This is a genomic window from Zoogloea sp. JDB1 (assembly GCF_056724025.1).
The window spans coordinates 5,522,914-5,637,483 of record NZ_CM161496.1; the positions used below are offsets into that span (position 1 = coordinate 5,522,914).

The window sequence follows — 114,570 nt, forward strand, 5'->3', positions numbered from 1 at the left end:
TCTCCTCAGGATCTCGCTCCCACATTACTAGATCCCCCATTAGCATTCTTCCTAGCTCAAATTCGGCGCTCGGGTATCCTTGCTTCGCAGCAGCGCTCATCAGGCTGAAAGCCCGAATCTGACTGCCATTCCAGAATATGAGTCTATTAGCTAGGCGAAACTGTGCATCGGGATTCCCCGCCGCGACTTCTCGCTCCAGGGCGTTGCTCTCCTCGGGAGTAAGTGCTCGTGGCAAAGCCACGATCGGTTCTCCCGCCGGTACCTGTGCATGGCGTCGCATGTAGTAAATGGTCGCCACCAGCGAGGTGACAACAATAACCGCAATGCTCAACGCTCTGATTCCTCTTATCAACCTGCCTCCTGCACTGCTATTTCAAGGATAACTCTCGATATACGAGATCGAGAAATCCACACCAAGGCAAGATGCTCAATACAAAGAATGCGCAACCCGAACCCATTCCTATTCAGGATGTCCATTATCTTCCATAAAGCCCCACGGAATCTCACGTTTGAAGATAGCGATCGACTCCTCTACGACCGCCAACGGAACATCTGCCTTATATAAGGTGACCACCCTGGACTTCTTTGTGTCGTCACGAAATATTTCGACGAGGAGTTCGCCTTCGTAATAAATCTCGACGCCGATACCATCTCGACCACAGCTTACGTCGCTGGCTACCACTACCTTGATATTCTTGAACAGTTCGTTCATAGGGCATTCTCATTAAGAAAAACAATGTTTGAGGTAGCCAGCCTTGCGCGTTTTTTTGCGAAGGTCCGGTGATCCGAGAGATTCAGCGTTATTGGCCCTCCGACAGTTGTCGAAGCTCTGCACGAAGAGCAGCCGCGCTACCGATATTTTCAAGTCCATAGGCGGCAAATGCCATTGAATCGACGAGACGCCCTTCTTTCCTGCAAAGACGTGCGAAGGTAAGAGCCATATGGACCTTCGTAGAACCGAAGCCCTTGAAGTCGAAGGAACCAGCAATGAACTCAGCAGGCGTAACAGTGATGAAGGGCGACGATGGGCCAGACATACCGGCAAAGAGCGCACGGCCAACCTCTTCATACACCAAGGTCGCGGCTTTCATGGCGGAAGCCATACTTTCTTCTGTTCGCTCGTACCTCCACCACTGATCTCTTCCTGTCTCGGAGAGCCGGCGACGAAACTCACAAAGCTCCTGAGTGATCTTTTTAGGATCAGGAGCTTTGCCTAGAAAATCAGGAACTACCAACGGATGCACCGCGAGGTTAATTGCAAAAGAACCGCCTTCCCGCGCACCTTGAACATTGACAATCTGAATCCAATTTCCACGAACAAGACGAAATGTCAAGCCAGAGCCCGAGAATCCGTCTCCACGCAAGACTGGTGCGAGAGTCTGTCGTACCGCAGATTCGATGCGAAGCTGAGGCGATTTGCTCATGACTCCGAACGTAGAAATAATCCACGTGACATTACTCCATCGCACAGCCTAGCTATTGTCATTTTCATAACCCGCTTGAAGAGGACCGTAACGAAAAGCAAGGCCTGCACTTTCGAGGAAAGCCGTCACTTGTGCGAGAAAAGCCTCGGCTTCAGCGGTAGGTCTGTATTTCAGTACCAGATCAATGGCGACGGCACGACCCAACGAAGGCGGGTACGCCGTATGAATTTCACCGCTTTCGACAAACGCCAGATAGGAGTTCAGCTTTTCTTGTAGCTTCATCAAGTGCTCGCCGCCCCACTCCAAATGATCGGAAATTGTGAGATGGACACAGCCAGTCCCAGTATCGGTTCCAATGACATCAACTACTTTGGCTTGCTCAACCGTCATGGCGAAATGCTAATGTTTGAGCTCACTGGTGGCCCAAGACCGTCCGATGGAACAAATAGTTAAGCCTCATGAAATGCGCACTCTGCGATTTGCTGCGCGCGCGAAACCGAAATTCCATTGACTTGATCGATCACCAATGGATCGTCCGCAGGGTCACCTCGATGAAGCATCACCTTCGGACGCTGGCCGCCAAGTTGTACAACCACATCGGCTGCACGTGGACCATCGTATGGATAAGCCGGAATAGAGTTGCAAACCCAGCCAAAGAACCCGTCACCCTCGATGGGCGAATCATAGGTTTCGACGTATCGAGCAAAGCTCTTCTCACTCAGAGAAACCCAGACTCCCCACAGGAACGGTTCTTCGACACCATGAATCGGGACTTCCAAAATGGCACGAATGAAATAGTCTGTTCCCTCTTCATGCGTGATGGTGCAAAAGTCGCTACTAATTTTTCCAATGGTCGCGCGCTGCTCGTCGGACAAGCAAGCGTAGTGGTCGGGCATTCGATATCCAATGCTTGGGGATCCTTCATGGATCTCACCGCAGCATGTACATTTGAAGGCAAAAATAGCGGCCATGGTAGCTGATGAAGCTTAACTTTGTTTTAGAGAGACAGCTTTTCTGCATAACTTCGAAAGGCTGCATGATTATGGGTTTTCGAAGAGTTGGAGCTGGAGACCATTAGCTCAAACCGAAACGTAGTCCTCCGGGCCTGACAGCCTAAATCATCCCTCCATCGCCCCCGCCTCACTATGCACTACGTCACTTGCATATCCAATAAACAATCGAGAAGACCCAGCAATTCGCTGGGCCTGTTCTTATTCACTGAGCACTACGCGACAGCGCCTCCTCACGCAGCGCTGGCGCCAGCACAAATCACGGCATGCAGCACGAACACGCCCCTGGCATTCCCAGCGACAACCAGTCCCGTCTATCAGTTCTCCTGCAACGTGGACACTCTGGCCCTCACCGATCAGCTCACTGCCCGCCAGGCACAACCACACGCCCTGCTCGCCACGCCCTACGGCAACGCCCGTGACACTTTCCGACGCATGAACGCCGACCAGCAGGAACACATCCAGGCGGGCCTTATGAGCAACACCCCATTCCCCCGTACCGCCCTGGCGACTATCTTGCGTCGTATCTGGACTGCGCCTCTCTGACCTGCTCCCAATTTGTCTTTGCCCAATCCACCAATCCTTGCGTGGGGAGCAGCAGGCTCCGTCCCAGATCCGCCAGCTCGTATTCAACGCGGGGCGGCACTTCGGGAAAGACCTCCCGGACAACCATGCCGTCGCGCTCAAGATTCTTCAGGGTTGAAGACAGCAGCCGCTGCGAGATGCCTGGAACCGCGCGTTCGAGTTCGGAGAATCGGGCACGCCCTCCGAGCAGGTCGAGTGAAAGAACGACAAAGATCGTCCATTTGTCACCAATCTTCGTCAGCAGCTCCCGGACGGCCATCGGGTCCGAACTTCTGCAGATTGCGGCCGGGTCCAGCGGACCGGCCTTGCCAGGTTTATGCATGGCTTACCTTGAGGTTAGTTACTGATTTAAAAGTGCCTTCTTCATATCAAGAAGCTTCCTGGATATATTGGTCTCTCACTTTCAAGCAATCGTTCCAAACGCCCGGAGAGTCCAAGATGCCGAATCCGAAATATGCCGCCTACAAGGCGGCCGATCCTTACTTCAAACTGGTGCGGGAAGCACTGGGCGATCTCGTTGATGGCGAGCATTTCTTCGACATTGTCGCTGACGACATCATCTACGAAGTTCTCTACGACATTCCCGGTTGGCCGCGCGTGATTCCGGGGCGGGCCGAGCTGATGGCCCGCTTCAAGGGCTATTGCGAGAGCATCGAGCTGCAGTCCGCCGATCAGCTGATAACCCACAAAACAGACAATGACAGTGTCGTCGTCATCGAATACGAAGTCCACGGGACCATCCTTGCGACAGGCGTGAAATACGACAATCGGTTCTGCTCGATCATCAGAATCGAAAACCGGCAAATCGCGCACTGGCGAGACTACATGGATTCGCTTGCAGCCTGGAACGTATTGACAGCACGCACCCGGTGAATCCCCATGTCACAGAAAGATGAAGATCAAATGAGGCTGCCGTGAAACAAATCCTTATGATTGAAGTCAGTCCGCGGGGAACAGACTCGGCGAGTCGATCGGTTACCCACACGCTTGCCGCGCGGCTACGCGACCTTTATCCATCGGTAAAGCTTGTTTGCCGCGACCTGGCGATCGAGCACCTCCCCCACTTGGACGAGGCCACGCTCAGGGCCATCTCGACCAAGAACGTTGATGAAGCAGAAAATCTGAAACAGAAGGCCCAGCAGTCGGATCGACTGACCGACGAGCTTCTCAGCTCGGATCTTCTGGTAATCGCAACGCCAATGTGGAACTTCGGCATACCCTCCGCACTGAAAGCCTGGATCGATCTGGTTGTGCGGCCGGGCAAGACCTTCCAGTACACCGATGGCGGCGTCCTTGGTCTGGCGCAGGACAAGAAGGCCATCCTCGTGCTGGCTTCAGGCGGCGTCTTCACAGAAGGGCCATGGCACCCCTGGGATTTCGTCGAACCCTACCTGCGCCAAATCCTCGGGTTCATCGGCATCGTCGATGTGCAAACCATCCGGATCGAAGGAATGAACATCCCTGCCCTGGCTCCCAACGCCGTGCCAAAAGCGAATAAAGCGGTTGGGGCGCTCGCCCTGTAAGAACAGGCGGTATCTCCTCCTCCCCAGTCCACCGCACAGACGTCTTCGATCTTGACGCCTGCTACATGCCAGCCCGATACTCCCCCGGTCGCTGCGACAACAGCGACCGGGTTTGGAAGCCCGACACCTACAGGCCGATGGCCGCGCAAGCGGTATCTTCACGTCGGCAGCATGGTCACGCCTGTTCAATGGCGGAACCGTGTGGGGAGCCTTCGGGCTGCCGGTTTCCTGTAGGCCGGTCTTCCAACTCTGCACGGTTTCGCCCCCCGTTTGGAAGCGGGAGCGCGGAGTACACAACCGCACTACAGGAGTACCGATCATGAACACACCCCTGGCATTCCCTGCGCCGGCCAGTCCCGTCTATCAATTCGCTGACAACGTGGACACCCTCGCCCTCACCGATCAGCTCACCGCCCGCCAGGCACAGCTACACGCCCTGCTCGCCATGACCCATGGCAACGCCGGCGACACCTTCCGACGCATGAACGCCGACCAGCAGGAACACTATCTGTGGGCCTGCGCAATGATTGCCGACGAAGCACGGGAACTGACGCAGGCCATCCGGATGCACCGGCAGGCAAACATGCTGGCGCGCCAAGCTCAGGACGACTAACCGACTGCCGGCAACAGGCGGCGGCACATGCACCCTGCATGCCGCCACCACCGACCAACTTCCGGGACGTCCACCCGATCACCCCGGAAGCGCCTCCTATGGATCGTAACGCTTGAGAAACCGGCGCTCGTCGGACAGATATCCCCGCGATTCGTAAAAAGCGTGTGCACCAGTGCGATACTCGCCACTCGTCACCTCGGCACGTATGCATCCGACGCGACAGAAGAATTCATCGGCCGCAGCCAACAACGACGCCCCGATGCCCTTGCGCTGCGACGCGACGTCCACCACCAGCGCGGTGATGCGGCCGATACGCCCGGCCTGGTGGAACAGGTCAAAGGCATGCAGGCTGATGACACCAAGCACGATGCCATCCATCTCCGCGACAAGCACCGCGCTGGTCGAATCGTCTTTCAATGACGCGAGTCGCTGCGCCACGTGGGCAAGATCGACCGGGTAACCCAATTGGACAAGCAACTCACGGATTCGAGGAGCATCGTCGTGGAGGGCGGAGCGGATGGTTAAACAGTCGTTTAACATTCTAGCTCAGGGGCGTGCCGCTTGTCGGTGCGTCCCCTGAGGCGACGGGTTGGGCGCCAGACCGTTCACGTGCGAGGCGGAACAGACGAAACGCGATGAATGGATATGCCACCGCTTGCAGCCAGACGAGCCCCCCCTGCTTCTGCAGGTGGCCAGACACGAGCGCAATAATCGGCATTACTAAGAAAAACGTCGCGCAAAGGTACAGGCTTATTGGCCCCATGAGTCCGCCGTGCGTGGGACGGCCAGATATGAGGCGCAAACTCTTTTCCAGTCCCCACAACGTGAGTAGAACCATTATTGAACCCACCGCCATGGCCAAAGGGGGATTTCTATCAGGCGGGGCGACGACGAGCGTCGCTGATCCAATGGCGCAAAAGAACAACACGACAACAAGAAAAAAACCAAACGGTATTTCTATCCAGCGCGGAACCCCACCGCCCATTGAACTCATATCTTTGGCATCCAACGTTTTATTTCAGCGGCGCCGTTAGGCGTTCGCCAGAGTGAATGGTCATGCCTCGGCATCGTAAGTGCCTTCCTCGATTTGAGGACCCACAATTGCGAAGACGTTCAATTTGAGATTGCCTGCTATAACAGAAGCGGCACGTTCAGGCCATGCCCGGCAAGCCACGGAACAAACTGGGATAAAGGCAAAGCTGTACCGGCAATACAAAGAAGAATGCAGATAAGCTGCATATTACGTCCTGCAGGGGCTGACTCTTATAGGTCGACAGTTCTGTCGCAGTAACGACGGAATGCCGGATAACACTCTCTGCAAGCCCACTGTTTAAAAACCTGACTACGTGCGACCCAAAACAACATGACGGGTTGGAGCCTGCGTGCACAACGCGGCCTGGGAAAGAGGCGTCAATCTCTGCGGCCCCAGTTCTTGGGGATATGAACAGGTACGACCATCGATACCTCGGTCGGCTCATCATCCAGGGGGTACGGTTTGAAACGCATTTTCCGCATGCCATGTAGTGCAGCTTCATCGAGGTCTGAGTTGCCGCAAGAGGAGAGAAGTACGGTTCGCACGACTGAGCCGTCGGACGCAACGTGAACCTTCAGGATTGCGGGCCCGGTGACGCGACCTTTAACAACGATGTCAGGCACAGCAAATCTGAATCTTGTCAGAGGCTGCAGATCCTCGATCTTCACTATCTGCTCAGGCCAGTCGGCGGAGGTAGCGCCGACCGGAGCGGCAACCATAAGCAGCGCAGAGAATGTAAATGGCAATATGAAGGCGCGCATGTTCAGTATGGGTCCAGACGTTAGACGCGAGAGGACTGGGCGGCGTGAATAAGTAATCGAAGCCGCTGCAAGTCCGGCAAACGAGCACCGCTCAAATCGGTGCGCATGTCAGATCAACTGCGAGCGCGTATCCGAATCAACCACCACAGCATACGCACAGACAAAACATATGTCCATTGAGTACCCTTGACTGCACGACACGCACACTACCCATCCGCGTACTTCCCAGTCGGACTCTGTCCCTCATAAGGCCATTTCCCACCGCATCACCCGTCCTTCCCCCTTCTTGACGCTCCCCACGTGCCAGCCCGATACTCCGCCCGTCGCTGCAACAACAGCGACCGGGTTTAGCAGCTCGCAACCTACAGGCCGATGGCCGCGCAAGCGGTATCTTCACGTCGGCAGCATGGTCACGCCTGTTCAATGGCGGAGCCGTGTGGGGAGCCTTCGGGCTGCCGGTTTCCTGTAGGCCGGTCTGCTAACCCTGCTCGGTTCCGCCCCCCGTTTAGCAGCGGGAGCGCGGAGTACACAACCGCACTACAGGAGTACCGACCATGAACACGCCCCTGGCATTCCCCGCCCCGGCCAGTCCCGTCTATCAATTCGCCGACAACGTGGACACCCTGGCCCTCACCGATCAGCTCACCGCCCGCCAGGCACAGCTACACGCCCTGCTCGCCATGACCCACGGCAACGCCGGCGACACCTTCCGACGCATGAACGCCGACCAGCAGGAACACTATCTGTGGGCCTGCGCGATGATTGCCGACGAAGCGCGGGAATTGACCCAGGCCATCCAGATGCACCGGCAGGCAAACATGCTGGCGCGCCAAGCTCAGGACGACTGACAAATAGCCTGTAATAGGCGGCGGCGCATGCCGCATGCGCGCCGCCAACATCGGCCAATATTCGGGAGTTCACCAAGCCCCCATCCCGAAAGCCCCTCCTCTGCGCCGTAGCGCTTGAGAAAGCCAGGCTCGTCGGACAGATTGCATTAGAGCCGACGCGACCGCCGCAACAAAACTACCGCCGAAACGGCTAACCAAACTGCCCACCAAATGGCCCCTGCGTAGAACCAACCCAACTGAGTTGGTATCGGCCAGCCGTCAGACGAACCTTGAAGTGTCGGGATGCCGTGACTCTCAATCGCCTCCAGAAACGCGATGGTGATGAGAAAGAAGACCGCGCCAATTGGCGGCACAAATTTGGCCACCGCAATTTCGGCTCCCACCAACATGAGACTGCCGAGAACTACAAGGGCTGACGTTCTGATACGGTCCATGGCGTGGCGCTAACGTGAAATGAGGGGGCGGGCCGGCTTCGCCGGCCGACATTCCTGCGGCGAGGCCACGACTCAACTGATGGGCTATCCCAATGGCAACTTTGTGGCAGCTACGTAGACAGACCGCTTCTGGCCGACAACCGCCTGATGCCGCCTGCTTGCGGTATCGAAGGACAGGTGCCGACCCAATGTTGCCGTTGAGCTTTGAGGAAAGCGGTCGGTCAACGTTGAAGTGAGCGGCCGGCACGGCTTTTCGCTCAGGTCCGCTCGACTGCCGGGTTGGGGCGCGGGTCAGTGGCTTGGCTTGGTGCTGACATAGGGCGCAGAAAAGTCGTTGTCGTAGGTGCCTTTCCACGATCGCACACGCAAGGCGTTCGCATAGTAGTACTCATAGTTTGCGTCTGGAATTTCCTCGGCCGGGACAGCTGCCCCTGAAAATACGCCGTCTTTTATTAGGTTGTCTCCGCTGCAGAGGTACGAGACGACCACAAACTCCTCGTTCAGCAATTGTTGAATGAAGGCGATGGCGCCCGATGGCTCTTTGTCGGAGGGGAGTATCGACGCGTAGTGACGGTGGCAAGAGTCAAAGCAAATGGTGATCTCTTCGTTGTATTGCGAGGTGACGCCCAGCGGACCGTTCGTTGCTTCGGGCAACGGTGGCACTTCGACACGGAAGTAGTTGATACCGTCTTCGGCGACAACAGACAGAAATTGCCTCCAATCGGGAAATACGGAGAACAAATCTTCCGCCATCTGACGCGAGTACGGCTCAAGTGCCTCGATCATGAAACGCCCCAACTTTGTTTTAGGGTGATAATTCTGCCGCATAGCATCGGAATTCCGGATAGCGCGGAAGGAAAAGCAGCAGCCGACAGCATCGTCGGATGATCCGATCCATGTGGCACGTAGGACATAGAGCCTACCGTTTCGCCCGAACGGGCGCTATCTGGATCGGATGACGACCGGCCTCTTCTGGCTGACTGCAGCCCTTCGAAAAGACAAGTTCCGACCCAATCCCGCCGTTGAGCTTTTGGGGAAAGCTGCCGTTCAACGTAAAGTTCACCGACACAAGCGAAGCAAGCATCCGGGTTAAGCGCCTTGTTTGGCGCGATTCCTGATGAATAGCGCAAGCATTTTGAATCCTTCATAGTCCGCGTACTCGGCCGCCCCCATTCCATGTAGCCGATAGGCAACATCGGCTCCACGTTCAAGCAACAAAAATGCAATTCTTTCCTCCCGAGAGCGAATCGCATACATGACGGCCGTCATCTCATCAGCAATCCGGTTCGGATCCGCTCCTCGGTCCAAAAGCAGCCTCACCAATTCAACGTTGGATGACTGACAGGCGTATTGAAGACAACTCGGCCCACCCGGAACGGCCGCGTTTACGTCCGCGCCGGCCTCTATCAGGAGCGCCGCAGTCTCATTTTGATTTCCCACCAACCCCCGGAAGCACGACCAAAGTAGGGGCGTATACCCATCTCCATCGATTTCGTCCACGGCATCCCCCCGAGCCAAACAGGCCTGCACCCACCCTGGGTGACCATTGTAAGCAGCGCAGTGAAGCTCTTTCATCTAGTGGCCCAACGTGTCTTAGCCTGCAAGGCTGCGGACTCATTTGCATGAGTGCGGGCTATTGGCTGTCTTCTGACTGATGCCGCCTGCTTGCGGTATCGAAGGACATATGCCGATCCAATGTTGCCGTGAGCTTTGAGGAAAGCTGTCGTTCGGCGTTGAAGTGAGCGGGCGCCGAAGGCGGTCCGCTCGACTGAGATATTAGAGATTGATTTTAAAGCCACGGCGACCAGCCTTTCGGAGCGGGAGAAAAAGAATGACAACGGCCCATAGTGTGGCGATAAAAAGGGAGAGAAGACAAAAGACGAAAACTGAGCTCTCGGCCATTGTGTAGATGGCACTTATGCCCCAGGCGATAAAGACCAAATATGACCAGCCAGAGACAACAGCCGAATTAGGCGCAGAGTCGCTGCTGCACAACGGACAGCGAATAGGGGAAAGCTCCCGTGCAAACAACTTTCGCCACGGGTGAATGCTATTTGCATTACAGTGCGGGCAAAGTGCCAAGGCGATCTCTAATCGGGATAGGAAGAAGCCTCGCGGCTCCTCCCTCCCACACCACCGGACGTACGGGTCACGTATCCGGCGGTTCGATGAGTTGAATTCCTACCGGGGCGCAAGGCTCGGTAGTCCCAGTGATTCGAAGAAGCGCAGTGGCAGTGCAACGGTCAATGCCGGTGTCTTCGATAACCGCCACGGGCCATGGGCCGACTTGCTGGTGTTCCACGCTTCGCGCACGGAGACCCCGCGCTTGCGTAGTTCCCGGTAGCCGGCCGATCCCCATTGCTTCCAGATGTAGCAGCGCAACTTGCGCCGTACCCATTTGTCCACGTCGCGTAGAGGGCTCAACACCTCGGCGATGCCGAAGTATGCTTTCCAGCCAAGCAGGGTTTCTCTCAGCTCTGCCACGATCACTTTCAAACTGGTGCCTCTTGTACGGCGGGTCAGTTCCCGCACCCGGTCCTTGAGCTTCTCTAGCGGCTTGTCCGCCACCTTCAGCTTGGCACCGTTGCGGCTGACCGTGAAGCCCAAAAACTTGCGGTTTATGGGCCGATCCACCGCGCTTTTCAGCGGATTCACTGTGAGCCGCAGTGAGTCACTGACATAGCGTGCCACGCTCGCCATCACCCGCTCTCCCGACCGCTGACTCTTCACCAGAATATTGGCATCGTCAGCATATCGGGCAAACCAGTGGCCGCGTCGGTCCAGCTCCCAATCCAGTTCATCCAGCACCACGTTGGCCAAGACCGGCGACAGAGGACCGCCTTGCGGCACGCCCGTATGAGTGGGTTCGAGTTTGCCCTCCACACTCACGCCGGCCTTGAGGAAGCGGTTGATCAGGCGTAGCAGATCGGCGTCCGGGCAACGGCTTTTCAGCCGCACCATGAGCCGATCCTGATTGACCCGGTCAAAGAAGGCTTCCAGGTCCATATCCACCACCCAGCCATAGCCCGCCCGGATGCACGCCTGCACATGACGTACTGCCTCATGGGCTGAGCGCCCCGGTCGGAAGCCGTAGCTGTTGGGGTGGAAGTGCGGTTCCCATTGCGCCGAGATCACTTGGGCAATGGCTTGCTGTATGAAACGGTCCAGCACGGTAGGGATGCCCAGTTTGCGCATCTTCCCGTCCGGCTTGGGGATTTCCACGCGCTTGACCGGTTGCGGTCGATACTGCCCCGCCTCCAGTTGCACTCGAATTTCCAGCCAGTGCTGTTTCAGGTACTCCGGCAGTTCATCAACAGTCATGCCGTCGATGCCCGGCGCGCCCTTATTCTGGCGCACTTGCTTCAAAGCGCGTTGCAGGTTGGCCCGCTCCAACACTTGGGCCAGCAACGCTTGGGATGGAATCGAGTCCGGGCGTCCCGGTAATCCAGCGACGAGTTCATCCTGCGGCAGCGCCGCAGCCTGCCGAGGCAGGTGGTCAGATGCAATCCCGTCACTCTTCACCGTGGTCCTTTCTCTCTCATCGTTCGGGCCTTCGGCAGGGGCAGCCCGCCTACTATGCCCTCTGCTGACTCCTCCACGGTATTCAGCGGCCGTTACCAGCCGCCCAGCTTCGATCTTCTGAAGCACCGGGGAGGTCTCCCGGGGTAAGACACGTTACCTTCACTGCATAGACGCCGGATTTACAAAATGTACCCCAACCGCAGATGGAGGGCTTCGCGGTCACGTGCCCGCTCGCCCCAGGTACATCACGCCTCATATCCGGTTTTTGTTCATCGCCCCACAGTTTCGGATTGAGCTTCCTTCAGACCCCGCCTCGCGACGACGCCCTTGCCCTTCTCCTTGCCTTCGGCTCTGCGAAAACCTGGCCATCGGACTTACACCGACGAAGTAACGCGCCATGCCCGGCGCACACGTTTGAATTCAGCGGCCGCCGGAGGCGGTCCGCGGGAGTGACGGCTTGGGCTTCATAGCTGACAAGCGACAATACTCAAGGACCAAGATGCCGCTTGAAAAACAAGCTTGTCTCCTGACTGCATTTCAATCATGTACTCGCCGCGGGCAGTTTCTTTTATTTCGTTAATCATCGTAGATGGCCCCCATGGATAAGCGTGCGGTAACACTACCGAAGTAAGCGAGAAGAATGAAAGCATGGCAGGAATACCGCCGACCAATAGAAGCTTCACCGTAGCCTCTGCAGAGGCCCACTCAAAAGTAACCGTCTGAAGAACGGCATCATGGAGTTCCATGGCCTCAAAGGCGTGTCTTTGGCTCTTCAGGACGAACGTGGCTGCTTGATTCAAATTCCACCCATACCAGGCAATATGGCAAATGAGTTAATCCAAACACCCTAGCCAACCGGCACCGGAACGCGAAGCGTGGAGAGCTCCGCGGCAGGCCATGGCAATGCCGAAGGCATGACCTGTCGTGGCATCCGCGTTGAACGGCCAGTGAGGCCGGAGCGCGTAGGCACTGCGTTGGCATTGCACGTTAGCGTACATTCGAAAGGTGAGTTTCATATTGGGCTCCGCTCATTTTGGAAATCAACGCATCAAGCTTTCGCTGCACATCGCCAAGGCTCATGCTGGCAGCGGCTCGCGCAAGCAGTTCGAGAACTCTCAGTGATTCCCATGGACTCTCCTCTGCGACGTTTGGCAGCGCATCTAGTGCTAAGCCGAATTCATTGTGATCAAGAAATTCTTCGGTGTCGGCGAGCAAATCAGAGAGCTCTGCTTCCGCGATTTGTGAGATATGCGCTCAGTTCGGCAATCGCTCTCATCCTGGCTTTCCCTCTCATTTTAATTGGCCCGTCTTTGACCAAAGACAGCCGCTGAGTGCTACTCCACATACGCTCCCATGACTAACATAGCCCCACCATGATTTGTTGCAAGTTGCCCCGATGTACTTCACACGTGTAGCCAGTTGCCACGCATTCAAACGTGGTGTCGTGAAAAGACAAGATGAAATGTCTGTAGTCGTTAAAATGTTCTGGCTTGTGATAAGGATGAACCGAATTCATTCGTTCCAGGGCTTGAATCCACGCAGAGGAGGTGACTTCAAATGCACCGTATGGCTCTAGGCCACGGTCTGCTAATGGATGGCCATGAAAAGCCTCATCATTTGGCGGACCAAAGAAATGAGCGATTGCGCGTGTAAAACGAACTACGCCGATTAATTCGCCATCAGAGTCATGCGAGACAATCCGCACATTTGACCCATCCCAACTCGGGTCATGCTCTTGGAGCAAAAAGGCAACAGCAAGAGAGTCCTCGGTTGCGACGATACTGGGCAGAGGTGCAGGGCAATCGCACCTACTTTGCATAGTGAAACGCCCCTCTTAAAACGCAACAAATTCGTGACGTGACTGTTCACCGCGGCCCAAATTGTGTAGTTTCCTGCCTTTTTGGGCATCCGATGAAAATGGGAAACGTCATGCCGCTGACGCAGGTATTCGTCTCGATCTCCGACCCGCGCAGTGCGCGCCATACCCGCCATGACCTGGCCGAATTGCTGACGGTGGCGGTCTGTGCGGTGCTCTCGGGCGTGGACGACTTCGTCGACATCGAGTTGTGGGCCGAAGCCAAGCTCGACTGGTTGCGCGGGTTCATCGCGCTTGAGCACGGCATCCCGTCTCACGACACGATGGGGCGCGTGTTCGGCATGATTGCCCCCGACGAGTTCGAATCCGCCTTCCGACGCTGGGTCGGCATGGTGGTGCCCGCATTGGCCGAAGAGACGGTTGTCGCCATCGACGGCAAGACCAGCCGGCGCACGGGCAGCAAGACGAAAGCCGAGGCCGCTCCGCTGCATCTGGTCAGCGCGTTCGCCGCCGGCATGGGCGTTGTATTGGGCCAGATGGCCACCGACGAGAAGTCCAACGAGATCACCGCCATTCCGGAACTGCTCGCCAGGCTGGCACTCGAGGGCTGCGTGGTGACGATCGATGCGATGGGAACGCAGACAAAGATCGCGCGCACGATTCGCGAACGGGGCGCCCACTACGTGCTGTGCGTGAAGGAGAACCATCCGAATCTGTACGATTCGATCCTGTTCGCCGGCCTCGATCCCCGAGCCCCCCTAAGGCCCCATTCCACACACGAAACCACGACCCAGGATCACGGGCGCATCGAAGTACGCCGATGCCGGGCTTATGAGGGCGTCGGCCGGCTCTACCAGAGCGACGCCTGGCAGGATCTGGCCAGCTTTGCGGTGCTCGAACGCGAGCGCACGGTCGGTGGCCACACCAGCACCGAGCGCCTCTTCTACATCAGCAGTCTGCCCGCCGATGCCGAGCGCATTGCACGGGCCGTGCGCAGTCACTGGGAGGTGGAGAATCGGCTTCACTGGTGTTTGGATGTGCAGTTCAACGAGGATCAGTCACGCGTACGCAGCGGCTACGCCGCCAACAACCTGGCCATCGTCCGCCACATCGTCATGAACCTGCTGCGACTCGATACGACGCGCAAGGCCAGCATCAAGTCCAAGCGCATGCTCGCAGCCACTGTCGATGCGTTTCGCGCCCAGCTGCTGGGGGTATGACGTTAAGGTGCGATTGCCCTGGGCAGAGGTGCGCCAACTGAAGACTGCGGGATGTCCCTAAGGCTCACGACTGAATCGCGCTCTGTAACCGTATAAGCACCGCCAGTTTTACCGGGGCTGCCATTTGCGCGAAATTGGAACGGGAGCTTGAGCATTGCTAACCGAGTAACTGTTTTAGGTTGGAACTGATGAGCGGCAGCTTCTGGCCGACAACTGACTGATGCCGCCTGCTTGCGGTATCGAAGGACAGGTGCCGACCCATTGCCGCCGTTGAGCTGCGAGGAAAGCGCGCGCTCAACGTGAAATTGAGCGGACGCCGTAGGCGGTCCACTCGAATGACTACAAAAGGACTTCCCCCACCCACCTGGTGGGCTTGCCACCCGGCATCCAAGTGCCAAGATTGAATTGCTTAAGCTCAATCTGAAACGGCGAGGAGGGAAGTCAAAATGGATACTACGACTGTTGGTGTGGATCTGGCAAAGAACGTCTTCGTGGCCTGTGTGGCAGACTGCACCGGTCGGATCGTGGAACGGCGGGAGTTCAACCGATCGGGCTTTATGACTTGGCTCAGCACGCTGCCGACGGGCTCTGTGATCGGTATGGAAGCGTGTGGCAGCGCCCACCACTGGGGCCGCACGGCACAGCGTCTGGGCCTGGCACCGCGCCTGATGGCTGCCGAGTTCGTCCGCCTCTATCGCAAGCGCCAGTCGGTCAAGAACGACAGGGCTGATGCTGAGGCCATCCTCGTTGCCCTTCTGTCGCCCGGCATGCGCTTCATCCCGGTCAAAACCGAGGTCCAGCAGGCGAACGATTGAGGCCTGCTGTTGCGGTTAGTCGCGTGGCCCCGGGCAAGCCTCGATCAAGGCCGATTAGAGAGAGGCAGTCTGTCTGTCCGATCCGTTGCGTGTGTGCAGGCGTCAGGAAACAAAAGCAGGTCGGCAGGAAAGGAAAACCGGCCTGGCGGCCGGTCATTAGAAAATGGTGCTTGACGGGGAAGTCCTTAGAACTGGTTAGGCTTGTTCATCGGTGCTTTCCCCAGTGAAGTAAGCGTCAAAGTTGAGCGCTAGTCCTCGATCTGCGACGCTAGCAACAACCTGCGGGGATAGCGAAAATTCCCTATTCCAATTCTTCGCATAGCCGACGAGGGCAAGACGCCCGCTCCATCTTTCACTAAGCTTTCGCCATACCGGTGCCGGTGCTTGGCAAGTTGAGAAGAACATCAGAATTGCGTCGGAAATTGTTCCGTCTGTCACCGGGATTTTGAGCGCCCATTTTCCGTAATCGTCTATTCGCGTGCGCCCGCTGCGGCCATTGCCAATAGGATGCTTTTCTCCCGCGTTCCATGCGTAGGTAGGTGTTAGGCCGAGATCAGAAGAAATCACTTCTCGATCGAGAAGGTCATCGAAAAACTCAACGTAGAACGAGCATTCGTCAAATTGACCTCCAAGCTCACAAATGTGCTCCAAGTCTTCTTCGCGCGGAGGAATGATCTCTATACCATTTGCGTCAAATGCGGGCATAAGGGCCTAGCGTGCAGCTTGAGCCGACGCCGGAGCGCGTAGCGCGGAGGGAACCCAAAAGCGTAGCTTTTGGGCGGTCGGCTCGAAGCGTTTGTTAGGCGCTAGGTTTTTACTAGACTGGTTTAGGAGCGCTACAGAAAGGCCCATTGTCGTAACCCATTGAAATAACATTTAGTATTTGTTGAACAGAATACTCTAATTCGTCTTGATTGCAGCGGTATTGATTAATGGTTCCATATTTTGTGTAGTTAGAACGATTGAAACCTTCTTCAATATCGTTATACCAGACGACCATCTCGCCAATAACTGCAACCACCCAGAAACCACCGCCTTGATCGCCCCATGGGGGCAAAGCCCACTTCTCGGGGGTTATAGAAATAAACTCCCATAGTTTTTCTTGAGTGGCATCCATTCGGCTACGTGCCAAATTAATTTGGTCCCAAAGTTCATCAGAAGAGATCGGTTTCCAATCCATAGAGGCGCCTACTTTGTTTTAGGGCGACGGTTCTGCTGCATAAAATCGGAATGCCAGATCACATGTTCTGCAAGTTACTGTTTAGAAGCATGAGCCATGCAAAATGCAACACAAAAAACAGGAAAAGCGGCAGCCCTCGGCATAGTGGATTGCTCCAGCCATGTGACACATAGGCGTATAGCATACCGTTCCGCCCGCATCGCCGCTATCTGGATCGGATGACGATCGGCCGCTCCTGGCCGGGCGTTGTCCTCAGCCGATTCCCTCTCGATCATCCTCTCTGGCCGAAACGCTCCCTCCCTCTACAGCCCAAATCATCCTCCGACGCCCACTACCGCACTATGCACCACGTCACTCGCATATCCGGTCTCCCACGCCCCACCCGCACAAACAGAAAGGCCCAGCATTTCGCCGGGCCTTTCCTCATTCACTGAGCGCTCAACAACAACCGAGCCTCACGCCGTGCTGGGTACATCCTTCCCAGCCCGTGTCGGGGTGCGCCGCCGGTCGGATTTCTTCTTCAGTCCCAGCGCCGCTACCTGATCCGAATCCGGGCCGAACTGGGCTTTGACCTGGCTTTTGACGCCGAGGATGGCGTCGTGGAAGTCGCGTTCGATGGCGTCCATCGCGTCGCGGGCGGCGGCGAGGGCGTTCTGGGCGTGGATCTCGGTTTCCTGGGCCTTGCGCAGGGCGTCGTGCAGACGGCCGACGGCGTCGAGGGAATAGTCCTGGTTGACCGGCGTGTAGCCGATGATGCCCTTGAGGCCGACGAAGGCGTCGATGTCGGCCTGGACGGTTTGCGGTGGGATGCGGGTGTTCAGAACGGTTGCCATGGATTCTCCTGTCGATGAATGCGAAGAAGCGGAGTGCCGCCGCGATATATTACATTCGCATTACCGCGGCACAATCCATGACATGGAGATTTTTTGAAAAATCCCTGCGCAGCCCACAGTGGGCTCTTTCGGGGCGGAGCGTGGACGGACATTGGGGCGCCGAGGAAGACCTTCGGCGCCCCAATGTTGATGTTGCAGCGCTGCGCGCTCTACGTGCACGGCCCGTACTTGATCGTGCACGGGTGCACGATCACCGTGCACCGACCGTAGTTCATCGTGCACGCGCCAATGTTGAGCGTGCACGGCTCAAAGTTGATCGTGCACCGGTGCACGTTGATCTCACAGCGGTGCACGGTGAGCGTGCACGCCTGTTAGAAGGACTTTGCGATGCTGACGAAGAACTTCTTCCTGGCGATGTCGGAGTACGAGGTGGTGTCGCTCAGGCTGAGGAAGTGCTTGTAGGCGTTGGGTTCGCTGGAGGCGGAGTAGAAGGCGCCGGCGCTCCAGCCGTCGGGCAGGCTGCGGGTGATGCCGAGCTTGTAGTAGTTGATGTCGAGGCCGGTGGAATTGGCGATGACCTGGCGGCCGATCTGGCCGCTGAGGTTCCAGCCTTCGGCCACGTCGCGAGCGGCGTTGAGTTCGTAGAAGTAGGAGCCGCGGGTGCTGCCGGTGACGCCGGCGTTGGCGTCGCCGTAGAAGCCGCCGTTCACCGGGGAGTTGTTGGTGCTCCAGCCGAAGTATTCGGTGAGGGTGCGGCCGGTCTTGAAGCTGAGCCAGTCGTAGCTCACCGACACATAGGCTTCGGCGGTGTTGAGGCTGTTGGAGCGGTTGTAGCCGTCGAAGGCCGAGTCGTGCCAGTTGGCGCCCGGGTAGGTGTAGTAGATCAGGCCCACGTCGTAGCCGACCGCCTCAGTCACCTTGCCGCGGAAGCCGCCGTAGAAGTCCATCTCCACCGCGGCGCCGGGCAGCCAGTGGTCGGACACGTTGGACGCGGCGAAGCCGGCGTAGGCGCCGGAGGCGTGGTCGGCTTCGACGCTGAACTGCAGGGCCGGCTTGCCCCAGCTCTGGGACTGGCCGCGGAAGATGTAGTCGCTGACGAAGCTGACGCTGACCGGCACCGTCCACGCGGATTCGCCGTCGGCGGCCGTGGCGGGAAGGGCGGTGGCCAGGGCGAGGGGAAGCGCGGTACGCAGGGCGCGATGGGTTGCTGCGGGCATGACGATTTCCTTGAAGTGAATCAATAGGGGGTAAGACGAAACGGGTTACGGCGCTGCCCCGGCACAGGGCCGCGCGGGGGTTCAGGCGGGCGGCGCGGCGGCCAGCACGGGCGGATCGGCGTCGCCTGCCAGCAGTGCGTGGCCGTCGCTGTCGTCCTTCAGGTCCACGCCGCTGCGGCCGAGGCGGCGCGCGCCGGCGATCAGGAAGGCCAGCTTGCGGGCGGCCTCCGCGTAGGGCAGCCCTTCGGGCCGCACGTTGGAGATGCAGTTGCGGTTGGCGTCGGTGAGGCCGGGACGCGGGTGGGCGGTGAGGTAGAGGCCCAGGCTGTCCGGCGACGACAGGCCCGGCCGCTCGCCGATCATCATCACCAGTTGCTCGGCGCCGAGGATGTGGCCGATCTCGTCGCCCAGCGCAACGCGGGCCTGGGTGGCGACGACCACCGGCAGCGTCCGCAGCTCGGGAAAGTAGGGCAGCAGCGCTTCCAGCAAGAGTTGCGCGTGGCTGCGGGTGGCCAGTGACGACAAGCCGTCGGCCACCACGATGGCCAGCTTGGGCGCCGCCGGCCACATTCCCGGCGCCTGCCGCGCGAGGGCCTCCGCGCTGTCCGGCGCGAGGCGGCGGCCCCAGTCGGGGCGACGCAGATACACGCCGCGGTCGGCCGCCTGGCTGTGCACGGCGAGGGTGTTGAAGCCGGCCTCGTGCAGTTCGCCCTGCAGGGCCTGCACGTCCAGCGCCTGGTGCACCGCATCACGGGCCTGGGCGTGGGCGGTGCCGAAGCGCAACACCTCGCGGGTCGGCAGGCTGACGCCGCTGCGCCCAAGGGCGACCCGCGCGCGGGTCAGGCTTTGCAGGCGCAGCCAGGGGTCGGGGGTGACGATGGTGGGTTTGCTCATGATGGGCCCTCCTCCTTACAGCCGGCCGGCCAGGGCCAGCAGCGGTTGGGTGTCGCCCTGGGGCAGCAGTTCGCCTTGGTAGTCGGCGATGCCCATGCGTTCCAGCCAGTCCTCGAATTCCGGTGCGCGACGGCGGTCGAGCACGCGGCGCAGGTAGAGGGCGTCGTGGAAGGACGTGCTCTGGTAGTTGAGCATGATGTCGTCGGCCCCGGGCACGCCGATGATGAAGTTGATGCCGGCCACGCCGAGCAGGGTCAGCAGGGTGTCCATGTCGTCCTGGTCGGCCTCGGCATGGTTGGTGTAGCAGATGTCGCAGCCCATCGGCAGGCCGAGCAGCTTGCCGCAGAAGTGGTCCTCCAGCCCGGCGCGGATGATCTGCTTGCCGTCGTAGAGGTATTCCGGGCCGATGAAGCCGACCACGGTGTTCACCAGCAAAGGCTGGTAGCGCCGCGCCAGCCCATAGGCGCGGGCTTCGAGGGTCTGCTGGTCGGCGCCGTGGTGGGCGTTGGCGGAGAGGGCGCTGCCCTGCCCGGTCTCGAAGTACATCACGTTGTTGCCGACGCTGCCGCGCCCAAGCTGGCGGGCCGCCCTGTTGGCCTCGTCGAGCAGCGCGGCCGTCACGCCGAAGCTGCGGTTCACCGCCTCGGTGCCACCGATGGACTGGAACACCAGGTCCACCGGCGCGCCCTTGTCGATGGCGCGGAGGGTGTTGGTGACGTGGGTCAGCACACAGCTCTGGGTCGGCACGTCGTACTGCTCGCGGAACTCGTCGATCAGCCGCAGCAGCGCGGTGATCGCCGGCAGGCTGTCGGTGGCCGGGTTGATGCCGATCACCGCGTCGCCAACGCCGTAGAGCAGGCCGTCGAGCATGGAGGCGGCAATGCCCTTCGGGTCGTCGGTCGGGTGGTTGGGCTGCAGGCGCACCGCCAGCCGGCCGGGCAGGCCGAGTGTGTTGCGGAAGCGTGTCACCACGCAGCACTTGGCAGCCACCAGGATCAGGTCCTGGTTGCGCATCAGTTTGCTCACCGCGGCGACCATCTCGGGCATCAGGCCCGGCGCCAGGGCCTGCAGGCTGTCCGCGTCGGCGGCGTCGGACAGCAGCCAGTCGCGGAACTCGCCCACCGTCAGGCCCGCCACCGGCGCGAAGGCCAGCGCGTCGTGGTCGTCGAGGATGATGCGGGTGACTTCATCGTCCTCGTAGGGCACCACGGCTTCCTGCAGGAAGCGCGCGAGGGGCACGTCGGCCAGCGCGATGCGGGCCGCCATGCGCTCCTCTTCCGTGGCCGCCGCCACGCCGGCCAGCATGTCGCCGGAGCGGGCCGGGCTGGCCTTGGCGAGGAGGTTCTTCAGGTCGCCGAAGGCGTAGCGGCGCAGGCCTAGGGTGCAGGTGTAGCTCATGGTCGAAGACTCCGGACGCGTGCCTTACTCGGCCTCGGCGGCCAGCGCCGCGATGGGGGCCGCTTCACGCTGCTTGTGGGTGAGCTGGAAGTAGCCGTAGCCGAGGGCCAGGATCAGCACGAAGACACCGGCCAGCAGCGGGTTGAACCAGGCCACCGTGGCCAGGCAGATCAACGCGCCGGCCAGCGCGATGGCCGGGAACAGCGGGTAGAACGGGGCCTTGTAGGGCCGGGCCAGGCGCGGCTCGGTGGCGCGCAGCTTGAACAGCGCGGCCATGCTGAGGGCGTACATCAGGAGGGCGCCGAAGACCGACATGGTGACAATGTTGGCGGTGAGGCTCTGGCCGCCGAAGGACAGCCATTCGTCGCTGAAGATCGCCGCGATGCCCACCACGCCGCCGCCGAGGATGGCCCGGTGCGGGGTCTTGAAGCGCGGATGGACCTTGCCGAACCAGCCCGGCAGGTAGCCGGAGCGGGCCTGGGCGTAGATCTGGCGGGAGTAGCCGAGGATGATGCCGTGGAAGGAGGCGACCAGGCCGAACAGGCCCAGCCACACCAGCATGTGCAGCCAGCCGCTGGATTCGCCGACCATGGTCTTCATGGCCTGGGGCAGCGGATCGTTAATGTTGGCGAGCTTGGTCCAGTCGCCCACGCCACCGGCAAACACCATCACGCTGACCGCCAGCACCACCAGGGTCAGGATGCCACCGGTGTAGGCGATGGGGATGGAGCGCTTGGGGTCCTTGGCTTCTTCGGCGGCCATGGCCACGCCTTCAATGGCGAGGAAGAACCAGATTGCGAAGGGGATCGCCGCGAAGATGCCGGGGATCGCCGCCAGGGAGAAGCTGTCCGCGCCGCTCCAGCCGCCCTTGGCGAAGTTGTCCATCGAGAAGCCCGGCGCCACCACGCCCATGAAGACCAGCAGCTCGAAGATGGCGAGCAGCGTGACGAACAGTTCGAAGGTGGCGGCGATGGTCACGCCGACGATGTTGAGGCCCATGAAGACAATATAGGCGCCAGTCGCCGCAATCTTAGGATCGAGGGACGGGAACTGCACGTTGAGGTAGGCGCCGATGGCCAGCGCGATGGCCGGCGGTGCGAAGACGAACTCGATCAGCGTGGCCATGCCGGCCAGGTAGCCGCCGGTGGGGCCGAAGGCGTGGTAGCTGTAGGCGAAGGGGCCGCCGGCGTGGGGGATGCTGGCGGTCAGCTCGGTGAAGCTGAAGATGAAGGTGCCGTACATGATGGCCACCATGATGGTGGTGACCAGGAAGCCGAGGGTGCCGGCCGAGGCCCAGCCGAAGCTCCAGCCGAAGTACTCGCCGGAGATCACCAGCCCGACGGCGATGCCCCACAACTGCCAGGTGCCAAGGGTCGCCGCCAGTGCGGGCGAGGACTGCTTTGTTGCGCTCATGATTCACTCCTAAGGGGTCGATGGGTGAATCGTGGATCAGCGGGCGGGGTGACACGTAGCAAGTTTCAGCACCGCAATAGCAAGATTCGGCACAACTGCAATACACCTGCAACACGCCGCCCAAAACGCGCACCAGCCCTGTGCCAACCCCTGCTGCAATGCACCAACCGGGGGGCCGACGGGGCTTTGCCCACGCGCCTGCGGCACGCCAGCGGCGCCCCCTGCCCTACCCTGCACCAGCAGTGACAAGCCCCTCCGGCAAGGAAGATGCCAGCGGTACGCGGCTTGCTTCGCAGCATCCATGACTCATCCGCAGGACACCCCCATGCCCCTCTTCCCCGCCGCCCCGTCCGACCGCGTCCGTCCCCTGCGCCGCGTCACGCGGTCGCGGGATGCGGACGAGCAGGCCCACAACCTGTCCCAGTGGGATCAGCGCTACGACCAGCTGTCGCCGGGCCACTTCGAGGGCAGCGTGACGGAGCTGTGGCTGCCCAAGACCCAGGTCTTCGTGGAGAGCGCCAACCGCCAGCTGCGCCAGACCTGCGCCGCCTGGCCGCGTTCGGTGTGGTTCGGCATTCCGGCCGCGCACGACGGCATGATGGCGATGGGCGGCAAGGCGCTGGCGTCGCAGGCGGTGTGCGTGCGCGACGGCGGCGCCGAGTTCGACCTGATCACCGCGCCGGACTTCAACCTGTTCGGCATCGTGGTGGACCGGCTGGCCTTTGCGGATTATCTGGAGAACAGCGTCCATCAGGATCTGGACCGTCTGCTGCAACAGGGCGACGTGCGCAACCTGGCCCCCGGCCACAAGGAGGCCTTGTGCGCGACGCTGGCCGGCATCCTCGCCGACGCGGAGGGCCCGACGGCCAGCCAGGGCTATACCGCGGAAGAACTGCAACTGCGCATCTTCGACGCGCTGGCGGCGATGCTCACCGGCCAGCACAGCCAGCCGGCCACGGCGAGCCGCACGCGCCTGCAGCATCAGCAGCTGGTGGACAAGCTGCGCCGCTTCGTCCTCGACCACCCCGAGCAGCCGCCCGCGATTCCCGACCTGTGCGCCCACCTGCACGTCAGCCGGCGGGCGCTGCAGAACTGCGTCGAGGACATCACCGGCCTGCCGCCGCTGGCCTACATGCGCAGCCTGCGCCTCAACGAGGTGCGCCGCGAGCTGCGCTACGGCGAAGGCCGCCGGCCGATATCGAGCGTGGCCTACGACTGGGGTTTCACCCACATGAGCCAGTTCGCGCGGGACTACAAGCGGATGTTCGGCGAGCTACCGTCCGAGTCGGCCCGCCAGGGCTGAGCGCCGCCCATGGAGAAACGGCACCCTGCGGCGCCGTTCGGGCGGCGGTCGCGCGGTCGAGACGCCTAGTTCCGCGACGGGAAGATACCCTCCAGGGCGATGAAACACTTCACCACCAGGTAGGGCTGCATGTTGGAGAAGGGCGTACCGCTGCCGGTCGCACTGGAAGTGGTGGCCGCCATCGGCAGCGCCGGGCCGCTGGCGGTGTACAGCGTGGTGCGCGCCTTGGAGGCCGGCATCGCGCCGGCCGGCGACACTGCAGTGGCATCGGCGCCGCTGCCCAGCGGTGCGACCTGGTGGGTGTGCGGAGGCAGGTTCGACACGGTCAGGGTCTGGTTTTCCGTGCCGGCGACCTCTCCCTGATCCCGGTTGCTGAGGCCAGGCCCCTGGCCGGCGTGGATCAACACACGGCCGCGCATGTCGGGCAGCGCAAAGGTCGTACGGCCATCTCCGCCATACATGGTGCCGAGCAGGGAGAACAGGGCGGTGTTCTGGGAAATGGCCATCAGCTGTCCGTTCAGCTCGGCCCAGCCGCGCGGTGCGAAGTTGAAGCCGGCGCACATGATCTGGCCGATGAAGGGCTCCGCCTGGGCCGAGGCGCCGGTGGCGAAACCTCCCAGGCTGGCGATGACGGCGGTGGCGAGGAGGCCGTGGGTCAATTTCTTCATGATCATCTCCTTGGGGTGGATCGTGAATCAACTGCGGGCGCGACGCACACGCAGTAAGGCGGCACCAATCGCGGTAGCCGCCAGCAACAGGGAGCCCGGCTCCGGCACGGTGTTTCCGCCGTTGCGGGTACTGGCGAGCGTGACGTCATCCACGGTCACCGGGATCACGCCCGAGCCGTCGCCCACGGTCAGCGTGGCGCTGCTGAAGGTGCTGCCGTCGTCGGTGGCGAAGCCGAGGAAGAAGGCGTAATCGCCATTGCCGCTGGTGAGATAGTCGATGGACGAGATAGCGAGGGTTGCGCCATCGACGGTGAGGGTCACCGCCCCGGCCTGGATGTCCAGCAGGTCTCGCCCGCCCACCACGTAGAGACCGAAGCCCTGCACCGGGGACAGGAAGCTGAAAACCAGCGCGTCGCCGGACTCGAAGGCGGTATCCGGGTTGTCGAGGCCGAGGTAATGGGTGCCGGAGGTGGTCCAGAACACACTCCCTACGGTCGGCTGGTTGAAACCGGAACTGACGCTGCCGGCGGTCAGACCGACGGTAAAGCCTGAGCCGGCCGGCCCGCTGCCCGGCGGGTAGCTGGTGCCCGGCGCGATACCGTCGAAGTCGGTGGTGGTGGCGGTGAGGCCGGCGATGGCGGCATTGAAGTTGCCCTGGGTCTGGTAGGTGGCGAGGGCGGCAAGCGCCGGGGCACTGACGCTGACGGCCATCGCAAGGGCGACGCCACGCAGGAGACGGGGCAAGCATGGAGATGACGAATTCAGACGCATATTCCCTCCTTGGCTGGATTCAGCTTGGCAACCGGCGGTGGCGATCGACCGTCAGCGGCCGAAATTGCATACGGTGTTCTGGGCTTTGTTGTTCCTTACGCTTTGGTAAATCATCGATGGCAGGCGCGGCGTGCCATTGCCGAGCCGCAAGGTCAGGGATTCGGTGAGCGCCTCGTCGGCGCTGCCGGCCACATAGCGCACGGCCTGAAAGCCGGGCTGGCCAGGCAGGCTGGCGTCTTCCACGTTCATGAGCGGGCGACCGTCGGCGCTGTAGGCAGTCGCGCCGAGGGGGATGGAGATTTCCCTGTCCTGGATGGTGAGGCGCAGCTCGGCCGGCTCCACATCCACCTTGAGGGAACAGTCGTAGCCGCTGGTGCTGCGGCCGACATAGGTACCCACCGCGCAGGAAATGCCCAGCTGTTCCTGGCCACCGGCGGTATTGAGGTGCTTGCTGATGCGCCCGAGACAATCGGACAGGGCCGGCAGATCGGCGACGGCGACCTTGCGGAGGGCCTGCTCGCTGTCGCGCTGATCGGGCGACGTACCGCCACCGCACCCGGACAGGGGCGAAGCCAGCATCAGCACGATGAACAGCAGCAGGAAGCGCACGGCATTCACACTCGCGAGAAAGGCCGGGCCAGCGGCCGGTTTCGATGCGGACCGTCGTCTGCGAGGGGTTTAGCAATTAACCTACCAATCCGGGTAGTGAGTTTTAATTGCTTGATTCCTAAGCCGTTGATGCGCTGCGCCGACGGTCTGGCGGGGGGGCTGCTCGGGCGGTGTAAAGATTCCCGACAAAGTGTGCGGCATGCAAAAAAGAAACGGCGCCTCGCGGCGCCGTCGGAAAGTGCGGTCAGAACAGGACTTATTCGGGCACGGCGCGCTGCACACGGCGCTGGCGCACGGCGTCGGCCAGCACGTCGAGGACGATGAGGCTGTCTTCCCAGCCGATGCAGGCGTCGGTGATGCTCTTGCCGTATTCCAGCTCGACGCCGGGCTTGAGGTCCTGGCGGCCTTCCTTGAGATGGGATTCGACCATCACGCCGATGATGCGGTCGTCGCCGGCGGCCATCTGGCCACCCACGTCGCGGGCCACGTCCACCTGGCGCTTGTGCTGCTTGCTGCTGTTGGCGTGGGAGAAGTCGATCATCAGCTTGCCGGTGACGCCGGAGGCGGCCAGTTCCTTGCAGGCGGCGTTGACGCTGGCGGCGTCGTAGTTGGGGCCCTTGCCGCCGCGCAGGATGAGGTGGCAGTCCTCGTTGCCGGTGGTGCTGACGATGGCGGAATGGCCGGCCTTGGTGACGGACAGGAAGTGGTGCGGCGACTGGGCGGCCTTGATGGCGTCCACGGCGATGCGGATGTTGCCGTCGGTGCCGTTCTTGAAGCCCACCGGGCAGGACAGGCCGGAGGCCAGCTCGCGGTGCACCTGGCTCTCGGTGGTGCGTGCGCCGATGGCGCCCCAGGCGATGAGGTCGGCCACGTATTGCGGCGTGATCATGTCGAGGAACTCGGTGGCGGCCGGCAGGCCGAGGTCGTTGACGTCGGACAGCAGCTTGCGGGCAAGGCGCAGGCCGTCGTTGATGCGGAAACTGCCGTCGAGCTGCGGGTCGTTGATGAGGCCCTTCCAGCCCACGGTGGTGCGGGGCTTCTCGAAATAGACGCGCATCACCACCAGCAGGTCGTTCTTGAGGCGCTCGGCCTCGGCCTGCAGGCGACGGGCGTATTCCATCGCCGCATCGGTGTCGTGGATCGAACAGGGGCCGATGACGACCAGCAGGCGGTCGTCGGCGCCGAACAGGATGCGGTGGATCGCGCTGCGCGCCTCAAAGGCCGTTTCCGCAGCCTTCGGCGAAGCGGGGAATTCCCGCAGCACATGGGCGGGCGGGGCGAGTTCCTTGATCTCCTTGATCCGGACATCGTCGATATGGGCTTTCGAGGCGGAATGCATGGTGAATCCTGTCGGCTGCTTGATATGAACCGTCGATTCTAGCCGATGCACCCGTCCGGAAGCCATGGCGGCCTTACAGCATGACCTGAGTGCCCAGTTCCACCACCTGGTTGGCCGGTAGCTTGAAGTAGCTGGCGGCGCCTTCGGACTGGCGCATCATCCAGGCGAACAGGCCGCAGCGCCAACGCGGCATGGCCCCCGGGCCGTCCACAATGCGGGCACGGGCGACGAAGTAGGTGGTGGTCATTTCCTCCAGTTCGAGACCGTATTTGGCGGCAAGGGCCAGCGCAGCGGGGAGGTCGGGCTCCTCGCGGAAGCCGAAACGCGCATCGACGTTGTAGAGGCCCGGCGCCAGCTGGGTGACGGCCACCCGCTCGGCATCGTCTACCCGCGGGATACCTTCATTGACCACGTGCAGGAAGATGATGCGCTCGTGCATCACCTTGTAGTGCTTGAGGTTGTGGAACAGCGCGCTGGGCACCAGGCTCGGTTCCGACGTGAGATACACGGCGGTGCCGAAGACCCGCGGCACGTCGGGCAGCGGGCCGCGCACGAAGCCGGCCATCGGCACGTCGATCTTGCAGCGCTGGTTGGCGAGCAGCAGGCTGCCCTCCTTCCAGGTGGTGAGCAGCAGGAAGATCGTCGCGCCGAGGGCCATCGGCATCCAGCCGCCCTCGCCAAGCTTGGTGAGGTTGGAGCTGAAGAACAGGAGCTCCAGGAGACCAAACAGCGCCAGCGCGGCGAGCAGGCCGACGCGGACGCGGCCCTCGGCCATCAGCAGGATGAAGGCGGTAAGCAGCGTGGTGATGATCATGGTGCCCGACACGGCGATGCCGTAGGCCGCCGCCAGTGCACCGGAGGAGCGGAACTGCAGCACCAGCACGATGACCGCCACCAGCATCAGCCAATTGACGCTGGGGATGTAGATTTGCCCCTTCTCGGTGTCGGAGGTGTGCAGGATGCGCAGGCGCGGCAGGTAGCCCAGGCGGCCGGCCTGGAGTGTCATGGAATAGGCGCCGGTGATGGTGGCCTGGGAGGCGATCACCGTGGCAATGGTGGCGAGGCCGACCAGCGGCAGCAGGAACCAGTCCGGTGCGAGCAGGTAGAAGGGGTTCTCGATGGCCACCGGCGAACGCAGCACCAGGGCGCCCTGGCCGAAGTAGTTGAGCACCAGCGACGGCCACACCAGGCCATACCAGGCGAGGCGCACCGGCCGCGCGCCAAAGTGGCCCATGTCGGCGTACAAGGCCTCGCCGCCGGTCAGCGACAGGAACACCGCCGACAGCAGGATGAAGGCGGTGTGAGGCCGCTCGATGGCGAACTGGAGGGCGTAGCGCGGATCGATGGCGCGCAGCACCTCGGGGGTCTGCAGGATGCTGCCGACGCCGAGGGCGCCGAGGGCCAGGAACCACACCACGGTGATCGGCCCGAAGAACTGTCCGACCCGGCCGGTGCCGTGCTTCTGGATCATGAACAGGCCGACCAGGATACCGACGGTGATCGGCACCACGTAGTGCTCGAACTGCGGGGTGGCGACGCTGAGACCTTCCACCGCCGACAGCACCGAGATGGCTGGGGTGATGATGGCGTCGCCGTAGAACAGCGCGGCGGCGAAGATGCCGCAGCCTACCGCGATCATCGCCCAACGCGGCCGGTGGGAGGCCCGCTGGGCCAGCGCGGTGAGGGCCAGCACGCCCCCCTCCCCTTCGTTGTCGAAGCGCAACACGACCCACACGTACTTGATCGAGACGATCAGCAGGCCGGCCCAGAAGAAGGCCGACAGCGCGGCCAGCACATTGACCTCGGAGGGGTCGATACCGTGGGGGCCGGTGAAGGCTTCCTTGAAGGCATACAGCGGACTGGTGCCGATGTCGCCATAGACCACGCCCAACGCAGCGAGGGCGAGGCCAACCAGGCCGGAACGGGAATGACTGTCGGTTTGGCTCATGCAGGACTCCGGAAGGACTGAAGCGGTGGCCGCGGGTTTCAGAGCTGGAAGCGGTAACCCACTCCAGTTTCGGTCAGAAAATGACGGGGCTGCGCCGGATCGCTCTCCAGTTTGTGGCGCAGGTGCCCGACATAGATTCGCAGGTAATGGTTACTGTCGGTGGAGGCTGTGCCCCACACCTCGCGCAGCAGCTGGCGGTGAGTCATCACCTGACCGGCGTGGGCAATCAGCACGGCGAGCAGGCGGTATTCGATGGGCGTCAGCTTGACCGCCTCTCCTCTGCGGCTGACCAGACGGCGGGAGAAATCCACTTCCACGTCGCCGAAGCCGACCTGTGCCGCCTCGGCCTCCGCATGGGTGCGCCCACGCCGCAGCAGCGCGCGCACGCGGGCCTGCAGCTCACCGATGGAAAAGGGCTTGGTCAGATAATCGTCGGCGCCGGCGTCGAGTACGTCGATCTTGTCGTGCTCGGTGGAGCGGGCCGACAGCACCAGCACCGGCGCCGACGACCAGCTGCGGAAGTCCTGCACGAAGTGGGCACCGTCGGTATCCGGCAGGCCGAGGTCGAGGATCACCAGCTCGGGCCGGCCGTTGCCAGCCTCGATCAGGGCCTGGCGGCAGTTGTCCGCCTCCTGCACCCGATAGCCCTCGACCTCCAGCGCCGAACGCACGACGCGGCGGATCTGGCGTTCGTCCTCGACGACAAGTATCCGCGGACCGCTCATGACAACACTCCTGATTCCAGCGCCTCGACATCAATGGCCGGCGGCGTGCCGAGGGGCAGCGTGAAGGCCACGCAGCCGCCACCCGCAGGCGGATTGAAGGCGCGGATGGTGCCACCGTGGGCTTCGACGATGCTGCGGCAGATGGCCAGGCCGAGCCCCATACCGGCCACCGGCCCTTCGCTGCCGCCGCGCTCGAACGGCTCGAAGACCCGCTCCAGGCGGTCCGGCGGGAAGCCGTCGCCGCCGCTCCTCACCTGCACTTCGAGCAGGTCGGCGCCGGCACGGGCACTCGCATGGACCGGCGTATCCGGCGGCGCGTACTTGGCCGCGTTCTCGAACAGGTTGCAGAAGACCCGCTCCAGCAGCACTGCGTCGAACTGCACCAGCGGCAGTTCGCCAAGGCCGCTGGTGCGCACCGGGTGGCGGGCCATCGCCGGGCCCAGCAGCTGCAGGCTGGAGCCGACCACCTCCTCGATGGACTGCCAGTCCTTGCGCAGGCTGACGCGGCCGCTCTGCAGGCGGGCCATGTCGAGCAGCTTGTCCACCATGCCGTTTACGCGCAGGGCTTGCTCGCGGATCGCCGCCGCCAGTTCGCGCGCCTCATCCGGCAAGGGCTGGCGCAGCAGTGCCAGGGAATCGGCCATGCCGTAGAGGGCGGTCAGCGGCGTGCGCACGTCGTGGGACAGGGCCGACAGGATGGAGCTGCGCAGCCGCTCGGACTCCGCCTCAAGCTGCGCCGACTGGGCTGCGGCAACAAAATGCAGGCGCTCCACCGCGGTCGCCGCCAGCGAAGTGAGGGCCTCCAATAGCGGCAGCTCGTCGATCGCGTCCTCCGCCAGCGAGACGATCAGCACGCCGCACACCTCACCGGCCCCGGCCAGAGGCAGGAAATGGCGGCGCCGACCGGGCCGCTCGGACGCCCCCGACTCGATGACGCGGCCGCTGTCGAGCACCATGCGGCCGATCTGCATGTCCAGCGTGCCGAGCGTGCCGGCTGCGAGGCTTTCCGCCTGCGGGGCACCGTCGCCATCGGGCAATAGCAGCCACGCGCCCGCCCCCAGCTGTTTGCCGATGAAATCCCGCAGCGCCCGGTCCACCTCGCCGGGCTGGCGCACGCCGGCCAGACGCTTGGCGAGGTCGTACAGCGCACGGACGATGCGCTCCCGGCGGCCCGCGTCATAGGCCTGGCGGCGCTGGCCGGCGGTCAGCTGGCCGATCAGCAACGACACCGCCAGCATCACCACGAAGGTCACCAGATACTGGCTATGGCTGATCGCCAATGAAAAGCGTGGTGGCACGAAGAAGAAATCGAACAGCGCCACGCTGGCGAAGGACGTGAGCACCGCCGGCCCACGCCCAAGGCGGCTGGCCACCAGCACGACAGCCAGCAGGAAGATCATCACCGCGTTGGCCAGGTCGAGCACATCGCGCAGCAGCAAGGCCACGCCCAGCGCCAGCATGCAGGCGAGCACAGCCAGCAGGTAACGGAAGCGCACCGATTGCGATTCGAACAGCAAGCGGCCGAAGGGTACGGGCATGGGTCGCGGCGCCGGTCGGGACGCCCGAAGGGAACACGGAGCAAATTGTTGCACCGCCCACATAAAAAAGGCGTAAACGCATTAGTCGGCAAAATCGGAGTGACTGGATATACTGTGATTTTATACACATTCATTCTGATGAAGCCTGCCCCACCCCGCGGACGCGGCAGCCGCCTGAACCCGGACAACCGCTTCGCCGCCTGGCGGCGCGACGGTTTCGATGACGGCTGGGAAGGCTCCGCCAGCGCTGCCGACGACGACGCGGCCCTGTCCAAGAGCCCCGCAACAACGCTGATCCTTGACCAGGCCAAGTCGGTGATCACGCGCAACAGCTCGCCGGATGTACCCTTCAACCAGTCGGTCAATCCGTACAAAGGTTGTGAGCACGGTTGCGCATACTGCTTCGCGCGACCGACCCACGCCTACCTGGGCCTGTCGCCGGGGTTGGATTTCGAGACCAAGATTGTGTGGAAGCCCGACGCGCCGGCCGTGCTGCGCCGCGAGCTGGCTGCCCCCGGCTACCGCTGCGAGCCGATCGCACTGGGCATCAACACCGACGGCTGGCAGCCGGTCGAGCGCCGCCTTGGCCTGACCCGCCAGTTGCTGGAGATCCTCGCCGAGACGCGGCACCCGGTGTCCATCGTCACCAAGTCGGCGCTGATCGAACGCGACGTGGATCTGCTCGCCGACATGGCGCGGGACGACCTGGTGCACGTGATGTTCTCGATCACCACCCTCGACCCGACCCTGGCCCGCAAGCTGGAGCCCCGCGCAGCGACGCCTGCCCGGCGCCTGGCGGCGATGGAGCGCCTGCACGCAGCTGGGGTGCCGGTCGGCACGCTCTTTGCGCCGCTGATCCCGGCCATCAACGACCACGAGATGGAAGCGGTGCTCGAAGCCGCCAACGCAGCCGGCAGCGATACTGCCGGCTACGCGCTGCTGCGCCTTCCCTACGAATTGAAGGATCTGTTCGCAGACTGGCTGGACAGCCATTTCCCGGATCGGGCCCGGCACGTGATGAGCCTGCTGCGCCAGCTTCGCGGCGGTGAACTGTACGACACGCGCTTCGGCCACCGCATGCGCGGCCAGGGCGTCTTCGCCGATCTCTACAGCCAGCGCCTGCAGCGGCTGGTCGAAAGGCTGGGGCTCAACCGTTCGCGGCGGCGCCTCAACACGGCGGCCTTCCGGCCGCCGGCACGGCCCGCCGATGAGCGGCAGTTACAGCTTTTCTGAAAGGGGAATGAAACGGGCTCAGCGCCGCAGGCGCCCGCCCCAGCCTATGCCGCCGTAACCGCGCCAGCCCGGGTAGCCCGGCGGATAGGCGTAGGGATAGGGCCACAACGGGTCCCAGTAGGGCTGGGACTGCAAGCGGTAGCGCTCGGCGTCGGCCTTCGCCTTGTCGAGGGCGGCGGCCTGCTCGGTGTCGCGGCGGACCTTGTCGGCGGTGGCCTGGTCGCGAGCCCAGCGTTCCTGGGCCGCGGTGATCGCATCGAGCACCTCGGGGGCCACGCCCTGCTCGCGCAGGCGGATCGCCTCCGACGGGCTGAGCGCATGACGGGTGCCGGTGCGCTTGAGGGTTTCCAGCAGCGTCGCGGTCGGCACGCCGGCGCGGGACTGGCGCAGGATCTCGTTGAGGCTCAAGGGCGGCTCCGCACGAGCCGCCTCGAGCCGGGCCAGTTCGGCCGGGTCGAGACGCTGGATGGCCTGTGGCGAGGACGACGGCGTCGCACAGGCGCCGAGCAACACGGTAGCAGCTGCGAGGATCGCCCCCCGCAGGCGGGCAAGTGCCCGATTACGCATCGCGGGCCAGCTTTTCATACAGGCTGACGACCAGATCCATCTGCTCGAGGATGCGTTCGCTGGTCGAGCCGACCACCTCCGCGGCCTTCTTCTGGTCGGCTGCGGTATTGAGGCCCAACGCGTTGCGGAAGAAGAACCACTGCTGTTCCACCAGCACCAGTTCGGTCTTGATCTGCGGCGTGTTCTGCGGGCTGGCCTTCAGCGTCTCGTGGGCCTTGGCGAATTCCTTGACTGCCGCGTCCAGCATCTCTCCGGCGGGGCCGGCATTGACGCCGAACTGGCGGAAAAAATACGCCTTGGCCATGCGCTGGGACAGCATGCGCTGGCGCCCGGCAAGGTTTACCAGCTGGCCGGCCGTCGAGCCGGCGCTCTTTTCATAGGCCAGCGTCAGCTTGTGGGCGGCCGTCAGCACCGCCTCGCTGCTGGTCCACACCGCCTTCGGATCGCTACGGAGGTCGTTGAGCAGCGGCCGGTAACGGGCCCACTCCTGCTCCAGTGGCGGCAAAGCGGCGCGCACGTCGTCGCTGGGCTGAATGGCCTTCAACTCAGTCATCTGCAGGTCGAAGAGCTGCACCGAACGGCTCAGCAGGATGCCGGCCCGGTCGGGCTGCACACCCAGCACACGCATCAGCCAGGCCTTGGCCGTGCGCTGGGACAGCATGCGCTGGCGCCCCGCCTTGTTGATGGCAATGGCCGGGCTGGAACTGCCGACGGCCTCCGCCGGAGCGGGCGCTGCCAACACGCCCTTCACCGCCAGACTGCTGCAGACTCCGGCCAGGGCCAGGAAGCGCCGCCGCTCCATCGTGCTCAAGCGCCGGTACCGCCGACGGTCAGGCCGTCGATACGCAGGGTGGGCTGCCCGACGCCGACCGGTACGCTCTGGCCATCCTTGCCGCAGGTGCCGACGCCCGGATCGAGCTGCAGGTCGTTACCGATCATCGACACGCGGGTCAGGCAGTCGGGGCCGTTGCCGATCAGCGTGGCACCCTTCACTGGGCGGGTGACCTTGCCGTCCTCGATCAGGTAGCACTCGGAGGTGGAGAAAACGAACTTGCCGGAGGTGATGTCCACCTGCCCGCCACCGAAGTTGGCGGCATAGAGGCCGTTCTTCACCGACGCGATGATCTCGGCCGGCTCGTGCTGGCCGGCCAGCATGATGGTGTTGGTCATGCGCGGCAGCGGCAGGTGGGCAAAGGATTCGCGACGGCCGTTGCCGGTGGGCGCGACGCCCATCAGGCGGGCGTTGAGCATGTCCTGCATGTAGCCGACCAGGATGCCGTCCTCGATCAGCACGGTGCGCTGGGTCGGATTGCCCTCGTCGTCGATGGTCAGGGAGCCGCGACGGTCCTGCAGCGTGCCGTCGTCCACCACGGTGACGCCCTTGGCCGCCACCTGCTGGCCGATGCGGCCGCTGAAAGCCGAGCTTTCCTTGCGGTTGAAGTCCCCTTCCAGGCCGTGGCCGATGGCTTCGTGGAGCAGGATGCCGGGCCAGCCATTGCCGAGCACGACGGTCATCGTGCCGGCCGGCGCCGGGCTGGCGCCGAGATTGACGCGCGCCTGATGAACCGCCGCCTTGGCGAAGCCGGACAGCACCTCGTCGCTGAAGTAGCCGTAGTCGTAACGCCCGCCACCGCCGCTGGAGCCCTGCTCGCGGTGGCCGTTCTCTTCCATGATCACCGACACCGACACCCGCACCAGCGGGCGCACGTCGGCGGCCAGATGGCCGTCGCTGCGCGCCACCAGCACTACCTCCCAGGTGCCGACCAGGCTGGCCATGACTTCCTTCACGCGCGGGTCCTCGGCGCGAGCCATCGCCTCAAGGCGCTCCAGCAACTTGACCTTGGCCACGTCGTCGAGGGAGTCATGCGGGTTGTCGGCGCGGTACAGGGCCAGCGGCGCCTTCCTGACGGCCTCGATCTTGTGGGTCTTGCGGCGGCCGCTGTCGGCGATCGCGCGGGTTGCGTCGGCGGCGTCCTTGAGGGCCTTCAGGCTGATGTCGTCGGAGTAGGCGAAGGCGGTCTTCTCGCCGGTGATGGCGCGCACGCCGACGCCCTGCTCGATGTTGAAGCTGCCCGACTTGACGATGCCCTCCTCCAGGCTCCAGGCCTCGGAGCGGTGGTACTGGAAGTACAGGTCGGCATAGTCGAGCTTGTGGCGGAACAGCTTGCCGAAGACCTTGTCGAGATCCTCGAAGTCCAGGTCGTAGGGTTTCAGCAGCAGCTTGCTGGCCAGCTTGAGGGGATTGGGCGGGGGATTCTGGCTCATGGTCTCTCGGGGAAAATGTGTGTTCTTCGGGTCAGCCGATCTTGCGGTGCTGCAAGGCCGGCAGGCTGGCGCGGACATCGGCGATGCGCGCCGGATCGAGGTCGGCGACCACCACGCCGGGGCCTTCCGGCAGGCGGGCGAGCACCTCGCCCCACGGGTCGATGATCATGCTGTCACCCCAGGTACGCCGCCCACTGGGGTGCCTGCCGCCTTGGGCGCTGGCCAGCACGTAGCATTGGTTCTCCACCGCGCGGGCGCGCAGCAGCATTTCCCAGTGGGCCTTACCGGTAGTGTAGGTGAAGGCCGCCGGCAGGACGATCAGGTCGACGGTGCCCATCGCACGGAAAAATTCGGGAAAGCGCAGGTCGTAGCAGATCGACAGGCCGATGCGGCCGCAGGGGCCCTCGAAGCTGACGACCTCGTTGCCGGCCTCGATGGTGGCGGATTCGTCGTAATACTCGTCACCTTTGCGGAAGCCGAACAGGTGAATCTTGTCATAGCGGGCCACGCGCCGGCCCTCGTCGTCGTAGACGAGGGTGGAATTCTTGACCCTGTCGGACACCGAGGCTTCCATCGGACAGGAGCCACCGATCAGCCACACCTTGTGTCGGCGGGCCGTGTCACGCAGGAAAGTCTGGATCGGGCCGCTGCCGTCGTCCCGCTCGCGGATGCGTACCTTGGCGCTCTCGTCGGCGGTGATCAGCGGGAAATACTCGGGCAGCGCGACGAGTTTCGCACCGGCCTCGGCCGCCTCGGCGATCAGGCGCCCGGCGTCGGCCAGGTTGGCGTCCACGTCGGGGCCGGAGACCATCTGGACGCTGGCGATGCGGCAAAGCGATTGTGTCATGGGCGTCTCCTCGCAGACGGACTAAGGGGGTGTCGCGAGCGGCTTGACCGCCAGCTTGTCGACCTTGGGGTCGGACCAGCTGCCGGTCACCGCGTACTCGAAGCTGAACAGCTTCTCGACCGGATCGCGCAGAACCTTCTGCACCAGATAGGCGGCCAACCCGATCGCCGGGTGGATGGCACCGGTAGTCGCGATGGCGGAGCCGACCGCGATCGACTCGGACAGCGTGGGCTGTACCTTGACCCGCAGGTTCTGCGTTTCCCGCACTGAGTCGGCCTCACCGCTCATATAGACACGGGCCGCGGGGCCGAACAGATCGAGGTCATCGGTACGCAGCACGCCGTTGTTCATCTGGATGCTACCGGAAATACGGTCGAAGGCGAATCCTTCGGAAAACACGTCACGGAAATCCAGCGTGATGCGGCGCGGCAGCGACTGCAGGCTGAGCACCCCGAGCAGACGCCCGACGCCCGGCTCGAGCTGCGTGAACTGACCGTTTTCCACATTGACCTGCAGCTTGCCGCCCAGGGTCGGGAAGTGGATGGACGTGGGCGCCCCGTGCCAGGACACGTCGCCTTCCAGCTGGGCCTTGCCGCGCTTGACCGCCTCCGGGTAACCGAGGCGGCTGAGCATCTTCTCCACGCTGCTCACGTCGAGCTTGAAGTTGAGGCGGGTCTCCTCCCGGCTGCCGGGCCGCCAGCTGCCGTCGCCAGTCAGGCTGCCGTCCGGATTGACGATGCTGAGCTGCTCCAGCCGCCAGAGGTCGCCGCGGTTGGCGGCCTTGAGATCAAGCTTGCCGAGGGAATGGCCACGCAGCACGAAGCTGTCGGCACTGATGTCCAGGCCGGGCAGTTCGGACAGGCGCTCCTCGTCGGCGCGGGACGACGTGTCGGTCGCGTCCTTGCCGCTGGCCGAACCCACCGACAACTGCTTGAAGCGCCCCTGCAGGCGGCCACGGCCCTGATCGCGCCATACTACGTCGCCGCTGGCCTCGCGGCTGGCCAGCCGGGCCTGCCAGCCGCCCTCCTCCATCACCGCGCGCAGGGTCACATCGTTGAGGCGCTGGCCGAGCAGGCGCAGCTCGCTGGCCCGCAGGGCCAGGCCGGACAGCGGGAAGCCGCTGCTGTCCTGGCTGCCGTTGGCCGGCGCAGCCGCCGTCTTGCCGGCCAGCGCCCTGCGCCACGCGTCGGCATCCAGGCGGTCGGCGGTGGCGCTGACCAGCACGCCCTTGTCGCCCAGTCGCACCGGTTCGTTGAGGGCCATGCCACCGCGCACGACCACCGTGCGGTTGCCTTCACGGCGGCGCATGAACTGGGCCTGGAAGGCCTGGCCGGCGGCCAGCTTGAGGGTGTCGCCGCCCGGCACGCCATTGACCGAGGGGTTGGCGAGCATTTCGAAGTGGAAGGGCAGCACCGCGGCAGCCGACTTGTTGAGCGGTTCGGGCAGGCTGGAGCTGACCCCCTGCAGGCCCGTGTCCAGCACGAAGGCCACGCCGCCCTGCTTCGGCACGCTGATCGCCCCCTTCCACGCAGCAGAGCCCGACAGGTGGTCGAGCAGCGGCAGGTCCAGCTCGCGCCGCAGGGCCTGGGCGCTGAGGGTGCCCTGGGCATTGATCAGCACGCTGCCGTCGGCGCGGCTGCCGCCGGCGACGCTTACCGGGTCGCCAAGCACGCGGGCGGTGCCGCTCTTGATCTGCAGCTGACTCTCGGTGAAGGCCACCCTCCCGCTCGCTTCGGTGAACACCGGCATGGCCGGGTCGACCTGCAGCTGGTTGTGGGTGAACTGGTACTCGCCCTTGACCCGAGAGTTCTCCATTTTCTGCAGCGGCAGAGTCAGGTGCAGGTCCAGGCTGCCGCTGCCGTCGGCGCGGAAGGGGTCGGTGAAATGGTTGATCTTGCCGGCGATCGGGCTCTCCGAGAGGAAGCGCAGGAAATCCTGAGTCGGCCCGCCGGCGCTGCCGCGGATGCCCAGCACATCGTTGTTCTCGAAATCCGGCAGCACAACCGCCACATCCTTCAGTTCGACACCGAAGATATGGGCCCGCTGGGCCTTCACGGTCATGCCGGGGCCTTCGAAGATCAGCTCGCCGGTGATGCCGTCGATCTTCGGCCAGCCCGGTGCATAGTCCAGGCGGCCGTCGGCGATCCGCGCGATGACGCGGAAGGTTCCGTCCTTCGGGTTGCGGAACGGGAATTTGGCCAGATCGCCCTTCAGGACCAGCCGCGTGTCCAGCGCCTTGCCACCGGTCAGGCTGTGCTGCAGCCAGTCGCGGGCGTCCTTGTTCACCACGCTGGGCATGTAGCGCCACACCGCGGTGCTCTCGGCTTCCGACAGGCGCGCCTGTAGATCGATTTCCCCCAGCGTGTCGGGCGTGGCCCGATAGCGGCCGGAGGCACTGCCGCGGGCGTCCTTGTTGGCGAAGCCGACCTTGTCCAGGCTGAGCTCCAGCACGCCGCCGGGGTGGCTCCAGGCGCCCTCCACCGCCAGCTCGGAGAACACCAGCCGCGGCTCAGGAAAAACCCGCGGCAGATCGACGCTGGCGTCCTTGCCGCTCAGGGAGAAGCGGCCGCCGCGGTCGTTGCCCTCCACACGCCCTGACAACCCGGCAAAGCCCGGCCACGTGCCCACCGGCGCGATACCCAGGTGACTGAACGTAGCGTCCATCGCGTAGGTGGCGACAGGCTCACCGTCGGTACCGCCGCTCCACTTGACGTTAAGTGGCGCCACCGTACCGCTCGGTGCCAGTTCGGCCAGGTGCTTGCGGAAGTCCTCGTCGAGGGGCAGCCGCCCGGCCAGGCCCGACAGCGCAGCCAGATCCAGCTGATTGGCGACGAACTCACCCTTGCTCGGCGTACCGCCGCGGCGCTCCTGCAGGCGCAGGAAGAAATCGGTCGGCGCCACCGTCAGGCCATCGCGGGTCTGCAGGGACAGGCGTTTGGCGCTGGCTTCGATGACGCCCTTGTCGTTGCGGAAGCGCAGCCGGCCTTCGGCGTGAGCCAGCGGGATGTCCTCGAGGTCCTTGCCAAGGCGGGCATGGGCATCGCGCAGCGCGAAGTCGGCGGTCAGCGCCGTGAAACGGCCCTTCGCGAAATCCAGCCAGACGCGCAGGCCACCGGCACCATCGGCATCGAGGGGATAATCGACCCATTGCCGCCATGCACCGAGATCGGCGTAATCGAGGCCGGCATAGAGCTCGCCGCTCCAGGTGTCGAGGCGGGCCGGATCGCGGCCGCGTAATTCACCGCGCACGTCGAGGGTCGCCGCAAGCTGCGCCGGCGGCTGGGCAACCAGGCCAAAACGGTGGCTGGCGCCGTGGTTTTCCAGGCGGAAGGACAGCTTGTCGAGGCTCAACGGCTCGGCCCCACGCAGCGCGTCGGACCACTCCACCCGCGCGTTGCGAATCACGATCTCGCGCTGGTCGAGCAGCCATGCCGGAAAATCGCTGGATTCACCAGCCGTATTGACCTGCAATCCAGCCACGAAAATGCGTCCATCGGCAAGGCGCCGGATGGCCAGGTCGGGGGCTTCGATCTCCAGCCGGTGCAGGCGCAGGCGCATGAACAGCAGCGACGACCAACCCACTTCGGTATCCACCTGGTTCAGGCTCAGGGCCGCTTGGCCGGCCCTGTCCTTGATGACCAGCCCGCCCAGTTGGAGGTGCGGATGCAAGCCGCGCCAGTCGGCGGACAGGCTGCCGATGTCCACCGGCAGGCCGAGGGAACGGGACAGCAGCTGGGCAATCTCGCCCCGGTAGGCCGGCACCATCGGCAGTACCACGTGGCGCATGCCGAGAAAGCCCAGCCCGGCGACGAAATAGACGATCAAGCCGACACTCACCAGCCGGCGCACGCACACGCTGGGCAGATGGAGTAGCAACCAGCGTAGAAACTTAGGCACGTGCAGCACGGAGGCCACCCTTACGGGCGGATTCAGCCCCGACAGGGGCGGGCCGGACAGGTTGCCGGAGGGCAATGCATCCGGCTTCAGGCTTGACGAAAATCAGTCCGGCAGACATAACTCGGGGCGAACATAAACAGTCCCGTATTCTATCAATCGGCCCAGCCCATGTCCGAACCGAACATCATTCTTCCTGCCCCCGTCGAGACTGCACTCGCCAGCTCCCGCTTCCTGCGTCGCCAGCTGGACAGCCGCCCGTGGCTGACAGGGACACTCGCCGCCAGCATTGGCGCGCCCCTCGACGCCACCGCGCTGCGGGATTACCTGCGTGCCGAGAAGGTGGACGACAACAACCTGAAGACGGTTCTGCGCAAGCTGCGGGCCTGGGTGATCTGCCACGTGCTGGTGCGTGACATCGCGCGCTTGGCCGACCTGGCGGAAGTCACCGAGACGATGACGCTGCTCGCCGACATCGCCGTCGAGACCGCCCACGACGTACTGCGCGAACAACTGGTGGCCCGCCACGGCGTGCCGGTGTCCTCCGACGGCCGCGAGCAGGAGTTCATCATCATCGGCATGGGCAAACTGGGCGGCCGCGAGCTCAACGTGTCGTCCGACATCGACCTGATCTTCGTCTATCCGGAAGACGGCGCCACCGCCGGACCGAAGATCATCGACAACTTCGAATTCTTCACCAAGCTCGGCCGCGGTGTGATCCAGGCCCTCAACGACCTCACCGGCGACGGCCAGGTCTTCCGCGTGGACATGCGCCTGCGCCCCAACGGCGACTCCGGCCCGCTGGTGGCCAGCTTCGACATGCTGGAAAACTACTTCATCACCCAGGGCCGCGAGTGGGAACGCTACGCGTGGATCAAGGCCCGCGTGTTGACCGGCATCCGCGGCGCCGAGCTGTCGGCGATCGCCCGCCCCTTCATCTTCCGCAAGTACCTGGACTTCGGCGCCATCAACGCGATGCGCGACCTGCACGCGCAGATCCGCCGCGAGGTGGCGCGCAAGGACATGGCCAACAACGTCAAGCTGGGCCCCGGCGGCATCCGCGAGATCGAGTTCCTGGCCCAGGTCTTCCAGCTGATCCGCGGTGGCCGCGACAGCGCGCTGCAGATCAAGCCGACCCTCAGGGTGCTCGATCGCCTCGCCGAGCGGAGCATCATCACCCGCCAGGCGGAGCGCGAGCTGGCGGCGGCCTACGATTTCCTGCGCCGCCTGGAGCACCGCCTGCAATACCTGGACGACGCCCAGACCCACAACCTGCCGACCAGCCCGGAGGACCAGGCGATCATCGCCAAGGCAATGGGCTTCGCCTCCTACGAGGCCCTGCTGGTGGAACTGGACGATCACCGGGAAATGGTCGGCCGCCACTTCAACGGCGTCTTCGGCGACCCCACCGAGGCCGGCCACGACCTCGACACCTTGTGGTCGACTGCCTGCGACGAGACGCGCAGCAGCGAAGAGTTCCAGCGCCTCGGCTATCCCGACCCGGCTGCCGCTGCGCGCCGCCTGTCCGCAGTGCGCAGCGGCAACCGCTACCAGCAGATGCCGCCGTCGATCAAGATGCGCTTCGACCCACTGATCCCGCGGGTCATTGAGGCCGCCGCCGAGACTGCCGACCCGAACGCCACCTTTGAACGCCTGCTCGACATGCTCGACGCGATCAGTCGGCGCGGCTCCTACCTGGCCCTGCTGCAGCAATACCCACAGACCCTGCACAAGGTTGCCGAGCTGGTCAGCGCCTCCTTGTGGGCGGCCCAGTTCCTCAACCGCCACCCGCTGCTCCTCGACGAAGCCCTCGACCCACGCATTCTCGAGGAAGAACTGGACCTGCCGGCCTTCCGCGCCGATCTGGCCCACCAGCTCGACGAGATCGAGCCGGACATGGAGCGCCAGATGGACCTGATGCGCGAACAGCACCACGCCCAGGTGTTCCGCCTGCTCACCAAGGACATCGCCGGCAAGCTGACCGTCGAGCGCCACGCCGACTTCCTGTCGGCACTCGCCGACATCATCGTGGACCTCACCATCACCGTGTGCTGGCGCAAGATCAAGAACCGCCACCGGGACGACCCGAAGTTCGCGGTACTGGCCTACGGCAAGCTGGGCGGCAAGGAACTCGGCTACGCCTCCGACCTGGACATGGTCTTCGTCCATGACGACGACGCCCCGGAGGCCGCCGAGGTCTACACCCGCCTCGGCCAGCGCACCAACACCTGGCTGTCCGCCCAGACCCCGGCTGGCCAGCTTTTCGAGACCGACCTGCGCCTGCGCCCCAACGGCGACTCGGGCCTGATGGTGGTGTCCCTCGAAGCCTTCCGCCAGTACCAGCTGGAGAACGCCTGGGTGTGGGAACACCAGGCCCTGACGCGGGCCCGCTTCTGCGCCGGCGACCGGGATATCGGCCGCAAGTTCGAGGCGATCCGCATCGAGGTGCTGCGCCAGCCCCGCGAGCTGGCCAAGCTGCGTGAAGAGGTGCTGGCGATGCGCCAGCGGATGGTGGATGCCCACAGCCACAAGTCGGAGCTGTTCGACCTCAAGCACGACCGGGGCGGCCTGATCGACGTGGAGTTCATCGTCCAGTACCTGGTCCTCGGCTACGCCCGTGAGCACGCCAGCCTGACCGGCAATCTGGGCAACATCGCGCTGCTGAAGATGGCCGGCGAACTCGGCCTGATTCCCGCCGACGAAGCCGCCGCAGTGGCCGACAGCTACCGGGAGTACCGCCGCCTGCAACACGGCCTGCGCCTCAACAGCCAGGCCTCTCGGGTGGAGCGGGCGCTGGTGGCCGAGCAGGCAGCCGGCGTGCGCGCCCTGTGGAACCGGGTCTTCGGCGACACGCTGACCTGAGGGCCGCCGAAAATGGAGCAGGTGCCGACGATCCTCTTCGGCGCCTTCGATCGCCACAACTTCGGCGACCTGCTGTTCCCGCACATCGCCGCGGCGCTGCTGCCCGGTATCGAACCGATCTTCGCCGGCCTAGCCGAACGGGACTTGCGCCCTTTCGGAGGGCATCGGGTACGGTCGCTCGCCTCACTCGCCGCCGAGTACGGCACACAGCCACTGAACCTGATCCACGTGGGCGGAGAGCTGCTGACCTGCGAAGCCTGGCCGGCGGCACTGATGCTGCAGACTACGGCCGACGCCGGCCCGCTGATCGCCCGCTACGACCGGCATCCCGCCGCCCGCCGCACATGGGCTCGCCGGCAGACCGGACTGGCCGACCAGGCGCCCTACTGCACCGCCCCCGGCCTGTTTCCCGTCGCGCGGGTGATCTACGCTGGCGTTGGCGGCGTGAGCCTGGACCAGACCGAGCCAGCACTACGCTGCGAAGTCCTGGCGAAACTGGCTGCCGCCCACGCGGTCGGCGTGCGCGACCGGATGACCCTCGCCCATCTCGAGACAGCGGGAATTTCAGCGGAGCTCGTGCCCGACCCGGCAGTGCAGGTCGCCGAACTGTTCGGTGACACGATCCGCCGCCACCAGCACGGCGACACCGTTGCCGACATGCTTCGCCGTTTTCCGAACGGTCATCTGACCGTGCAGTTCAGCGCCGACTTCGGCGACGACACGACGCTGGCAGGCATCGCCAGCCAACTGGCCCTGCTCGCCGAGGCCCGCGGCCTGGGCATCGCGCTGTTTCGCGCCGGCGCCGCACCGTGGCATGACGAACTGGACGGCCTCGAACGGGTCGCGCACCAGCTCGGCAGTCGCGCCCAAGTCTTCCGGTCGCTCCACCTCTGGGACATCTGCGCGCTGATCGCCGCCAGCCACGGCTTCTGTGGCAGCAGCCTGCACGGCCGCATCGTCGCGACCGCCTGGGCGCTACCACGGCTCAACTTCAGGCGACGCGGCGAGGGCACCAAGCAGGCTGCGTGGGCCACCACGTGGGAAACACCGGAGCAACCCGACGTGGTGGACATCGACGGCATCGCCAACGGCATGGCACGGGCGCTGGACGCCCCATCCGCCCCGCGCGAACGCCTGGCGCGGGAACTGGCTGCCCGTTACCGGGAAGGCTGGGCGGCACTACTCAAACAGGCCGCCGTCCTTCCTTAGGGCCTGATTCAGCGGAGGCACTCAGCCACCTGTGCAGGCGAGTCAACTCACCTCCGGACCTGGGCCAATCGTAGGGGGCGAATGAACTCGCCTTTGCAGTCCAGCCCCCGACAGACCAGCCGTCCAGCACGCCAGCCATCACGTCAATCGATCACGCCTTGGCGCGGGCGTCCAGCCACACGTCGAGGCCCTGGGCGTTGAGCTCCACGTCCAGCGCCAGCAGGCGCCGCCACTCGGCTTCCGGCACGGTCCAGCCCTGGCGCTGCGCCTCTTCGCCGACCAGCGCCCAGATGTCCGCCTCGATCGCCGCCTTGCGGCCGGTGCCGGCCGCCGCATGACGCTCGGCGATGGCCACATGGGCGTCGATCAGGCGGTGCAGGTCGGCGGTCAGGCGTGGCACGTCCTGCACCTGCGCATAGTGGGTCAGGTACATGGCCGTCGGTTGCTCGGCCTCCATGCGGGCAACGGAGGCGTGCATCGCGTCCGGCTCGAACTGCACCGGCGTAGTGGTCGGGAAGATGCTCGGGCGGCCGTCCACATCGAGGGTCCGGTAGGACAGGCCGAAGGTATCGCCGGTGAAGAAGGCCCGGCTGGCGGTGTCGAAGTAGCACACGTGGTGGCGCGCATGACCCGGCGTATCGAAGACGCGGATCTTGCGTCCGGCCAGATCGAGCTCCAGCCCCTCGGTGGCCTCGATGATGCGCTCCGCCGGCACCGGCACCAGCTCACCGTAAAGCTCCTTGGCACGCTCCGGCCCGTACACCGCCGACACGCCGGCAAACAGCTTGGACGGCTCGATCATGTGCCGCGCGCCGCGGGGATGGACCACCAGCCTGGCATTGGGGAAGGCCTGCATGAAGGCCCCGGCGCCACCGGCGTGGTCGAGATGGATGTGGGTCAGCAGCACGTAGTCGACCGCCTCCGGCGTCAGCCCGGTCTCGGCCAGCGCCGCCAGCACGTGACGCAGGGATTCGTTGTTGCCGGTATCCACCAGCGCCGCCCGGCCGCCCTCCTCGATGAGGTGGATGGCCGCCACGTCCGGCCCGGTGTAGCCCGAATCCACCGCGTAGATGCCATTGCCGAAACCGATCAAGCCATGCATGAAAATTCCTTCAAATAAACCGTGATTTCATTCACGAAAAGAACTTAAATAAGGGTTGCCTTCCATCGAAGACCGCATCTGACTGCGACCGTCCGGCCTCCCGCAACATCGATGGAAAGCCAGCAGGAGAACGCCATCATGTTGACACTGCAAGACTGCATCGAGCTCTCTGACCTGAGCGAAGACGAAATCCTCGCCATTGCCGAACACGAGCATGTACCTGAAATGCTCGCGGTGGAGATGGGCTGCTATCTATGCCACTCTCCGGAAGGCGACCGACGCATCCGCCACATGATCGCCGACGACATCAAGCATTCTCGTGAAAAGGGTGACGAGGAACACACCGCAGCACTACGCTCGGTACTCAAGCAATACATCGGCGAACATCACGGAACCGCATAGGCCACCATTCTGGGTCGCTTCCCAGGGCGCGGGTTGGCAGAATCGGCCAACCCGTTTTCATTTTCAGCCCAAATGACGGTTTGCGAGGCGGCACGAGCCGCTCAAAAGCTGTTCTGACCTGCACCGCCAGCCGGGGTAAAATCCCGGCCCTATGAGCCGCGCCCACGAAACCCTCTTCCACGTCTTCGGTTACACCCACTTCCGCGGTTCGCAGGAGGACATCGTCGAGCACGTGGCTGCCGGCGGCGACGCGCTGGTGCTGATGCCCACCGGCGGTGGCAAGTCCCTGTGCTACCAGATCCCGGCGCTGTTGCGGCCCGGCGTGGCGATCGTCGTGTCGCCGCTGATCGCGCTGATGCAGGACCAGGTCAGCGCGCTGAAGGAAGTCGGCGCGGCGGCGGACTTCCTCAACTCCAGCCTGAACTTCGAGCGGGCCATGGAGATCGAGCGGGCGATGCTGGCCGGCGCACTGGACCTGCTCTATGTGGCGCCGGAGCGCTTGGTCACGCCGCGCTTCCTCGACCTGCTCGACCACCTGCACGAGTCCGGCCAGCTGGCCCTGTTCGCCATCGACGAGGCCCACTGCGTGTCCCAGTGGGGCCACGACTTCCGGCCCGAATACCTGCAGCTGTCGATCCTGCCGGAGCGCTATCCGCAGGTGCCGCGCATCGCGCTGACCGCCACCGCCGACGCCCAGACCCGCCGCGAGATCGCCGAACGCCTGCGCCTGCTGGATGCCCGCGAGTTCGTATCCAGCTTCGACCGGCCGAACATCCGCTACACCATCGTCCCCAAGGATAATCCCCGCGCCCAGCTGTTGGCCTTCCTGAAGGACGGCCACCTGGACGAGGCCGGCGTCGTCTATTGCAGCTCGCGCAAGAAGGTGGACGAAACCGCCGCCTGGCTGCAGGAGAAGGGCATCGCCGCCCTGCCCTACCATGCCGGCATGGGCGCCGACGAGCGGGCCCTCAACCAGGACCGCTTCCTGCGCGAGGACGGCATCGTGATGGTCGCTACCGTCGCCTTCGGCATGGGGATCGACAAGCCCGACGTGCGCTTCGTCGCCCACCTGGACCTGCCCCGTTCCATCGAGGGCTACTATCAGGAGACGGGCCGCGCCGGCCGCGACGGCCAGCCCGCCGAGGCGTGGATGGCCTACAGCGTCGCCGACCTGGTGCAGCAGCGCCGCTTCATCGACCAGGGCGAGGCCGGCGATGAGGTGAAGCGCGTCGCCACCGCCAAGCTCGACGCGCTGCTGGGCCTCTGCGAGACCACCGGCTGCCGCCGCCAGCGCCTGCTCGGCTACTTCGACGAGGCCGCCGAACCCTGCGGCAACTGCGACACCTGCCTGCATCCGCCACAGGTGCGCGACGCCACCGAATCGGCCCGCAAGGCCCTGTCCTGCGTGTTCCGCACCGGCAGCCGCTTCGGCGCAGCCCACGTCGTGGATGTCCTCATCGGCAAAGCCACCGACAACGTGAAGAAGTGGCAGCACGACCAGGTCAGCACCTTCGGCATCGGCACCGAACTGGACGACAAGGGCTGGCGCACGCTGATCCGCCAGCTGGTGGCCCACGGCGCACTGGCGGTGGATCACGAACGCTATGGCGCGCTGATCCTCACCGAAGCCGCCCGCCCGCTGCTGCGCGGCGAAAGCAGCTTCACGCTGCGCATCGACACTGCCCCGGCCAAGAAGGGCCGCAAGGGCGACACCACCCGCAAGCTACGCGACTGGCCGGAAGCCACCGGCGCGGAAGCCGCGCTCCTCGACCGCCTGCGCGCCTGGCGCGCCGCCACCGCCAAGGAACGCAACGTGCCCGCCTACGTGATCTTCCACGACGCCACGCTACGCGACATCGCCCGCCAGCGCCCGGACAGCATCGAGGAACTGGCGACCATCTCCGGCGTCGGCGACCGCAAGCTGGATGCCTACGGGGAGGACATCCTCGCGCTGCTTGCCAGCGAAGCAGGCTGATCCGACACTGCTGGGCAAGCGTCTGTACGCCCGGCGCAAGGAAACGGTTGAGCGCAGCTTTGCCGACGCCAAGGAGCTGCATGGGCATCGCTATGCCCGCTTCAGGGGCTTGGCCAACGTGCAGGCCCAATGCCTGCTCTCGGCCGCCTGTCAGAACATGAAGCGAATGGCCTTGGTACTGGCCCGCAAGGCAAAGGAAGAGGCCGACAGGCTACTTTTACATCTGATCCCGCCCTCAGTAGGGCTCACCGAACCTGCAGAACCGCGGCCTGGCCAAAATGGCGTTTCCGACTCGCGTTTCACGGACGCTTGCACACCGCCTTCTGCTAAACCCGGAAAAACAGAACCCCCGAGAAATCCGGAGGTTCGCCAGCAGTCTGCGGCGAACTTGTTCGCCCTACCGCCTGACCAAAGGTCATTCGCGGGGGCAAGCAGATGCACCTCCTAGCCCACCCAAAGCCTGCTGGCGAAGGTTTTCGCCCTTGTTCTGAAGGAGTTTCCGATGGCCGCCCCCTGGTCCGCCCTGTTCAGCGCAATTCCCTGGTCCGACGTGATCGCCCATGCCCCGACCGTCGCCAAGGGCGCCCGCAAGCTGTGGCAGAAGGTTGGCAAGCATCACGCCAATGAAGCGGAAGCCCCCACCGCGCCGGCAGCCACAGATCCCGATTCCCGCTTCGGCGCAATCGATGCCCGCCTGACCGAACTCGAAGCCCGCCAGCAGGACAGTGCCGAACTGCTCGCCGCCCTCGCTGCCCAGAACGCCGAACTCGTACGCGCCGCCGAAGCCCTGCGCCGCCGCGTGCAGATTCTTGGAGGTGGCCTGCTGCTTCTCGCCGTCGCGTTCGTCGCCAGCCTTTTCCGCTGATCGTTGCTGCATCGCAACATCCTGTGTGATCCGCACCACGACGCATTGGCAGCCGCCCTTGCCAGCGCCCCTGCCGTAACGGCAAGATGATGGCCCGACGACCCCGCCCGGCCAATAATGCCGCAGAGCCGCCACCATGACCCTGCCCGACCTATTCATCGAGCACGACCAGCGCCAGGCCCTCAACGACGAATTCCACGCCCGGCCACCGGTGCCGCTGGAAAGCCCCCAGCTCATCAGCTACCTGGCGATGCACCACGGGGAGAATGCTCCCGACGCCGCTCTGCAGCATCTGCTCGCCCTCGGCAAACTTCTCGAACGCCCGATCGACAGTGACGGGCGCCACAGCCTGATCGACTTCGGCGGCTTCCAGCTCAAGTGGGAACTGCACAACGAGTTCTCCAGCTACACCTTCTTCCGCAAGGTCAGTCACGGTGAAGGCCTCGACCAGCCCACCTCGGCGCTGGCGGTGGTGCCGGAAGCCTGGTTGCGCAGCATGCCCGGTAAGCTGATCGTCGCCACCCACGTGGAACTGCGCAGCGTCGCCGAAATCACCCCCGAGAGCGTGATGGCCAAGCTGTCGCCGACCGGCAACCAGATGGTCGGCGCCAAGGTGGCCGACGGCGCTGCCTGGGTGTTCACCGACTTCCTGTTCGAAGCAGGCTTCTCGCGCTTCCTGATCATCGACGTGTCCCTGACCCGCCGCCAGGCCGGCCGCACCGTGCAACGCCTGGTCGAGATCGAGACCTACCGCCTGATGGCCCTGCTGGCCTTCCCGGTGGCCAAGGACGTCGGCCGCACGATCGGCGCTGCCGAGCAGCGCCTAGCCGACCTGATGGACCGCACCGGCTCGGCCCGCAACCCGGAAGACGAGCGCAGCGTGCTGGCCGACCTGACCACCATGGCCGCGGAGATCGAGCACTCGGTGGCCCGCACCACCTTCCGCTTCGGCGCCGCACGGGCCTACCACAGCCTCGTCATGCAGCGGATCACCGAACTGCGCGAACAGCGCATCAGCGGCCTGCCGACTTTCCACGAATTCATGGAGCGCCGCCTGCTGCCGGCGATGAACACCTGCGTGACGATGGCCCGCCGCCAGGAGGATCTCTCCAGCCGCGTGGCGCGCAACAGTCAGTTGCTGCGCACCCGCGTCGAGGTCGAACTGGAACGCCAGAACCAGGAACTGCTGGCCCAGATGAACCGCCGCGCCAAGCTCCAGCTGCACCTGCAGGAAACCGTCGAAGGCCTGTCGGTGGTGGCCATCACCTACTACGCCTCGCAGCTGGTGCAATACCTGGCCAAGGGCATGAAACACTACATCGAGCCGCTGACGCCGGAAGGCATCACCGCGGTGGCGATCCCGGTCATCGCCGCGCTGGTCGCCATCGGCACCCATCGCATGCGCAAGCACCTGGCTGCTGCCGAGGGTCACTCTTAAGGGCTTCATGGAGGGTCTGTGGGAGCGAATGCACTCGCTCCCACAGACGCCCTGGCTGATTCGCACCACGGAACGTGAGCGTTACTCACCTTCGGCTGCGCCGGTATAATCGCTTTTTGTCCAACGGACCTGACAGACCGTGACCACTCCGCTCTTCGAATCCTCCATCCGCAGCCTGCCCCTGCTGGGCCGCGGCAAGGTGCGCGACATCTACGCCATCGACGCCGACAAGCTGCTCATCGTCACCTCCGACCGTCTGTCGGCCTTCGACGTGATCCTGCCGGATCCGATCCCGCGCAAGGGCGAAGTGCTCACCGCCATGGCCAACTTCTGGTTCGCCCGGCTCGGTCACATCGTCCCGAACCAGCTCACCGGCATCGACCCGGCCAGCGTCGTCGCGGCCGACGAAGCCGAGCAGGTGCGCGGCCGTGCCCTGGTCGTCAAGCGTCTCACCCCGCTGCCCATCGAGGCTGTCGTGCGCGGCTACGTGATCGGTTCCGGCTGGAAGGACTATCAGGACACCGGCGCCATCTGCGGCATCGAGCTGCCCGCCGGCCTCAAGCAGGCCCAGAAGCTGCCGTTCCCGATCTTCACCCCGGCCAGCAAGGCCGACGTGGGTGACCACGACGAGAACATCAGCTTCGAACAGGCCCAGGCCCGCACCGACGCGCTGCTCGCCGGCGCCCTCAAGGGCACCGGCAAGACCGGCGCCCAGCTGGTGGCCGAAGCCCGCGACGCAGCGATCCGCCTGTACACCGAGGCCGCCGACTACGCCGCCACCCGCGGCATCATCATCGCCGACACCAAGTTCGAGTTCGGCATCGACGACGCCGGCACGCTGCATCTCATCGACGAGGCGCTGACGCCCGACTCCTCGCGCTTCTGGCCCGCCGACAGCTACGCTGAAGGCATCAGCCCGCCGAGCTACGACAAGCAGTACGTGCGCGACTACCTGGAAACCCTCGACTGGGGCAAGGTCGCCCCGGGCCCCAAGCTGCCGGAAGAAGTCGTCGCCCGCACCGCAGCCAAGTACGTGGAAGCCTACGAGAAGCTGACCGGCAACACGCTGTAAGCCGGCCAACGGCCAACGGGGCGATGATATCGCTTCCCTGGCCGTCGCTAAAATGAGCACGCGCGCCAAAGCCACGTGCCCGCACCCAACCCGCTCCGGCGGGTTGGGTCGTTTACGACTCCCCTCAGCCGACGTGGAAGATGTCGATCAGCGCCTTGCGCTCTTCCGCCGACTCTTCCAGCACCTCCGCCAGCTTGGCCTCGTCCAGCCCCAGCGTCGCTGCCTTGGCCAGCCCATGACGCAGATTCTCGGTTTCCGTTTCTGGAGTGAAGGGATTCCGCGTCTCGGCAACCAGATTGGCGATGAAGATCAGGTCCGGAATCGTACCCGGAGGCCAGGAGCCACCATAAAGCTCGGGATTGTCGACCGCATCCACCAGTTCCCGCGGCATGTTCATCGCCGCCAGCACAGCCCGCCCGACCGGCGCATGCCAGATTCGCACCAGATCCGACAGGGGGCTTTCGTCACTGAGCATCTCCGGGTATTCCCACACCCGCGCCAGCAGGAAGAACTGCCCGATGTCATGCACCATGCCGGCAAAGAAAGCGGCATCCGGATCGAGCCGGGTGCACCGACGCGCCAGCACGCAGGCCGTCGCCGCCACATCCACACTGTGCGCCCACAGCTTGCGGATCAGCGGCTGGTACGGCCCGAGCAGCTCCCGGTGCAGCAATTGCTCTGCCGCCACCGCCATCGCCAGCGCCCGTAGCTTGCCGAAACCGATGCGTACCAGCGCCTTCGGTACATCGGTCACCAGGCGCCCGCCGGGGTTGTACCAGACCGAATTCGCGAGGGCCACGGTCCGCGCCGCCAGCAGGGGCTCGGCCGACACCATCGCGGAGATCTTCGACACCTCCATGTCGGGCACGTCGAGGGCTTCGAGCACCCGCATCGTGACTTCCATCGAGGTCGGGAAGCGCAGCTCCCCCTCCTCCAGCTCCTTGGTGACGGTATGCAGGAACGCCTGCTCCGCCAGATTCAATGCCTTGTCGCTCACAGCTTGTTCCCCTTCAAACCGGCCGCTCCACACCTGTCGCCAAGGAAGGGCGACACTCCGTGCAGAATTCGGCACAATAAAACCACTCAACCGATCACCCGAAGAACATGACCAACACCCCAACCACCTCGCCCCTGCTCGAACTCTCCGGCCTGCCACGCTTCGATGCGATCGAGCCGGCCCATGTGGAGCCCGCTGTCCGCAGCCTGCTGGACGCCCTGCGCACCACAGTCGAACGCCTGCAGGACGATCCCGCCGTGCCCACCTGGGCCAACTTCGTCGAACCCATCGAGAACGAAGGCGAACGCCTCGGCCGTGCCTGGGGCGTTGCCGCGCACATGCACAGCGTCATGGATACCCCCGAATGGCGTGAAGCCTACAACGTGATGCTGCCGGAGGTCACCCGCTTTTATGCCGAACTGGGGCAGAACCTCAAACTCTTCCAGAAGTATAAGGCCATCAAGAACGGCCCCGAGTTCGCAACGCTGAGCCCGGCTCGCCAGCGCATCATCGACAACGAGCTGCGCGGCTTCCGTCTGTCCGGTGCCGAACTGCCGGACGAGCAGAAACCCCGCTTCCAGGCCATCCAGGAAGAACTCGCCGGCCTCGGCGCCAAGTTCTCCGAGAACCTCCTCGACGCCACCAATGCCTTCGCCCACATCGTCACCGACGAGGCCGAGCTGGCCGGCCTGCCCGACGACGTCATCGCCGCAGCCCGCGAGGCCGCCGACAAAGCCGGCAGCACTGGCTGGAAGTTCGGCCTCAAAATGCCGTCCTATCTACCGGTCATGCAGTATGCCGACAACCGGGTCTTGCGCGAAACCCTCTACCGCGCCTACGCCACCCGCGCCGCCGAGATCGACAATGGCTACAGCAAGGCCGAATGGAACAACGGCCCGCTGATCAGCCAGATCCTCGCCCTACGCGCCGAAGAGGCCGCACTGCTGGGCTACAAAAACTACGCCGAAGTGTCGCTGGTACCCAAGATGGCCGATACGCCGGAGCAAGTTCTCGGCTTCCTGCGCGAGCTGGCCGCCAAGGCCAAGCCCTTCGCCGAACGCGATCTGGCCGAACTGAAGACCTTCGCCAAGGACCAGCTAGGCCTCGACCCGCTCGAACCGTGGGACGTGGGCTATGCCTCCGAGAAGCTGCGCGTCGCCCAGTACGCCTTCTCCGAGCAGGAAGTGAAGGAATACCTGCCCGAACCCAAGGTGCTCGACGGCCTGTTCGGCGTGGTCCAGAAGCTCTACCGGGTCAGCATCAAGCCCGACAGCGGCCCGGTGTGGCACCCGGACGTGCGCTTCTTCCGCATCGAGCGCGACGGCCAGCTGGTCGGCCAGTTCTACCTCGACCTCTACGCCCGCGACACCAAGAAGGGCGGCGCCTGGATGGATTCGGCAATTACCCGCCGGCGCCTGGCCAGCGGCATCGAAACGCCGGTGGCCTACCTGGTGTGCAACTTCCCCGGCCCGGTGGGTGGCAAGCCGGCCACCTTCAGCCACGACGACGTGATCACCCTGTTCCACGAGAGTGGCCACGGCCTGCACCACCTGCTCACCAAGGTGGACGATCTGGCGGTATCCGGCATCCACGGCGTCGAGTGGGACGCCGTGGAACTGCCCAGCCAGTTCATGGAGAACTTCTGCTGGGAATGGGACGTGGTCCGCGAGATGACCGCCCACAGCGAAACCGGCGCCCCGCTGCCGAAAGAACTGTTCGACAAGATGCTCGCCGCCAAGAACTTCCAGAGCGGCATGCAGACCGTGCGCCAGCTGGAGTTCTCCCTGTTCGACCTGCTGATCCACATGGACTTCGATCCTGCCAAACGGGACGTCATGGACCTGCTCGCCGAGGTGCGCAAGGAAGTCGCCGTGCTGGTCCCGCCGGCCTGGCACCGCTTCCCCAACAGCTTCAGCCACATCTTTGCCGGCGGCTATGCAGCTGGCTACTACAGCTACAAGTGGGCAGAAGTGCTATCGGCGGACGCCTTCGCCGCCTTCGAGGAAGAAGGCCGCCCGAAGGGCAGCGTACTCGACGCCCAGACCGGGGAGCGCTTCTGGAACGAGATCCTGGCCGTCGGCGGCAGCCGCCCGGCACTCGACTCCTTCAAGGCCTTCCGCGGCCGCGAACCGCAGGTGGACGCCCTGCTGCGCCACAGCGGCATGGTGCCGGCATGATGGCCCTGCGGCTGTTCGGCCTGTTGCTGCTGGCCGCCGCGCTGCCGGCTGCGGCCCAGAACGCCTACCACTGGGTGGACGAAAAAGGACGCGTGCAATACAGCGATCAGCCGCCGCCCCAGTCGGTCAAACAGTTCGAAGAGCGCAAGCTGCAGGCCAACCGCGCCGCAGCCGGTCCCCAGCTCCCCTACGCCACGCGCAAGGCGGCCGCCGATTTTCCGGTGACCCTCTATGTGGGCAAGGACTGCGACCAGGCCTGCGACAACGCACGGGCACTCCTCAACAAACGCGGCGTGCCGTTTTCGGAAACCCTGCTTCAGACGGAAGCCGAGCTTGCAGCCTTCAAAAGCCGTTTCGGGAAAGAGCCTTTCGTACCAAGCATGACAGTCGGCCGCGAACTGGAAGCCGGCTTTGCCGAGGCCGCCTGGAACGATGCCCTCGATCGGGCCGGCTATCCATCCGGCAAGCGCTGACTGGCATGGACCTCGCTTGATTTTCCGGTAACGGCCCCGCAGCCGCGGGGCCTTCACCGACATCCAGCGAGGCCTCCATGACCGACACGCCCACCCAATCCGCCACTCTCAAGATCGCCGTTGCCACCAAGGGCCATGGCCAGGTGGACCTGCACTTCGGCCATGCCGACGACTTCCATGTGTACGAAGTCGACAAAGATGGCATCCGCTTCGTCGAAAAGCGCATTGTCGAACACTATTGCCAGGGCGGCTTCGGCGACGAGGACAAACGCGAGGTGATCATCCGCGCGCTCTCCGACTGTGCCGGCCTGCTCGTCGCCAAGGTTGGCGACGGCCCCAAGAAGCGCCTGCAGGACGCTGGCATCGAAGCCTCCGACGAGTTCGCCTACGGCGCCACCGAGGAGTCCCTACGGGCCTGGTATACAGCCCGCAGCGGGGCCTGATCGGCGCTGACCCGACCCGGCCACCGCAGCACGCTTCAGCTCCCCTGCGCTCCGTCGCCCCCCAGCACCAATGCCTGGAAGGCCGCCGCGGCCGGCGTGGGGTTGCGGCTCCAGGCAAAGTAGACCTTGCGCTGCGGCGCCTCCTCAATGCAGACCCTGAGCAGCCCGGCGTAGCCTAGCGCCGACTGTTCGGGCACCAAGCCGATGGCCAGCCCCTGGCGAACGATCTGCTCGAGCAGTTCCGCATGATTGACCTCGAAGGCCACGCGCCGCTCGATACCGGCTGCCCGGAATGCCGCATCGGTCTGCTGCCGCGGCCCGGTGCCGGCCTGATAGTCCACCAGCGTATGCCCGGCCAGTTCCCCCAGGCCCAGGCTGCTTCGCCCGGCCAGCGGATGATCCGGATGCAGGATAGCGACCAGGCACTCTTCGCTGAGGAGACGCGCCGACACCCCCGCCACCGGCTCGCCGGGCCACACCCCGATAAAGGCCACATCGGTCTGCTGGCCGCGTAGCTCATCGAGCAGCGCATCGCTCATCCCGATGTGGAGACGGATATCGACGCGGGGATGACTGCGATGGAATTCGGCCAGCAAGGCCGGCAGATTGGCCACGGTGAGGGTCGAGATGGTCCCGACGGTCAGTGTGCCGCGGATCTCGCCCGTCGCGGCGGTCATCTCGTCCCGCAGGCGGCGGGTCGCCTCCTGCACCTGGCGGGCATGGGCGACGAAAGTCCGGCCCGCCGCTGTCAGGGCGACCCGCCGTGACGAGCGTTCGAACAGCCGGGAGCCGAACTCTTCCTCAAGACGGGCCACCTGGTGGCTGAAGGCCGACTGGACAGTATGGCAACGGGCTGCGGCCCGCGTGAAATTGCCTTCCTCGGCAAGGGCCAGCACGAAATCGATCTGCCGCAGGTTCATCTCAATAATCTCTTTTCACGATCAAACCAATGTCAACAATACATTGGAATGATCAATTCTCCTTGTCGATACTGCCCTCCGAACGTTGATCCCAACCGATCCGGGGCAGACACCCTGGACACCCTGCCGGAGAGCCCCGATGCCCCCTCACACTCAAGCCCTGACGCCCGGTCTGGTGCGCCTCATGGCCACCGCCACCGGGCTGGCCGTGGCCTGCAACTACTACGCACAGCCCCTGCTGCCCGCCATCGCCGACGACCTGCACCTGGACAGCGGCGCGGCCGGCGCCATCGTCACGACCGCCCAGCTCGGCTATGCCCTGGGTCTGCTGTTGATCGTGCCCCTCGGCGATCTCGTGGACCGCCGCCGCCTGATCGTCGCCATGAGCCTGCTGGCGGCCGGCGGCCTGCTGATCAATGGCCTGGCCCCCGGACTCACCATGCTGCTCGTCGGCACCGCCATCGCCGGCCTGTGTTCGGTGGTGGCCCAGATCCTGGTTCCCCTCGCCGCCGCGCTGGCAGAGCCCGCCCAGCGCGGCAAGATCGTCGGCACGGTGATGAGCGGCCTGCTGCTGGGCATCCTGCTCGCCCGCACGATCGCCGGGCTGCTGACGGGGCTCGGCGACTGGCGCACCGTCTATTTCGCCGGCGCCCTGGCCATGCTTGCCATCGCCATCGTGCTGGCCCGGCACCTGCCCGGCGGCAGCGGCAGCGTGGATCTTCCCTATCCGCGCCTGCTCCTGTCGGTGCTCCAGCTCTTCCGCGAAGAAGCGGTGCTGCGTCGCCGGGCCGTGCTGGGCGCCCTGTCCTTTGCCAACTTCAGCGTGCTGTGGACCTCGATGGCCTTTTTCCTGAGCGCACCGCCCTTCGGCTACGCCCCGGCCACCATCGGTCTCTTCGGCCTTGCCGGGGCGGCCGGAGCCCTCGCCGCCCCGCTCGCCGGCCGTCTGGCCGACTCGGGGCGCGGGGAGATCGCAACCCTGCTGGCGCTCGGCATGCTGTTGCTGTCCTGGGTGCCGCTGGGCCTGGCCGCCGAACACGGCCTGATGAGTCTGATGGTCGGCATTCTGCTGCTCGACTGGGCCGTCCAGGGCGTCCATGTGAGTAACCAGGGGGCGATCTACCGGATCCGTCCGGATGCGCGCAATCGCCTCACCGCCGCCTACATGACCAGCTATTTCATCGGCGGCGCGCTCGGCTCGCTCGCCTCGGCCCAGGCCTACGGCATCTCCGGCTGGTCCGGCGTCGTCACGGTCGGCGTGGTCCTCAGCGCCGCCGGCATCGTGGCCTGGCTCGGCCTTCACTGCCCAGCCGCCTGATCTCCCCCCACGCGGCATGGATCGGCAAGCGCTAAGGCCCCTGTCACTGGCACAATCACGGCAAACCCATCAGCGGTGAGTCGCCAGGTGTGCAGCCAAGAGCGCATCCAGCGCACCAACACCGCGCCAATACTGGATTTCAAGCCCCCATGAAGATCGCCACCTCAAGTTAATTTCCCGTTTTGTGTAGCTTCACGCCGTATCACGAAGGCGCGAAACCCGCATAAAACCTGGGTTTTCTTGCATCAATTAAAATCACCAAATGTCACCCCAGCGCCTATAATTTGTGTAGCTATCTGCGTAGCTAACGAATTGAGATTACGAAATAGGCCCCTTGGGAAATCTAACTGACATTGCCCTGCGCGCATGGATCAAGACCGGGCAACCGGTAGCCAAAGCAGACAGCGGCGGACTCACCTTCACCATGAGCGCCCACCAGGCCAGCCAGAAAGGCGGGACGTGGGTGCTCCGTTATCGCTTTGGTGGCAAGCCCCGCGAACTCACCCTCGGCCGATACCCTGACATCACCCTGGCGGTAGCTCGCCAACTTGCTGCAGAAGCCCGAGTACGGATCAGCCAGGGAGCCGACCCGGCCCGCGAAAAGCAGCTCAGCAGGATCGAACGTGCTGGCGCCAAGGACTTCCGTGCCCTGGCCAGCGACTACATGGAGAAAGCCTTTCCCCGTCTGGCGGATACCACCGTCAAGCAGCGTCGGCAGCACATCGAAGGCGTCATCCTGCCGAAGCTCGGAAGTCTTCCCGCCCGTGAAGTAACCGGCGCCGACGTCGTGGCCCTGATCGAGTCCGTTGGCGCGAAATCCGTGAATGTGGCGGAGTTGGTGTTCACCGCCCTGTCGGAGATCTTCAAGCACGGCATTGCTCGTCGGGTCGTTGTGGCCAACCCTTGCGCTGGCATCTCGGTTTCTGCGATCTGCGGCAGACCCGATCCGCGCCGCCAACGGCTCATGCTCACCGAAGCGGAATTGCGGGCGATCTTCCCCGCCCTGCCATCCATCGGCCGCGAAAACATGCTGGCCGTCAAGCTGCTACTCATAACCTGCGCCCGCGTTGGCGAGTTGACCCGTGCCGAATGGACGCACGTTGATTTGCCCAAGGGCGAATGGTTCATTCCCGACGAGAACAGCAAGACAGGCAAGGGCTTTACCGTCCCGCTACCACCTTGTGCGGTCGGCTGGTTCAAGGAACTGCAGGAACTGGCCTGCGGCTCCCGTTTCGTCCTTCCCGCCCGACAGCAACGGCGCCTCCTTACCCATGGCCAGGAAACGCATTTCGAGCAGCGCGCACTGAACGCCATTCTGCACAAGCTGTGCGACCGCCTCGGAGACAAGTCCCGCCGCTTCACACCGCACGATCTGCGGAGCACCGCCCGTAGCCACCTGGCGGCGCTCGGAGTGCCAGTGCTGATTGCCGAACGCTGCCTGAACCACGCCCTGGGCGGACTGGTTGCGGTGTATGACCAGCACGATTACCTGACGGAGCGCCGCGCAGCACTGGAACTGTGGACATCGTTCTTACTCGCCTGCGAGTCAGGAAAAGAATGGATCCCGCCTAGGGGCAAGGTTGTCCCGCTGCGGAGCCATGCCGCATGACCTGAAGATCAACCGAGCAGCACGCCGCGCCTAGGTCGGCCAACCGAAAACGGGGAAACCATCGCCCCGCTGGCGCGGCACCCTTTTTGATGGGCGCGGATGGAGCGCGATTCATATGAGTGATCAAGAACGCCGGCAGAGCTGGATACAGTTTCGTCGTTACACAAAGGCGCCGCTCTACCCTGACTGGCCTGAGGCATTGCCAATCAAGTATGTGGTGCAGTTGGATCTTGAGCGGAACCAGAAAGGACTGAGGGAGGCGCTTGAATGGATGGTAGTGCAGGCCGAAAAACTCCCAGTTCAGATCCGGCTTGATGGAGAGGTTTATTACGGCACTTTCAGTGAATTCCAGCACCACCAGCCTGATAGCGCTTCGGTTCCAATCGATGATCTGATTGTTACCGCGAAAGACGTGTACGACATCTTCAAAGACACCCGTCTAGAAGGTTATCTTCGCACTTGGCTTGAGCCCTACCTGGGCGCAGCCACCTCCAGTATCCCGGCATCAACCCCCATCGTTTCAGCTCCTGAGTTGATCGCCCAAGCGCCCGAAAAAACCGTAGTAACCGCCGTGCAGCCCAGGGTCACTCGCACAGAGAAGACGAATAAGCGGCCAACCAAGCTTGAACAGTTCGATGACCTGCTGTCCCGTATTGAACAAGCGTGGCTTTCCTCAGGGCGTTCTCCGATTGATCGAAAGGACTGGCCAGGCACCAGTAAAGCACTGTGTTATTTGGCCAGGAGACTACTTCCTGAGTCCTTCGGGGAAGCCGACCTCAATAGCTTCTACAGAAATTATTCGAAAAAAATGGAACTGAGATTCCGTGGCGATGAGAAGATAGGTGACATCTACGATGAGCTCTTCCCGGATGCCCCCCTGTCAGCACGGCTGACGGATGCCGCCTGAACTCTTCGGGAATCATCGCTTTTCACTGTCGAAGTACAGGGTAGAACAGGGTAAAACCCCGTCCTACCCTGTTCTACCCTCCTGACCGGATGAAGATGTGTGATTAATGTTCGTGTCGCTCCCACTTTGAGGCGACACGAACATGAACCTGCGCATCATTCATTCCCCCCGTGATCTGGGGACATCTGAACTGGCAGTCTTACTCCAGTCCAAGGGCTTGAGCGTCAAGCCTGCCAGCATCCGCCGCGCCCATTGCATCAAGGGCGAATACCTGGGAATCACCCCCCGCAAGCTACCCAATGGCCGTTTGATCTGGCCCGGCGAAGCCGTGCGCCGCCTGCTCTCTGACGAGGCACACGGGGGTGAAAAATGAAAAGGGCCGCCACCTTCTCCCCCCAGGCAGGCTTATCGCAGCGGCTGCCCACCCAGGGTGAAGCACCGATCCCCGATGCTCTCCGCAACTTCGACGCGCTGCCCAACTCGGCCTATGTGCGCTTACCGATCACGGCGGCACTCTTCCAGATCTCCCCCGCCACAACTTGGCGTTGGGCCAAGGCTGGTCGAATCCCTGCCCCCCGCCGCCTCAGCGAGGGCGTGACCGCCTGGAACGTCGGCCAACTGCGTAAAGCACTCCGCGGGGAGGCCTGGCAATGAGCCTGATCACGCTCCAGTCCAGTGATGGCCGCCTCCACGAGGTCGCCGTTGAATACGACGACAAACGCTGCGGTTGGTGGTTTCGGGGTCTTGGCTTCGATTTCTTTGCACACGCCTACGCTGGTCACTTTGAAGCTGAAGTCGGCCGACATGGCACGCCTGAAGAAATCAACATCAGAGTCTCGCTCCCGGAACCCGGCGTGAATGTCTCCGAAGACATCTTCGCCTCGAAGTGCCTGAAAGAACTTGGACGCTACTGGGATCTCTTCGGCGATCTGGAGGGCGACGCACCATGACCCTTACCAGGTCATTCGATCTGAACGCGATCCTCTCTCAGTTCCGCACAGCCGCAGCCGGCCGGGGCTTGCTTCTGCCCGACCATATCGACGCCGACGGCAAGCTGCATCGATGCGAGCTGAGCAGCGCCACCAAGGGCAAAAAGGATGGGGCTTATCTCCTGCACTTGGATGGCATCCCGGCCGGCGGCTTCCAGAACTTCCGCGACGGTCTCGAATGGGAGAACTGGCGGGCCGACATCGGCCGCCAGCTCACACCCGAGGAAGAAGCTGCCCACCGCGCCCGCATGGAAGCCCAGCGGGCAGCACGGGAAGCCGAAGCCAAGGCCAAGCTCGACAAGGCCCGGAGCAAGGCGAACGGAATCTGGAACCATGCCAAACCGGCGCCGGCCGATCATCCCTACCTCGCCCGCAAGGGCGTTCTGTCCTACGACCTGCGGGTGGGCACCTGGCCCAAGTGGGAAGAGGTCCGCCCGGGCGATTGGCGCGAAACCCGCATTCCCAACGCTCTGCTGGTGCCTATGCGCAGCCCGTCCGGCACGCTGCATAGCCTGCAGGCGATCTACGCGGAGAAGGTGGACGGCCGCGACAAGGACTTCCTGCCCCACGGCGAGAAGCGCGGCAAGTTCCATCTGATCGGCGAGATCCTTCCCGACCAGCCTGTTTGTGTTGCCGAGGGCTACGCCACCGCCGCCAGCCTGCATCAGGTGATCGGCTGGCCGGTCGCCGTGGCCTTCGATGCCGGCAGCCTGGAGCCCGTTGCCCATGCCCTGCAGGAGGCCTACCCGCAGGCCCGCTTCATCCTGTGCGCCGATGATGATGCCTTCGGCCATTGCCAGGCCTGCGCGGCACCGGTCCGGGTTGCCGATGGCGACACGTGCCCGAGCTGCGGCCAAACTCACAAATGCCGCAACGCCGGCCAGATGCGGTCGCAGGAGGCTGCCCGTGCGGTCGGCGGAGTGGTCGCCACGCCGGCGTTTTCCGATCCAGCTGCACGCTGGACGGGCTACCAGGAGACCGGCAAGGCGCCGACCGACTTCAACGACCTGGCAACCAGCACCCGTGAAGGCGAAGGCCCGGACGCAGTGCGCGGCATCCTCGAAGCGGCTGCGGCAGCATTTCCGGCCCCGCAGAGCGATGAAGCCCCCATCGATGAGCACGCGCCGGAAAGTGCTGCCAGCGCTCAGGAAACGGCTCTAGCTCCGCCTGCAGACGAAGCCACCAAACCAGCCAAGCGCCCCCGCACGAAAGCCAAGGGCAAAGCCGGCGCCGTGCAGGCACCGGCGCAGGGCGGCGAACTCTTCGAGCTCCGCGATGGCAACGAAGGCCGCGGCGTCTATCGCCTGAAGGTTGAGCGACGTGGCGAAGGCTGGGAACAGGTCGAGCAGTTCGTCTGTGCCCCGCTGGAAATCACCCACCTGGTGCGTGATGCGAAGGGCGAAGGTTGGTGCCGGCTCGCCACCTTCCGGGACCACGACGGTCTGCGCCGCCGGGTGTTGGTGCCCGACGACATGCTGGAAGGCGATGGCGCTGCCCTGGCGCGCCTGCTGCGATCCCAGGGGCTCTTCATCGGCGACAACAAGGGCGGCCTCCTGAAGATGTACGTGAACCGCTCCCGGCCGCCTGATCGGGCACGCCTCACCCAGCGGATCGGCTGGCATGAGGATGTGACCGTGCCGGGCCGTTGGTCCTTCGTGCTGGGCGGCGACCGCGATCCGCTTGCCACTCCGGGGGCCGAGCTGTGGCTGCACCAAGCGAACGGCAAGGGGCACGCCCAGTTCAAACAGGCCGGCACGCTGGCTGACTGGCGCAACAACGTGGCCGCGCTGGCCGTGGGCAACTCCCGGCTGACCTTTGCCCTTGCGGCTGCTTTTGCCAGTGGCCTGTGCTGGCTGCATCCCAACGTGCCAGGCGGCTTCCACTGGGCCGGAAACTCGTCTTTAGGCAAGTCTAAGCTGCTGTTCGCAGCGGCCAGCCTGTGCGGCCCCAAGGAATACCTCAAGACCTGGCTGCAGACTGGCACCGCCGTCGAATGGCTGGCCGCCGGCCACTGTGATGCGGTACTTGTCCTCGATGAACTTAAGCAGGCCGGCAACCCACGGGACGTGGCTCTGGCCGCCTGCATGCTCACCAGTGGCCAAGGCAAGGGCCGCGGCCAGGCGGCCGGAGGCTTGCGGGAAACGGCGTCGTTCTCGCTGCTGTTCCAGTCGAACGGCGAACTTGGCCTGACCCAGTTTCTCGAGGAGAACCAGGAGCGCGCTTACGCCGGCCAGGAGGTGCGGTTCTGCGAACTCCCTGCCGATGCGGAAGCCGGGTTCGGCTGCTGGGAAGCACTGCACGGTCAGCCTGATGGTGCCCGCTTCTCGGAACACCTTGAGCGCAGTGCAGCCCGGTACTACGGCACCGCGTATCCCGCGTTTGTCGGCAAGGTGATCGAGCACCGCGCCGCGATGCCGGCCCAGTTTGAACAGCTGCGTGTCGGCTTCGAGAAGCGCGCCCTCTCCGACAAGGCAGGGGGCCAGGCGATTCGGGCCGCGACCCGCTTTGCCGCCGTGGCTTATGCCGGGGAACTGGCCACCGAATGGGGGCTGACCGGATGGCCGCAAGGTGAAGCCACCGTGGCAGCAATGCGGATGTTCAAGGACTGGCTCCGCGCCTTCGGCGGTGAGGAGAACCGCGAGCCACGGAAGATGTTCGAGCAGGTGCAGGTCTGGATACAGGCCCACGCCGGGGCTCGGCTGGAGGATCACCGGCGCCCCAGCATCGTGGATACCCACGCCCCGCGGACGATGAACCGCGCCGGCTGGAAACGACCGACCAAGGAAACGGCCAGCCTGAATGAGCCGGATCACATCTTCGAGTACCTGGTGTATCCCGAGGTCTTCAAACGCGAGCTGTGCAGCGGTTTCGATCCGATCCAGGTAGCCAAGGAACTGAGCAAGCGCGGGGTCTTGAAAGTCTCGATCGATGGTCGCAGGACACGCTTTCAGACCAAGTTCCGCGAACCCGGAGCAGCTCAGGCAGGCTGGTTCTACCTGCTGACGCCCCGTGTGCTGGAGGGCTTTGACGATGAGTGTTAACTGGTCCGTGATCGTGGATGAGGCCCTGGAGTCGCACGCCGACCGGCCCCGTCAACCGGAAGCGTTCCCACAGGAAGTGGGAACACTCTCAAGGGGGGTGGGAACAAAAAATGCTGCCTATCCTGTTGATTCAAAAGGAGTCAGTGTTGCGTGTTCCCACGTTCCCACTATTCCCACCGATTTTGAAGAGCCAAGGCTTGGCCAAACTGCAAACAACAACTCAACGTCATTTATAGAGCCGGCTGGGGATAGGGTTGAAAGGCCTTCTGCGCCGCTGCAGAGCGAGGTCGAGCAAGCGTGTCGAACGTGCTCTCACCTGCGACGACCGGGCCTGTCCGAAGGCTACTGCAGTGCCCGCGACGACCTCCCCTTGGCGTATGGCCCAGGCCACCCCCTTCGACGCTGCCCCGATGACCGCGGGGCGTGCTGCCCGGTGTTCGACCGGGGGCCCCTGTAGGGCAAAAGGCCATAAGGGTACGGAGAGCCTCGATTTTGATGTAGGCAGCGGCCCCCGAAGTTACTGAAACCTTGACAGATGGCATGACGAAATGACGACCAAGCCAAACAATGCGGAAACCGGGCAGGTGCCGGGGGTGCCGTCAACTTCACCGCTGCCCTTCGAGCCGGAAGACCTGGCGCAAGGGCTGAGGGTCAGCCAGGCCGATTTTTCCCGGATGTGCAAAGTCAGCCGCCAGACCGTGAGCACCTGGGTGAAGAAGGGCAAGATCCGAACGGTCTTTCCGGATGGCACGCTGGATCCGCGCCAGGCGGCCCGGGAAGTCATCCGCAACACCGATCCTGCGAAGCTGCGTGCGAAGATCTTCCGGGTTGCCACCGAAGATTCCGCACAGCTCCGCAAGCGCGTGGCCCACCTTGAGCGCCAGCTGCAGGAAGCCCAGGACCGGGCGGCCTACCACGCCGAACGCCTGCGGTGCTTTGTGGGGGTGCTGACCGATCGCGCCGCAACCATCTACGCGGCCGGGCCGGAGAAATTCGCCTTCCAGCTCGCATTCTCGCTGGAGTGCAGTGACTGGCAGCTCCGCACGGATCAGACAGACGACCCGGAGAGCACGGCAACACCGGAACCGACCGTCACCGGCAACGGCCCTCTGTTCGATCACGGCGGGTAAGCCGACGTGCCGAAACGCGTGGGAACACCGGGAACAGTGGGAACACATCCGGGGAAGTCAGGCGCAGCAAGGCTTTGGCGACCCCCACAGTGTTCCCACTATTACTTTTTAGAGTGGGAACAATAGGTATTGGCTGACCTACCAGCCTTTCGGGGGCTCGCTGTCAGCGCAATGGCGCCCGATCCGCGCCATCCCCCGGCGTTTTGAGTGAGGCAGACGAGGCAATCCGGCTGCTGGCTGCTGAATTTTCTTGCCGTTATGCTCGACATCACTGCATCTTCTCGAGAGCGAGACAGCCGTGAACTACACCAACGGATTCATCGAAGATCTGGGCGCACATCTGGGCACTGAAGCCTCCATGCGTCTCATGGCCGTATATGGCGGAAGGACCATCCGCATCCCGCCTCTTGCCACTCCCGATCACCCGCTTTGCCGAATCCTCGGCGAGGTGCCGTTCAGGCGGCTTGTGGACATTTGGGCGGATAAAGTCATCGAAATTCCCAGTATCGACGAAATCTTTGACGGCTACCGCCGCATTCGCTTCATTGCCCGCTTGGCCCGCGCCGGCACCTCTGCGGTAGAAATTGCACGGCTGCTGGCCCTCAAACGACGGCAAGTGATCAACCTCATGCACGAAGCGGTCGCCCTGAAGCTCTTGGACGCGGCATCCTGCGAAGCGATCGAGGGAGACCCTTCCGCCTAAAGCCCTCGCTGGGCACTGATCTGTGGAGTCACCAGCTGGTGCCACCGATCGTGGCAACTCCGGCAGAGGAAGGACTGCGGCCACGCTGCCGCCTCGGCACCGAACAAGGCCCACGGTGCCCAATGATGTTGCTCGGCGCCTTGCTTCCCACACACCTGGCAAGCTGGCCTCGGGCGCGCCGGCCTGATCTCCCTGGGCTCCAGGCCCGCGGCCCGTACCACCTTGGCGCTTACGAAACGCTGGGTTCGGGTGCCACAGTGGGCACAGACAAACAGGTAGGTGGTGTGCCCACCGCCATTGATGCACTTCCGGATTTCCCAGTCGGTTTGACCGCATGCCTTGCACGGATCATCGCGCCAAATAAGGTGACTCTGCGCCATTGCTTGCTCTCCTGCGTGGAAGGTAGATGCCTCCATTGAAGCCGGGGCAGAGCAAAGCGGGTATGTACGAATTTCACCACTGGCGGCCCGTGGTGCATCTTGCTGTTCAAGCCAGCAGTCCTCAACGGAAGGAGCCCAGCTTCCGTTTGATTGCCTTGCCACGTCATCACGTGGTTGTCGCCTATCGACCCAACGTGGCCGTTGAACTGTGGGGAAAGCAGTCACTCAACGTTTGAGCTAACGGGCGTTCACGGGCGGTGCGAAGCGCCGCCCGTGAACGCCCGTGTTGAGCGAATTGTTAGGCGGTGTTAGCAACGATTACGACACTCTTGACGAGCTGCTTCAGCCGCCGCCAAACAAACGGCCAAGCCAACTCCAGCTGTATTGGCTGTGCACCATGACACTGCCGCACCAGCAGCAACGTCACATGCCGACTTGCAAAGATCCTGAATGGGATTCCACATTGGCTGGAGTTGGGTGTTCTCGTCAAAAGGTGGGACGTTGGGGTCGCCTACGATTTGGTCTCCGATTTTTAGACCACCAGTTGATCGAAGGCCTTCTGTAATTGCCTTTTGATCTTCTTGGGACATGGCATCCCACTGTTGTTTGTTGATTTTGATGTCAGCCATGAGTATCTCCTTTGCACAATAAGGGGCAAGTGAAACAACATGGCCGCGATGCCCCCGTACTCGCGGCCGCCTAACTTTGTTTTAGGGCGACAGTTCTGCCGCATAAAATCGGAATGCCGGACAATATGTTATGCAATCTACTGTTTATAAAAATCAACTATGCACAAAGCAAAATAACAAGACAGGAATAGCGGCAGCCGTCGGCATAGTGGATTGCTCCAATCATGTGAGGCGTAGGCGTATAGCATGCCGCTCCGCCCGAATAGCCGCTATCTGGATCGGATGACGTCCGGCCGCTTCCGGCCGAAACTGAACGCTCACACTTGCATGAATTCAACATAGTCGACTGCTAAAAGCGTTCAAGGAAGATGTAACGACGATGGACGGCTCCTGGCCGTTGTCGGCCACCGACCCACGACTGGATCAAACTGGAGTCGGTAGCGCCCCTCGGCGCGCGTCAAGCTAGTTGTCGCCTGATTCATGCAGCTCTTTGCTGTTTATTCCCCATGGCAACAACTACGTCTCGCTCGGGATTGAGAGTCACCACGGTGATGGGTGACCAGTCCCGGGTGTTGCCCGTCCAGCGCGCAGGATGGCGCGCTCGGGCCTGGGCATAGAGTGCGTGACGCGCCGCCAGGATCGCGTGATCCTCGCCCGCATGGCGCTGGGCCGGGCTCACGTAGCGGATGCCGCTGTGGCGATGCTCGACGTTGTACCACTGCACGAAACCGCTGGCCCAGGATCGGGCGGCTTCCAGATCCTCGAATCCCCTTGCCGGAAACTCGGGTCGGTACTTGGCCGTGCGGAACAGCGCTTCGGCGTAAGCATTGTCATCGCTGACCCGGGGCCGCGAGTAGGAAGGCTTGATACCCAGCCAGTGGAGCATCGCCAGCACCGTGGTGGCCTTGAGCGTCGCGCCGTTGTCGCCGTGCAGGATGGGCTTGTCCGCCAGGGCGGCGATCCCTTCAGCCAGCGCCGTGCGACGCACCAGATGGGCGGCATGTTCGGCGGCGTCGGTGCCGTGCACTTCCCAGCCGACGATCTTGCGGCTGTAGAGATCCAGGATCAGATACAGATGGAACCAGCGCCCGGCTACCGTGGCCGGCAGATAGGTCATGTCCCAGCACCACACCTGGCGCGGTGCGGTGGCGATGTGGGTGCTCGGTGGGCGAGAGGCTGCGGGGGCTTTGGCACGCCCCCGATGCGTCGTCTGGCCCGCTTCGCGCAGGAGGCGGTGGAAGGTCGATTCGCTGGCCAGATAGACGCCTTCGTCGGCCAGCATCGGAACGATGCGCGCTGGCGGCAGGTCGGCAAAGCGGGCGTCGTTGGCTACCTGCAAGAGCGCATGCCGCTCCGCCTCGGTGAGGGCGTGGGCAGGCCGGGGGCGCAGCGTTGCCGGTCTGAGGTCCCCGCGCACGAGGCCGTCCTCACGTTTCCAGCGCTGCAGCGTACGCAGCGTGATGCCCGCCACCTTGCAGGCCGCGTCAAGACGCGCCCCGGCGTGCTGGGCGGCTTCAATGTTCCGGACCTTCATCCGGCGATCTTCCAGGCCGATCATGCGTCCTCGTCCCTGTCCTTCGGAAAGATCGCCTCGAGCTTTTTTGAAAGCACCAGCAGGGCTGCCGCCTCCGCCAGGGCCTTCTCCTTGCGGCGCAATTCCCGCTCGAGCTCCTTGATGCGACGCCGATCCTGCTTGGTCTGCAAGGGACTGGCACGGGCCTCCTCGGGTGTTGCCAAGGCTTGCGTGGCTGCCTGACGCCATTGGGCTAGATCCTGCGGATAAACCCCGTGCTCCCGGCACCAGGCATTCCGGGCCGTCTCATCGAGGGCCGCGGTGGTGAGCACCGCCTCGAACCGGGCCGCCGCTGTCCAGGCCCGCTCGCGAGCGGGCCTGGACAGCGCATCACTCCTCCAACGCTCCAGCGTCGCTACGCCCACGCCGATCTCACGCGCAACGGCCTCCACCGTCGCGCTCTCCGGCGGCAGCAATCTCGCCACCGCCCTATCCTTGAATTCCTGTCCGTATCGCGCCACGTCGTTCTCTCATCATCGCCCCCGAATTTAGGATTTTATCGGGGCGACAACTAGTCTGACGCGGGGGGATCTACTACTGGCGCACGGCGGCCGATGTGGTCTATCTGGTCTTCGCTTACGCCAAGAACGACCAGGAAGACCTGACACCAGACCAGGCCCGGCAACTGGCGAGACTGATTGAAGGAGTGCTGCGCGATGAATGAAAAAGACTTTGCCTCCCTCATGCAGGGCGTAAAGGAAATGACCGCCCACATGCGCGGCGAGGACGTGCCCGGAGTGAAGGTGACGACCATCCACGATCCTGACGTGCACGCCATTCGCGAAGCGGTCTCCGTGACCCAGAAGGAGCTCGCCGCCCTGCTGGGAGTGTCACGTCGTACCGTCGAGAACTGGGAACAACGGCGTACCCGTCCCACGGGGCCGGCACGGGCGCTGCTGCGGATCTTCCAGCACGATCCGCAGGCCGCGGTAAAGGCTTTGCAGGGGTAGTGCCCCTGCCTGCTGGACCAGCGGTAACAACGTACAGAAGCGCCGGGCGAGCCCCGGCGTTTTGCTGTCTACAGTGCACCGTGCACACCATGCACGGGGCGATGCGCTACCGGCCGGCCATAAGGTGGTCGCGCACTTGCATGGGGTGCAAGGTCATGTAGGCCTATGTCTCGCACCGTGGGGATGGGCGGTACTGGGATCGAACCAGTGTAGTTCTTGAAGAAACGGCCCATCCTGCCTCAAGGTCTGGACGGTGGTTCGATTCCCCCGGCCACAGGAAGGGCCTACGGGTTCGCTTCCCGTTCCGGGCACCCGTGACACCTGGAATCACAATCCAGTGCTTTCCATTGCCAGCAACAGACAATCCAAGTTCGCTAGTACACAGCCCCTGCTTGAATGTCTTATTTCTTCGCGGGTGCCATGATTTCTTTGAGATAACCAAGAACTAAGCCACCAAACGCGCTGCTAAAAAGCATTTTGTCGATAGACTGAAGTTCTGTCTCGCTGAGCCAGCGAAAATGCCAACCGAGAATTTCGGATGGGCCAGCTAAGTGCCAAACCCGTACCACTATGATTACCGCGAGCAGCCAAGCTCCGAAGCGAAGTGCACTTACTGCAATTGAATGTACTTCTTTACGGACACGCTGGGCCCCGTCCTCCAGTGCATCTTTCTCTTTTTCTGCTAACTGGAGATCCTCTGGGGGTAAGGACCCAGAGGCAGCACCAATGGCATCAAAATCCTCAGGCGGTTCCATTACCCTTGGCTGCTCGGATCTTATCCTTGTAGTGCTGGTCAATCAGCTCGTTCGGAATGATTGCACCGGAGTAGTTATCACCTCCGGACTCTCTCCAAACTTGATCCCAAGGTGTTCCTGGTTGGTGAGTCATCGCTGATAGTTCAACGGCAGAATACTTCTTATAAGTATCCCAAACGCGATCAAGTAGAGCGATCGTCAACTCATTCGGGAGTTGGTTCTGACCATCACCAGGCAGCCCGTAATGAGGAATGGGCGCATCAATCGTTCTGCGGCCATAGTGACTGATTTTGCGATACAGGTCTGGGATGACAGGCCCGTACCTCCAGGCCTGGACTGCATCGTTGATCAGATTCTGCGAGAAATATCCCCTGTGCCAACCGTGGGCGATATAGACAAGCTTCAGTAACTTCATCTGACTGAGAGGCACGCCCGTATCAAACGACTTCTGGATGAAGTAGTTGGCGACAACTTCACTATCCAACATAGCCCCTCCCTCCATAGCAATTGTTTGACAATCAGGCGCCATTCGCCGTTACTTCCTCATTCCGAGGCCCTTGGAATTTACCACTGATTTCGCTTAAAAGATACAGCAAGCTGTATTTAATTACAGCATACGCCATGTTGAGTAGGACATGGTGGCTCCAGACTAAGTTCAAAACCCATACCTTTTGAGCCACCATCAAAACACCCCGAGACACATAGCTCAAATAAGTTGTTTTCTATTTTGAGCCAGCCTATCATGTGAGCTATAGATTTTGAGCCACATAGAGGCCTGCCATGTCCGCCATCGTTGCCTATACCCGCGTTTCCACCGACGACCAGACCTGCGAGAACCAGCGGCGCACCATCGCAGAACGCTACAAGGTCGATAAGTGGTTTTCGGACGACGGAGTCTCGGGCACCGTGGCTGCGACCCAGCGGGCCGGCCTGTCCGCCCTCCTCGGCTATGTGCGGGACGGTGACATTGTGGTGGTCGCTGCAATCGATCGCCTCGGCCGTAACACCCTAGACGTGCTCAATACCGTCGAGGCCTTGAAGGAGACGGGCGCCTCGGTCATCTCGATGCGGGAAGGCTTCGATCTGGCAACCCCTGCGGGGAAACTCATGCTGACGATGCTGGCTGCAGTGGCTGAACTGGAGCGCGAGAACCTGAAGGCTCGTCAGCTCGCCGGGCTGGAGCGGGCACGGGCGGAAGGTAAGCACCTAGGGCGCAAGAAAACGGTGAATGATGCGGAGGTGGTTGCGTGGCGTGCCGAGAACTCCGCGAGCATCAAGGCAACCGCAGAGCACTTCCAGATCTCCGTCGCAAGCGTGAAGCGCGCTTGCGCAGTTCAACGATAGCCGAAGCCCAGGCTCCCTCCTCCGTGGTTTCGATCAGCGAGCGGCAAGACTCCCGTCACTGGCACAATCACGGTAAGCCGACTAGCGGTGTGTAGCTAGATGCGTAGCTAACAGCACACATCAAAACAAGAACCCGCGCCAATACTGGATTTCAAGCCCCCATGAAGATCGCCACCTGGAACGTCAACTCCCTCAAGGTCCGCCTCCCCCACGTCGTCGACTGGCTGGCCGCAAACCAGCCCGATGCCCTGTGCCTGCAGGAGCTCAAGTGCGAAAACAAGGCCTTTCCTCTGGCAGAGATAGAAGCGGCCGGCTACCAGGCCGTCTTCAACGGCCAGAAGACCTACAACGGCGTGGCCATCCTCACGCGCAAGCCGCTGGAGAACGTCACGCTGGACATCCCCGGTTTCGCCGACGAGCAGAAGCGCATCATCGCCGGTACCTTGGACGGCGTCCGCATCGTGTGCGGCTACTTTCCCAACGGGCAGGCAGTCGGCTCCGACAAGTTCGTCTACAAGCTGGCCTGGCTGGAGGCGCTGACCGCCTGGCTGAAGACGGAGCTGCAAGCCACACCGCAACTGGTGCTCGGCGGCGACTACAACATTGCGCCGGAAGACCGGGACGCCCACCCGGACTGGAAGGACGAGATCCACGTGTCGGTGCCTGAGCGGGACGCCTTCAAGGCCCTGCTGGACATTGGTCTCACCGACGCCTTCCGCCTCTTCGAGCAGCCCGAGAAGAGCTTCTCCTGGTGGGATTACCGCATGGGCGCCTTTCGCCGCAATTTCGGCCTGCGCATCGACCACCTGCTGGTGTCTCAGCCACTGGTGGAAAAATGCACCGCCTGCTTCACCGACAAGGCGCCGCGCAAGCTGGAACGCCCGTCCGATCATGCGCCGGTGGTCGTCGAACTGGCATGACGGACAACGCCGATGGCGCGCTGAACGCCCCGCTGGACACCCTTTACCCGGTGCTGGCGGCACTGCCGGCCGCCGCCAGCTTGCGCCTGCAACAGCACGCCCAGGTCGTCAGCGTGCCGGCCGGGGCCGTCGTCTTCGACGAGTTGCAGGCCTGCCAGGGCTTCCCCTTCGTGCTGTCGGGCAGCCTGCGGGTCGTCAAGGCCGCCCCCAACGGGCGGGAACTGCCGCTGTACCGGGTCACACCGGGCGAAACCTGCATCATCTCGTCGGCCTGCCTGCTCGGCCACGCACCTTACAACGCCCGCGGCATCGCCGAGACGGAGACGCGTCTGCTGCTCCTGCCGAATGCCGATTTCCAGGCCCTGCTCGGCGAGGCAGCCTTCCGCGATTTCATCTTCCAGCTGTTCTCCGAACGCATTGCCGATCTGATGCAGCTGATCGAGGAAGTCGCCTTCCGCAAGCTCGACCAGCGCCTCGCCGCGCTGCTGCTCGGCAAGGGACAACGCCTGCATGTCACCCACCAGCAGCTGGCCGACGAACTGGGTAGCGTGCGGGAGATCGTCAGCCGCCTGTTGAAAGGCTTCGCCGAACAAGGGCTCGTCGCCCTGTCCCGCGAGCAGGTGGAAATCCTGGACCCCGCCGGCCTGCGCCGCGTGGCGGCGGGCTGACGGCGGGCAGGCTGTGTAACCAAGGTTACAGACGTCCGTCGCAAAATGCTGGTGAAATGCGGACACCTGAATGAAGCGGCCAAGGAGGCCATCATGAAACGAAACGAAGGCAATCTCGACAGGATCGTACGCGTCGGCGGCGGTGCCGCGCTGGTGGCATGGGCGGCCCTCGGCGGCCCGGTTTGGGCGTGGATCGGCCTGATGCCGATCGCCACCGGGCTGATCGGTTTCTGCCCGGCCTACACGCTGATCGGCATCAACACCTGCCCGATGAAGAAGGACTGATCAGCACCACGATGTACCATGAAAAAGCCCGGCTCGCCGCCGGGTTTTTTCATGGACGGCACATCCGCCTCACTCAACCGGCAGCTGCACCGCGGGCCGCCACATGGTTGGCAATGCGTACGAAGTCGTCTACGCCGAGTCGCTCGCCACGCAGGCCAGGATCAATGCCAAGCGCAGTGTAGTCATCCTCGCCGAGGTAATCCCGCAGCGTGTTGCGCAGCGTCTTGCGGCGCTGACCGAAGGCGGCGGTGACGATCTTGCCGAGCAGCGCGTAGTCGGCCGCCGTGCATTCCGCGGCCGGCCGCGGCACCATGCGCACGATGCTCGACATCACCTTCGGCGCCGGGCGGAATGCCCCGGGCGGCACGTCGAACACGCGCCCCATGTTGAAGCGATACTGCAGCATCACTGACAATCGCCCGTACTCCTCCGTGCCCGGCTCGCCGACCATGCGCATCACCACTTCCTTCTGCAGCATGAAGGTCATGTCCTTCACCTTGTCGGCAAACTCGGCCAGGTGGAACAGGATCGGCGTAGAGATGTTGTAGGGCAGGTTGCCGACCACCCGCAGCGGCGCACCGTCGGCCACCAGGCTGCCGAAATCGAACTTGAGGGCGTCGCCCTCGTGGATCGTCAGGCGCTCCGGCGAGTGGGTCGTCTTCAGGCGGGCGATCAGGTCGCGGTCGATCTCCACTACGTGCAGGTGGCCGAGGCGGTCCATCAGCGGCTCGGTCATCGCGCCAAGGCCGGGGCCGATCTCGACCATGCGGTCACCTTCAACCGGGCGGATCGCCTCGATGATCTTGCGGATGATGTTTGGGTCGGACAGGAAGTTCTGGCCGAAGCGCTTACGCGCCTGATGTTGTTCGCTCATCCATTTTTCCTTTCCCACGCGGCCAGTGCGTCCTTGATGCGGGCGACCGCCGAGAAGCCAGCCTGCTCACCGGCGAGGATCGCCTCGTGACGCTGCTGGAAGTTGGTTGCCGGCACGCCGCGCAGCTCCGGGCGAATGATCACGTCGGCCCCCGCCAGTTCGACCTTTCCGAGGGCGCCGCCCATGATGGAGATGGTGTCGAGCAGCACGTCCGCCGTGCCCTGGTTCTTCTTGCCGCTCTGGCGGCCGGAGATGTCCACCGCGATGACGATGTCGGCGCCGAGGCTACGCGCCTCGCGCACCGGGATCGGCGCCACCAGGCCGCCGTCCACGTACTCACGGCCACTGACCGCCACCGGCGGGAAGACACCGGGGATGGACGCCGACGCACGCACCGCCATGCCGGTGTTGCCGCGCTGGAAAACGATCGGCTCGCCGCTCTGCAGGTCGGTGGCAACCGCCGCAAAGCGCCGCTTGAGCCCTTCGATGGGCTTGTTGCCAACATTGGTGTTAATGAAGCGTTCAAGAGCCTCACCCTTGATCACGCCGCGGTCGAACAGGCTCCAGTCCGTGATCGCCGACTCGTCGAGCTGGATCGCCAGGCGCTGCAGTTCGAAAGGCCCGTGCCCGGCCGCGTAGAGCGCACCGACCACCGAGCCGGCGCTGGTGCCGACCACGAAGTCCGGCACGATGCCGTTGGTTTCCAGAGCCTTGATGACCCCGATGTGCGCGAAGCCGCGCGCCGCGCCGCCACCAAGGGCCAGTGCGATCTTCGGCTTGCGGGCTACCAGCGGGCGAGCGGGCGCCTCGGCAGATTTTTGCGGCAGGCCGCCACAGGCGGCCAGGCCCAGCGCGGAGGCGGCACCAAGCAACAAACGTCGGCGGGTGTTCATGCCTGGCTCCGCCCCTTGGCCATCTGGATGGCCAGTTCGACGGCAGCAAACAGGCTACCCGGCTCGGCGCGGCCGGTGCCGGCCAGATCGAGCGCGGTACCGTGATCGACGGAGGTACGGATGATCGGCAGGCCGAGGGTCACGTTGACGCCACCGCCGAAGCTGGCGTGCTTGAGCACCGGCAGCCCTTGGTCGTGATACATGGCAAGCACCGCGTCGCCCTGCTCCAGCGTGTGCGGGACGAACAGGGTGTCGGCCGGCAGCGGGCCGACGAGCTGCATGCCTTCGGCACGCAGGGCGTCCAGCACCGGCGTGATGACCTCGATCTCCTCGGTGCCCATGTGACCACCCTCGCCCGCGTGGGGGTTGAGGCCGGCCACCAGAATGCGCGGCGACGCCAGGCCGAAGCGCTCGCGCAGATCCTTGTGCAGGATGCGCAGGGTGTCGGTGAGCAGCGGACGGGTGATCGCCGCCGGCACGTCCTTCAACGGCAGATGGGTCGTCGCCAGCGCCACGCGCAGGCCGCCACCGACCAGCATCATCACCACCAGCGGCGTGGCGGTGGCTTCGGCGAGGTACTCGGTATGGCCGGAGAACGGCACGCCGGCCTCGCAAATGATGCCCTTGTGCACCGGCGCAGTGACCATGCCGGCGAACTCGCCGGACTTGCAGCCATCGATGGCCCGATCCAGCACCGCCAGCACGTAGCGGGCATTGATCGCATCGAGTCGGCCAGGGGCCGCTGGCATGGCCAGCGGCACGTTCAGGACTTCCAGCGCACCCTCGCGGGAGGCGCCGTCCGGACGATAGTCGATGATGTCAAGGGAGGGTTCGACCGCATGGATGCGTGCCGCGATCATGTCACGGTCGCCCAGCACAACGAGGCGGGCAGGCCATTCGCGGCGCGGCAGGGCCGCACACAGGTCGGGGCCGATCCCGGCGGGCTCGCCGCTGGTGATGGCAAGGACGGGAAGCTGAGAGGACATCGGAGAGAGGAAATGGAAAAGCCCCGCTACGGGGGCTGAAGAGAAGACTATACGCGCGTCAGACCATCGTCTGAAGCGCGCCGTTCCCGGTTTATTTGTCTTCCGTGCGGTATTCCACGTAAGCGCGGTCGCGCAGCTGGCGCAACCAGTCCTGGTAGGCCTCGTCCATCTTGCGTTCGCGCAGGGCGTTGCGGGCAGCGGCACGCTTGCGGTCTTCGGAGACGTCCTGCATGCGACGCTCTTCCACCTGGATCAGGTGCCAGCCGAAGGGCGACTGGATCGGCTGGCTGAGCTCGCCCGGCTTGAGGGCATCCATGGCCTGTTCGAACTCCGGCACGGTGTCACCAGGATAGATCCAGCCCAGGTCACCGCCCTTGGAGGCGGACAGGTCGGCGGAATGGACCTTGGCCAGTTCGGCGAAGCTTGCACCGCCCTGCACTACCCGCTCGCGCAGTTCGGCCAGGCGACGACGGGCTTCCGCGTCGGACACCACTTCACTGGTCTTGATGAGGATGTGGCGGGCGTGGGTCTGCTGCACCTTGGTTGGAGCAGCGGATTCGTTGCCGCCACGCCGGTCGAGCAGGCGCACGATGTGGAAACCGGCCGAGCTGCGCAGGATCGGGGTCGTGTCGCCGGGCTTCAGACTGGCCACGGCCTCGGCGAAGAGGCTGGGCAGACGCTCCGCACTGCGCCAACCCAGATTGCCGCCGGACAGGGCGTCCGGCGCATCGGAGAAGCTGGCGGCCAGCTTGTCGAAGGGCTCACCACGGGCAATGCGGGCCGCCACGTCTTCGGCGCGGGCGCGAACACGGGCCAGCTGCTCCGGCGTGGCGCCTTCCGGCGTGCGGATCAGGATGTGGGACAGATTGAATTCCTGCTGGCCGAGTACGTTTTCCGGGTGAGCAAGGAAGTTGTTCACCTCGGCATCGGAGATCACGATGCGGCTCTCCACCTCGCGCTCACGCACGCGGCTGATCAGGATCTCGTTGCGGATCTCCTCGCGGAAACGGTCCCAGGACAAGCCGTCCTTCTCGAGGGCCTTGCGGAAATCGGTCATCGACAGCTTGTTGTTGTCGGCGATGCGGCCGATGGCCCGATCGAGGGTCACATCGTCGACTCGCAGGGAGGTTTCGTTGGCCAGCTGGATCTGCAGCCGCTCCATGATCTGGCGCTCCAGAACCTGCTTTTCGAGCACGTCGGTGGGCGGCAGCGGGGTGCCCTGGCGGGACAACTGGCGGGTAACCTGCTCGACCCGCTGGCGCAGGTCGGACTGGGTGATGACTTCGCTATTCACGACGGCCACGATACGGTCCACTTCGACCGGCCCGTTGGCGGCGAAGGCAGACTGGGTGACCAGATAGGCGGCAAGCAGGGAGACGATCAGTTTCATGGGGGCGGGACGATCTGTCAGAAGTCGTCTTCACTGTAGAAGGGGTTGGAACCGTCGTTGATCTTCCCATATCCGGGGATGCTACGGCGGAGCACGTTGATCGGGCTGGAGCCGAGGCTGCCGGCACCGTTGAAATCGAGCTGGAAGAAGAAGGCGCGGGTCACGTCGTTGACACTGGTGGTCAGCTGCTGCACGACGCCGCGGAACACCCAGCACCCCGCGTTGTACTCGATGCCGGCAACCCCCTGGTTCAGTCTATGGTCGCGCAGGTTGCGGTTATAGCGCGCGACGCCATACCAGTTGCCCCACAGCGGCCACTGGCCGGTGATGTCCAGGTCACGGAAACCGTCCGGATTGGCATCATCGGTGGAATAGTTGCGGCGATAGCGCCAGTTGACGCCGATGGCGTGAGCGTAACTGGGCTGGAAGCGCAGGCCGAAGTTGAATCTCTCGGTCCAGTGATCCCGCGGGTTGTACTGCCACGCCGTCTCCAGTTGAGTCTTCGATGCCAGGTTGATGCCGAAGGCGCCCAGCAGGTCGGCCCGCTTGCCGGTGCGTGGCGTGCCGCCCGGCAGCACGACCCGCTGATCGTCCATGTAATAGCGCTGCCCGAGCAGCGCACGCACCGTCTCGGCCCCCGTGGCGGGGTCGATCAGGCGGGACTGGACCGCGGTGGTGAGCTGGTTGGCATTGGAGATGCGGTCGCCGCCGGTATAGACGTTTTCAGCGAAGAGCTGCGCGAAGTTGAAGTCGTAGGAGCCAGAATCGAAGTTCGGGATCATCGACTGGTCGCGATACGGCACGTAGAGGTAATACACCCGCGGTTCGAGGGTCTGCACGTAGTCGCGGCCAACAAAATTGGTGTCGCGCTCGAAGGTCACGCCGCTATCCACCGACATGATCGGCAGCGTCCGGGTCACGGTATTCTCACCGACGGTCGTGCGGCGGTCGAGGTCGTAGCGCGTCATGTGTACGCCGATCTTCGGCGTCACGTAGAAAGCCGAGGTCTGGATCGGCAGGGCCAGTTGCGGGTAGAGCGTCATTCGCCGTCCCTCGTCGAGGGTCGGGTGGCTGAAGGCCACGTATTCGCTGTTGAGCAGGAAGGTCGTGCCGCCGGGCAGTTCGGGCCGGTTGGCCGTCAGGGTCAATTGCGGCAGGCGTTTGTATGGAACAGCCACCGGCGCGCCATTGGGATCCTGCAGCGTCTGATAGGCCTGCAACAAGCCGGTGGCATTCCACCAGCCGCCGCCGGAGTAGCTCACCATGCCCTGGCGCAGCAGGTTCACCTGCGATGTCAGCGCCAGCCGCGAGCTCAGGTCGATGAAGTAGCGCGGATCGGAAACGCCGGAAAAATCGATGTTGCCGGCCCAGCCGTCGCCGAAGACCTGATTGTGGCGGATCTGGCCGGCCATCCGGCTGCGCCCTTCCACTTCATCGTTGGGCATCCACTCGAAGTAGTTCATGCCCCGATAAGTCGGCGTGATGTAGCGCGCCTCGTTGCGCAGCTGCAGGCCGCGCCGCCCCATGTAACGGGTGGTCAACGTGTCGTCGTAGTTCGGCGCCAGGTTGAAGTAGTACGGAATGGTCAGGTCGAAGCCGACCTTGTTCGACGTACCGAAGGTCGGCGACAGCAGGCCGGACTTGCGGCTGTCGCCGAGCGGGAAGTCGGCCCACGGCATGTAGGCCAGCGGCACGCCCTTGAAGATGAGCGTCCCGTTGGTCGCTTCGCCCACGCTGCGATCGTAATCGAGCTCGAGCTCCTTGGCCTTGACGTACCAGTCGGGACGGTCGGGCTTGCAGCTGGTCCAGGTGGCGTTGAAGAAGCGGAACTGGTTCTCGCCCTCCAGTTGCAGGGAATCGGCCGAGCCATGGCCAGTCAGCGGCTGCTGGCTCATCGGCACGGCCTGGCCGGGCAGCAGCGGTGCCTCGCCGGGGCGCGGGCCGCGCGGCGGACGGCTGATCGAGTAACTCGGAGAATCGAAGGTGCCGACCTGCTCCTGCACCTTCATGCGTGCATGGGGGCCGGTCATCTCGTCCTGTCCACGGGTGATGCGGACGTGGCCGGTGGCCTCCACCTCGTCGGTCAATTCGAAATACTGCAGTTTGTCGGCTTCGACACGGGTGTTGTCGCGGGTCAGCACGGCCGAGCCCTCGGCCACCGCGTCCAGATCCTGACGACCGGTCACCCGGTCGCCGTCGATCACCGTCGTATGCGGCGGCAGCGCAGCAGCTCCGGCCGTGGCAGGCTGCAGCGTAGCGCCCTTGCGCCCGCCGGCAGCCGGCGTGGCGGCCTTCTTCGCTGGGGCCGAGGCCGATGCAGATGCGGCCGCAGGCCGGGACGGCGCGGCGGCCGGCGCCGAAGGCTGCGGCGTGGCGGCAGGCCGGGCGGTAGCCGGCTTGCCGAGCAACGACGGCGACACCACGAAGGGAGGGAGATCTTCAGCACCCGCCCGCCCCCACAGGGCGAAAAGGGCGATGGACAGGAAGCGCAACTGCGTACGTGGTTTCATCCTGGAGCGGGAACCAGCCGGCGAGCCGACCGCTTGGTTTGATAAACTGCCGGATTTTACACGAACCCTTCTTCGACTCCCGTGGAACGACGCCAACAACTCCAGGCCTGGATCGCCGCCGAATTTCCCGGCCGCGCCTTCGAACTCGCCCCGGCCAGCGCCGACGCCAGCTTCCGGCGCTATTTCCGGCTGACCTTCGCCGACGATCCGATTTCGCTGATCGTCATGGACGCGCCGCCCAGCCACGAAGACTGCCGCCCTTACGTCAAGGTCGCCGAACTGTTCGGCGCTGCCGGCGTGCATGTGCCGCAGATCATCAAACAGAACCTCGAACAGGGCTTCCTGCTACTGTCCGACCTGGGCAGCACGACCTATCTGCAGGCGCTGACCAAGGACAACGCCCACAACCTGTACGCGGAAGCCCTCGGCGCGCTGATGAGCATCCAGCTCTCCAGCAAGCCCGGCGTGCTGCCCGAGTACGACCGCGAGCTACTGCTGCGGGAGATGGAGCTGTTCCCGGTATGGTACGTATCGCGCCACAAGGGCCTCACCCTCACCGACAAGCAGGCCCAGCAGCTCTACGAAGTCTTCGACCGCATCCTCGACGTGAACCTCTCCGAGCCCAAGGTCTACGTCCATCGCGACTACCACAGCCGCAACCTGATGCTGTCCGCACCCAACCCAGGCGTGCTCGACTTCCAGGACGCCGTCTACGGCCCGCTGACCTATGACCTGGCCTCCCTGCTCAAAGACGCCTATGTCCACTGGGACGAGGACTTCACCCTCGACCTGCTGGCACGCTACTGGGAAACCGCCCGCAGCCTCGGCCTGCCTGTCCGTGAGGACTTCGCCGACTTCCACCGCGATTACGAGTACATGGGCGTGCAGCGCCACATCAAGGTGCTCGGCATCTTCGCCCGCCTCTATCACCGGGACGGCAAGGACGGCTACCTGAAGGACATGCCGCTGGTCCTGCATTACCTGCGCAAGACCTGCGAACGCTACGGCGAACTCAAGCCGCTGCTGCGCATTCTGGAACAGACCGACCCGACCATCACCGAAGTCGGCTACTCGTTCTGAGCACGCGGCGATGAAAGCGATGATCCTCGCCGCGGGCCGCGGCGAACGCATGCGTCCGCTCACCGACCACTGCCCCAAGCCTTTGCTGGAAGTAGGCGGCAAGCCGCTGATCGTGTGGCACATCGAGCGCCTGGCGGCAGCGGGCATCCGCGAGTTGATGATCAACCACGCCCACCTAGGCTGGATGATAGAGGAGGCCCTTGGCGACGGATCGCGCTTCGGCGTGCATATCCGTTACTCAGCAGAAGAGACCGCACTGGAAACCGCCGGCGGCATCGCCCGCGCGCTGCCGCTACTCGGCAACGAGCCTTTCCTGGTGGTGAACGGTGACGTCTTCTGCGATGCCGACCTGGCTGGCCTGCGCCGCGCCGCCGACAACCTGAGCCCCGGTGGCACTCAAGCCCACCTGTTGTTGGTCGCCAATCCGCCTCATCATCCGCAAGGCGACTTCGCCCTGTGCCCGGACGGCCTGATCCACGACGACGGCGACCAGCGCCTGACCTTCTCCGGCCTTGGCGCCTATCACCCGGCGCTGTTCATCGGTGTGGACGGCACCGGCCCGGCCAAGCTGGCGCCGCTGCTGCGCAGCGCGATGAACGGGAAGCACGTCGCCGGCAGCCGCCTGATCGGCGACTGGGTGGACGTGGGCACGCCGGAGCGCCTGCGCGAGCTCGACGCCCGCCTGCGCGAAGCCCGTCCCTGCACGCCCTGAGGGGATTGCCGTAAGCTCGCAACAAAGCGGCCACCCCACGGTCAATCCAGAATCCAGCCACCGGACATCGCCATGCCCCTCGACATTTCCCCCTTCCAGGCCCGCCGCGCCCGCCTGCTGCAGACCATGCAGGCTGCCGGAGGCGGCGTCGCCGTCATTCCCACCGCGCCGGAACGCATCCGCAACCGGGACACCCACTACGGCTACCGCTTCGACAGCTACTTCTACTACCTCACCGGCTTCCGCGAGCCCGAGGCGGTGCTGGTGCTGGTGGCCGGCGACACCCCGCGCAGCATCCTGTTCTGCCGCACCAAAGATATGGAACGGGAGATCTGGGACGGCTACCGCTTCGGCCCCGAGGCCGCACAGGAGGCTTTCGGTTTCAACGAGGCCCACCCGGTTGCCGAACTGGACGAGCAACTCGCCACACTGTTCGCCAACCAGCCGGCCATCTTCCATTCGGTCGGCTACGAGCCAGCCTGGGACAGCCGCATCGCCGACGCCCTCAACCGCGTGCGCGCCCAGGCCCGCACCGGCTGCCACGCCCCCGGCCAGATCCGCGACGTGCGCGGGCTGATCGACGAGATGCGCCTCGTCAAGGATGCCTTTGAGATCGCCACCATGCGCCGCGCAGCCGACATCTCCGCCGGCGCCCACCGCCGTGCGATGCGCGCCACCCGCCCCGGCGCCTGGGAATACGAGGTCGAAGCCGAACTGTTGCACGAATTCCGCCGCCACGGCAGCCAGGCCCCGGCCTACGGCTCCATCGTCGCCGGCGGCGCCAACGCCTGCGTGCTGCACTACGTGGAGAACGACTGCCAGCTGAAGGACGGCGACCTGCTGCTGATCGACGCCGGCTGCGAGCTCGACGGCTACGCGTCCGACATCACCCGCAGCTTCCCGGTGAGCGGCCACTTCAGCGGACCGCAGAAGGCCGCCTACGAACTGGTGCTGGCCTCCCAGGCCGCCGCCATTGCGGCGATCCGCCCCGGCGCCGGCTGGAACGACCCGCACGACGCCGCCACCCGCGTGCTTGCCCAGGGCTTCATCGATTTGGGCCTGCTCACCGGCACACTGGACGGCGTGCTCGAATCCGGCAGCTACCGCCAGTTCTACATGCATCGCACCGGCCACTGGCTCGGCCTCGACGTGCACGACGCCGGCGAATACAAACTGGCCGGCGAATGGCGCCCGCTGGTCACCGGCCATGTGCTGACCGTCGAACCCGGCTGCTATATCCGCCCCGCCGCTGGCGTACCGGAAGCCTTCTGGAACATCGGCATCCGTATCGAGGACGACGCACTGGTCACCGACGGCGGCTGCGAGATCATCACCGCCGCTACGCCGAAGAGCGTCGCCGACATCGAAGCCGTGATGGCCGGCGCCTGAGCCCGGTCAACCAACCCGAACGATCTTCATGAACCGCAACGACCTCGTCATCGTCGGCGCCGGCCCGGTGGGCATGGCGCTGGCCCTCGCCCTCAAGGATGCCGGCCTCGACCTGCTACTGGTGGATGCCCGCCCGCGCGGTGCAGCCCGCGACGATCCACGCATTCTGGCCCTGTCCCACGGCACCCGGCTGACCCTGGAACGCCTTGGCGTGTGGGATCGCCTGCCGGCCACCGCCATCGAGAGCATCCACGTCTCCCACCAGGGCGGCCTCGGCCGCACGTTGCTGCAGGCCGAGGAATACGGCCAGGCGGCCCTCGGCTACGTGGTCGCCGCCGGTGCCCTGGCCGCAGCGCTGGACGACGCGCTGCTGGCCGCCGGCATCCCGGTGCGCGAGCACACCACGGTCAGCCGCCTGGTGCCCGGCGCCGATGATGTGCTGATCAGCCTTGCCGACGGTCACAACCTGTCCGCCCGTCTGGCCGCCTGCGCCGAAGGCAGCATCGTCAGCGACGAGGAGAGCCCCCTCGTCGAGCGGGACTACGGCCAGCACGCGGTGATTAGCGTTGCCACGCCGGCCACGCCGCACCACGGCCGCGCCTGGGAACGCTTCACACCCCAGGGGCCGCTGGCCGTGCTGCCCTGCGGCCACGACTGCGCAATCGTGCATACCGCCGCGCCAGACGACGCGGACGACCTGCTCGCCCTTGACGACACAGCCTACCTGGCACGCCTGCAGGAACACTTCGGCCAGCGCCTGCGTTTTGCCGCAGTTGGCCCGCGCGCTCGCTATCCCCTGGTGCTGCGCTATCGACAGAAACCCGTCGGGCACCGCACGGTGTGGCTCGGCAACGCCGCCCAGACCCTCCACCCGGTCGCTGGCCAGGGCTACAACCTGGCTCTGCGCGACGTGTGGACCTGCGCTCAGACGCTGATCCGCGCCGGCGGCGACCCGGGCGCGACGGAAACCCTGGCCGCTTACGCCGATGCCCGCCGCCTCGACCGGACCGGCACCATCCGCTTCACCGATGCCCTGGTGCGCCTGTTCAGCACCTCATTCGGGCCGTTCAAGCACGCCCGCGGCGCGGGTCTGTTCGCCCTCGACCTGCTGCCGCCGGCTCGCCACTTCGTCGCCAAGCGCATGATGTTCGGCGCGCGCGCCTGGCCCTGACCAGAAACCCTCCCGCGAGCGTGAAAATGCCCGTCGCCGCAGCGCCGCAAACCCCGTAGAATCCGCCCCCTGCGCACCACCCGGCGCGCAGCGGAGCACGGAATTGCGACCATGGCCGAAGCCGACGACCTGCAGCAACACGACGACCTCGAAAGCCACCTGCGCGAGGTTCAGCACCTGCTTGCCCGCCACAAGCTGGTAGAAGAACTCGTCCATCGCCAGGACATGCCCAAGCATGACCTGGTGGAAAGCCTGGTCCACAAGCAACACGTCCACGAGCTGACCCACAAGCTCGACAGCCTGCACTCGGCCGACGTCGCCCACATCCTCGAAGCCCTTCCGCTCGACGAGCGCCTGTTCGTCTGGGATCTGGTCAAGGCCGAGCGGGACGGCGAGATCCTGCTGGAAGTCTCCGACGCCGTACGGGAATCCCTCATCGAGTCGATGGACTCGGCCTCCCTGCGCGCCGCCGCCGAACAGCTCGACGCCGACGAACTGGCCGACCTGGCACCCGACCTGCCCCACGAAGTCATGGAAGCGGTCTACCAGGGCCTCGACCCGGAAGAGCGCGAGCAGCTGCGTGCTGCCATGTCCTACCCGGAAGACTCCGTCGGCGCGCTGATGGACTTCGAGATGGTCACCGTCCGTGAGGACGTCACGCTGGAAGTGGTGCTGCGCTACCTGCGCCGCTTCGACGCTCTACCGGACCACACCGACCAGCTCTTCGTGGTGGACCGGGACGAACACCTGCGCGGCGTGCTGCCCATCGACCGGCTGCTGATCAACGACCCGGAAACAGAGGTGAGCGAGATCATGCTCACCGACACCCTCACCCTCGAACCCTCCGACGAAGCCGAGACCGCAGCCCAGGCCTTCGAGCGCTACGACCTGGTGTCGGCGCCAGTGGTGGATTACCACCGCAAGCTGGTCGGCCGGGTGACGGTGGCCACGGTGGTGGACTTCATCCGCGAGGAAACCGAGAGCGAGCTGCTCAGCCAGGGCGGCCTGAAGGAAGGCGAAGACATCTTCGCGCCGGTATGGGACTCGGTGAAGAACCGCTGGTCCTGGCTGGCCGCCAATCTGGTCACCGCCTTCATCGCCAGTCGGGTGATCGGCGCCTTCGAAGGCTCGATCGAAAAGCTGGTAGCACTGGCAGCGCTTATGCCCATCGTGGCCGGTATCGGCGGCAACTCGGGCAACCAGACCATCACGATGATCGTCCGCGGCATCGCCATGGGCCAGGTGCAGGACGACGCGCTGAGCCGCCTGCTCAAGAAGGAGCTCGGCGTCGCGCTGATCAACGGCATCGTGTGGGGTGGCCTGCTCGGAGTGCTAGCCTGGGTGCTCTACGGTAGCGGCAAGCTGGGCCTGGTGATGACCGCCGCGATGACGCTCAACCTGCTCGTCGCCGCCTTCGTCGGCGTGATGGCCCCAATGCTCCGCCACCGCATCGGGCAGGATCCGGCGGTCGGCTCCAGCGTGATCATCACCGCCGTCACGGATTCCGGCGGCTTCTTCATCTTCCTCGGACTGGCGACGATCTTCTTGATGTAGAAGCAGCCAGCTGACCAGCACGAAAAAGGGGCGATTCACTCGCCCCTTTTCACATTCATCCCGGCGGGTTTTCACCCGCCGGCAGCCTCAGCCCGCGTTGGCAGCGAACCAGGCTTCGGCCGCGGCGACGGTGCTGTCGATGTCGGCCTCCGAATGGGCGGCCGACACGAAACCGGCTTCGAAGGCCGACGGCGCGAAGTAATGCCCGGCATCCAGCATCGCGTGGAAGAAGCGATTGAAGCGTTCCCGATCAGAAACCATCACATCCGCGTAGCTCTGCGGCACGGTCTTGGCAAAATACAGGCCGAACATGCCACCGACGGAATCGGCACTGAAGGTCACGCCGTGTCTGGCCGCCGCCGCATTGAGGCCTGCCACGAGGCGTTCGGTACGGGCCGTCAGCACCTCGTAGAAACCCGGCCTGGCGATCTGCTCCAGGCTGGCGAGGCCGGCCGCCACGGCCACCGGGCTCCCCGACAGGGTGCCAGCCTGATACACGCCGCCCAGCGGGGCGATCTTTTCCATGATGTCGCGGCGGCCGCCGAAAGCGCCCACCGGCATGCCGCCACCGATCACCTTGCCGAGGGTCGTCAGATCCGGCGTGATGCCGAACAGGCCTTGCACACCGCGCGGTCCGACGCGGAAACCGGTCATCACCTCGTCGAAGATCAGCACCGTGCCGTACTCGGTACACAGGCGACGGAGCAGGTGCATGTATTCGGCGGACGGCTTGACGAGGTTCATGTTGCCGGCGATCGGCTCGATGATCACGCAGGCGATCTCGCCGCCACGGGCCTTGAAGGTTTCCTCGAGCTGGGCCGGGTTGTTGTAGTCGAGCACGACCGTGTGCTTGGCGAAATCGTCCGGCACGCCCGCCGACGACGGGTTGCCGAAGGTCAGCAGGCCTGAGCCGGCCTTCACCAGCAGGCTGTCGGCGTGGCCGTGATAGCAGCCCTCGAACTTGATGATCGCGTCGCGGCCGGTAAACCCCCGGGCCAGGCGGATCGCGCTCATCGTCGCCTCGGTGCCGCTGGAGACAAGGCGCACCATCTCGAGACTGGGCAACAGCTCGCACAGGCGCTCGGCCATGTCGATCTCGCGCTCGGTCGGTGCGCCGAAGGACAGGCCGTCAAGGGCCGCCGCGCGCACCGCCTCGACCACCACCGGGTCGGCGTGGCCAAGAATCGCCGGCCCCCAGGAGCCAACGTAGTCGAGGTATTCCTTGCCGTCCGCGTCCCACACCCGGGCGCCGAGCGCCTTCTTCAGGAAGCGCGGCGTGCCGCCCACCGAGCGGAAGGCCCGGACCGGCGAATTGACACCGCCGGGAATGGTGCGCTGGGCGCGGGCAAAGAGTTCTTCGTTACGGCTGCTCATGCTGGTGTTTCCTTGTTGGTCAATCGAACAGCCCGGCATAGGCCGCCGCGCGGGCGGCCGGAGCGGGGGCTGCAAATACGTCACTGATGACGGCCAGCAGGTCGGCGCCGGCCTCGATCAGCGCCGGGGCATTATCGACGGTAATGCCGCCGATGGCCGCCACCGGCAGGCCCAGCTCCCGCTTGGCACGGGTCAGAATGTCGAGGGGCGCCGGCACCGCGGCGGGCTTGGTGGAAGACGGATACATGGCGCCAAAGGCGACGTAGTCGACACCGGCCGCAGCCCCCGCCACCGCCCGCTGCCACTCCCCATAGCAACTGACGCCGAGGATGCGCTGCGCGCCGAGGGCCCGCCGGGCCGCCGCCGGATCGCCGTCATCACGGCCCAGGTGGACGCCATCAGCACCGATCTCCAGCGCAAGCGCCAGGTCGTCGTTGAGCACCAGCGGCACGCACGCCTCACGGCACAAGGCCAGCAGGCGGACCGCCTGCTCCCGCTTCAAGGACGGATCGGCATTCTTGTTACGGTACTGGACCAGGGCCGGCCGAGCCGGCAGCACATTCGCGAGGGCAGCAGCCAGCGCCTCGGTGTCGTTCCAGTCCGGCGTCACCAGATAAAGACCACGTCCGAACATCACTTCAGCCCTCGCCCACCAGGCTCGGCCTGGACCAGAAAAATCGATCGGGAATGTGCTGCCCCATGCCGGGCCGGAAGGCTGCCTCCAGCGTCCTCCACGTGAAGCGCTGGGCTTCCTGGACCGCTGCAGACATCTCCATGCCGTGGGCCAGCGCCGCCGCCACGGCGGACGCCAGCGTGCAGCCGGAACCGTGGTAGCTGCCAGGCAGGCGCTCCCAGGTATCGGCGCGGATCACGCCGCCACGGCCGTAGAGGGTATTGATGACCTGCGGCGTCTGCGCGTGGGAGCCGGTGATCAATACATGTTTGCAGCCCGAATCAAGCAGCCGGGTGGCGCAATCGTAGAGGGAACCCTCGTCGTGCCCGTCCCGATGCAGGTCCGCCAGGCGGCGCGCCTCGATGGTATTGGGAGTGATGACAGCGGCCTGCGGCAGGATAAGCTCGCGCATGGCCTCCAGCATCGCCTCTGAAGCGAGCTCGTCCCCCCGCCCCGAAGCCACCACCGGATCAACGACCACCGGCACATGCGGGTAGTCGGAGATGATCTCGGCGATCGCTGCAATGTTGTCGACGCTGCCCAGCACACCGAGCTTGAAGGCCTTCACCGGCATGTCCTCGAGGACCGCCCGGGCCTGCTCGACGACGAAGTCGGCGTCGATCGCCATCACATCCTCCACGCCAGCCGTATCCTGGACTGTCAATGCGGTAATGACCGTCAGGGGGTGGCAACCCATTCCTGACAACGTCATAATATCCGCCTGAATGCCCGCACCGCCGGTTGGATCGGATGCAGCAAAAACAAGGACTAGGGGAGGACCAGGATCATTACGGGATATAGTCATTCGGAGAAACAAGGACGCACAAATTTAACTGCGACTGCGCTACCATTCACGATCCAAGCGATTCTAGCCGAAATCACTACGCTGCACCCAAATGGCAAATCCTCCCTACAAGACCTGGATGTGTCTGATCTGTGGCTTCATCTACGACGAAGCAGCCGGTTCACCGAATGAGGGCATCGCACCCGGCACCCGCTGGGAAGACATCCCTCCGAACTGGACCTGCCCCGAATGTGGTGCCCGCAAGGAAGATTTCGAGATGGTTGCCATCTGATCCATCCGATCATTCCCAAGACCCGTACCATGTATAAAGAGCACACCATCCGAACCGCTTCCGGAGGTCCCCGGTGAATCTCAGTGGCATCAAGGTCATGGTCATCGACGACAGCAACACCATCCGCCGCAGTGCGGAGATCTTTCTCGCTCAGGCCGGCTGCCAGGTCGTGCTGGCCGAAGACGGCTTCGATGCGCTGTCCAAAATCGCCGACCATGCCCCCGACCTGATCTTTGTGGACATCATGATGCCGCGCCTCGACGGCTATCAGACCTGCGCCCTGATCAAGAAGAACGCGCGCCTCAAGGCCACCCCGGTGATCATGCTGTCGTCCAAGGACGGCCTGTTCGATCGTGCCCGTGGCCGTCTGGCCGGCTCCGACGAATACCTGACCAAACCCTTCACCAAAGAAAGCCTGCTGCGCTCGGTGGCTAACCACACCCAAACCAGCCGCGCCTCCACCAACGACTGACCGCAAGAGAAGCATCCATGCCGATCAAGAAAATCCTTGTTGTAGACGACTCCCCGACGGAGCGCCTGGCCCTGTCGGAAGTGCTGGTGAAGAATGGCTACCAGGTGGTGACCGCCGAAAACGGCGACGAAGCAGTGCTGAAGAGCAAGAGCGAGCATCCCGATCTGATCCTGATGGACGTCGTAATGCCCGGCACCAACGGATACCAGGCGACCCGCACGATTTCCCGGGATGAGAGCACCCGTGGCATCCCGGTGATCATGTGCACCAGCAAGGGGCAGGAAACAGACAAGATCTGGGGTCTCCGCCAGGGCGCACATGACTACATGGTCAAGCCCATCGATCACTCCGCACTGCTCGACAAGATTCGCGCCCTCGGCTGAACATCCCATGGCCAAACGGATCAGCCTCCATGAATTCCAGGCCGGCCTCGCCCGACGTCTGGCCGAAGCCCGCGACAACCGGGCCTCGGCGCTGCTTGCCGTTCAGGCCGGCGGCCGGAACTGGCTCGTGGACCTCACCGAAGCCGGTGAGATTCTAGCCGTCCCGCCCCTGGCCTCCGTACCACTGACCCATCCGTGGTTCCGCGGCCTGGCAAGCGTGCGCGGCAACCTATTCAGCGTCGTCGATTTCGCCGCTTTCCATGGCGAACCGCCCATCGCACCGGTCGGCCATGCCCGCTTGCTACTCGTCGGGGTGCGCCACGGCCTCAACTCCGCGCTGCTGGTGACCCGTGCGCTGGGCCTGCGCTCCATCGAAGACTTCATCCCTGTGCCGGCCCCTGCTGACGAAGACCAGCCGTGGATCGGAGAACGCATGCAAGACAGCCGGGGGAGTTCCTGGACCCGGCTCAAGGTACCGGCACTGCTCAATCACTCGCGCTTTCTGGACGCCGCGCTTTCGTAAAATTCAATTCGGGAGATACAGCGGGCTCGATCCGCTGATGAGGATAATATGGCATTCAAGCTACCAGGGCTGTCTAAGGGCAGCAGCAAGCCCGCCTCCAGCAATGTGGATACGATTCTCGATTCGGGAGACGGGGCCATCAAGGCTTCGCTGCCCTTCCTGGCCGGCAAATCGTCCACCGAACAATTGCGCATCCTGCGCGTTCCCTTCCTGATCTTCGCCGCGCTGACCGGTGCCTTCGTCCTTTATCAGATCCGCGTCAGCCACTTCGGCACGGCCTACGTGACAGCCGGCGGTGAGATGCGCACGCTCTCCCAGCAAATCGCCAAGGCCAGCCAACTGACCCTGCAGGGCGACCCGAAGGCCTTCATCGAACTGAAGAACAGCCGCGAGCAGTTCAATACGCTCCTTGAGGCAGTAACCAATGGCGGCGACGTCAACGGGGCCAGCGTGCCGGGCGGAGCCAACGCTGCCACCGACGAGCTCGCCGCCGTGACCGAACTGTGGCAGAAGACCGATAAGGATGCCACCGCCCTCCTCGGCCAGGAAAAGAACCTCACCAGCCTGGGCAAGGCCGTTGGCACCATCAACACCAAGAACCCCCAGCTGCTCGAACTCTCCGAACAGGTTGCCTCCCTCAAGCTGCAAGGCGGTGCATCAGCCCGCGAGATCGCCGTCGCCAACCAGGTGGTGATGCTGACCCAGCGTATCGCCAAGAACGCCAACGCACTGCTGGTCGCCAACGCCATTGACCCGGAAGTCGCCTTCCTGCTCGGCAAGGACACCAACACATTCCGCGACCTCATCGAACAGCTGCAAAAGATGACCGCTGACGGCAGCGATGCCAAGACCAAACTCACCGAACTGGAGAAGGTCAGCAAAGACAACCTCGCCTCGGTGATGGAGATCCTCGGCAACATCCAGTTGCTGGTGCAGGCCAAGCAGGCCGGCAGCCACATCTTCCAGAACTCCGGCCCCTTGCTCGAGAAGACCTCGGCGCTGACCGACGCCTACACCCGCGGCTATACCGGCTTCTTCACCTGGGTCAGCCTGGCGATCATCCTCTGCGCGCTGATCACGCTGGCCAGCCTAGCTCTGATGGCCAAGACCTATAACGACGACATCGCCCGCCGCCGCCTGGCCGCCGAGCGTCTGCGCGAATCCGCCGAAGCCGAGCGGAACAACACCCAGCAGGCCATTCTGCGGCTGATGAACGAGATGGGCGATCTGGCCGACGGCGACCTCACCGTCCGCGCCACCGTGACGGAAGACATCACCGGCGCCATCGCCGACTCGGTGAACTACACCATCGAAGAACTCTCGGTGCTGGTACGCCGCATCAACGACGCCGCCATCCGTGTGACCTCCGCCACGGAGTCCGCCCAGCAGACATCCGATGAACTGTTGGCCGCCACAGAACGCCAGGCCCAGGAACTGCGCCTCGCCGGTGAAACCGCCCAGAACATGGCCAGTTCCATGAGCGCCGCATCCGAAGATGCACTGCAGTCCGCCCAGGTCGCACGGCGCTCCCTGCAGGCCGCCCAGAAGGGTGCCGTCGCGGTGGAAGACACCATCAAGGGCATGAACGACATCCGCGAGAAGATCCAGGAAACCTCCAAGCGCATCAAGCGCCTCGGCGAGTCCTCCCAGGAGATCGGCGAAATCGTGGAACTGATTTCCGACATTACCGAACAAACCAACGTGCTCGCCCTCAATGCCGCCATCCAGGCGGCCTCGGCCGGCGAAGCCGGTCGCGGCTTCTCGGTGGTTGCCGAAGAAGTGCAGCGCCTCGCCGAACGCTCCGCCGAGGCCACCAAGCAGATCGGCGCGATCGTAAAGACCATTCAGACCGACACCGGCGACGCAGTGGCGGCCATGGAAAACGCAACCCGCGACGTGGTGGACGGTGCCCACCTGTCCGAAACCGCTGGCCAGGAACTGGCGGAGATTGAGCGCGTGTCCGCCGAAACCGCGGAGCTGATCGAACGCATCTCGGTCAGTACCGAAGTTCAGGCCAAGGCCGCAACCCAGGTGGCCGAGAAGATGAAGAACATTCTCGCCATCACCGACCGCACGACCACCGGTACCCAGCAGACCGCCGTCTCCATCGGCGAACTGGCCGACCTGGCCGTCGAACTCAAGGGTTCCGTCTCCGGCTTCAAGGTCTGAGACCCCGATAGCGCACGGATTCCGCCGAAGAACCATTGATGAGCCCTGCACACGAACTCGACCTGGGTCCGCTGACCTGGGTCAAAGGCGAGATCGACCTGGCCCTCGGACGGGCGGCGGACGCGCTGGCTGAAGCCAGCTCGAGCCCCGACCGCCTCGGCCGGATCAAATTTGCCCAGACCCACCTGCACCAGGCCCACGGCGCATTGTCCATCGTCGGACTGGACGGACTGACCCAGTTCTCCGACCAGCTTGACCGCCTGCTCGGAGAACTGGCTTCGCAACAGATCGCCTGCACGCCCGAGATCGCCCAGTTGGCAGCCCGCTGCATCGCGGCCATCGGCAACTACCTCGACGAGCTGACCCGTGGGCAACCCGATCAGGCCCTACGGCTCTTCGAGCTATACGCCGAACTGGCAGCGGCTCGTGGCCAGGAAGCGCCGACGCCCAGCGAACTGTTCTTCCCCGATCTGAACCTGCGTCCGGATTTTGCGACACCGGCCATCGACAGTAGCGACCCGAAGCACTTGCGTGCCCTGCGCAGCCGCTTCGAGCGCGGGCTGCTCAAGTGGTTCCGCGCCCCCCAGGACCCGTCTGGCCCGCAGGAGATGCGCGAAGCCACCAGCGGCATAGAAGATCTGCAGACCGTTCCGGCCGCGCGCGCCTTCTGGCTCGCTTGCTCGGCTTTCTTCGACGCCCTCGGCCTGCAGGGCATCCCGGCGGACGCAGCCAGCAAACGACTCTGCGGCCGCATCGACGCCCAGATGCGGCGCGTCCTCGAAGGCTCCGGGGTCGTCGCCGAGCGCCTGATGCGCGACGTGCTGTACCAGGTCGCCATGTCCTCGGCTCACTCGCCGGCCATCGACTCGATTCGTGCCGCGTATCAGCTCGAATACCTGATCCCGGCAGGAAAGCGCCCCATCAGCGACACACCACAGGCGCCGCTACTCGCTGGACTGCGTAGCGGACTGACCGACGCGAAGGAGGCCTGGAACCAGTTCGCCAAGGGCAATGCCATCGGCCTGCCCCGTTTCCAGGACGCCATCGCCCCCCTGGCGGAAATGGCCCAAGCCATTGACCAGCCCGACGTCTCGGAGCTGCTCGAAGAGTTGGGTGCCACTGCACGCTGGCTGCGCCAGGACCCTCTGCAGCTCACCGACGCACTGTCCATGGACATGGCGACTACGATGCTGTTGCTGGAAGCCCGCCTCGACAATCACCAGCATGGTGATGACGTCAGCGATGCCCAGCTCGCCCAAGTGGTGGCCCGCCTGCAAGCCCATCAGCGAGGTGAGCAGGTATCCCCGCTGGTGATCGCCGACAGTGATGTCCAGACTCATCACCTCAACCGCCAGTTGGCGCATGAGATCCTCACCTCGCTGGGTGACGTCGAACAGAATCTGGATAGCTTCTTCCGCGCCCCCACGCGTACGGACATCCTCGCCGCCGTGCGCGCGCCCCTCAAGCAGATCGAGGGAGCCTTGTCGGTCCTCAACGAGGATGCTGCGGTGCGCCTGCTTCAGGATGCAGCGGCCCGCATCCGAGCCCTGTCAACCAGTGAAGAAGTGTCGCCCGAAGAGCCGGCCTTCGAAGAGATCGCCCACAGGCTGTCGGCCCTCGGCATCTATGTCGAAGCCTTGCAGCACGGCCCAGCCGACCTTGAACGCATTCTGTACCCGGATGCCGAGCTTCAGCGCGCCCCTACCGACAGCATCGAAGCTGGGCTCGCACAGCAGCGCAGGGAAACTGCTGCTCTCGCTGCGGCCCTGAAGAACAATCCCGACGACTCCGGGCTGCGCACCGAACTCCAGATCAACCTGGAGAGCCTGCGCCAGGACGCCTCACTGACCGCCGACCCCGAGCTCGAGAAACAGGCCCGCGACGCCCTCAACCTGCTCGACGCCGGCACGCTGTTCAACGCCCCCCCCCCATCGCCGCCACCGAAGCACCGGCGCTGTCCGCCGAGGCCAGCCGGCTCATTGATGCCAGCGAAGAGGAGATCGACGCGGAACTGCTGGCGATCTTCATTGAAGAGGCCATCGACGTCCGGGCCGCCATCGCCGCCAACCTGGCCCAGCTGGCACAGGAGCCGTCCAATTTGGAAGTGCTCACGGCCATCCGGCGCAGTTTCCATACCCTCAAGGGCAGCGGCCGAATGGTCGGGCTCAAGGACTTCGGCGAAGCCGCCTGGGGCATGGAGCAGACCCTCAACCACTGGCTGCGTCTCGAACTACCGGTCGACGACGAACTGCTGCGGTTGATTGCCAACGGCTTGGAGGCCTTCTCCGCCTGGATCGACCAACTCGAAGCCGGAGCCGGCCATCATAGGGATGTCAGCATCCTGCTCACCGAAGCAGCCCGCCTGCGCAACGAGACCGCCCCACAATCCGCTGTCGAGCCGGCGAAACCCGCCAAGACGCAGCCCGAGGCGGCTCCGACGGAACTGGGGCTGACTGAAATCAGCCTCGACAGCGCACCACAGGAAGTCGACCTGGAAGCGTCGATCACGCTGCCCGAACTGGATTTCGCCGCCACCGACCTGGGCGAAAGCCTCACGCTTGCGGCCGCAGCCCATGCCAGTGCAATCGAGACCATCGACCTCAACTTCCCCGACCTCAGTTTCGAGGAGGCTCGCACCCGAACCCACCAGCCAACCGCCCGTTCCGCACCGGAACAGGAGCGGGAGCCCGATGTCAGCCTGACCACGGTACTCGCTGAGGAACCGGCTCCGACCCCTGTCGACTTCGATCTCAGCTTCGACCTCCCCAGTGACGACGAAGCAGCCCGCCCTGCGGCGGACGTGATCGAGCCTCTCGACGAAACGGTTCCGGAGTCCCTCGATGAACTGGACATCCTCGACAGCGAGGAAGAACCGGCTATCGTGACGGATGCTCTGGAAATCGAAGAGCTTCTACCACCCGAGGAGCCCACCGAAGCGGGCGAGCAGGAAGGAGTCGACACCCTCGAAATCCCCGAGCCTCTCGAAGCCCTCGAAGCACCCGACGACATCGAATCCTTCGACATCTTCGACCTGGGAGAGATACCACCTGCCGAACAGGCTCCAATGCCGGAAGCGGAAGCGGAAGCGGAAGCGGAAGCGGAAGCGGAAGCGGAAGCGGAAGCGGAAGCGGAGCAGATCGTGGCCGAATTTCCCGCGGAAGTGGTGCTCGAAGAGCCCCTTCCCCTGGAAGACATCGAACTCACCACCGAAGCCGTCGAAGAGCTCGAAGAGGTGGAAGAGCCCTCTACCGAGCTTCTGCCGCCAGAAGAGATCGTCGGGGAACCCGAAACGGCCATCGGCCCGGACGAAGTCCGCTTCGGCGGAATCACCTTGTCCCGCCCGCTGTTCGACCTCTATCTCGCCGAGGCCCGGCAGCACGTGGCCACGCTACGCCAGGAACTATCGCGCCTGCCGGTCAATCCCGCGCAGACACCCGCCACGGTGTCCATCCGTGCAGCCCACACGCTGGCCGGCATTTCCGGCACCGCCCATTTCAGTGCGCCGCAACAGCTCGCCAAGGCCCTCGAACTCGCTCAGCAGCGTCTTGCCGACCTCGACAAGGCCCCATCCGCCAAGCAAGCAGAAGTCTTGATCGACAGCGCTGCGGCCCTCGAAAGCATGGTGGTTCAGCTTGGCGCCCGCGTGCTGCCCGCCCCTGAACCGGAACTGATCACGCAGCTGGACGCCATACAGGCATCCCATCTCGCCGACATCATTTCCCTGCCCACGGAGACAGCTCCACCCGAACTCGTCACCGCCACCCTGCGCCCCCGCGAGGAAACCCCGGCCCGCGCAACCGAAAGCAGCCCGCCCGCGACGCAGCTCCATGACGATCTCGACCCGGAACTGCTGCCGATCTTCCTCGACGAAGGCAACGAGCTTCTCGACCACCTCGACACGGCCCTGCGTACCTGGCGTGCAGCGCCTGCCGAAACGAGTCACCCCTCTGGCGTGGCGCGCCTGCTGCACACCCTGAAGGGCAGTGCACGGATGGTCGGCGCGATGAACCTCGGGCAGAACCTCCACGACCTGGAAACCCGACTCGAACGAGCCCGCACCCAGGATCCGGGGGGCACAGCCATCGTGGACGAGATCGAGGCCGCCCTCGACCAGGCCCGCCAGACTCTCGACACGCTGCAGAGCGGCCAGACAGCCACAAGCCCGGTTCCGCGTGAAAGCGAGACACCGGCCGAAGAGAGCGCTTCGCTGCAACCCGGCGAAGCAGCCAGCCCCGCGGCCCGCACCCAGCTGCGCGTGGATGCCAGCAGAGTCGACCAGTTCGTCAACGAAGCCGGCGAAATCAGCATCGCGCGCACCCGCATCGAAGGCGAACTGCGCACGCTGCGCCGCTCCCTGCTCGACCTCACCGAGAACGTCATCCGCCTGCGTAATCAGCTGCGGGAAGTGGAAATCCAGGCCGACACCCAGATGCAGTCGCGCCTGTCCCAGGTCGAGACCCAGCACACCGAGTTCGATCCTCTGGAGATGGACCGCTACACCCGTCTGCAGGAACTGACGCGGATGATGGCGGAGAGCGTCGGCGACGTGACCACCGTGCAGCAGAATTTGCTGCGCAACCTGGACGGCGCCGAATCGGCACTGCATGCCCAGTCCCGCATGGCCCGCGAACTGCAGCAGTCGCTGATGCACGTGCGCATGGTGCCCTTCGACAGTCTGGCCGAGCGACTCTACCGCCTGGTCCGCCAGACAGCGAAGGAGCTCGGCCGCCGCGCCAACTTGGACATCATCGGCGGGCAGATCGAAATCGACCGCAGCGTGCTCGACGCGATGAGCGGCCCCCTCGCCCACCTGGTGCGCAATGCGGTCGCCCATGGCATCGAGACGCCGGAGGCACGACGGGCCGCCGGCAAACCGGAAATCGGCCAGATCACCCTCAAGATCGCCCATGAGGGCAACGAGGTGCTGATCGAATTCCGCGACGATGGCATGGGCCTCGATTTCACGCGCATCCGCCGGCACGCCATCGACAGCGGACTGATTTCCGCCGACGAGGACACCGACGACAAGCGCCTTACCAATCTGATCTTCGTGCCGGGCTTCTCCACCGCCAGCCTGTCCAGCCTGGCCGGTCGCGGCGTTGGCATGGACGTGGTGAAGAGCGAAACCGCCGCGGTCGGCGGCCGCATCAGTGTAGACACGACGCCCGGCGAAGGCACCATCTTCCGCATCCACCTGCCGCTGACCCTGGCAGTCACCCAGGCCTTGCTGGTACGCGCCGGTAACCGAACCTTCGCGATCCCCTCGTCGATGGTCGCTCAGGTGCTGGAACTGAAGGCGGAAGCCCTTGAGAAGATCCGCGGCGACCACGGCACCGACTGGCTCGGCGAGCACTACGGCTACCGCTACCTGCCGCGCCTGCTCGGCGACCCGCTCTCCCAGCCGCAGGTCGAACGCTTCAACTGGGTGCTGCTGCTGCGCGCCGGCAGCGAAACCCTGGCACTGCACGTGGACGCCCTGCGCGGCAACCAGGAAATCGTCGTCAAGAACGCTGGCCCGCAGTATGCCCGGATGGTTGGCTACTCCGGTGCCACAGTGCTCGGTGATGGCGAGATCGTGCTGATCCTCAACCCGGTCGCGCTGGCCGGCCGCAGCCCGGACAAGGGCGACGATGAAACGCCGATCCAGGCTGCCAGCACCCCGAGCCAGCCGACGGTGATGGTGGTCGATGACTCCCTGACGGTGCGCAAGATCACCGGGCGCCTGCTCGAACGGGAAGGCTACCGTGTCGTCACCGCCAAGGACGGCGTCGATGCACTGGAGCAACTGCTGACGGTCACCCCCGACGTGGTCATCGCCGACATCGAGATGCCGCGAATGGACGGCTTCGACCTGACCCGCAACATCCGCGCCGACGCCCGCCTGAAGGCCGTGCCGATCATCATGATCACCTCCCGCACGGCCGAAAAGCACAAGCGTTACGCGGAGGAAATCGGCGTCAATCACTACCTCGGCAAGCCCTACGACGAAGACGTGCTGCTCAGCCTGATCCACAACTTCGTCACCACGCCAACCTGACCCGGACAGAGCACTGCTTTGTCCGGGCCGGGCCCCGGCTTGGCTATAATCGGCTGTTTTTCCGCTTGGCCATTCCATGAATCTGCTCTTCGAAGAGGATGGTGCCTTCAAGACCGGCACCATCCTGACCGACAACGACGCCTCCCTGCAGGTGGAAACGCCCCACGGCAAGCGCCTCAAGCTGAAGAGCAAGGATGTGCTGCTGCGCTTCAACCAGCCGTCTGCCGGCGAACTGCTGGACCGTGCCGAGACCGAGGCGGAGGGCCTCGAAACCGAATTCCTGTGGGAGGTCTGTGGCGACGAGGAGTTCGGTTTCGCCGAGTTTGCACAGGAGTACTTCGGCCATACACCGAGCCCGGTGGAGTCCGTCGCAGTGCTGCTGCGTCTGCACGCCGCGCCGATCTACTTTCACCGCAAGGGCAAGGGCCGTTTCCGCAAGGCGCCGACCGAGATCCTGCAAGCCGCCCTCGCCGGCCTCGAGAAGAAGCGCCAGCAGGCAGCCGCCGTCGAGCGCATGCGCGACGAACTGCTCGGTGGCCAGCTCCCGGAAGAGCTCAAGCCACTGATCCGCCAGCTCCTGTACAAGCCGGACCGCAACCGCCTCGAAACCAAGGCCCTGGAAGCCGCCTGTGCCGAAAATGGCAAGTCGGCAGCCCGCCTGCTGCTCGACTGCGGTGCGCTGGCCTCGACCCATGAGCTGCATTTCGACCGATTCCTGTTCGAATACTTCCCGGACGGCACCGCCTTCCCAACCGTCGAAGCACCAGCTGAGCCCATCGATCTGCCGCTTGCCGACGTACGCGCCTTCTCCATCGACGACGCCGCCACCACCGAGATCGACGATGCCTTCTCGGTCACGCCCACCGCCGAAGGCTGGCGCATCGGCATCCACATCGCCGCACCGGGCCTGGGCTTCGGCCGCGACTCAGCCCTCGACGGAATCGCTCGCGGGCGGCTGTCCACGGTCTACATGCCGGGCAACAAGATCACCATGCTGCCGGACAACGTGGTGGCCCGCTTCACGCTGGGCGAAGGACGCGACTGTCCGGCCCTGTCCCTGTACCTGGAGGTCAGCCGCGACCTGATCGTTACCGGCAACAGCTCGCGCCTTGAGCGCGTGCCAGTGGTCGCCAACCTGCGCCACCACGACATTGAGCCGGTCTTCAACGAAACGACGCTGGCCGAAGGTGGCCCCGACTTCCCGTGGAAGGCCGAACTGACCTTGTTGTGGGAACTGGCCACCGTCCTTGAGGCCGGCCGCGGCAAGCCCGCCGCCAACCAGAACCTGGTGGACTACAACTTCAACGTCGACTGGGATGCCGTTACCGACGACGGTCCTGGCCGCATCGAGATTGGTCGGCGCCCGCGCGGTTCGCCCCTGGACAAGCTGGTCGCGGAACTGATGATCGCCGCCAACAGCACCTGGGGCAAGGCTCTCGCCGACGCCGGCATTCCGGCCCTGTACCGGGCCCAGACCGGCGGCAAGGTGCGTATGACCACCGCCGCAGCGCCCCACGAAGGCCTCGGCGTGGACTGTTACGCGTGGTCCAGCTCGCCGCTGCGCCGCTACGTGGACCTGGTCAACCAGTGGCAACTGATCAGCTGGCTGCGCGGCACGGCCCCGGCCTTCCCGCCCAAGTCGCCAGAGCTCATCGCCGCGATGCGCGACTTCGAACTCACCTATGCCGCCTACGCCGAATTCCAGCGCGGCATGGAGCGCTACTGGTGCGTACGCTGGCTGCGCCAAGCCGGCCACCCGCCAATGAACGCCCGCGTGCTGCGCGAGAGCCTGGTCCGCCTCGACGACATCCCCTTCGTCTTCAAGGTCCCATCGCTACCGACGCTACCGCCGGGTACGCGAGTTCGCCTGGCCCTCGAGCGTAGCGACCTGGTGGACGTGGAGGTCCGCGCCACCTACGTCGAAACCGTGGGCGAAGCGAGTGGCGATCCGCTCCCCGAGGACGAAGACCTGGTCCCCGACGAGGCACCGGCGGTGGGCACCCCGGCGTCGGCAACCACGGAAGCACCTCCGGCCGCCGCCTGACACCGATCTCCATGCCAGCCCTGCGCCGCTCCCAGCCTCCGCAGCCGAGTATCCCTCCCAACGCGCCTCCCGCCAGCGGCGGCACGGTGCGCTATGCACTGGAATGGGGGGTCGGCCTGTCCCTGGCCTTGCACGCCATCCTGCTGTCGGTCCACTTCGTGATGCCGGACGCAGACAAGCTGCACCACCGGGACAAGGGGCTGGAAGTGGTGCTCGTCAATTCGCGCCACGCCCAGTCCCCCGAGCAAGCCGACGTACTGGCCCAGACCAATCTCGACGCCGGTGGCACCAATGGACCGGAAGGCCGGCCGAGCACGCCGCTGCCGCCGCTGGAGCAGACCCGCTCCGGCGATAGTCTTATCGAAGCGCAGCGGCGTAGCGATGCACCGGAGACACCCCAGACCCAGGCCTTGACCGTCAGCCGCAGCCGGGCTGCACTCCCCGTAGACAACCAGCAGGTGTCGCCCACCGAGGCTCCCCGACAAGTGTCCGGTTACGACCTCCTCGACAGCTCCGCCGCGGTTGCCCGCATCGAGGCGCAGATCGACAAGGATCTGGTGGATTACTCCGCACGACCGCGCAAGAAGTTCATCGGCGCCCGCGCCCAGGAATACCGCTTCGCCCAGTATGCGGAAGACTGGCGTCAGAAGATCGAGCGGGTCGGCACCCTGAACTACCCGGACGCGGCCCGCGGCAAGCTCTACGGCAGCCTGCTGCTGTCGGTCACGATCCGCGCCGACGGCACGGTACAGAGCATCGACATCCACCGCTCCTCCGGCTACAAGGTCCTCGACGATGCGGCCAGGCGCATCGTCCAGTTGGCAGCCCCTTACGCGACCTTCCCGCCGGACATCCGGCGCGATACCGACTTGATCGAGATCACCCGTACCTGGACCTTCACCAACTCGGACATCCTGCAGACGTCCTCCAAGAAAGAGTAAGCCCAAGATGGACCGCTACGCCGTCATAGGCAACCCGATCGCCCACAGCAAGTCGCCACGCATCCATACCCTGTTTGCCGCCCAGACCGGCCAGATCCTCAGCTACGAGGCGCTGCTGGCGCCCCTCGACGCCTTCGTCGCGACCGTCGAAGCCTTCCGTGCTGCCGGCGGCCGCGGCCTCAATGTGACCGTGCCCTTCAAGCTCGAAGCCTTCGACTTCGCCGACCGCCATACCCCTCGCGCCCTGGCCGCCGGTGCGGTGAACACGCTGGCCTTCGGCCCCGACGGCGTGCTCGGCGACAACACCGATGGCGCTGGAATCCTGCGCGACATCACCGTCAACCTCGGCTGCCCGGTGGAGGGTCGCCGCGTGCTGCTGCTGGGTGCCGGTGGTGCCTCCCGCGGCACCATCCTGCCCGTACTGGATGCCAAGCCGGCCAGCCTCACCATTGCCAACCGCACTGCCGTCAAGGCTGCCAAGCTGGCGGACGAATTCGCCACCAGACCGCTGCGCCCGCTTGGCTGCGGTTTTGCGGATCTGGCCGGCCAAAGTTTCGACGTCGTCATCAACGCCACCAGCGCCAGTCTGTCCGATGCGGCCCCCGATCTGCCCGCCGGCCTCTATGCGCCTGGCAGCCTGGCCTACGACATGATGTACGGCAAGGGTGACACTCCGTTCATGCGCGCCGCCCACGAACAAGGCGCAGCCCGCCTGGCCGACGGCCTAGGCATGCTGGTCGAACAGGCCGCAGAGAGCTTCCTGCTGTGGCGCGGCGTCCGCCCCACAACCGCTCCGGTTCTCGCCGAACTGCGCGCGGCCCTGTAGGCGCCTCGGCGGTGAAGACGGTCTGGCACTGGACCCGCCGCGGCCTGCTGGTGCTGGTCCTGCTCCTGATCGCTTACCAACTGTGGCTACTCGGCCATGTGCTGTGGTGGAAGTGGGAGCCGCCGTCGGAAACCAGCTTCATGAGCCTGCGTCGCGAGGAACTGCTGGCCCGTAATCCCAACGCCCAGCTCCAGTACCGCTGGGTGCCCTACGAGAAGATCTCGGTACACCTCAAACGAGCGGTGATCGCGGCCGAGGACGACAAGTTCGTGGACCACGAGGGCTTCGACTGGGACGGCATCCAGAAGGCCATCGAGAAGAACCAGAAGAAGGGCAAAGCCGTCGCCGGAGGCTCGACGATCAGCCAGCAACTGGCCAAGAACCTGTTCCTGTCCCCCGCCCGCAGTTATCTGCGCAAGGCCGAGGAAGCCGTCATCACGGTGATGATCGAGAACCTGTGGGACAAGCGGCGCATCCTCGAGGTCTATCTCAACGTCGTCGAATGGGGCGACGGGATCTTCGGCTGCGAGGCGGCCGCCCAGCGCTACTACCGGGTCTCAGCGGCCCAGCTGGCACCTGCCCAAGCCGCCCGCCTGGCGGTCATGCTGCCCAATCCGCGCAAGTACGAAAGAACCTACGGGCCGCGTCTGGCCGCCCATGCGGTACGCATCCAGAGCCGCATGCAGTACTCGGACGTCCCCTGAAATCCGTTGTCCGGCAGGGACTGAGTCACTCCATTGCGGGAAGTCGGCACCTGCCAGAGCGAGGGGGCTTGAGGTAGAATGCGCTGCTTTTCCCCAGCTGCGCCTCCCCCGATGCAATTCGCCGGATTCACCTTGCGAAACAACCTGTTCGTCGCGCCGATGGCCGGTGTGACGGATCGTCCCTTCCGCCAGCTTTGCAAAAAGATGGGGGCGGGACTCGCCGTGTCCGAGATGGTCACCTCCAACTCCCTGCTCTACGGCAGCGCCAAGACCCAGCGGCGCGCCAACCACGACGGCGAGGTGGAGCCGATCTCCGTGCAGATCGCCGGTGCTGACCCTGCCATGATGGCCGAAGCGGCCCGCCACAACATCGACCGCGGCGCGCAGATCATCGACATCAACATGGGCTGCCCCGCCAAGAAGGTCTGCAACGTGATGGCCGGCTCGGCGCTGATGCAGGACGAGCCGCTGGTGGCACGCATCCTCAAGGCGGTCATTCAGGCTGCCGGCAACACCCCAGTGACCCTGAAGTTCCGCACCGGCTGGAACAAGGCCAACAAGAACGCCCCGATGATCGCCCGCATCGCCGAGGAATCCGGCGTGCAGCTGATCGCCATCCACGGCCGTACCCGCGCCTGCCAGTACACCGGCAACGCCGAGTACGACACCATCGCCGACGTGAAGACCCGCGTGCGCATCCCGGTCATCGCCAACGGCGACATCACTACGCCGCAAAAGGCGAAGTTCGTGCTCGACTACACCGGCGCCGACGGCGTCATGGTCGGCCGCGCCGCCCAGGGCCGCCCGTGGATCTTCCGCGAGATCGAACATTTCCTGAAGACCGGCGAGGAACTGCCGCCCCCGCTGGTTTCCGAGATCCTGCAGGTGTGCAAGGAGCACCTCGCCGACCTCTACGCCTTCTACGGCGAAGACACCGGCGTGAAGATCGCCCGCAAGCACATCAGCTGGTACACCAAGGGCCTGGTCGGCTCCGCGCAGTTCCGCAAGACCATGAACACCTTGCCGACCGTCCAGGCACAGCTGGCTGCCATCGACGAATTCTTCGGCAGCCTTGCCGACCGGGATAGCCGCCTGGTCTACGCCGAACCCGAAGAATTCCCCCAGGAGCTTGCAGCATGAGCAGTACCAGCAATGAGATTGCCGAGTCCGTCTGCCGGGCGCTGGACACTTATTTCCGCGACCTCGATGGCGAGAAGCCGAGCGCCCTGTACGACATGGTGATCAAGAACGTCGAACGTCCGATGCTCGAGTTCGTCCTCAAGCAGGCCGGCGGCAACCAGACCCTGTGCGCCGAGATGCTCGGCATCAACCGCAACACCCTGCGCCGCAAGCTCTCCGAGCACGAACTGCTCTGAGCGACGCCCTTACCGTTTTCCTCCATTGACCGCCGCGGCACTCCCGCGGCCTTCCAGAGAAACACCATGAAAGTCACCCAAGCCCTGCTCAGCGTCTCCGACAAGACCGGCGTGATCGAATTCGCCCGCGAACTGTCCGCCCTCGGCATCGCCCTGCTGTCCACCGGCGGTACCGCCAAGTCCCTCCGCGACGCCGGCCTGCCGGTCACCGACGTGTCCGACTACACCGGTTTCCCGGAAATGCTCGACGGCCGCGTGAAGACACTGCACCCCAAGGTCCACGGTGGCATCCTGGCTCGCCGCGACCTGCCCGAGCACCTGGCCAAGCTGGAAGAGCACAGCATTCCGCGCATCGACCTGGTGGTGGTCAACCTCTACCCGTTCCAGGCCACCGTCGCCAACCCCGACTGCACGCTGGAAGACGCCATCGAGAACATCGACATCGGCGGCCCGACCATGGTCCGCGCGGCAGCCAAGAACCACGGCAATGAAGCCGGCGGCGTTGGCATCGTGACCGATCCGGAAGACTACGCCGGTATCGTCGCCGAGCTGAAAGCCAACGCCGGCGCGCTGTCCTACAAGACCCGCTTCGACCTGGCCCGCAAGGCCTTCACGCACACCGCCCGCTACGACTCGGCGATCTCCAACCACCTGACCGCGCTGCTTGATGACGGCTCCAAACAGGCTTACCCGGAGCGTTTCCAGCTGGCCTTCGACAAGGTGCAGGATCTCCGCTACGGCGAGAATCCCCACCAGACCGCTGCCTTCTACAAGGAATCCGAGGCCCCGGCTGGCGCCATCGCAGCCTACTCCCAGGTGCAGGGCAAGGAACTCTCCTACAACAACATCGCCGACTCCGACGCCGCATGGGAATGCGTGAAGGCCTTCGACACGGCGAACGGAACTGCGGCCTGCGTCATTGTCAAGCACGCCAACCCCTGCGGCGTCGCCGTCGCCGCCAGCCCCCTGGAAGCCTACAAGAAGGCCTTCTCCACCGATCCCACGTCGGCCTTCGGCGGCATCATCGCCTTCAACACCACGGTGGACAAGGCCGCGGCCGAAGCCGTCAGCGCGCAGTTCCTGGAAGTGCTGATCGCCCCCTCCTACACCGAGGAAGCCCTCGAGCTGCTCAAGGCCAAGCAGAACGTCCGCGTGCTGATCGTCCCGCTGGGCACCGTCAAGCAGCCCGACTACAAGCGTGTGGGCGGCGGCCTGCTGGTGCAGAGCGCCGACTTCGCACCGATCACCGCTGCCGACCTGAAGGTCGTCACCAAGCGTGCGCCGACCGAGCAGGAACTCGGCGACCTGCTGTTCGCCTGGCGCGTCGCCAAGTACGTCAAGTCCAACGCCATCGTCTACTGCAAGGACGGCATGACCATCGGCGTCGGCGCCGGCCAGATGAGCCGCGTCGATTCCGCCCGCATCGCCAAGATCAAGGCCGAGAACGCCGGCCTGGTGATCCCCGGCTGCGTGGTCGCCTCCGACGCCTTCTTCCCGTTCCGTGACGGTCTCGACGTGCTGGCCCAGGCCGGCGCCACCGCCGTCATCCAGCCGGGTGGCTCGGTGCGTGACGCCGAAGTGATCGCCGCCGCCAACGAGCAGGGCATCGCGATGGTTCTCACCGGCTTCCGCCACTTCCGTCACTGATCCGGGGCCCATCCATGAAGATCCTCGTCATCGGCTCCGGCGGGCGCGAACACGCGCTGGCCTGGAAACTGTCGCGCTCACCGCGCATCCAGAAAGTCTTTGTCGCCCCCGGCAACCCCGGCACCGCCCGTGAGCCGGGCGTGGAAAACGTGGCAGTCACGGCGATCCCCGAGCTGGTCGACTTCGTCCGCAAGGAGCAGATCGCCCTGACCGTGGTCGGCCCCGAGGCGCCGCTGGCCGCCGGTGTCGTCGACGCCTTCCGCGCCGCTGGCCTGCCGATCTTCGGGCCCACCAAACTGGCCGCCCAGCTGGAAAGTTCGAAGGACTTCGCCAAGCAGTTCCTGATCCGCCACCACATCCCGACCGCCAAGTACCGCACCTTCTCCGACTCCGCCGAGGCCCATGCCTACGTGGACGCGGAAGGCGCGCCGATCGTCATCAAGGCCGACGGCCTGGCGGCCGGCAAGGGCGTGGTGGTGGCGATGACGCTCGACGAGGCCCACCAGGCCATCGACGCGATGCTCACCCACAACACGCTCGGCGTGCAGTACGACGAGCGCGGCCCGCGGGTCGTCATCGAGGAGTTCATGGACGGCGAGGAAGCCAGCTTTATCGTGATGGCCGACGGCCGCCACGCGCTGCCGCTGGCCACCTCCCAGGATCACAAGCGCCTGAAGGACGCCGACCTCGGCCCCAATACCGGCGGCATGGGCGCTTACTCGCCGGCCCCGGTGGTCACCCCCGAGGTGCACGCCCGCGTGATGCGCGAGATCATCAACCCGACGCTGGCCGGCATGGCCGCCGACGGCCTGCCCTACACCGGCTTCCTGTACGCCGGCCTGATGATCGACGGCAAGGGCGCGCCCCGCGTGGTCGAATTCAACTGCCGCATGGGCGACCCGGAAACCCAGCCGATCATGATGCGCCTCAAGTCCGACCTGGTTGATCTGGTCGAGGCCGCCATCTCCGGCAAGCTCGACAAGATCGAGGCCGAATGGGACCGCCGCTTCGCGCTGGGCGTGGTGATGGCCGCCGCGGGCTACCCGGACAGCCCGCGCAAGGGTGACGTGATCCGCGGCCTGAACAGCCCCGTCTCAGACGACGTACACGTTTTCCATGCAGGCACCACCGAAGCCGACGGCGAAGTGCGCACCAGCGGTGGCCGCGTGCTGTGCGTCACCGCCCTCGGCGACAACGTGAAGAGCGCCCAGAAGCTCGCCTACGAACAGGTGGACCAGATCCAGTTCGACGGCATGCAGTGCCGCCGCGACATCGGCTACCGCGCGGTCGGCCGCAAGGCCTGACGCCGGCCCTCCCGGCCCCTGTTGATCCTGGCCGGCTCCTTGCAGAGCCGGCCTTTTTCTTTTTCATCGGAAAGAGCCCCATGCCCGACCGCAACGCCGTCAAGGCCTATCTCCTCGACCTGCAGGCACGCATCGTCAGCGCCCTCGAAAGCTTCGACGGCAAGCCCTTCGTCACCGACAGCTGGGAGCGCCCGGCCGGTGGCGGCGGCCTCACCCGCCTGATCGAAGAAGGCAACTTCTTCGAGCGCGGCGGCTGCAACTTCTCCCACGTGATGGGCGAAGGCCTGCCCCCGTCCGCCACCGCCGCGCGCCCGGAACTGGCCGGCCGCAGCTACGAGGCGATGGGCGTGTCGCTGGTCCTGCATCCGCGCAACCCGTACTGCCCGACCGTGCACATGAACGTGCGCTTCTTCATCGCCTCCGCACCGGGCAAGGACGACGTGTGGTGGTTTGGCGGCGGCATGGACCTGACGCCCTACTACCCCTTCGAGGAAGACGTCCGCCACTTCCACGCCACCTGCAAGGCCGCCGTGCTGCCGTGGGGCGAGAGCGAATACCAGCGCCTGAAGGACTGGTGCGACCGCTATTTCTTCCTGAAGCACCGTAACGAGCCCCGCGGCGTCGGCGGCCTGTTCTTCGACGACCACGGTGCCGACGGCAAGGTCGATTTCGACGCAGCCTTCGCAATGACCCGTAGCGTCGGCGACGCCTTCCTGCCGGCCTACCTGCCGGTCGTCGAACGTCGCCGCGATACGCCGTACGGCGAGCGGGAACGGGATTTTCAGGCTTACCGCCGCGGCCGCTACGTGGAGTTCAATCTGGTCTTCGACCGGGGCACCCTGTTCGGCCTGCAGTCCGGCGGCCGCACCGAGTCCATCCTTATGTCCATGCCGCCGATCGTCAAATGGCGCTACGACTGGCACCCGGAGGCGGGCAGCGCGGAAGAGAAGCTCTACACGGACTTCCTCGTACCCCGCGACTGGGCTTGAAGACCTGAGAGACTGAAAGACACAACAACGCCCGAACGTCGCGAGGACGTCCGGGCGTTGCAGAACAGCTCGCCAGAACTGGCTGGCGGCTGATTAGATCTTGCCGACCAGATCCAGGGACGGGGACAGGGTCGCCTCGCCCGGAGTCCACTTGGCGGGGCACACTTCGCCCGGGTGGGAAGCCACGTATTGGGCAGCCTGCACCTTGCGCAGCAGTTCCTTGGCATCACGGCCGATGCCCAGATCGTGAATCTCGGCAACCTTGATCACGCCTTCCGGGTTGATCACGAAGGTGCCGCGCAGGGCCAGGCCTTCTTCTTCGATCATCACGTCGAAGTTGCGGGTGATCGTGCCGGTCGGGTCACCGATCATCGGGTAGTTGATCTTCTTGATGGTGTCGGACGCGTCGGCCCAAGCCTTGTGGGTGAAGTGGGTGTCGGTGGACACCGAGTACACCTCGACGCCCAGCTTCTGGAATTCGGGGTAGACGTCAGCCAGGTCGCCCAGCTCGGTCGGGCAGACAAAGGTGAAGTCAGCGGGGTAGAAGAAAACGACGGACCACTTGCCCTTCAGGTCGGCGTCGGAAACCGGAACGAACTTGCCATTGCTGAAAGCGGTAGCCTTGAACGGCTTGATTTCGGTATTGATCAGGGACATAGCTGTTTCCTTCACGGGTTGATGAATTCTGGAGATCACATGATAGGCCCGACAGCCCAATCGCTCAAATTGATTAGAGAAATAATCTGAATTGAGAAAAACTATCGAGCCCGGCACGTCGCCTTTCGGGCTAACGAGCACGAAAATTCTAACGGTATCCGGGGAATTTGAAAAAGGCATGACGGGCCAGCGAATGCCGGCCCGGTAAAACATCAACGGCGCGAGAGTTCCGCCGCTGCACGGTAATGCCGGTTGGCATCATCGGTGCGCTCGATACGTTCAGCCAGGTGAGCCAACTCGACATGGGCCTCCCAGCCCGGAGCGACGGCCAGTGCTGCCTCCAAATAACTCTCGGCCTTGCCCCACAACTGGGACTGCACGCACAGGCGCCCCAGGGTCAGCAGCAGTTGCGGGTCCCGCGGGTGGTGTTTGAGCCATTCCTCGGCCTTCACCAGACGACCGCGAATGTCGCCGCCAGCGCAGCGGCCGTACACGCCGGCCAGCGTCGAATCCCATTCCCCCGTCAGACGGGTCTCGATGACCTTCTGGGCGCCGTCGCTATCACCCGCCGCGATCAGCGCGCGTGCCAGCTCGGTCACCACCGCCGCATCGCGCTGCTCGTCCCGCGGTACGCCCTGCCAGTAGGCCAGCAGAGCTTGGGCATCGCCGACGCGCTGACGCAGGCCTTCCTGGTGGGCACGGCGTTTGACCGGCTCGGCCTGGTCCGGGCGCAGGGCCTTGACCTTGACGAGCTGGCGCACCAGGCGCACCGCCTCCACCCAGTTGCCCTGGGACTGGGCCGTGCGCAGTGCCAGGCGCAGCGCGGCGATATGGCGCTGACCACCAGCCTGCAGGTCGGCGATGCGCTCCGCCGCCTCGTCGAAGCGGCGCCCCTCCACCGCCAGCTCGGCCTCAGTCATCAAGCGTGCCACACGGACCTCGCCGTCGTGCTCCGCCGCCTTGGTGAGCCAGTGGCGGTAGCGTTCGTCGTCACGCATCGAATGAGCCGCCCGTGCCGCAATCAGCGCGGCCAGGCCAGGCGACTCATTGGCCTCATAGGCCGCAATCGCCTGCTTCAGGGACTGGCCGAAGCGCCCTTCGATGCGCAGCCGCGTTGCGTCATACAGCGCCTGGGATGCACGCTCCTTACTCTTTCTCGCGCGGAAACGTTGCACCGCGCCGGGCAAGGCCATCGTCCGCGAAACCAGGCGGGAAAGCCCGTAAAGCAGGCCGAAACCGCCAAGCAACAGCAGGATCAGCAGGTTGAGGGAGATCTGCACCCGGTACGGCGGCCAGACCAGCAGCGCATAACCTTCGTTGTAACGGCCGGCCACGGCGAGACCGGCGGCAAGAGCAAACAGGCCGAGCAACCACAGCAATCCACGCATCGCCGACCTCAGTTCTTCTTGGCCGACTTGGCGGCGTGCACGCTCGCCGTGGCCGGGGTGACCTCGACACGCTTCTCCGGCACGGCCATCAGGCTGCGCAACGCAGACTGGCTGGCCTGCAGGGTCGGCAGGTCGACGCCGACCGGTGCCTTGCGCAATTCGGCCAAGTCCTGTCCGGCGGCCTTCACCGAAGCGTCATTGCCATCGAAGTAGCGCTCCAGCCACTGGGCGGCGAGCCGCACGTCCTCGCGGAAGGAATTGCCGTCCCGCGACAACAGCGCCAGACGGGCATTGAGGAGGCGCAGCTTGAGGTTCTCACGCAGGAACACCGCGTTGCTCGGCGCCAGCAGCGCCGGGTCAGGCCGGTCCATGCGCTCGATGCGGACCAGCTGGCTGAACTCAGCCCAGAAATCCAGCCACAGCCCCTTCAGCCAGCCCGCTTCGGCGTGGCTGGCCTTGGACACATCGCCCTGCGGCTTGGCCTCGAAGGCCAGCGGCAGGCTGTCCAGCCGGCCGATCAGGGTTTCCAGCTTGAGGACCATCCCGCCCGCATCCACCTGCGGCAGGGATTTGAGGGTTTCGATATCGCCGGCCAGAGCCTTGCGCAACGGCAGCCACTGGGGACGGTCGATGTTGCCCAGGCGCGCATCCGCCGTCTGCAGTGCAAACAGTGCAGCCTGCACGTTGCCGGCCAGTTGCAGCTGTTGCACGGCGATGGCCACGGCCTGGTCCACTTCGCCGAGCACACGGTCGTCGCGAGTGCGGGAGAAGTCCTGGTACATGGCCTCCAGCGCCGCCTGCTGACCTTGGGAGTCGTTCAGGCGCGCCTCCAGCGCGCCGACCTTGCCCTGCAGTTCCTGCAGACGGTCCTGGGCTTCCTTCGCCAGCACGCGCCCTTCCTTGGCCAGGTTGTCACCGTTGGCGCTGCGACGGCTCAGTTCATCCTGCAGGTCGGTGATGCGGCTGCGGGTGTCAGCCCACTGCCAGCCCAACAGGGCCAGCGCCACGGCGGCGACAATGAGGGTGGAACCGCGCCGCGAAGCGGACGCCGACGACGCCGGCTGGGCGGCATCGATGGAGGGAAGGCTCGGAATTTCGTTGCTCATGAAAACGAGTTTAACCCGGATAAGTAGTGTGTTTGCGCTCGGAGAAATGACCGATGAGGCCATCGATGAGGCCCTGGTCGCCGGCGCCGGTGGCAATCAGCATGGAGAAGCCGGCCTCCCGCGCCGCCGCGGCAATGCGCGGGTGGGGCACGAATACCGGGATGTCCCGCAGGGCCGCGGCGTCCGGCAAGGCCAGCAAGTGGCCGACGCTCTCGCTGCTGGTCAGTGTCAGCGCATCGAGGCGTCCATCGCGGGCACGCGCCATGACCGGCGCGAAATCTTCCGCCGGCCCACTGCGGTGGTAGCAGGTCAAATACTCGACCAGCGCGCCACGGGCCTTGAGGGTGTCGCCGAGCAGGTCACGCCCGCCATCACCGCGCAGGATCAACACCCGGCGGCCGGCCACGGCTGCCGGCTGGAAAGCCGGCAAGGCCAGCACGGCCTCGCTGTCGAAACCGTCGGCCGGGGCGATCACGTCGGTAAAGCCCCTCGCCGCCAGAGCCGCTTCGCTGCCCTTTCCGACCGTCGCCACCGCCACGCCGGCCGGCCACGCGCCGATTACCGGCAACATTGCGTCGAGGGCGAAATGCACCGCATTGGGACTGACGAAGAAGACCAGTGTGAAGTCACCCAGGCGCCGGGCGGCGGCCTGCAGCGGCGCAGGATTGGTCACCGGCGAGATGGTCAGCAGCGGAAAGCGCAGGGGCTCGGCCCCCAGCGCGGCAAGCGCCGCGCACAGGCTGTCGGCCTGCCCTGCCGGACGGGTGATGAGGATGGAGCGCCCGGCGAGGGGCCGCTGGCCGACGGCCATGATCGAATGACTACAGGCCGGCGAGGATCTCGTCGGCGCCATCGGCACGCAGGTCTTCGGCCAGCGCCAGGCCGAGGGCCTCCGGCTGGTCGATGGGGCCACGCCGCTCGGCGCGGGCGATGCGGGAACCATCGGGCAGCGCGACGAAGCCACGCAGCCAGAGCTGGCCGTCCTGCACCTCGGCGTAGGCGCCCAGCGGCACTTCACAGCTGCCGGCCAGCGCCCGCGAGGTGGCCCGTTCGGCACGCACGCAGGCTGCAGAGTGGGGATTGGCCAGCGGGGCGATCCACTCCGCCACTTCAGGGCGATCAGACAGCGCCTCGATGCCCAGCGCACCCTGACCGGCCGCCGGCAGCGACACGTGGGATGGCAGCGTGGCGCGGATGCGGCTGGCCAGACCCAGACGGGTCAGGCCAGCCGCGGCGAGGATGATCGCGTCGTACTGGCCTTCATCGAGCTTGCGCAGACGGGTGTCCAGGTTGCCGCGCAGGCTGGTGACCGCCAGCATTGGGTACTGGGCGTGGATCTGGGATTCGCGGCGCAGGCTGGAGGTGCCCACCACGGCCCCCGGCGGCATGTCGTCGAGGCTCTCGTACTTGTTCGACACGAAGGCATCCAGCGGCACCTCGCGGTCGGCAATGGCCACCAGCGCGAACTCGGGCGCAAGGGTCATCGGCACGTCCTTCATCGAGTGCACGGCAATGTCGGCAGCCCGGTCGAGGAGCGCGGTTTCCAGTTCCTTCACGAACAGGCCCTTACCGCCCACCTTGGCCAGCGGGCGGTCGAGGATCTGGTCGCCACGGGTGGTCATGCCCAGCAGTTCGACGCGGCAGGACGGGTACAGGGCTTCGAGACGGGCTTTGACGTGCTCGGCCTGCCACAGGGCGAGGCGGCTTTCACGGGTGGCAATGACGATGCGGTCGGGCGTAGAGGCGCTCACGGTATTCGGGCTCGGCTGGCGTAAATGGGCGGTTCGGAGGAATGGACAAGGCGGGAACCCACGGGCAAGCTGCAAACTTGCGCAGCGCAACAATCAGGGTAGGCACCTATGGCGACCATTCGGGTCTGGATTCTAGCATGGGGCCCTGATGCGCCTCCCGCGCCGACCGTAACCGACAGGACAGGATTCCGCCCCCGATGAGCGAACAGACAAGCAGCGAAGACAAGGACCTCCCCCTCCGTGACGACATCCGCCTGCTCGGCCGCGTACTCGGCGACACCGTGCGCGCGCAGGAAGGCGAAGCGGTGTTCGACCTGGTCGAGACCATCCGCCAGAGCTCGATCCGCTTCCGCCGCCACGAAGACCACGCCGCCCGCCGTGAACTGGAAGCCACGCTGGACTCCCTGTCCCGCGACCAGACCATCGACGTGGTGCGCGCCTTCAGCTACTTCTCGCACCTGTCCAACATTGCGGAAGACCAGCACCACATCCGCCGCTCCCGCGCCCACCAGATCGCCGGCTCGGCGCCGAAAGAAGGCAGTCTGGCCCACGCCCTGGAGCGAGCCTTCGAGGCCGGCATGGGCAGTACGGAGCTGACAGCCTTCTTCGACACTGCCAACGTGGTGCCGGTGCTCACCGCCCACCCGACCGAAGTCCAGCGCAAGAGCATCCTCAACTGTCAGATGGCGATCGCCCGTCTGCTCGACGAGCGCGACCGCATGCAGCTCACCCCCGACGAGCAGGAAGCCAACGACGAAGCCCTGCGCCGCGCGGTGCTGACCCTGTGGCAGACGCGCATGCTGCGCACCGAAAAACTGTCGGTGATGGACGAGGTGACGAACGGCCTGTCCTACTTCGACTACAGCTTCCTGCGCGAACTGCCGCGCCTCTACGCCAGCGTGGAAGACCGCCTGGCGACGCGCGACCGCAGTTGGGGCGCGCTGGAGCTGCCCAACTTCATGCGCGTCGGCAGCTGGATCGGCGGCGACCGGGACGGCAACCCCTTCGTCACCGCCGAGATCCTCGAGAAAGCCCTCGCCACCCAGGCCGAGAAGGCCCTGACCTCCTTCATGGACGAGGTGCACACCCTCGGCTCCCAGCTGTCCATCGCCCAGGGCCTGGTCAGCGCGTCCGATGCGCTGCTGCGCCTCGCTGCCGCATCGCCGGATGGCTCGCCGCACCGTAGCGA

Annotated in this window: 105 protein-coding genes and 2 pseudogenes (2 of these 107 cut by a window edge); 55 read left to right on the forward strand and 52 right to left on the reverse strand. The window is 64.5% G+C overall.

The genetic code is table 11. The features are described 5' to 3' along the window. From AC1PPK_RS25060 to AC1PPK_RS25085, 6 genes are all read right to left on the reverse strand, one after another. Positions 1-331, reverse strand: the start of a protein-coding gene (locus AC1PPK_RS25060) for a tetratricopeptide repeat protein (RefSeq protein WP_481115686.1). It extends 527 nt beyond the left edge of the window; only the first 331 of its 858 coding nucleotides appear in the window; it begins with the start codon at positions 329-331; its stop codon lies beyond the left edge, outside the window. A 129-nt stretch (positions 332-460) separates the two neighbouring features. Then, positions 461-712 (reverse strand): hypothetical protein, encoded by a 252-nt coding sequence (locus tag AC1PPK_RS25065; RefSeq protein WP_481115687.1) that lies wholly within the window; start codon positions 710-712, stop codon positions 461-463. Between the two features lie 88 nt (positions 713-800). Then, on the reverse strand, positions 801-1,424 hold the full coding sequence (locus AC1PPK_RS25070; protein WP_481115688.1) for a DUF4304 domain-containing protein: 624 nt from the start codon (positions 1,422-1,424) through the stop codon (positions 801-803). 48 nt (positions 1,425-1,472) lie between these two features. After that, positions 1,473-1,814, reverse strand: coding sequence for a DUF6572 domain-containing protein (locus tag AC1PPK_RS25075; protein WP_481115689.1), 342 nt, complete (start codon positions 1,812-1,814; stop codon positions 1,473-1,475). A gap of 59 nt (positions 1,815-1,873) precedes the next feature. Beyond that, complete coding sequence (locus tag AC1PPK_RS25080; protein ID WP_481115690.1) at positions 1,874-2,395, reverse strand: DUF2199 domain-containing protein; 522 nt, start codon at positions 2,393-2,395, stop codon at positions 1,874-1,876. A 550-nt stretch (positions 2,396-2,945) separates the two neighbouring features. Then, positions 2,946-3,341 (reverse strand): winged helix-turn-helix transcriptional regulator, encoded by a 396-nt coding sequence (locus AC1PPK_RS25085; RefSeq protein ID WP_481115691.1) that lies wholly within the window; start codon positions 3,339-3,341, stop codon positions 2,946-2,948. Positions 3,342-3,457: 116 nt separating this feature from the next. On the opposite strand from AC1PPK_RS25085, the gene AC1PPK_RS25090 reads away from it, so the two are divergent. The 3 genes from AC1PPK_RS25090 (at position 3,458) to AC1PPK_RS25100 (ending at position 5,155) form a co-directional block, all read left to right on the forward strand. Further along, positions 3,458-3,892 carry a nuclear transport factor 2 family protein gene (locus tag AC1PPK_RS25090; RefSeq protein ID WP_481115692.1) on the forward strand — a complete coding sequence of 145 codons (435 nt, stop codon included), beginning with the start codon at positions 3,458-3,460 and terminating at the stop codon, positions 3,890-3,892. 41 nt (positions 3,893-3,933) lie between these two features. Continuing rightward, positions 3,934-4,542: an FMN-dependent NADH-azoreductase gene (locus tag AC1PPK_RS25095; protein ID WP_481115693.1), complete on the forward strand. Its 609-nt coding sequence runs from the start codon at positions 3,934-3,936 to the stop codon at positions 4,540-4,542. A gap of 319 nt (positions 4,543-4,861) precedes the next feature. Beyond that, positions 4,862-5,155 carry a hypothetical protein gene (locus tag AC1PPK_RS25100; RefSeq protein ID WP_481115694.1) on the forward strand — a complete coding sequence of 98 codons (294 nt, stop codon included), beginning with the start codon at positions 4,862-4,864 and terminating at the stop codon, positions 5,153-5,155. Between the two features lie 96 nt (positions 5,156-5,251). Here the strand turns inward: AC1PPK_RS25100 and AC1PPK_RS25105 are convergent, their stop codons facing one another. Beyond that, positions 5,252-5,695 carry an N-acetyltransferase family protein gene (locus AC1PPK_RS25105; protein ID WP_481115695.1) on the reverse strand — a complete coding sequence of 148 codons (444 nt, stop codon included), beginning with the start codon at positions 5,693-5,695 and terminating at the stop codon, positions 5,252-5,254. A gap of 870 nt (positions 5,696-6,565) precedes the next feature. Beyond that, positions 6,566-6,949 (reverse strand): energy transducer TonB, encoded by a 384-nt coding sequence (locus AC1PPK_RS25110; RefSeq protein ID WP_481115696.1) that lies wholly within the window; start codon positions 6,947-6,949, stop codon positions 6,566-6,568. Positions 6,950-7,503: 554 nt separating this feature from the next. Between AC1PPK_RS25110 and AC1PPK_RS25115 the strand changes: the two genes are divergently transcribed. Then, positions 7,504-7,797, forward strand: coding sequence for a hypothetical protein (locus AC1PPK_RS25115; RefSeq protein WP_481115697.1), 294 nt, complete (start codon positions 7,504-7,506; stop codon positions 7,795-7,797). Between the two features lie 725 nt (positions 7,798-8,522). On the opposite strand, the gene AC1PPK_RS25120 is transcribed toward AC1PPK_RS25115, so the two are convergent. The 5 genes from AC1PPK_RS25120 to AC1PPK_RS25140 form a co-directional block, all read right to left on the reverse strand. Then, the gene (locus tag AC1PPK_RS25120) at positions 8,523-9,017 is read right to left on the reverse strand and encodes a hypothetical protein (RefSeq protein WP_481115698.1); all 495 of its coding nucleotides are present in this window, start codon (positions 9,015-9,017) and stop codon (positions 8,523-8,525) included. Between the two features lie 303 nt (positions 9,018-9,320). Then, a complete protein-coding gene (locus AC1PPK_RS25125) occupies positions 9,321-9,806 on the reverse strand; it encodes an ankyrin repeat domain-containing protein (RefSeq protein ID WP_481115699.1) in 486 nt (161 codons plus the stop codon). A gap of 606 nt (positions 9,807-10,412) precedes the next feature. Next, positions 10,413-11,879 (reverse strand): group II intron reverse transcriptase/maturase, encoded by a 1,467-nt coding sequence (gene ltrA, locus AC1PPK_RS25130; RefSeq protein WP_481114021.1) that lies wholly within the window; start codon positions 11,877-11,879, stop codon positions 10,413-10,415. Positions 11,880-12,217: 338 nt separating this feature from the next. Further along, positions 12,218-12,499: a hypothetical protein gene (locus AC1PPK_RS25135; protein ID WP_481115700.1), complete on the reverse strand. Its 282-nt coding sequence runs from the start codon at positions 12,497-12,499 to the stop codon at positions 12,218-12,220. 241 nt (positions 12,500-12,740) lie between these two features. Continuing rightward, complete coding sequence (locus AC1PPK_RS25140; protein WP_481115701.1) at positions 12,741-12,968, reverse strand: hypothetical protein; 228 nt, start codon at positions 12,966-12,968, stop codon at positions 12,741-12,743. Positions 12,969-13,664: 696 nt separating this feature from the next. On the opposite strand from AC1PPK_RS25140, the gene AC1PPK_RS25145 reads away from it, so the two are divergent. Then, complete coding sequence (locus tag AC1PPK_RS25145) at positions 13,665-14,789, forward strand: ISAs1 family transposase (protein WP_481113589.1); 1,125 nt, start codon at positions 13,665-13,667, stop codon at positions 14,787-14,789. Positions 14,790-15,235: 446 nt separating this feature from the next. Next, a complete protein-coding gene (locus AC1PPK_RS25150; protein ID WP_481115702.1) occupies positions 15,236-15,604 on the forward strand; it encodes a hypothetical protein in 369 nt (122 codons plus the stop codon). 195 nt (positions 15,605-15,799) lie between these two features. Here AC1PPK_RS25150 and AC1PPK_RS25155 read toward each other — a convergent pair whose 3' ends face one another. The 7 genes from AC1PPK_RS25155 to eat form a co-directional block, all read right to left on the reverse strand. Continuing rightward, positions 15,800-16,309 carry a DUF4279 domain-containing protein gene (locus AC1PPK_RS25155; RefSeq protein WP_481115703.1) on the reverse strand — a complete coding sequence of 170 codons (510 nt, stop codon included), beginning with the start codon at positions 16,307-16,309 and terminating at the stop codon, positions 15,800-15,802. A 112-nt stretch (positions 16,310-16,421) separates the two neighbouring features. Further along, positions 16,422-16,784 (reverse strand): hypothetical protein, encoded by a 363-nt coding sequence (locus AC1PPK_RS25160; RefSeq protein ID WP_481115704.1) that lies wholly within the window; start codon positions 16,782-16,784, stop codon positions 16,422-16,424. A 455-nt stretch (positions 16,785-17,239) separates the two neighbouring features. Continuing rightward, positions 17,240-17,617 carry a hypothetical protein gene (locus AC1PPK_RS25165; RefSeq protein ID WP_481115705.1) on the reverse strand — a complete coding sequence of 126 codons (378 nt, stop codon included), beginning with the start codon at positions 17,615-17,617 and terminating at the stop codon, positions 17,240-17,242. Positions 17,618-17,988: 371 nt separating this feature from the next. After that, positions 17,989-18,834, reverse strand: coding sequence for a TorF family putative porin (locus AC1PPK_RS25170; protein ID WP_481115706.1), 846 nt, complete (start codon positions 18,832-18,834; stop codon positions 17,989-17,991). 81 nt (positions 18,835-18,915) lie between these two features. Beyond that, positions 18,916-19,728 carry an ethanolamine ammonia-lyase subunit EutC gene (gene eutC / locus AC1PPK_RS25175; protein WP_481115707.1) on the reverse strand — a complete coding sequence of 271 codons (813 nt, stop codon included), beginning with the start codon at positions 19,726-19,728 and terminating at the stop codon, positions 18,916-18,918. Between the two features lie 15 nt (positions 19,729-19,743). Continuing rightward, positions 19,744-21,126, reverse strand: coding sequence for an ethanolamine ammonia-lyase subunit EutB (locus tag AC1PPK_RS25180; protein ID WP_481115708.1), 1,383 nt, complete (start codon positions 21,124-21,126; stop codon positions 19,744-19,746). Between the two features lie 24 nt (positions 21,127-21,150). Next, complete coding sequence (eat, locus tag AC1PPK_RS25185; RefSeq protein WP_481115709.1) at positions 21,151-22,539, reverse strand: ethanolamine permease; 1,389 nt, start codon at positions 22,537-22,539, stop codon at positions 21,151-21,153. Positions 22,540-22,864: 325 nt separating this feature from the next. On the opposite strand from eat, the gene AC1PPK_RS25190 reads away from it, so the two are divergent. Next, positions 22,865-23,842, forward strand: coding sequence for a helix-turn-helix domain-containing protein (locus AC1PPK_RS25190; protein WP_481115710.1), 978 nt, complete (start codon positions 22,865-22,867; stop codon positions 23,840-23,842). A gap of 65 nt (positions 23,843-23,907) precedes the next feature. Here the strand turns inward: AC1PPK_RS25190 and AC1PPK_RS25195 are convergent, their stop codons facing one another. The 7 genes from AC1PPK_RS25195 to AC1PPK_RS25225 all read right to left on the reverse strand — a co-directional run bounded on the left by AC1PPK_RS25195 (position 23,908) and on the right by AC1PPK_RS25225 (position 31,440). After that, the gene (locus tag AC1PPK_RS25195) at positions 23,908-24,510 is read right to left on the reverse strand and encodes a phage tail protein (RefSeq protein WP_481115711.1); all 603 of its coding nucleotides are present in this window, start codon (positions 24,508-24,510) and stop codon (positions 23,908-23,910) included. A gap of 27 nt (positions 24,511-24,537) precedes the next feature. Then, entirely contained in the window at positions 24,538-25,254 is a 717-nt protein-coding gene (locus AC1PPK_RS25200) for a PEP-CTERM sorting domain-containing protein (protein ID WP_481115712.1), read from the reverse strand. A gap of 78 nt (positions 25,255-25,332) precedes the next feature. Beyond that, a complete protein-coding gene (locus AC1PPK_RS25205; RefSeq protein WP_481115713.1) occupies positions 25,333-25,890 on the reverse strand; it encodes a hypothetical protein in 558 nt (185 codons plus the stop codon). Between the two features lie 256 nt (positions 25,891-26,146). Next, positions 26,147-27,229 (reverse strand): 3-deoxy-7-phosphoheptulonate synthase AroG, encoded by a 1,083-nt coding sequence (gene aroG / locus AC1PPK_RS25210; protein ID WP_481115714.1) that lies wholly within the window; start codon positions 27,227-27,229, stop codon positions 26,147-26,149. Between the two features lie 73 nt (positions 27,230-27,302). Next, on the reverse strand, positions 27,303-29,177 hold the full coding sequence (locus tag AC1PPK_RS25215) for a potassium transporter Kup (RefSeq protein WP_481115715.1): 1,875 nt from the start codon (positions 29,175-29,177) through the stop codon (positions 27,303-27,305). Between the two features lie 38 nt (positions 29,178-29,215). Beyond that, positions 29,216-29,902, reverse strand: a complete 687-nt coding sequence (locus AC1PPK_RS25220; RefSeq protein WP_481115716.1) for a response regulator — start codon at positions 29,900-29,902, stop codon at positions 29,216-29,218. Beyond that, positions 29,899-31,440, reverse strand: coding sequence for a DUF4118 domain-containing protein (locus AC1PPK_RS25225; RefSeq protein ID WP_481115717.1), 1,542 nt, complete (start codon positions 31,438-31,440; stop codon positions 29,899-29,901). Before AC1PPK_RS25225 ends, AC1PPK_RS25220 begins: the two co-directional genes overlap by 4 nt. A gap of 138 nt (positions 31,441-31,578) precedes the next feature. Here AC1PPK_RS25225 and AC1PPK_RS25230 point away from each other — a divergent pair, with 138 nt between their 5' ends. Beyond that, positions 31,579-32,673 carry a PA0069 family radical SAM protein gene (locus tag AC1PPK_RS25230; RefSeq protein WP_481115718.1) on the forward strand — a complete coding sequence of 365 codons (1,095 nt, stop codon included), beginning with the start codon at positions 31,579-31,581 and terminating at the stop codon, positions 32,671-32,673. An 18-nt stretch (positions 32,674-32,691) separates the two neighbouring features. Here AC1PPK_RS25230 and AC1PPK_RS25235 read toward each other — a convergent pair whose 3' ends face one another. Genes AC1PPK_RS25235 through AC1PPK_RS25255 form a run of 5 tightly spaced genes read right to left on the reverse strand, consistent with a single transcriptional unit; the run spans position 32,692 to position 40,249 of the window. Then, entirely contained in the window at positions 32,692-33,258 is a 567-nt protein-coding gene (locus tag AC1PPK_RS25235; protein WP_481115719.1) for a hypothetical protein, read from the reverse strand. After that, the gene (locus AC1PPK_RS25240) at positions 33,233-34,042 is read right to left on the reverse strand and encodes a type IV pili methyl-accepting chemotaxis transducer N-terminal domain-containing protein (RefSeq protein WP_481118268.1); all 810 of its coding nucleotides are present in this window, start codon (positions 34,040-34,042) and stop codon (positions 33,233-33,235) included. The genes AC1PPK_RS25235 and AC1PPK_RS25240 overlap by 26 nt, the downstream gene beginning before the upstream one ends. A gap of 5 nt (positions 34,043-34,047) precedes the next feature. Beyond that, positions 34,048-35,505 carry a metalloprotease TldD gene (gene tldD, locus AC1PPK_RS25245; RefSeq protein ID WP_481115720.1) on the reverse strand — a complete coding sequence of 486 codons (1,458 nt, stop codon included), beginning with the start codon at positions 35,503-35,505 and terminating at the stop codon, positions 34,048-34,050. A gap of 31 nt (positions 35,506-35,536) precedes the next feature. Continuing rightward, entirely contained in the window at positions 35,537-36,352 is an 816-nt protein-coding gene (locus AC1PPK_RS25250) for a carbon-nitrogen hydrolase family protein (protein ID WP_481115721.1), read from the reverse strand. 21 nt (positions 36,353-36,373) lie between these two features. Beyond that, positions 36,374-40,249, reverse strand: coding sequence for a YhdP family protein (locus tag AC1PPK_RS25255; protein ID WP_481115722.1), 3,876 nt, complete (start codon positions 40,247-40,249; stop codon positions 36,374-36,376). Between the two features lie 168 nt (positions 40,250-40,417). Here AC1PPK_RS25255 and glnE point away from each other — a divergent pair, with 168 nt between their 5' ends. After that, positions 40,418-43,108 carry a bifunctional [glutamate--ammonia ligase]-adenylyl-L-tyrosine phosphorylase/[glutamate--ammonia-ligase] adenylyltransferase gene (gene glnE, locus AC1PPK_RS25260; protein ID WP_481115723.1) on the forward strand — a complete coding sequence of 897 codons (2,691 nt, stop codon included), beginning with the start codon at positions 40,418-40,420 and terminating at the stop codon, positions 43,106-43,108. Between the two features lie 12 nt (positions 43,109-43,120). Beyond that, positions 43,121-44,317, forward strand: a complete 1,197-nt coding sequence (locus tag AC1PPK_RS25265) for a polysaccharide pyruvyl transferase family protein (protein WP_481115724.1) — start codon at positions 43,121-43,123, stop codon at positions 44,315-44,317. A 151-nt stretch (positions 44,318-44,468) separates the two neighbouring features. On the opposite strand, the gene AC1PPK_RS25270 is transcribed toward AC1PPK_RS25265, so the two are convergent. Beyond that, positions 44,469-45,419, reverse strand: coding sequence for an MBL fold metallo-hydrolase (locus tag AC1PPK_RS25270; protein WP_481115725.1), 951 nt, complete (start codon positions 45,417-45,419; stop codon positions 44,469-44,471). Between the two features lie 138 nt (positions 45,420-45,557). Here AC1PPK_RS25270 and AC1PPK_RS25275 point away from each other — a divergent pair, with 138 nt between their 5' ends. The 6 genes and pseudogenes from AC1PPK_RS25275 (at position 45,558) to AC1PPK_RS25300 (ending at position 51,171) form a co-directional block, all read left to right on the forward strand. Next, positions 45,558-45,821, forward strand: a complete 264-nt coding sequence (locus tag AC1PPK_RS25275) for a hypothetical protein (RefSeq protein ID WP_481115726.1) — start codon at positions 45,558-45,560, stop codon at positions 45,819-45,821. A gap of 151 nt (positions 45,822-45,972) precedes the next feature. Continuing rightward, positions 45,973-47,796, forward strand: coding sequence for a DNA helicase RecQ (gene recQ, locus AC1PPK_RS25280; protein ID WP_481115727.1), 1,824 nt, complete (start codon positions 45,973-45,975; stop codon positions 47,794-47,796). 13 nt (positions 47,797-47,809) lie between these two features. Next, positions 47,810-47,983: pseudogene (locus AC1PPK_RS25285) on the forward strand (transposase); the annotation flags it as partial. 315 nt (positions 47,984-48,298) lie between these two features. Then, the gene (locus tag AC1PPK_RS25290) at positions 48,299-48,661 is read left to right on the forward strand and encodes a hypothetical protein (RefSeq protein ID WP_481115728.1); all 363 of its coding nucleotides are present in this window, start codon (positions 48,299-48,301) and stop codon (positions 48,659-48,661) included. Positions 48,662-48,797: 136 nt separating this feature from the next. Further along, positions 48,798-50,099: a DUF3422 family protein gene (locus AC1PPK_RS25295; protein WP_481115729.1), complete on the forward strand. Its 1,302-nt coding sequence runs from the start codon at positions 48,798-48,800 to the stop codon at positions 50,097-50,099. 139 nt (positions 50,100-50,238) lie between these two features. Beyond that, positions 50,239-51,171, forward strand: coding sequence for a phosphoribosylaminoimidazolesuccinocarboxamide synthase (locus AC1PPK_RS25300; RefSeq protein WP_481115730.1), 933 nt, complete (start codon positions 50,239-50,241; stop codon positions 51,169-51,171). A 124-nt stretch (positions 51,172-51,295) separates the two neighbouring features. On the opposite strand, the gene AC1PPK_RS25305 is transcribed toward AC1PPK_RS25300, so the two are convergent. After that, positions 51,296-52,168, reverse strand: a complete 873-nt coding sequence (locus tag AC1PPK_RS25305) for an HDOD domain-containing protein (RefSeq protein WP_481115731.1) — start codon at positions 52,166-52,168, stop codon at positions 51,296-51,298. 107 nt (positions 52,169-52,275) lie between these two features. Between AC1PPK_RS25305 and AC1PPK_RS25310 the strand changes: the two genes are divergently transcribed. The 3 genes from AC1PPK_RS25310 (at position 52,276) to AC1PPK_RS25320 (ending at position 55,261) form a co-directional block, all read left to right on the forward strand. Further along, positions 52,276-54,345 carry a M3 family metallopeptidase gene (locus AC1PPK_RS25310; RefSeq protein WP_481115732.1) on the forward strand — a complete coding sequence of 690 codons (2,070 nt, stop codon included), beginning with the start codon at positions 52,276-52,278 and terminating at the stop codon, positions 54,343-54,345. Further along, positions 54,342-54,818, forward strand: coding sequence for a DUF4124 domain-containing protein (locus AC1PPK_RS25315; RefSeq protein WP_481115733.1), 477 nt, complete (start codon positions 54,342-54,344; stop codon positions 54,816-54,818). The genes AC1PPK_RS25310 and AC1PPK_RS25315 overlap by 4 nt, the downstream gene beginning before the upstream one ends. Before the next feature lie 77 nt (positions 54,819-54,895). Continuing rightward, the gene (locus tag AC1PPK_RS25320) at positions 54,896-55,261 is read left to right on the forward strand and encodes a NifB/NifX family molybdenum-iron cluster-binding protein (RefSeq protein WP_481115734.1); all 366 of its coding nucleotides are present in this window, start codon (positions 54,896-54,898) and stop codon (positions 55,259-55,261) included. A gap of 35 nt (positions 55,262-55,296) precedes the next feature. Here the strand turns inward: AC1PPK_RS25320 and AC1PPK_RS25325 are convergent, their stop codons facing one another. Continuing rightward, positions 55,297-56,181: a LysR family transcriptional regulator gene (locus AC1PPK_RS25325; protein WP_481115735.1), complete on the reverse strand. Its 885-nt coding sequence runs from the start codon at positions 56,179-56,181 to the stop codon at positions 55,297-55,299. 139 nt (positions 56,182-56,320) lie between these two features. On the opposite strand from AC1PPK_RS25325, the gene AC1PPK_RS25330 reads away from it, so the two are divergent. The 9 genes from AC1PPK_RS25330 (at position 56,321) to AC1PPK_RS25370 (ending at position 65,878) form a co-directional block, all read left to right on the forward strand. Further along, positions 56,321-57,499 (forward strand): MFS transporter, encoded by a 1,179-nt coding sequence (locus AC1PPK_RS25330; protein WP_481115736.1) that lies wholly within the window; start codon positions 56,321-56,323, stop codon positions 57,497-57,499. Positions 57,500-57,833: 334 nt separating this feature from the next. Then, entirely contained in the window at positions 57,834-59,108 is a 1,275-nt protein-coding gene (locus AC1PPK_RS25335) for a tyrosine-type recombinase/integrase (protein WP_481115737.1), read from the forward strand. A gap of 115 nt (positions 59,109-59,223) precedes the next feature. Then, the gene (locus tag AC1PPK_RS25340) at positions 59,224-60,015 is read left to right on the forward strand and encodes a hypothetical protein (RefSeq protein WP_481115738.1); all 792 of its coding nucleotides are present in this window, start codon (positions 59,224-59,226) and stop codon (positions 60,013-60,015) included. 142 nt (positions 60,016-60,157) lie between these two features. Then, positions 60,158-60,388 (forward strand): hypothetical protein, encoded by a 231-nt coding sequence (locus AC1PPK_RS25345; protein WP_481115739.1) that lies wholly within the window; start codon positions 60,158-60,160, stop codon positions 60,386-60,388. Next, positions 60,385-60,669, forward strand: coding sequence for a helix-turn-helix transcriptional regulator (locus AC1PPK_RS25350; protein ID WP_481115740.1), 285 nt, complete (start codon positions 60,385-60,387; stop codon positions 60,667-60,669). Before AC1PPK_RS25345 ends, AC1PPK_RS25350 begins: the two co-directional genes overlap by 4 nt. Then, positions 60,666-60,965 carry a hypothetical protein gene (locus tag AC1PPK_RS25355; RefSeq protein ID WP_481115741.1) on the forward strand — a complete coding sequence of 100 codons (300 nt, stop codon included), beginning with the start codon at positions 60,666-60,668 and terminating at the stop codon, positions 60,963-60,965. The genes AC1PPK_RS25350 and AC1PPK_RS25355 overlap by 4 nt, the downstream gene beginning before the upstream one ends. Next, positions 60,962-64,045, forward strand: coding sequence for a DUF927 domain-containing protein (locus AC1PPK_RS25360; RefSeq protein WP_481115742.1), 3,084 nt, complete (start codon positions 60,962-60,964; stop codon positions 64,043-64,045). Before AC1PPK_RS25355 ends, AC1PPK_RS25360 begins: the two co-directional genes overlap by 4 nt. A 548-nt stretch (positions 64,046-64,593) precedes the next feature. Next, positions 64,594-65,175, forward strand: coding sequence for a hypothetical protein (locus AC1PPK_RS25365; protein ID WP_481115743.1), 582 nt, complete (start codon positions 64,594-64,596; stop codon positions 65,173-65,175). A gap of 298 nt (positions 65,176-65,473) precedes the next feature. Then, on the forward strand, positions 65,474-65,878 hold the full coding sequence (locus AC1PPK_RS25370) for a hypothetical protein (RefSeq protein ID WP_481115744.1): 405 nt from the start codon (positions 65,474-65,476) through the stop codon (positions 65,876-65,878). A 688-nt stretch (positions 65,879-66,566) separates the two neighbouring features. Here AC1PPK_RS25370 and AC1PPK_RS25375 read toward each other — a convergent pair. Together AC1PPK_RS25375 and AC1PPK_RS25380 are read right to left on the reverse strand one after the other, a co-directional pair. After that, positions 66,567-66,887, reverse strand: a complete 321-nt coding sequence (locus AC1PPK_RS25375; protein ID WP_481115745.1) for a hypothetical protein — start codon at positions 66,885-66,887, stop codon at positions 66,567-66,569. Positions 66,888-67,365: 478 nt separating this feature from the next. After that, positions 67,366-68,921, reverse strand: a protein-coding gene (locus tag AC1PPK_RS25380) for an IS3 family transposase (protein ID WP_481113585.1) whose coding sequence is annotated in 2 segments (ribosomal slippage) — positions 67,366-68,492 and positions 68,492-68,921 — 1,557 coding nt in all. Because the reading frame shifts where the segments join, the coding sequence is not laid out codon by codon here. 195 nt (positions 68,922-69,116) lie between these two features. Between AC1PPK_RS25380 and AC1PPK_RS25385 the strand changes: the two genes are divergently transcribed. Next, positions 69,117-69,410 (forward strand): helix-turn-helix domain-containing protein, encoded by a 294-nt coding sequence (locus tag AC1PPK_RS25385; RefSeq protein WP_481115746.1) that lies wholly within the window; start codon positions 69,117-69,119, stop codon positions 69,408-69,410. Positions 69,411-69,811: 401 nt separating this feature from the next. Here AC1PPK_RS25385 and AC1PPK_RS25390 read toward each other — a convergent pair whose 3' ends face one another. Both AC1PPK_RS25390 and AC1PPK_RS25395 read right to left on the reverse strand, forming a co-directional pair. Next, a complete protein-coding gene (locus tag AC1PPK_RS25390) occupies positions 69,812-70,165 on the reverse strand; it encodes a hypothetical protein (RefSeq protein ID WP_481115747.1) in 354 nt (117 codons plus the stop codon). Beyond that, complete coding sequence (locus AC1PPK_RS25395; RefSeq protein WP_481115748.1) at positions 70,152-70,652, reverse strand: Panacea domain-containing protein; 501 nt, start codon at positions 70,650-70,652, stop codon at positions 70,152-70,154. Before AC1PPK_RS25395 ends, AC1PPK_RS25390 begins: the two co-directional genes overlap by 14 nt. 293 nt (positions 70,653-70,945) lie before the next feature. On the opposite strand from AC1PPK_RS25395, the gene AC1PPK_RS25400 reads away from it, so the two are divergent. The 4 genes from AC1PPK_RS25400 to AC1PPK_RS25415 all read left to right on the forward strand — a co-directional run bounded on the left by AC1PPK_RS25400 (position 70,946) and on the right by AC1PPK_RS25415 (position 73,382). After that, positions 70,946-71,509 carry a recombinase family protein gene (locus AC1PPK_RS25400; RefSeq protein ID WP_481115749.1) on the forward strand — a complete coding sequence of 188 codons (564 nt, stop codon included), beginning with the start codon at positions 70,946-70,948 and terminating at the stop codon, positions 71,507-71,509. A gap of 161 nt (positions 71,510-71,670) precedes the next feature. Continuing rightward, complete coding sequence (gene xth, locus AC1PPK_RS25405; protein ID WP_481115750.1) at positions 71,671-72,429, forward strand: exodeoxyribonuclease III; 759 nt, start codon at positions 71,671-71,673, stop codon at positions 72,427-72,429. Then, positions 72,426-73,097: a Crp/Fnr family transcriptional regulator gene (locus tag AC1PPK_RS25410; protein WP_481115751.1), complete on the forward strand. Its 672-nt coding sequence runs from the start codon at positions 72,426-72,428 to the stop codon at positions 73,095-73,097. Before xth ends, AC1PPK_RS25410 begins: the two co-directional genes overlap by 4 nt. 93 nt (positions 73,098-73,190) lie before the next feature. Continuing rightward, complete coding sequence (locus AC1PPK_RS25415) at positions 73,191-73,382, forward strand: YgaP family membrane protein (RefSeq protein WP_481115752.1); 192 nt, start codon at positions 73,191-73,193, stop codon at positions 73,380-73,382. A gap of 73 nt (positions 73,383-73,455) precedes the next feature. On the opposite strand, the gene rsmA is transcribed toward AC1PPK_RS25415, so the two are convergent. From rsmA to AC1PPK_RS25440, 5 genes are all read right to left on the reverse strand, one after another. Beyond that, the gene (gene rsmA, locus AC1PPK_RS25420) at positions 73,456-74,256 is read right to left on the reverse strand and encodes a 16S rRNA (adenine(1518)-N(6)/adenine(1519)-N(6))-dimethyltransferase RsmA (RefSeq protein WP_481115753.1); all 801 of its coding nucleotides are present in this window, start codon (positions 74,254-74,256) and stop codon (positions 73,456-73,458) included. Then, positions 74,253-75,149 (reverse strand): patatin-like phospholipase family protein, encoded by an 897-nt coding sequence (locus AC1PPK_RS25425; protein ID WP_481115754.1) that lies wholly within the window; start codon positions 75,147-75,149, stop codon positions 74,253-74,255. The genes rsmA and AC1PPK_RS25425 overlap by 4 nt, the downstream gene beginning before the upstream one ends. Then, positions 75,146-76,135 carry a 4-hydroxythreonine-4-phosphate dehydrogenase PdxA gene (pdxA, locus tag AC1PPK_RS25430; protein WP_481115755.1) on the reverse strand — a complete coding sequence of 330 codons (990 nt, stop codon included), beginning with the start codon at positions 76,133-76,135 and terminating at the stop codon, positions 75,146-75,148. The genes AC1PPK_RS25425 and pdxA overlap by 4 nt, the downstream gene beginning before the upstream one ends. Positions 76,136-76,226: 91 nt before the next feature. Then, complete coding sequence (locus AC1PPK_RS25435) at positions 76,227-77,525, reverse strand: peptidylprolyl isomerase (protein WP_481115756.1); 1,299 nt, start codon at positions 77,523-77,525, stop codon at positions 76,227-76,229. A gap of 17 nt (positions 77,526-77,542) precedes the next feature. After that, positions 77,543-80,035, reverse strand: coding sequence for an LPS-assembly protein LptD (locus tag AC1PPK_RS25440; RefSeq protein WP_481115757.1), 2,493 nt, complete (start codon positions 80,033-80,035; stop codon positions 77,543-77,545). An 81-nt stretch (positions 80,036-80,116) separates the two neighbouring features. Between AC1PPK_RS25440 and AC1PPK_RS25445 the strand changes: the two genes are divergently transcribed. The 5 genes from AC1PPK_RS25445 to mgtE all read left to right on the forward strand — a co-directional run bounded on the left by AC1PPK_RS25445 (position 80,117) and on the right by mgtE (position 85,941). Then, positions 80,117-81,115, forward strand: coding sequence for an aminoglycoside phosphotransferase family protein (locus tag AC1PPK_RS25445; RefSeq protein WP_481115758.1), 999 nt, complete (start codon positions 80,117-80,119; stop codon positions 81,113-81,115). 19 nt (positions 81,116-81,134) lie between these two features. Then, positions 81,135-81,827 (forward strand): N-acetylmuramate alpha-1-phosphate uridylyltransferase MurU, encoded by a 693-nt coding sequence (murU, locus tag AC1PPK_RS25450; RefSeq protein ID WP_481118269.1) that lies wholly within the window; start codon positions 81,135-81,137, stop codon positions 81,825-81,827. Positions 81,828-81,899: 72 nt separating this feature from the next. Continuing rightward, a complete protein-coding gene (gene pepP / locus AC1PPK_RS25455; RefSeq protein ID WP_481115759.1) occupies positions 81,900-83,216 on the forward strand; it encodes a Xaa-Pro aminopeptidase in 1,317 nt (438 codons plus the stop codon). A 28-nt stretch (positions 83,217-83,244) separates the two neighbouring features. Then, positions 83,245-84,387, forward strand: coding sequence for an FAD-dependent monooxygenase (locus AC1PPK_RS25460; RefSeq protein WP_481115760.1), 1,143 nt, complete (start codon positions 83,245-83,247; stop codon positions 84,385-84,387). A 111-nt stretch (positions 84,388-84,498) separates the two neighbouring features. Next, positions 84,499-85,941: a magnesium transporter gene (gene mgtE / locus AC1PPK_RS25465; RefSeq protein ID WP_481115761.1), complete on the forward strand. Its 1,443-nt coding sequence runs from the start codon at positions 84,499-84,501 to the stop codon at positions 85,939-85,941. Between the two features lie 87 nt (positions 85,942-86,028). On the opposite strand, the gene hemL is transcribed toward mgtE, so the two are convergent. From hemL to thiD, 3 genes are read right to left on the reverse strand one after another with little or no spacing between them, the layout of a single operon-like run. After that, positions 86,029-87,315: a glutamate-1-semialdehyde 2,1-aminomutase gene (hemL, locus tag AC1PPK_RS25470; protein WP_481115762.1), complete on the reverse strand. Its 1,287-nt coding sequence runs from the start codon at positions 87,313-87,315 to the stop codon at positions 86,029-86,031. 19 nt (positions 87,316-87,334) lie between these two features. Further along, entirely contained in the window at positions 87,335-87,949 is a 615-nt protein-coding gene (gene thiE / locus AC1PPK_RS25475) for a thiamine phosphate synthase (protein WP_481115763.1), read from the reverse strand. A 4-nt stretch (positions 87,950-87,953) separates the two neighbouring features. Continuing rightward, positions 87,954-88,793, reverse strand: coding sequence for a bifunctional hydroxymethylpyrimidine kinase/phosphomethylpyrimidine kinase (gene thiD / locus AC1PPK_RS25480; RefSeq protein WP_481115764.1), 840 nt, complete (start codon positions 88,791-88,793; stop codon positions 87,954-87,956). Positions 88,794-88,911: 118 nt separating this feature from the next. Between thiD and AC1PPK_RS25485 the strand changes: the two genes are divergently transcribed. The 16 genes and pseudogenes from AC1PPK_RS25485 to hemF all read left to right on the forward strand — a co-directional run bounded on the left by AC1PPK_RS25485 (position 88,912) and on the right by hemF (position 108,479). Beyond that, the gene (locus AC1PPK_RS25485; RefSeq protein ID WP_481118270.1) at positions 88,912-89,064 is read left to right on the forward strand and encodes a rubredoxin; all 153 of its coding nucleotides are present in this window, start codon (positions 88,912-88,914) and stop codon (positions 89,062-89,064) included. A gap of 73 nt (positions 89,065-89,137) precedes the next feature. Beyond that, on the forward strand, positions 89,138-89,536 hold the full coding sequence (locus tag AC1PPK_RS25490) for a response regulator (RefSeq protein ID WP_481115765.1): 399 nt from the start codon (positions 89,138-89,140) through the stop codon (positions 89,534-89,536). 17 nt (positions 89,537-89,553) lie between these two features. After that, a complete protein-coding gene (locus AC1PPK_RS25495) occupies positions 89,554-89,919 on the forward strand; it encodes a response regulator transcription factor (RefSeq protein ID WP_481115766.1) in 366 nt (121 codons plus the stop codon). 7 nt (positions 89,920-89,926) lie between these two features. Continuing rightward, positions 89,927-90,442: a chemotaxis protein CheW gene (locus tag AC1PPK_RS25500; protein ID WP_481115767.1), complete on the forward strand. Its 516-nt coding sequence runs from the start codon at positions 89,927-89,929 to the stop codon at positions 90,440-90,442. 48 nt (positions 90,443-90,490) lie between these two features. Next, complete coding sequence (locus tag AC1PPK_RS25505; protein WP_481115768.1) at positions 90,491-92,611, forward strand: methyl-accepting chemotaxis protein; 2,121 nt, start codon at positions 90,491-90,493, stop codon at positions 92,609-92,611. 38 nt (positions 92,612-92,649) lie between these two features. Continuing rightward, positions 92,650-93,507: pseudogene (locus AC1PPK_RS25510) on the forward strand (FimL-related protein); the annotation flags it as partial. A 1,172-nt stretch (positions 93,508-94,679) separates the two neighbouring features. Continuing rightward, positions 94,680-98,648: a hybrid sensor histidine kinase/response regulator gene (locus AC1PPK_RS25515; protein WP_481118271.1), complete on the forward strand. Its 3,969-nt coding sequence runs from the start codon at positions 94,680-94,682 to the stop codon at positions 98,646-98,648. Between the two features lie 76 nt (positions 98,649-98,724). After that, complete coding sequence (locus AC1PPK_RS25520) at positions 98,725-100,692, forward strand: RNB domain-containing ribonuclease (protein WP_481115769.1); 1,968 nt, start codon at positions 98,725-98,727, stop codon at positions 100,690-100,692. A gap of 11 nt (positions 100,693-100,703) precedes the next feature. Further along, complete coding sequence (locus tag AC1PPK_RS25525; RefSeq protein ID WP_481115770.1) at positions 100,704-101,633, forward strand: energy transducer TonB; 930 nt, start codon at positions 100,704-100,706, stop codon at positions 101,631-101,633. 7 nt (positions 101,634-101,640) lie between these two features. Beyond that, on the forward strand, positions 101,641-102,459 hold the full coding sequence (aroE, locus tag AC1PPK_RS25530) for a shikimate dehydrogenase (RefSeq protein WP_481115771.1): 819 nt from the start codon (positions 101,641-101,643) through the stop codon (positions 102,457-102,459). Between the two features lie 11 nt (positions 102,460-102,470). Then, positions 102,471-103,163: a monofunctional biosynthetic peptidoglycan transglycosylase gene (mtgA, locus tag AC1PPK_RS25535; RefSeq protein ID WP_481115772.1), complete on the forward strand. Its 693-nt coding sequence runs from the start codon at positions 102,471-102,473 to the stop codon at positions 103,161-103,163. A 111-nt stretch (positions 103,164-103,274) separates the two neighbouring features. Next, the gene (gene dusB, locus AC1PPK_RS25540; RefSeq protein WP_481115773.1) at positions 103,275-104,303 is read left to right on the forward strand and encodes a tRNA dihydrouridine synthase DusB; all 1,029 of its coding nucleotides are present in this window, start codon (positions 103,275-103,277) and stop codon (positions 104,301-104,303) included. Then, positions 104,300-104,539, forward strand: coding sequence for a helix-turn-helix domain-containing protein (locus AC1PPK_RS25545; RefSeq protein WP_481115774.1), 240 nt, complete (start codon positions 104,300-104,302; stop codon positions 104,537-104,539). The genes dusB and AC1PPK_RS25545 overlap by 4 nt, the downstream gene beginning before the upstream one ends. Positions 104,540-104,605: 66 nt before the next feature. Next, the gene (gene purH / locus AC1PPK_RS25550; protein WP_481115775.1) at positions 104,606-106,186 is read left to right on the forward strand and encodes a bifunctional phosphoribosylaminoimidazolecarboxamide formyltransferase/IMP cyclohydrolase; all 1,581 of its coding nucleotides are present in this window, start codon (positions 104,606-104,608) and stop codon (positions 106,184-106,186) included. Positions 106,187-106,200: 14 nt separating this feature from the next. Next, entirely contained in the window at positions 106,201-107,490 is a 1,290-nt protein-coding gene (gene purD, locus AC1PPK_RS25555; protein WP_481115776.1) for a phosphoribosylamine--glycine ligase, read from the forward strand. 80 nt (positions 107,491-107,570) lie between these two features. Then, positions 107,571-108,479 (forward strand): oxygen-dependent coproporphyrinogen oxidase, encoded by a 909-nt coding sequence (gene hemF / locus AC1PPK_RS25560; RefSeq protein WP_481115777.1) that lies wholly within the window; start codon positions 107,571-107,573, stop codon positions 108,477-108,479. Between the two features lie 93 nt (positions 108,480-108,572). Here the strand turns inward: hemF and ahpC are convergent, their stop codons facing one another. From ahpC to hemC, 5 genes are all read right to left on the reverse strand, one after another. Beyond that, positions 108,573-109,136 carry an alkyl hydroperoxide reductase subunit C gene (gene ahpC / locus AC1PPK_RS25565; RefSeq protein ID WP_481115778.1) on the reverse strand — a complete coding sequence of 188 codons (564 nt, stop codon included), beginning with the start codon at positions 109,134-109,136 and terminating at the stop codon, positions 108,573-108,575. Positions 109,137-109,348: 212 nt separating this feature from the next. Next, positions 109,349-110,524: a heme biosynthesis HemY N-terminal domain-containing protein gene (locus tag AC1PPK_RS25570; RefSeq protein ID WP_481115779.1), complete on the reverse strand. Its 1,176-nt coding sequence runs from the start codon at positions 110,522-110,524 to the stop codon at positions 109,349-109,351. An 8-nt stretch (positions 110,525-110,532) separates the two neighbouring features. Then, entirely contained in the window at positions 110,533-111,630 is a 1,098-nt protein-coding gene (locus AC1PPK_RS25575; protein ID WP_481115780.1) for a uroporphyrinogen-III C-methyltransferase, read from the reverse strand. A 10-nt stretch (positions 111,631-111,640) separates the two neighbouring features. Beyond that, a complete protein-coding gene (locus tag AC1PPK_RS25580) occupies positions 111,641-112,483 on the reverse strand; it encodes a uroporphyrinogen-III synthase (protein WP_481115781.1) in 843 nt (280 codons plus the stop codon). After that, positions 112,452-113,381, reverse strand: a complete 930-nt coding sequence (hemC, locus tag AC1PPK_RS25585; protein WP_481115782.1) for a hydroxymethylbilane synthase — start codon at positions 113,379-113,381, stop codon at positions 112,452-112,454. The genes AC1PPK_RS25580 and hemC overlap by 32 nt, the downstream gene beginning before the upstream one ends. 197 nt (positions 113,382-113,578) lie before the next feature. Between hemC and ppc the strand changes: the two genes are divergently transcribed. After that, on the forward strand, positions 113,579-114,570 hold the beginning of the coding sequence (gene ppc / locus AC1PPK_RS25590) for a phosphoenolpyruvate carboxylase (RefSeq protein ID WP_481115783.1). It continues 1,771 nt past the right edge of the window; 992 of the gene's 2,763 nt are visible here — the first part of the coding sequence; its start codon is at positions 113,579-113,581; its stop codon lies off the right edge, out of view.

Coding starts and splice junctions, on each gene's coding strand:
- AC1PPK_RS25065 (WP_481115687.1), bottom strand. CDS start 712: ATGAACGAACTGTTCAAGAATATCAAGGTAGTGGTAGCCAGCGACGTA.
- AC1PPK_RS25070 (WP_481115688.1), bottom strand. CDS start 1,424: ATGAGCAAATCGCCTCAGCTTCGCATCGAATCTGCGGTACGACAGACT.
- AC1PPK_RS25075 (WP_481115689.1), bottom strand. CDS start 1,814: ATGACGGTTGAGCAAGCCAAAGTAGTTGATGTCATTGGAACCGATACT.
- AC1PPK_RS25080 (WP_481115690.1), bottom strand. CDS start 2,395: ATGGCCGCTATTTTTGCCTTCAAATGTACATGCTGCGGTGAGATCCAT.
- AC1PPK_RS25085 (WP_481115691.1), bottom strand. CDS start 3,341: ATGCATAAACCTGGCAAGGCCGGTCCGCTGGACCCGGCCGCAATCTGC.
- AC1PPK_RS25090 (WP_481115692.1), top strand. CDS start 3,458: ATGCCGAATCCGAAATATGCCGCCTACAAGGCGGCCGATCCTTACTTC.
- AC1PPK_RS25100 (WP_481115694.1), top strand. CDS start 4,862: ATGAACACACCCCTGGCATTCCCTGCGCCGGCCAGTCCCGTCTATCAA.
- AC1PPK_RS25105 (WP_481115695.1), bottom strand. CDS start 5,695: ATGTTAAACGACTGTTTAACCATCCGCTCCGCCCTCCACGACGATGCT.
- AC1PPK_RS25110 (WP_481115696.1), bottom strand. CDS start 6,949: ATGCGCGCCTTCATATTGCCATTTACATTCTCTGCGCTGCTTATGGTT.
- AC1PPK_RS25115 (WP_481115697.1), top strand. CDS start 7,504: ATGAACACGCCCCTGGCATTCCCCGCCCCGGCCAGTCCCGTCTATCAA.
- AC1PPK_RS25120 (WP_481115698.1), bottom strand. CDS start 9,017: ATGATCGAGGCACTTGAGCCGTACTCGCGTCAGATGGCGGAAGATTTG.
- AC1PPK_RS25125 (WP_481115699.1), bottom strand. CDS start 9,806: ATGAAAGAGCTTCACTGCGCTGCTTACAATGGTCACCCAGGGTGGGTG.
- AC1PPK_RS25135 (WP_481115700.1), bottom strand. CDS start 12,499: ATGGAACTCCATGATGCCGTTCTTCAGACGGTTACTTTTGAGTGGGCC.
- AC1PPK_RS25145 (WP_481113589.1), top strand. CDS start 13,665: ATGAAAATGGGAAACGTCATGCCGCTGACGCAGGTATTCGTCTCGATC.
- AC1PPK_RS25150 (WP_481115702.1), top strand. CDS start 15,236: ATGGATACTACGACTGTTGGTGTGGATCTGGCAAAGAACGTCTTCGTG.
- AC1PPK_RS25155 (WP_481115703.1), bottom strand. CDS start 16,309: ATGCCCGCATTTGACGCAAATGGTATAGAGATCATTCCTCCGCGCGAA.
- AC1PPK_RS25160 (WP_481115704.1), bottom strand. CDS start 16,784: ATGGATTGGAAACCGATCTCTTCTGATGAACTTTGGGACCAAATTAAT.
- AC1PPK_RS25165 (WP_481115705.1), bottom strand. CDS start 17,617: ATGGCAACCGTTCTGAACACCCGCATCCCACCGCAAACCGTCCAGGCC.
- AC1PPK_RS25170 (WP_481115706.1), bottom strand. CDS start 18,834: ATGCCCGCAGCAACCCATCGCGCCCTGCGTACCGCGCTTCCCCTCGCC.
- eutC (WP_481115707.1), bottom strand. CDS start 19,728: ATGAGCAAACCCACCATCGTCACCCCCGACCCCTGGCTGCGCCTGCAA.
- AC1PPK_RS25180 (WP_481115708.1), bottom strand. CDS start 21,126: ATGAGCTACACCTGCACCCTAGGCCTGCGCCGCTACGCCTTCGGCGAC.
- eat (WP_481115709.1), bottom strand. CDS start 22,539: ATGAGCGCAACAAAGCAGTCCTCGCCCGCACTGGCGGCGACCCTTGGC.
- AC1PPK_RS25190 (WP_481115710.1), top strand. CDS start 22,865: ATGCCCCTCTTCCCCGCCGCCCCGTCCGACCGCGTCCGTCCCCTGCGC.
- AC1PPK_RS25195 (WP_481115711.1), bottom strand. CDS start 24,510: ATGAAGAAATTGACCCACGGCCTCCTCGCCACCGCCGTCATCGCCAGC.
- aroG (WP_481115714.1), bottom strand. CDS start 27,229: ATGCATTCCGCCTCGAAAGCCCATATCGACGATGTCCGGATCAAGGAG.
- AC1PPK_RS25215 (WP_481115715.1), bottom strand. CDS start 29,177: ATGAGCCAAACCGACAGTCATTCCCGTTCCGGCCTGGTTGGCCTCGCC.
- AC1PPK_RS25220 (WP_481115716.1), bottom strand. CDS start 29,902: ATGAGCGGTCCGCGGATACTTGTCGTCGAGGACGAACGCCAGATCCGC.
- AC1PPK_RS25225 (WP_481115717.1), bottom strand. CDS start 31,440: ATGCCCGTACCCTTCGGCCGCTTGCTGTTCGAATCGCAATCGGTGCGC.
- AC1PPK_RS25230 (WP_481115718.1), top strand. CDS start 31,579: ATGAAGCCTGCCCCACCCCGCGGACGCGGCAGCCGCCTGAACCCGGAC.
- AC1PPK_RS25235 (WP_481115719.1), bottom strand. CDS start 33,258: ATGAAAAGCTGGCCCGCGATGCGTAATCGGGCACTTGCCCGCCTGCGG.
- AC1PPK_RS25240 (WP_481118268.1), bottom strand. CDS start 34,042: ATGGAGCGGCGGCGCTTCCTGGCCCTGGCCGGAGTCTGCAGCAGTCTG.
- tldD (WP_481115720.1), bottom strand. CDS start 35,505: ATGAGCCAGAATCCCCCGCCCAATCCCCTCAAGCTGGCCAGCAAGCTG.
- AC1PPK_RS25250 (WP_481115721.1), bottom strand. CDS start 36,352: ATGACACAATCGCTTTGCCGCATCGCCAGCGTCCAGATGGTCTCCGGC.
- glnE (WP_481115723.1), top strand. CDS start 40,418: ATGTCCGAACCGAACATCATTCTTCCTGCCCCCGTCGAGACTGCACTC.
- AC1PPK_RS25265 (WP_481115724.1), top strand. CDS start 43,121: ATGGAGCAGGTGCCGACGATCCTCTTCGGCGCCTTCGATCGCCACAAC.
- AC1PPK_RS25270 (WP_481115725.1), bottom strand. CDS start 45,419: ATGCATGGCTTGATCGGTTTCGGCAATGGCATCTACGCGGTGGATTCG.
- AC1PPK_RS25275 (WP_481115726.1), top strand. CDS start 45,558: ATGTTGACACTGCAAGACTGCATCGAGCTCTCTGACCTGAGCGAAGAC.
- recQ (WP_481115727.1), top strand. CDS start 45,973: ATGAGCCGCGCCCACGAAACCCTCTTCCACGTCTTCGGTTACACCCAC.
- AC1PPK_RS25290 (WP_481115728.1), top strand. CDS start 48,299: ATGGCCGCCCCCTGGTCCGCCCTGTTCAGCGCAATTCCCTGGTCCGAC.
- AC1PPK_RS25295 (WP_481115729.1), top strand. CDS start 48,798: ATGACCCTGCCCGACCTATTCATCGAGCACGACCAGCGCCAGGCCCTC.
- AC1PPK_RS25310 (WP_481115732.1), top strand. CDS start 52,276: ATGACCAACACCCCAACCACCTCGCCCCTGCTCGAACTCTCCGGCCTG.
- AC1PPK_RS25315 (WP_481115733.1), top strand. CDS start 54,342: ATGATGGCCCTGCGGCTGTTCGGCCTGTTGCTGCTGGCCGCCGCGCTG.
- AC1PPK_RS25320 (WP_481115734.1), top strand. CDS start 54,896: ATGACCGACACGCCCACCCAATCCGCCACTCTCAAGATCGCCGTTGCC.
- AC1PPK_RS25325 (WP_481115735.1), bottom strand. CDS start 56,181: ATGAACCTGCGGCAGATCGATTTCGTGCTGGCCCTTGCCGAGGAAGGC.
- AC1PPK_RS25330 (WP_481115736.1), top strand. CDS start 56,321: ATGCCCCCTCACACTCAAGCCCTGACGCCCGGTCTGGTGCGCCTCATG.
- AC1PPK_RS25340 (WP_481115738.1), top strand. CDS start 59,224: ATGAGTGATCAAGAACGCCGGCAGAGCTGGATACAGTTTCGTCGTTAC.
- AC1PPK_RS25345 (WP_481115739.1), top strand. CDS start 60,158: ATGAACCTGCGCATCATTCATTCCCCCCGTGATCTGGGGACATCTGAA.
- AC1PPK_RS25350 (WP_481115740.1), top strand. CDS start 60,385: ATGAAAAGGGCCGCCACCTTCTCCCCCCAGGCAGGCTTATCGCAGCGG.
- AC1PPK_RS25355 (WP_481115741.1), top strand. CDS start 60,666: ATGAGCCTGATCACGCTCCAGTCCAGTGATGGCCGCCTCCACGAGGTC.
- AC1PPK_RS25360 (WP_481115742.1), top strand. CDS start 60,962: ATGACCCTTACCAGGTCATTCGATCTGAACGCGATCCTCTCTCAGTTC.
- AC1PPK_RS25365 (WP_481115743.1), top strand. CDS start 64,594: ATGACGACCAAGCCAAACAATGCGGAAACCGGGCAGGTGCCGGGGGTG.
- AC1PPK_RS25375 (WP_481115745.1), bottom strand. CDS start 66,887: ATGGCTGACATCAAAATCAACAAACAACAGTGGGATGCCATGTCCCAA.
- AC1PPK_RS25385 (WP_481115746.1), top strand. CDS start 69,117: ATGAATGAAAAAGACTTTGCCTCCCTCATGCAGGGCGTAAAGGAAATG.
- AC1PPK_RS25390 (WP_481115747.1), bottom strand. CDS start 70,165: ATGGAACCGCCTGAGGATTTTGATGCCATTGGTGCTGCCTCTGGGTCC.
- AC1PPK_RS25395 (WP_481115748.1), bottom strand. CDS start 70,652: ATGTTGGATAGTGAAGTTGTCGCCAACTACTTCATCCAGAAGTCGTTT.
- AC1PPK_RS25400 (WP_481115749.1), top strand. CDS start 70,946: ATGTCCGCCATCGTTGCCTATACCCGCGTTTCCACCGACGACCAGACC.
- xth (WP_481115750.1), top strand. CDS start 71,671: ATGAAGATCGCCACCTGGAACGTCAACTCCCTCAAGGTCCGCCTCCCC.
- AC1PPK_RS25410 (WP_481115751.1), top strand. CDS start 72,426: ATGACGGACAACGCCGATGGCGCGCTGAACGCCCCGCTGGACACCCTT.
- AC1PPK_RS25415 (WP_481115752.1), top strand. CDS start 73,191: ATGAAACGAAACGAAGGCAATCTCGACAGGATCGTACGCGTCGGCGGC.
- rsmA (WP_481115753.1), bottom strand. CDS start 74,256: ATGAGCGAACAACATCAGGCGCGTAAGCGCTTCGGCCAGAACTTCCTG.
- AC1PPK_RS25425 (WP_481115754.1), bottom strand. CDS start 75,149: ATGAACACCCGCCGACGTTTGTTGCTTGGTGCCGCCTCCGCGCTGGGC.
- pdxA (WP_481115755.1), bottom strand. CDS start 76,135: ATGTCCTCTCAGCTTCCCGTCCTTGCCATCACCAGCGGCGAGCCCGCC.
- AC1PPK_RS25435 (WP_481115756.1), bottom strand. CDS start 77,525: ATGAAACTGATCGTCTCCCTGCTTGCCGCCTATCTGGTCACCCAGTCT.
- AC1PPK_RS25440 (WP_481115757.1), bottom strand. CDS start 80,035: ATGAAACCACGTACGCAGTTGCGCTTCCTGTCCATCGCCCTTTTCGCC.
- murU (WP_481118269.1), top strand. CDS start 81,135: ATGATCCTCGCCGCGGGCCGCGGCGAACGCATGCGTCCGCTCACCGAC.
- pepP (WP_481115759.1), top strand. CDS start 81,900: ATGCCCCTCGACATTTCCCCCTTCCAGGCCCGCCGCGCCCGCCTGCTG.
- AC1PPK_RS25460 (WP_481115760.1), top strand. CDS start 83,245: ATGAACCGCAACGACCTCGTCATCGTCGGCGCCGGCCCGGTGGGCATG.
- mgtE (WP_481115761.1), top strand. CDS start 84,499: ATGGCCGAAGCCGACGACCTGCAGCAACACGACGACCTCGAAAGCCAC.
- hemL (WP_481115762.1), bottom strand. CDS start 87,315: ATGAGCAGCCGTAACGAAGAACTCTTTGCCCGCGCCCAGCGCACCATT.
- thiE (WP_481115763.1), bottom strand. CDS start 87,949: ATGTTCGGACGTGGTCTTTATCTGGTGACGCCGGACTGGAACGACACC.
- thiD (WP_481115764.1), bottom strand. CDS start 88,793: ATGACTATATCCCGTAATGATCCTGGTCCTCCCCTAGTCCTTGTTTTT.
- AC1PPK_RS25485 (WP_481118270.1), top strand. CDS start 88,912: ATGTGTCTGATCTGTGGCTTCATCTACGACGAAGCAGCCGGTTCACCG.
- AC1PPK_RS25495 (WP_481115766.1), top strand. CDS start 89,554: ATGCCGATCAAGAAAATCCTTGTTGTAGACGACTCCCCGACGGAGCGC.
- AC1PPK_RS25500 (WP_481115767.1), top strand. CDS start 89,927: ATGGCCAAACGGATCAGCCTCCATGAATTCCAGGCCGGCCTCGCCCGA.
- AC1PPK_RS25505 (WP_481115768.1), top strand. CDS start 90,491: ATGGCATTCAAGCTACCAGGGCTGTCTAAGGGCAGCAGCAAGCCCGCC.
- AC1PPK_RS25520 (WP_481115769.1), top strand. CDS start 98,725: ATGAATCTGCTCTTCGAAGAGGATGGTGCCTTCAAGACCGGCACCATC.
- AC1PPK_RS25525 (WP_481115770.1), top strand. CDS start 100,704: ATGCCAGCCCTGCGCCGCTCCCAGCCTCCGCAGCCGAGTATCCCTCCC.
- aroE (WP_481115771.1), top strand. CDS start 101,641: ATGGACCGCTACGCCGTCATAGGCAACCCGATCGCCCACAGCAAGTCG.
- dusB (WP_481115773.1), top strand. CDS start 103,275: ATGCAATTCGCCGGATTCACCTTGCGAAACAACCTGTTCGTCGCGCCG.
- AC1PPK_RS25545 (WP_481115774.1), top strand. CDS start 104,300: ATGAGCAGTACCAGCAATGAGATTGCCGAGTCCGTCTGCCGGGCGCTG.
- purH (WP_481115775.1), top strand. CDS start 104,606: ATGAAAGTCACCCAAGCCCTGCTCAGCGTCTCCGACAAGACCGGCGTG.
- purD (WP_481115776.1), top strand. CDS start 106,201: ATGAAGATCCTCGTCATCGGCTCCGGCGGGCGCGAACACGCGCTGGCC.
- hemF (WP_481115777.1), top strand. CDS start 107,571: ATGCCCGACCGCAACGCCGTCAAGGCCTATCTCCTCGACCTGCAGGCA.
- ahpC (WP_481115778.1), bottom strand. CDS start 109,136: ATGTCCCTGATCAATACCGAAATCAAGCCGTTCAAGGCTACCGCTTTC.
- AC1PPK_RS25570 (WP_481115779.1), bottom strand. CDS start 110,524: ATGCGTGGATTGCTGTGGTTGCTCGGCCTGTTTGCTCTTGCCGCCGGT.
- AC1PPK_RS25575 (WP_481115780.1), bottom strand. CDS start 111,630: ATGAGCAACGAAATTCCGAGCCTTCCCTCCATCGATGCCGCCCAGCCG.
- AC1PPK_RS25580 (WP_481115781.1), bottom strand. CDS start 112,483: ATGGCGCCGACGAGATCCTCGCCGGCCTGTAGTCATTCGATCATGGCC.